Source organism: Silicimonas algicola, from assembly GCF_003148765.1.
Lineage (GTDB): Bacteria > Pseudomonadota > Alphaproteobacteria > Rhodobacterales > Rhodobacteraceae > Silicimonas > Silicimonas algicola.
This window is the reverse complement of the sequence record NZ_QGGV01000001.1, coordinates 180001-290213: the sequence shown is the minus strand read 5'-3', so window position 1 is coordinate 290213 and position 110213 is coordinate 180001. Positions and strand designations below refer to the sequence as shown.

General features: G+C 64.3%; 118 protein-coding genes, 1 tRNA gene, 2 rRNA genes and 1 pseudogene (2 of these 122 only partly in view). 70 read left to right on the top strand and 52 right to left on the bottom strand.

Translation table 11 applies throughout. The annotated features are described in order from the left end of the window. Nucleotides 1-50, bottom strand: partial view of a hypothetical protein gene (locus C8D95_RS01425; protein ID WP_109757360.1) — the start only. It extends 1564 nt beyond the left edge of the window; the window shows 50 of its 1614 coding nt (coding positions 1-50); its start codon is at nt 48-50; its stop codon lies beyond the left edge, outside the window. 134 nt (nt 51-184) lie between these two features. On the opposite strand from C8D95_RS01425, the gene C8D95_RS01420 reads away from it, so the two are divergent. Further along, complete coding sequence (locus C8D95_RS01420) at nt 185-1495, top strand: ATPase (protein WP_109757359.1); 1311 nt, start codon at nt 185-187, stop codon at nt 1493-1495. Nucleotides 1496-1565: 70 nt separating this feature from the next. Here C8D95_RS01420 and C8D95_RS01415 read toward each other — a convergent pair whose 3' ends face one another. Beyond that, entirely contained in the window at nt 1566-3068 is a 1503-nt protein-coding gene (locus C8D95_RS01415; protein ID WP_109757358.1) for an MDR family MFS transporter, read from the bottom strand. A 116-nt stretch (nt 3069-3184) separates the two neighbouring features. Here C8D95_RS01415 and C8D95_RS01410 point away from each other — a divergent pair, with 116 nt between their 5' ends. The 4 genes from C8D95_RS01410 to C8D95_RS01395 all read left to right on the top strand — a co-directional run bounded on the left by C8D95_RS01410 (nt 3185) and on the right by C8D95_RS01395 (nt 7775). Continuing rightward, entirely contained in the window at nt 3185-3787 is a 603-nt protein-coding gene (locus tag C8D95_RS01410; protein ID WP_109757357.1) for a MarR family winged helix-turn-helix transcriptional regulator, read from the top strand. 64 nt (nt 3788-3851) lie between these two features. Then, entirely contained in the window at nt 3852-4853 is a 1002-nt protein-coding gene (locus C8D95_RS01405; RefSeq protein ID WP_126918476.1) for a glycosyltransferase family 2 protein, read from the top strand. Continuing rightward, complete coding sequence (locus C8D95_RS01400) at nt 4846-7257, top strand: ligase-associated DNA damage response DEXH box helicase (protein WP_109757355.1); 2412 nt, start codon at nt 4846-4848, stop codon at nt 7255-7257. The genes C8D95_RS01405 and C8D95_RS01400 overlap by 8 nt, the downstream gene beginning before the upstream one ends. Before the next feature lie 137 nt (nt 7258-7394). Continuing rightward, nucleotides 7395-7775 carry a cupredoxin domain-containing protein gene (locus tag C8D95_RS01395; RefSeq protein ID WP_109757354.1) on the top strand — a complete coding sequence of 127 codons (381 nt, stop codon included), beginning with the start codon at nt 7395-7397 and terminating at the stop codon, nt 7773-7775. On the opposite strand, the gene argE is transcribed toward C8D95_RS01395, so the two are convergent. After that, nucleotides 7772-8941 (bottom strand): acetylornithine deacetylase, encoded by a 1170-nt coding sequence (gene argE, locus C8D95_RS01390; protein ID WP_109757353.1) that lies wholly within the window; start codon nt 8939-8941, stop codon nt 7772-7774. The genes C8D95_RS01395 and argE overlap by 4 nt on opposite strands. A 99-nt stretch (nt 8942-9040) precedes the next feature. Between argE and C8D95_RS01385 the strand changes: the two genes are divergently transcribed. After that, the gene (locus C8D95_RS01385) at nt 9041-9550 is read left to right on the top strand and encodes a DUF421 domain-containing protein (protein ID WP_109757352.1); all 510 of its coding nucleotides are present in this window, start codon (nt 9041-9043) and stop codon (nt 9548-9550) included. Between the two features lie 2 nt (nt 9551-9552). Here the strand turns inward: C8D95_RS01385 and C8D95_RS01380 are convergent, their stop codons facing one another. Beyond that, complete coding sequence (locus C8D95_RS01380) at nt 9553-11394, bottom strand: ABC transporter ATP-binding protein (RefSeq protein ID WP_109757925.1); 1842 nt, start codon at nt 11392-11394, stop codon at nt 9553-9555. A gap of 321 nt (nt 11395-11715) precedes the next feature. Between C8D95_RS01380 and C8D95_RS01375 the strand changes: the two genes are divergently transcribed. From C8D95_RS01375 to C8D95_RS01365, 3 genes are read left to right on the top strand one after another with little or no spacing between them, the layout of a single operon-like run. Next, a complete protein-coding gene (locus C8D95_RS01375; protein WP_109757351.1) occupies nt 11716-13428 on the top strand; it encodes a peptide ABC transporter substrate-binding protein in 1713 nt (570 codons plus the stop codon). 58 nt (nt 13429-13486) lie between these two features. Beyond that, entirely contained in the window at nt 13487-14509 is a 1023-nt protein-coding gene (locus C8D95_RS01370) for an ABC transporter permease (protein WP_109757350.1), read from the top strand. After that, nucleotides 14502-15458 (top strand): ABC transporter permease, encoded by a 957-nt coding sequence (locus C8D95_RS01365; RefSeq protein ID WP_109757349.1) that lies wholly within the window; start codon nt 14502-14504, stop codon nt 15456-15458. The genes C8D95_RS01370 and C8D95_RS01365 overlap by 8 nt, the downstream gene beginning before the upstream one ends. Before the next feature lie 7 nt (nt 15459-15465). On the opposite strand, the gene C8D95_RS01360 is transcribed toward C8D95_RS01365, so the two are convergent. Beyond that, complete coding sequence (locus C8D95_RS01360) at nt 15466-16746, bottom strand: DUF3422 family protein (RefSeq protein WP_109757348.1); 1281 nt, start codon at nt 16744-16746, stop codon at nt 15466-15468. Between the two features lie 111 nt (nt 16747-16857). Here C8D95_RS01360 and C8D95_RS01355 point away from each other — a divergent pair, with 111 nt between their 5' ends. Continuing rightward, on the top strand, nt 16858-17655 hold the full coding sequence (locus C8D95_RS01355; protein WP_109757347.1) for an enoyl-CoA hydratase: 798 nt from the start codon (nt 16858-16860) through the stop codon (nt 17653-17655). On the opposite strand, the gene C8D95_RS01350 is transcribed toward C8D95_RS01355, so the two are convergent. Further along, on the bottom strand, nt 17652-18077 hold the full coding sequence (locus tag C8D95_RS01350; protein WP_109757346.1) for a CoA-binding protein: 426 nt from the start codon (nt 18075-18077) through the stop codon (nt 17652-17654). The two genes, C8D95_RS01355 and C8D95_RS01350, sit on opposite strands and share 4 nt — an antisense overlap. A 186-nt stretch (nt 18078-18263) precedes the next feature. Here C8D95_RS01350 and C8D95_RS01345 point away from each other — a divergent pair, with 186 nt between their 5' ends. Together C8D95_RS01345 and C8D95_RS01340 are read left to right on the top strand one after the other, a co-directional pair. Continuing rightward, nucleotides 18264-19265 carry a hypothetical protein gene (locus C8D95_RS01345; RefSeq protein WP_109757345.1) on the top strand — a complete coding sequence of 334 codons (1002 nt, stop codon included), beginning with the start codon at nt 18264-18266 and terminating at the stop codon, nt 19263-19265. 65 nt (nt 19266-19330) lie between these two features. Beyond that, entirely contained in the window at nt 19331-20620 is a 1290-nt protein-coding gene (locus tag C8D95_RS01340) for an O-acetylhomoserine aminocarboxypropyltransferase/cysteine synthase family protein (RefSeq protein ID WP_109757344.1), read from the top strand. Between the two features lie 70 nt (nt 20621-20690). On the opposite strand, the gene C8D95_RS01335 is transcribed toward C8D95_RS01340, so the two are convergent. Then, the gene (locus tag C8D95_RS01335) at nt 20691-21434 is read right to left on the bottom strand and encodes a pyridoxine 5'-phosphate synthase (RefSeq protein ID WP_109757343.1); all 744 of its coding nucleotides are present in this window, start codon (nt 21432-21434) and stop codon (nt 20691-20693) included. A gap of 69 nt (nt 21435-21503) precedes the next feature. On the opposite strand from C8D95_RS01335, the gene C8D95_RS01330 reads away from it, so the two are divergent. Then, nucleotides 21504-22364: an NAD(P)-dependent oxidoreductase gene (locus C8D95_RS01330; protein ID WP_109757342.1), complete on the top strand. Its 861-nt coding sequence runs from the start codon at nt 21504-21506 to the stop codon at nt 22362-22364. A 2-nt stretch (nt 22365-22366) separates the two neighbouring features. Next, nucleotides 22367-23224: a DMT family transporter gene (locus C8D95_RS01325; protein WP_206508409.1), complete on the top strand. Its 858-nt coding sequence runs from the start codon at nt 22367-22369 to the stop codon at nt 23222-23224. On the opposite strand, the gene C8D95_RS01320 is transcribed toward C8D95_RS01325, so the two are convergent. The 4 genes from C8D95_RS01320 to C8D95_RS01305 all read right to left on the bottom strand — a co-directional run bounded on the left by C8D95_RS01320 (nt 23194) and on the right by C8D95_RS01305 (nt 25519). After that, entirely contained in the window at nt 23194-23658 is a 465-nt protein-coding gene (locus C8D95_RS01320; RefSeq protein WP_109757341.1) for an NUDIX domain-containing protein, read from the bottom strand. The two genes, C8D95_RS01325 and C8D95_RS01320, sit on opposite strands and share 31 nt — an antisense overlap. Further along, nucleotides 23655-24752: a 5-(carboxyamino)imidazole ribonucleotide synthase gene (locus tag C8D95_RS01315; RefSeq protein ID WP_109757340.1), complete on the bottom strand. Its 1098-nt coding sequence runs from the start codon at nt 24750-24752 to the stop codon at nt 23655-23657. Before C8D95_RS01315 ends, C8D95_RS01320 begins: the two co-directional genes overlap by 4 nt. Further along, nucleotides 24745-25230, bottom strand: a complete 486-nt coding sequence (gene purE, locus C8D95_RS01310; RefSeq protein WP_109757339.1) for a 5-(carboxyamino)imidazole ribonucleotide mutase — start codon at nt 25228-25230, stop codon at nt 24745-24747. Before purE ends, C8D95_RS01315 begins: the two co-directional genes overlap by 8 nt. A gap of 67 nt (nt 25231-25297) precedes the next feature. Next, a complete protein-coding gene (locus tag C8D95_RS01305) occupies nt 25298-25519 on the bottom strand; it encodes a YdcH family protein (protein ID WP_109757338.1) in 222 nt (73 codons plus the stop codon). Between the two features lie 161 nt (nt 25520-25680). Between C8D95_RS01305 and C8D95_RS01300 the strand changes: the two genes are divergently transcribed. From C8D95_RS01300 to speD, 3 genes are all read left to right on the top strand, one after another. Next, nucleotides 25681-26091: an Hsp20 family protein gene (locus C8D95_RS01300; protein ID WP_109757337.1), complete on the top strand. Its 411-nt coding sequence runs from the start codon at nt 25681-25683 to the stop codon at nt 26089-26091. A 6-nt stretch (nt 26092-26097) separates the two neighbouring features. Further along, complete coding sequence (locus C8D95_RS01295) at nt 26098-26325, top strand: DUF1150 family protein (protein ID WP_109757336.1); 228 nt, start codon at nt 26098-26100, stop codon at nt 26323-26325. Between the two features lie 103 nt (nt 26326-26428). Next, complete coding sequence (speD, locus tag C8D95_RS01290) at nt 26429-26848, top strand: adenosylmethionine decarboxylase (protein WP_109757335.1); 420 nt, start codon at nt 26429-26431, stop codon at nt 26846-26848. Nucleotides 26849-26902: 54 nt separating this feature from the next. On the opposite strand, the gene groL is transcribed toward speD, so the two are convergent. Next, entirely contained in the window at nt 26903-28540 is a 1638-nt protein-coding gene (groL, locus tag C8D95_RS01285) for a chaperonin GroEL (RefSeq protein ID WP_109757334.1), read from the bottom strand. A gap of 52 nt (nt 28541-28592) precedes the next feature. After that, nucleotides 28593-28904: a co-chaperone GroES gene (locus C8D95_RS01280; protein ID WP_109757333.1), complete on the bottom strand. Its 312-nt coding sequence runs from the start codon at nt 28902-28904 to the stop codon at nt 28593-28595. Between the two features lie 177 nt (nt 28905-29081). Here C8D95_RS01280 and C8D95_RS01275 point away from each other — a divergent pair, with 177 nt between their 5' ends. Beyond that, a complete protein-coding gene (locus tag C8D95_RS01275) occupies nt 29082-30071 on the top strand; it encodes a TraB/GumN family protein (RefSeq protein ID WP_126918475.1) in 990 nt (329 codons plus the stop codon). Here C8D95_RS01275 and C8D95_RS01270 read toward each other — a convergent pair. Then, entirely contained in the window at nt 30050-30970 is a 921-nt protein-coding gene (locus C8D95_RS01270; protein WP_241239778.1) for a DMT family transporter, read from the bottom strand. The two genes, C8D95_RS01275 and C8D95_RS01270, sit on opposite strands and share 22 nt — an antisense overlap. Nucleotides 30971-31249: 279 nt before the next feature. Between C8D95_RS01270 and ffh the strand changes: the two genes are divergently transcribed. The 19 genes from ffh to C8D95_RS01175 all read left to right on the top strand — a co-directional run bounded on the left by ffh (nt 31250) and on the right by C8D95_RS01175 (nt 45572). Beyond that, entirely contained in the window at nt 31250-32746 is a 1497-nt protein-coding gene (gene ffh / locus C8D95_RS01265) for a signal recognition particle protein (protein ID WP_109757331.1), read from the top strand. After that, the gene (locus tag C8D95_RS01260) at nt 32743-33288 is read left to right on the top strand and encodes a GNAT family N-acetyltransferase (protein WP_241239777.1); all 546 of its coding nucleotides are present in this window, start codon (nt 32743-32745) and stop codon (nt 33286-33288) included. Before ffh ends, C8D95_RS01260 begins: the two co-directional genes overlap by 4 nt. After that, a complete protein-coding gene (locus C8D95_RS01255; protein ID WP_109757330.1) occupies nt 33285-33833 on the top strand; it encodes a GNAT family N-acetyltransferase in 549 nt (182 codons plus the stop codon). The genes C8D95_RS01260 and C8D95_RS01255 overlap by 4 nt, the downstream gene beginning before the upstream one ends. Beyond that, a complete protein-coding gene (locus C8D95_RS01250; protein WP_109757329.1) occupies nt 33830-34405 on the top strand; it encodes a GNAT family N-acetyltransferase in 576 nt (191 codons plus the stop codon). The genes C8D95_RS01255 and C8D95_RS01250 overlap by 4 nt, the downstream gene beginning before the upstream one ends. Nucleotides 34406-34484: 79 nt before the next feature. Beyond that, nucleotides 34485-34781: a chorismate mutase gene (locus C8D95_RS01245; RefSeq protein ID WP_109757328.1), complete on the top strand. Its 297-nt coding sequence runs from the start codon at nt 34485-34487 to the stop codon at nt 34779-34781. A gap of 19 nt (nt 34782-34800) precedes the next feature. Continuing rightward, the gene (rpsP, locus tag C8D95_RS01240) at nt 34801-35199 is read left to right on the top strand and encodes a 30S ribosomal protein S16 (RefSeq protein WP_109757327.1); all 399 of its coding nucleotides are present in this window, start codon (nt 34801-34803) and stop codon (nt 35197-35199) included. A 123-nt stretch (nt 35200-35322) separates the two neighbouring features. Continuing rightward, nucleotides 35323-35829, top strand: a complete 507-nt coding sequence (gene rimM, locus C8D95_RS01235; RefSeq protein WP_109757326.1) for a ribosome maturation factor RimM — start codon at nt 35323-35325, stop codon at nt 35827-35829. A 100-nt stretch (nt 35830-35929) separates the two neighbouring features. Continuing rightward, a complete protein-coding gene (locus tag C8D95_RS01230) occupies nt 35930-37111 on the top strand; it encodes an ABC transporter substrate-binding protein (RefSeq protein WP_109757325.1) in 1182 nt (393 codons plus the stop codon). A gap of 66 nt (nt 37112-37177) precedes the next feature. Continuing rightward, complete coding sequence (locus tag C8D95_RS01225; RefSeq protein ID WP_109757324.1) at nt 37178-37966, top strand: ABC transporter ATP-binding protein; 789 nt, start codon at nt 37178-37180, stop codon at nt 37964-37966. Next, the gene (locus tag C8D95_RS01220) at nt 37963-38217 is read left to right on the top strand and encodes a hypothetical protein (RefSeq protein WP_109757323.1); all 255 of its coding nucleotides are present in this window, start codon (nt 37963-37965) and stop codon (nt 38215-38217) included. The genes C8D95_RS01225 and C8D95_RS01220 overlap by 4 nt, the downstream gene beginning before the upstream one ends. Continuing rightward, complete coding sequence (locus C8D95_RS01215; protein ID WP_109757921.1) at nt 38214-38927, top strand: ABC transporter ATP-binding protein; 714 nt, start codon at nt 38214-38216, stop codon at nt 38925-38927. Before C8D95_RS01220 ends, C8D95_RS01215 begins: the two co-directional genes overlap by 4 nt. A gap of 125 nt (nt 38928-39052) precedes the next feature. Beyond that, nucleotides 39053-39448 carry a hypothetical protein gene (locus C8D95_RS01210; RefSeq protein ID WP_109757322.1) on the top strand — a complete coding sequence of 132 codons (396 nt, stop codon included), beginning with the start codon at nt 39053-39055 and terminating at the stop codon, nt 39446-39448. A gap of 48 nt (nt 39449-39496) precedes the next feature. Beyond that, the gene (locus tag C8D95_RS01205) at nt 39497-40504 is read left to right on the top strand and encodes a branched-chain amino acid ABC transporter permease (protein ID WP_109757321.1); all 1008 of its coding nucleotides are present in this window, start codon (nt 39497-39499) and stop codon (nt 40502-40504) included. Then, nucleotides 40501-41805, top strand: a complete 1305-nt coding sequence (locus C8D95_RS01200) for a branched-chain amino acid ABC transporter permease (protein ID WP_109757320.1) — start codon at nt 40501-40503, stop codon at nt 41803-41805. Before C8D95_RS01205 ends, C8D95_RS01200 begins: the two co-directional genes overlap by 4 nt. After that, nucleotides 41802-42401: a nucleotidyltransferase family protein gene (locus C8D95_RS01195; protein WP_109757319.1), complete on the top strand. Its 600-nt coding sequence runs from the start codon at nt 41802-41804 to the stop codon at nt 42399-42401. The genes C8D95_RS01200 and C8D95_RS01195 overlap by 4 nt, the downstream gene beginning before the upstream one ends. A 49-nt stretch (nt 42402-42450) precedes the next feature. Next, nucleotides 42451-43341 carry a PfkB family carbohydrate kinase gene (locus C8D95_RS01190; RefSeq protein ID WP_109757920.1) on the top strand — a complete coding sequence of 297 codons (891 nt, stop codon included), beginning with the start codon at nt 42451-42453 and terminating at the stop codon, nt 43339-43341. Next, a complete protein-coding gene (locus tag C8D95_RS01185) occupies nt 43338-44273 on the top strand; it encodes a pseudouridine-5'-phosphate glycosidase (RefSeq protein ID WP_109757318.1) in 936 nt (311 codons plus the stop codon). The genes C8D95_RS01190 and C8D95_RS01185 overlap by 4 nt, the downstream gene beginning before the upstream one ends. Before the next feature lie 57 nt (nt 44274-44330). Further along, complete coding sequence (locus C8D95_RS01180; RefSeq protein WP_109757317.1) at nt 44331-45050, top strand: DUF502 domain-containing protein; 720 nt, start codon at nt 44331-44333, stop codon at nt 45048-45050. A gap of 303 nt (nt 45051-45353) precedes the next feature. Beyond that, the gene (locus C8D95_RS01175) at nt 45354-45572 is read left to right on the top strand and encodes a hypothetical protein (protein WP_338143047.1); all 219 of its coding nucleotides are present in this window, start codon (nt 45354-45356) and stop codon (nt 45570-45572) included. Nucleotides 45573-45634: 62 nt separating this feature from the next. Here C8D95_RS01175 and C8D95_RS01170 read toward each other — a convergent pair whose 3' ends face one another. The 15 genes from C8D95_RS01170 to C8D95_RS01100 all read right to left on the bottom strand — a co-directional run bounded on the left by C8D95_RS01170 (nt 45635) and on the right by C8D95_RS01100 (nt 59698). Continuing rightward, the gene (locus C8D95_RS01170; RefSeq protein WP_109757316.1) at nt 45635-46408 is read right to left on the bottom strand and encodes a 3-hydroxybutyrate dehydrogenase; all 774 of its coding nucleotides are present in this window, start codon (nt 46406-46408) and stop codon (nt 45635-45637) included. 79 nt (nt 46409-46487) lie between these two features. Beyond that, nucleotides 46488-47003, bottom strand: coding sequence for a glutathione peroxidase (locus C8D95_RS01165; protein WP_109757315.1), 516 nt, complete (start codon nt 47001-47003; stop codon nt 46488-46490). Between the two features lie 112 nt (nt 47004-47115). Then, nucleotides 47116-47337, bottom strand: a complete 222-nt coding sequence (gene rpmE / locus C8D95_RS01160; protein WP_109757314.1) for a 50S ribosomal protein L31 — start codon at nt 47335-47337, stop codon at nt 47116-47118. An 11-nt stretch (nt 47338-47348) separates the two neighbouring features. Then, on the bottom strand, nt 47349-47732 hold the full coding sequence (gene rplS / locus C8D95_RS01155; RefSeq protein WP_109757313.1) for a 50S ribosomal protein L19: 384 nt from the start codon (nt 47730-47732) through the stop codon (nt 47349-47351). A 210-nt stretch (nt 47733-47942) separates the two neighbouring features. After that, complete coding sequence (gene trmD / locus C8D95_RS01150) at nt 47943-48746, bottom strand: tRNA (guanosine(37)-N1)-methyltransferase TrmD (RefSeq protein ID WP_109757312.1); 804 nt, start codon at nt 48744-48746, stop codon at nt 47943-47945. An 80-nt stretch (nt 48747-48826) separates the two neighbouring features. Further along, on the bottom strand, nt 48827-50185 hold the full coding sequence (locus tag C8D95_RS01145) for a S41 family peptidase (RefSeq protein WP_109757311.1): 1359 nt from the start codon (nt 50183-50185) through the stop codon (nt 48827-48829). A 2-nt stretch (nt 50186-50187) separates the two neighbouring features. Next, on the bottom strand, nt 50188-51303 hold the full coding sequence (locus C8D95_RS01140) for a murein hydrolase activator EnvC family protein (protein WP_109757310.1): 1116 nt from the start codon (nt 51301-51303) through the stop codon (nt 50188-50190). Beyond that, nucleotides 51300-52820, bottom strand: a complete 1521-nt coding sequence (gpmI, locus tag C8D95_RS01135; protein WP_109757309.1) for a 2,3-bisphosphoglycerate-independent phosphoglycerate mutase — start codon at nt 52818-52820, stop codon at nt 51300-51302. The genes C8D95_RS01140 and gpmI overlap by 4 nt, the downstream gene beginning before the upstream one ends. Nucleotides 52821-52876: 56 nt before the next feature. Beyond that, nucleotides 52877-53881 (bottom strand): ligase-associated DNA damage response exonuclease, encoded by a 1005-nt coding sequence (locus C8D95_RS01130; protein ID WP_109757308.1) that lies wholly within the window; start codon nt 53879-53881, stop codon nt 52877-52879. Then, the gene (locus tag C8D95_RS01125) at nt 53878-54870 is read right to left on the bottom strand and encodes a molybdopterin-binding protein (RefSeq protein ID WP_109757307.1); all 993 of its coding nucleotides are present in this window, start codon (nt 54868-54870) and stop codon (nt 53878-53880) included. Before C8D95_RS01125 ends, C8D95_RS01130 begins: the two co-directional genes overlap by 4 nt. Next, a complete protein-coding gene (locus C8D95_RS01120) occupies nt 54867-55871 on the bottom strand; it encodes an XdhC family protein (RefSeq protein WP_109757306.1) in 1005 nt (334 codons plus the stop codon). The genes C8D95_RS01125 and C8D95_RS01120 overlap by 4 nt, the downstream gene beginning before the upstream one ends. Before the next feature lie 207 nt (nt 55872-56078). Further along, complete coding sequence (locus C8D95_RS01115) at nt 56079-56459, bottom strand: hypothetical protein (protein WP_146202973.1); 381 nt, start codon at nt 56457-56459, stop codon at nt 56079-56081. 192 nt (nt 56460-56651) lie between these two features. After that, nucleotides 56652-57461, bottom strand: coding sequence for a 3-methyl-2-oxobutanoate hydroxymethyltransferase (gene panB / locus C8D95_RS01110; RefSeq protein ID WP_109757304.1), 810 nt, complete (start codon nt 57459-57461; stop codon nt 56652-56654). Next, nucleotides 57458-58303 (bottom strand): pantoate--beta-alanine ligase, encoded by an 846-nt coding sequence (gene panC, locus C8D95_RS01105; RefSeq protein WP_109757303.1) that lies wholly within the window; start codon nt 58301-58303, stop codon nt 57458-57460. The genes panB and panC overlap by 4 nt, the downstream gene beginning before the upstream one ends. Before the next feature lie 45 nt (nt 58304-58348). Next, the gene (locus C8D95_RS01100; protein ID WP_109757302.1) at nt 58349-59698 is read right to left on the bottom strand and encodes a C13 family peptidase; all 1350 of its coding nucleotides are present in this window, start codon (nt 59696-59698) and stop codon (nt 58349-58351) included. A gap of 200 nt (nt 59699-59898) precedes the next feature. Between C8D95_RS01100 and C8D95_RS01095 the strand changes: the two genes are divergently transcribed. Further along, nucleotides 59899-62397: a GcvT family protein gene (locus C8D95_RS01095; protein WP_109757301.1), complete on the top strand. Its 2499-nt coding sequence runs from the start codon at nt 59899-59901 to the stop codon at nt 62395-62397. A 43-nt stretch (nt 62398-62440) separates the two neighbouring features. Continuing rightward, a complete protein-coding gene (locus tag C8D95_RS01090; RefSeq protein ID WP_109757300.1) occupies nt 62441-63127 on the top strand; it encodes a hypothetical protein in 687 nt (228 codons plus the stop codon). Between the two features lie 111 nt (nt 63128-63238). Here the strand turns inward: C8D95_RS01090 and rpmB are convergent, their stop codons facing one another. After that, the gene (rpmB, locus tag C8D95_RS01085; protein ID WP_109757299.1) at nt 63239-63526 is read right to left on the bottom strand and encodes a 50S ribosomal protein L28; all 288 of its coding nucleotides are present in this window, start codon (nt 63524-63526) and stop codon (nt 63239-63241) included. A 134-nt stretch (nt 63527-63660) separates the two neighbouring features. After that, nucleotides 63661-64647, bottom strand: a complete 987-nt coding sequence (gene meaB / locus C8D95_RS01080; protein WP_109757298.1) for a methylmalonyl Co-A mutase-associated GTPase MeaB — start codon at nt 64645-64647, stop codon at nt 63661-63663. Nucleotides 64648-64737: 90 nt separating this feature from the next. Between meaB and hrpB the strand changes: the two genes are divergently transcribed. Then, complete coding sequence (gene hrpB, locus C8D95_RS01075) at nt 64738-67131, top strand: ATP-dependent helicase HrpB (RefSeq protein ID WP_109757297.1); 2394 nt, start codon at nt 64738-64740, stop codon at nt 67129-67131. A 49-nt stretch (nt 67132-67180) separates the two neighbouring features. Here the strand turns inward: hrpB and C8D95_RS01070 are convergent, their stop codons facing one another. Genes C8D95_RS01070 through pgsA form a run of 4 tightly spaced genes read right to left on the bottom strand, consistent with a single transcriptional unit; the run spans nt 67181 to nt 68873 of the window. Continuing rightward, nucleotides 67181-67489, bottom strand: a complete 309-nt coding sequence (locus tag C8D95_RS01070) for a hypothetical protein (RefSeq protein ID WP_146202972.1) — start codon at nt 67487-67489, stop codon at nt 67181-67183. A gap of 13 nt (nt 67490-67502) precedes the next feature. Continuing rightward, the gene (locus C8D95_RS01065) at nt 67503-67943 is read right to left on the bottom strand and encodes a molybdenum cofactor biosynthesis protein MoaE (RefSeq protein WP_109757918.1); all 441 of its coding nucleotides are present in this window, start codon (nt 67941-67943) and stop codon (nt 67503-67505) included. Nucleotides 67944-67947: 4 nt separating this feature from the next. After that, nucleotides 67948-68196, bottom strand: a complete 249-nt coding sequence (moaD, locus tag C8D95_RS01060; protein WP_109757295.1) for a molybdopterin converting factor subunit 1 — start codon at nt 68194-68196, stop codon at nt 67948-67950. Beyond that, nucleotides 68193-68873, bottom strand: a complete 681-nt coding sequence (gene pgsA, locus C8D95_RS01055; RefSeq protein ID WP_109757294.1) for a CDP-diacylglycerol--glycerol-3-phosphate 3-phosphatidyltransferase — start codon at nt 68871-68873, stop codon at nt 68193-68195. The genes moaD and pgsA overlap by 4 nt, the downstream gene beginning before the upstream one ends. 115 nt (nt 68874-68988) lie before the next feature. Here pgsA and trhA point away from each other — a divergent pair, with 115 nt between their 5' ends. From trhA to C8D95_RS22410, 3 genes and pseudogenes are all read left to right on the top strand, one after another. After that, complete coding sequence (gene trhA / locus C8D95_RS01050; RefSeq protein ID WP_241239776.1) at nt 68989-69648, top strand: PAQR family membrane homeostasis protein TrhA; 660 nt, start codon at nt 68989-68991, stop codon at nt 69646-69648. 80 nt (nt 69649-69728) lie between these two features. Then, a pseudogene (locus C8D95_RS22415) lies at nt 69729-70517 on the top strand (aminomethyltransferase family protein); the annotation flags it as partial. Next, the gene (locus tag C8D95_RS22410; protein ID WP_478403545.1) at nt 70506-70832 is read left to right on the top strand and encodes a glycine cleavage T C-terminal barrel domain-containing protein; all 327 of its coding nucleotides are present in this window, start codon (nt 70506-70508) and stop codon (nt 70830-70832) included. The pseudogene C8D95_RS22415 and the gene C8D95_RS22410, both read left to right, overlap by 12 nt. Nucleotides 70833-70835: 3 nt before the next feature. On the opposite strand, the gene C8D95_RS01040 is transcribed toward C8D95_RS22410, so the two are convergent. The 5 genes from C8D95_RS01040 to C8D95_RS01020 all read right to left on the bottom strand — a co-directional run bounded on the left by C8D95_RS01040 (nt 70836) and on the right by C8D95_RS01020 (nt 76511). After that, nucleotides 70836-71666, bottom strand: coding sequence for a DUF6544 family protein (locus C8D95_RS01040; protein WP_109757292.1), 831 nt, complete (start codon nt 71664-71666; stop codon nt 70836-70838). 16 nt (nt 71667-71682) lie between these two features. Then, a complete protein-coding gene (gene uvrC, locus C8D95_RS01035; protein WP_109757291.1) occupies nt 71683-73551 on the bottom strand; it encodes an excinuclease ABC subunit UvrC in 1869 nt (622 codons plus the stop codon). A gap of 263 nt (nt 73552-73814) precedes the next feature. Continuing rightward, nucleotides 73815-74600, bottom strand: a complete 786-nt coding sequence (locus tag C8D95_RS01030; RefSeq protein WP_109757290.1) for an SDR family oxidoreductase — start codon at nt 74598-74600, stop codon at nt 73815-73817. Next, the gene (locus tag C8D95_RS01025; protein WP_109757289.1) at nt 74597-75547 is read right to left on the bottom strand and encodes a calcium/sodium antiporter; all 951 of its coding nucleotides are present in this window, start codon (nt 75545-75547) and stop codon (nt 74597-74599) included. Before C8D95_RS01025 ends, C8D95_RS01030 begins: the two co-directional genes overlap by 4 nt. A 166-nt stretch (nt 75548-75713) precedes the next feature. Further along, nucleotides 75714-76511: a S49 family peptidase gene (locus C8D95_RS01020; protein WP_109757917.1), complete on the bottom strand. Its 798-nt coding sequence runs from the start codon at nt 76509-76511 to the stop codon at nt 75714-75716. A gap of 94 nt (nt 76512-76605) precedes the next feature. Here C8D95_RS01020 and C8D95_RS01015 point away from each other — a divergent pair, with 94 nt between their 5' ends. Beyond that, nucleotides 76606-77124 carry a cupin domain-containing protein gene (locus C8D95_RS01015; protein ID WP_109757288.1) on the top strand — a complete coding sequence of 173 codons (519 nt, stop codon included), beginning with the start codon at nt 76606-76608 and terminating at the stop codon, nt 77122-77124. On the opposite strand, the gene wrbA is transcribed toward C8D95_RS01015, so the two are convergent. After that, nucleotides 77121-77708: an NAD(P)H:quinone oxidoreductase gene (gene wrbA, locus C8D95_RS01010; protein WP_109757287.1), complete on the bottom strand. Its 588-nt coding sequence runs from the start codon at nt 77706-77708 to the stop codon at nt 77121-77123. The two genes, C8D95_RS01015 and wrbA, sit on opposite strands and share 4 nt — an antisense overlap. A 158-nt stretch (nt 77709-77866) precedes the next feature. Here wrbA and C8D95_RS01005 point away from each other — a divergent pair, with 158 nt between their 5' ends. Beyond that, on the top strand, nt 77867-78628 hold the full coding sequence (locus tag C8D95_RS01005; RefSeq protein ID WP_206508407.1) for a potassium channel family protein: 762 nt from the start codon (nt 77867-77869) through the stop codon (nt 78626-78628). Here the strand turns inward: C8D95_RS01005 and C8D95_RS01000 are convergent. Continuing rightward, entirely contained in the window at nt 78625-80283 is a 1659-nt protein-coding gene (locus tag C8D95_RS01000; protein ID WP_109757286.1) for an NAD+ synthase, read from the bottom strand. The genes C8D95_RS01005 and C8D95_RS01000 overlap by 4 nt on opposite strands. 160 nt (nt 80284-80443) lie before the next feature. On the opposite strand from C8D95_RS01000, the gene C8D95_RS00995 reads away from it, so the two are divergent. After that, entirely contained in the window at nt 80444-81838 is a 1395-nt protein-coding gene (locus tag C8D95_RS00995) for a 2-isopropylmalate synthase (RefSeq protein ID WP_109757285.1), read from the top strand. Nucleotides 81839-81874: 36 nt separating this feature from the next. Further along, on the top strand, nt 81875-83149 hold the full coding sequence (locus tag C8D95_RS00990; RefSeq protein ID WP_109757284.1) for a flavin-dependent oxidoreductase: 1275 nt from the start codon (nt 81875-81877) through the stop codon (nt 83147-83149). Here the strand turns inward: C8D95_RS00990 and C8D95_RS00985 are convergent. Continuing rightward, on the bottom strand, nt 83146-84654 hold the full coding sequence (locus tag C8D95_RS00985; protein ID WP_109757283.1) for a cryptochrome/photolyase family protein: 1509 nt from the start codon (nt 84652-84654) through the stop codon (nt 83146-83148). The genes C8D95_RS00990 and C8D95_RS00985 overlap by 4 nt on opposite strands. Further along, complete coding sequence (locus C8D95_RS00980; RefSeq protein WP_109757915.1) at nt 84654-85319, bottom strand: SDR family NAD(P)-dependent oxidoreductase; 666 nt, start codon at nt 85317-85319, stop codon at nt 84654-84656. Before C8D95_RS00980 ends, C8D95_RS00985 begins: the two co-directional genes overlap by 1 nt. A 233-nt stretch (nt 85320-85552) precedes the next feature. Between C8D95_RS00980 and C8D95_RS00975 the strand changes: the two genes are divergently transcribed. The 5 genes from C8D95_RS00975 (at nt 85553) to C8D95_RS21645 (ending at nt 91829) form a co-directional block, all read left to right on the top strand. Continuing rightward, a complete protein-coding gene (locus C8D95_RS00975) occupies nt 85553-86533 on the top strand; it encodes an ABC transporter permease (RefSeq protein ID WP_109757282.1) in 981 nt (326 codons plus the stop codon). Continuing rightward, nucleotides 86530-87450, top strand: a complete 921-nt coding sequence (locus C8D95_RS00970) for an ABC transporter permease (RefSeq protein WP_109757281.1) — start codon at nt 86530-86532, stop codon at nt 87448-87450. The genes C8D95_RS00975 and C8D95_RS00970 overlap by 4 nt, the downstream gene beginning before the upstream one ends. Before the next feature lie 8 nt (nt 87451-87458). Then, complete coding sequence (locus C8D95_RS00965; protein WP_109757280.1) at nt 87459-89075, top strand: ABC transporter ATP-binding protein; 1617 nt, start codon at nt 87459-87461, stop codon at nt 89073-89075. Nucleotides 89076-89278: 203 nt separating this feature from the next. Further along, complete coding sequence (locus C8D95_RS00960; protein WP_109757279.1) at nt 89279-90847, top strand: 2-isopropylmalate synthase; 1569 nt, start codon at nt 89279-89281, stop codon at nt 90845-90847. A 511-nt stretch (nt 90848-91358) separates the two neighbouring features. Next, on the top strand, nt 91359-91829 hold the full coding sequence (locus C8D95_RS21645) for a hypothetical protein (protein ID WP_126918474.1): 471 nt from the start codon (nt 91359-91361) through the stop codon (nt 91827-91829). Here the strand turns inward: C8D95_RS21645 and C8D95_RS00955 are convergent. Together C8D95_RS00955 and C8D95_RS00950 are read right to left on the bottom strand one after the other, a co-directional pair. Continuing rightward, complete coding sequence (locus tag C8D95_RS00955; RefSeq protein ID WP_109757278.1) at nt 91814-92764, bottom strand: alpha/beta fold hydrolase; 951 nt, start codon at nt 92762-92764, stop codon at nt 91814-91816. The genes C8D95_RS21645 and C8D95_RS00955 overlap by 16 nt on opposite strands. Before the next feature lie 2 nt (nt 92765-92766). Further along, a complete protein-coding gene (locus C8D95_RS00950; RefSeq protein ID WP_109757277.1) occupies nt 92767-93057 on the bottom strand; it encodes an SCP2 sterol-binding domain-containing protein in 291 nt (96 codons plus the stop codon). A gap of 108 nt (nt 93058-93165) precedes the next feature. Here C8D95_RS00950 and C8D95_RS00945 point away from each other — a divergent pair, with 108 nt between their 5' ends. Both C8D95_RS00945 and C8D95_RS00940 read left to right on the top strand, forming a co-directional pair. Continuing rightward, on the top strand, nt 93166-93684 hold the full coding sequence (locus C8D95_RS00945; RefSeq protein ID WP_249033301.1) for a tetratricopeptide repeat protein: 519 nt from the start codon (nt 93166-93168) through the stop codon (nt 93682-93684). 1 nt (nt 93685) lies between these two features. Then, on the top strand, nt 93686-94102 hold the full coding sequence (locus C8D95_RS00940) for an acyl-CoA thioesterase (RefSeq protein ID WP_109757275.1): 417 nt from the start codon (nt 93686-93688) through the stop codon (nt 94100-94102). A 381-nt stretch (nt 94103-94483) separates the two neighbouring features. On the opposite strand, the gene C8D95_RS00935 is transcribed toward C8D95_RS00940, so the two are convergent. Then, the gene (locus C8D95_RS00935; protein ID WP_109757274.1) at nt 94484-95251 is read right to left on the bottom strand and encodes an HpcH/HpaI aldolase family protein; all 768 of its coding nucleotides are present in this window, start codon (nt 95249-95251) and stop codon (nt 94484-94486) included. A gap of 248 nt (nt 95252-95499) precedes the next feature. Continuing rightward, on the bottom strand, nt 95500-96417 hold the full coding sequence (locus C8D95_RS00930; RefSeq protein ID WP_109757914.1) for a zinc ABC transporter substrate-binding protein: 918 nt from the start codon (nt 96415-96417) through the stop codon (nt 95500-95502). 55 nt (nt 96418-96472) lie between these two features. Between C8D95_RS00930 and C8D95_RS00925 the strand changes: the two genes are divergently transcribed. From C8D95_RS00925 to C8D95_RS00895, 7 genes are all read left to right on the top strand, one after another. Beyond that, nucleotides 96473-96976 (top strand): transcriptional repressor, encoded by a 504-nt coding sequence (locus tag C8D95_RS00925; protein ID WP_109757273.1) that lies wholly within the window; start codon nt 96473-96475, stop codon nt 96974-96976. Next, on the top strand, nt 96973-97758 hold the full coding sequence (locus C8D95_RS00920) for a metal ABC transporter ATP-binding protein (protein WP_109757272.1): 786 nt from the start codon (nt 96973-96975) through the stop codon (nt 97756-97758). The genes C8D95_RS00925 and C8D95_RS00920 overlap by 4 nt, the downstream gene beginning before the upstream one ends. Then, the gene (locus C8D95_RS00915) at nt 97758-98564 is read left to right on the top strand and encodes an iron chelate uptake ABC transporter family permease subunit (protein WP_109757271.1); all 807 of its coding nucleotides are present in this window, start codon (nt 97758-97760) and stop codon (nt 98562-98564) included. Before C8D95_RS00920 ends, C8D95_RS00915 begins: the two co-directional genes overlap by 1 nt. Before the next feature lie 233 nt (nt 98565-98797). Continuing rightward, nucleotides 98798-100078, top strand: a complete 1281-nt coding sequence (locus tag C8D95_RS00910) for a tyrosine-type recombinase/integrase (RefSeq protein ID WP_109757270.1) — start codon at nt 98798-98800, stop codon at nt 100076-100078. A 280-nt stretch (nt 100079-100358) separates the two neighbouring features. Continuing rightward, entirely contained in the window at nt 100359-100556 is a 198-nt protein-coding gene (locus C8D95_RS00905) for a hypothetical protein (protein WP_109757269.1), read from the top strand. A 230-nt stretch (nt 100557-100786) separates the two neighbouring features. Then, complete coding sequence (locus tag C8D95_RS00900; RefSeq protein ID WP_109757268.1) at nt 100787-101059, top strand: helix-turn-helix transcriptional regulator; 273 nt, start codon at nt 100787-100789, stop codon at nt 101057-101059. A gap of 294 nt (nt 101060-101353) precedes the next feature. Then, complete coding sequence (locus C8D95_RS00895) at nt 101354-102763, top strand: AAA family ATPase (RefSeq protein WP_164721556.1); 1410 nt, start codon at nt 101354-101356, stop codon at nt 102761-102763. Nucleotides 102764-102963: 200 nt separating this feature from the next. Here the strand turns inward: C8D95_RS00895 and C8D95_RS21885 are convergent, their stop codons facing one another. Next, nucleotides 102964-103140, bottom strand: a complete 177-nt coding sequence (locus C8D95_RS21885) for a hypothetical protein (protein ID WP_164721555.1) — start codon at nt 103138-103140, stop codon at nt 102964-102966. A 266-nt stretch (nt 103141-103406) separates the two neighbouring features. Between C8D95_RS21885 and C8D95_RS00890 the strand changes: the two genes are divergently transcribed. The 8 genes from C8D95_RS00890 to C8D95_RS00855 all read left to right on the top strand — a co-directional run bounded on the left by C8D95_RS00890 (nt 103407) and on the right by C8D95_RS00855 (nt 108227). Then, on the top strand, nt 103407-104471 hold the full coding sequence (locus tag C8D95_RS00890; protein ID WP_109757266.1) for a ParA family protein: 1065 nt from the start codon (nt 103407-103409) through the stop codon (nt 104469-104471). A 5-nt stretch (nt 104472-104476) separates the two neighbouring features. Beyond that, the gene (locus C8D95_RS00885; protein ID WP_109757265.1) at nt 104477-105118 is read left to right on the top strand and encodes a HEPN domain-containing protein; all 642 of its coding nucleotides are present in this window, start codon (nt 104477-104479) and stop codon (nt 105116-105118) included. Nucleotides 105119-105290: 172 nt separating this feature from the next. Continuing rightward, entirely contained in the window at nt 105291-106004 is a 714-nt protein-coding gene (locus tag C8D95_RS00880; RefSeq protein ID WP_109757264.1) for a hypothetical protein, read from the top strand. Nucleotides 106005-106039: 35 nt separating this feature from the next. Beyond that, nucleotides 106040-106513 carry a DUF5681 domain-containing protein gene (locus C8D95_RS00875; RefSeq protein WP_206508406.1) on the top strand — a complete coding sequence of 158 codons (474 nt, stop codon included), beginning with the start codon at nt 106040-106042 and terminating at the stop codon, nt 106511-106513. Continuing rightward, on the top strand, nt 106510-106902 hold the full coding sequence (locus C8D95_RS00870) for a hypothetical protein (protein ID WP_109757263.1): 393 nt from the start codon (nt 106510-106512) through the stop codon (nt 106900-106902). Before C8D95_RS00875 ends, C8D95_RS00870 begins: the two co-directional genes overlap by 4 nt. Nucleotides 106903-107030: 128 nt before the next feature. Beyond that, nucleotides 107031-107195, top strand: a complete 165-nt coding sequence (locus C8D95_RS21880; protein ID WP_164721554.1) for a hypothetical protein — start codon at nt 107031-107033, stop codon at nt 107193-107195. Continuing rightward, entirely contained in the window at nt 107188-107415 is a 228-nt protein-coding gene (locus tag C8D95_RS00860) for a hypothetical protein (RefSeq protein ID WP_126918473.1), read from the top strand. Before C8D95_RS21880 ends, C8D95_RS00860 begins: the two co-directional genes overlap by 8 nt. 275 nt (nt 107416-107690) lie before the next feature. Further along, complete coding sequence (locus C8D95_RS00855; RefSeq protein WP_109757260.1) at nt 107691-108227, top strand: hypothetical protein; 537 nt, start codon at nt 107691-107693, stop codon at nt 108225-108227. A gap of 207 nt (nt 108228-108434) precedes the next feature. Here the strand turns inward: C8D95_RS00855 and C8D95_RS00850 are convergent. Further along, nucleotides 108435-108511: transfer RNA gene (locus C8D95_RS00850), tRNA-Met, on the bottom strand. A 223-nt stretch (nt 108512-108734) separates the two neighbouring features. Between C8D95_RS00850 and C8D95_RS00845 the strand changes: the two genes are divergently transcribed. After that, nucleotides 108735-108944: a hypothetical protein gene (locus C8D95_RS00845; protein ID WP_146202971.1), complete on the top strand. Its 210-nt coding sequence runs from the start codon at nt 108735-108737 to the stop codon at nt 108942-108944. 198 nt (nt 108945-109142) lie between these two features. Here the strand turns inward: C8D95_RS00845 and rrf are convergent. After that, nucleotides 109143-109257: ribosomal RNA gene (gene rrf / locus C8D95_RS00840) — 5S ribosomal RNA — on the bottom strand. An 85-nt stretch (nt 109258-109342) separates the two neighbouring features. Continuing rightward, nucleotides 109343-110213 (bottom strand): 23S ribosomal RNA (locus tag C8D95_RS00835); it runs 1960 nt beyond the window's last position.

Below are 110213 nucleotides of genomic sequence, written 5' to 3'. Positions count from 1 at the left end.
GTGAACGCCAGCAGCACCGCCGCCAGGACAAGGGGATTTGGCCTGCTCATGCCCCATCCTTTTCCATTTTTTGGCCACAATAACGGGTCATGTTCGGCCCGGCAAAGATGTGCCACCGGTTATTGTTCAAAATCGGGCAACGCCGGGGCGCATCGGGAAATCTTTGGTGAGGCCGAGTGCTGCAATGAACATGGAATCGTCGAACGTCATCGCCCCTCCGGCGCCCCGGTCGCTTGCGGGCATGAAGCTGCCCGCGGTGATGATGCGTGACATCCTGCTTAAGACAAGCTTCCGGATGAACCTCGAAACCTGCACCGAACTGGCCCGGGCGATCTGCCTGCCGGTTCCGGTCACGCAGGAGCTGATCGACGTCGCCCGCGAGCAGAAGCTGATGCAGTCGACCGGCACGCTGCACGCCAACTCGGGCGGCGAGATGGGCTATCAGCTGACCGACGCCGGCAAGGCCCGTGCGCTCGACGCCCTGGCCCAGTCCGAATACTACGGCGCCATGCCCGTCCCGCTCGAGGTGTACTCCGAGCAGGTCCGCCGCCAGTCGATCCGCAACATCCAGGTCACGCGCGATCAGCTTCTGTCGGCGATGGGTCACCTGATCCTGCCGAACGAGCTTCTCGACCACCTCGGACCCGCCGTCAGCGCGGGACGTTCGATCCTGATGTACGGGCCTCCGGGCAACGGCAAATCCTCGATCTCGAACGGCATCCGCAACGCGCTCGGCGACAAGATCTACGTTCCCCGCGCCATCGAATATGCGAGCCAGGTCATCACGGTCTATGACCCCATCGTCCACTCCGCCGCCGAGACGCTCGAGGACGATCCGAATTCGCTCCGCCGCACGTCGAACCGCTACGACACCCGCTATGTCCTCTGCGAGCGGCCGACGGTCATCACGGGCGGCGAGCTGTCACTCTCGATGCTCGACCTCGTCTACAACCCGACGGCGCGGACCTACCAGGCGCCGCTGCAACTCAAGTCCACCGGCGGCATCTTCATCGTCGACGACCTTGGCCGACAGGAAGAACCGCCGCAGGCGCTGGTCAACCGCTGGATCGTGCCGCTCGAGGAATCGAAGGACATCCTTGCCCTGCAGTCGGGCGAGAAGTTCACGGTGCCCTTCGACACGCTTGTGATCTTCTCGACCAACTTCCACCCGAACGAGATCTTCGACAAGGCGGCGCTGCGCCGGATCTTCTTCAAGATCAAGATCGACGGGCCGGAGCAGGAGGATTACCTGAAGATCTTTGCGATGGTCGCACGCAAGCGGAAGATGCCGCTGGACGAGGATACGCTCGTCTACCTCATCAAGAACAAGTACCCGACCATCGACAACATCTACGCGAACTACCAGCCGATCTTCCTGATCGACCAGATGATCGCCATCTGCGAGTTCGAGGGCATCCCCTACCAGATGTCGCCGGAGTTGATCGACCGTGCCTGGGCGAACATGTTCGTGAAGGAAGAGAAGATCGTCCACTGACGATCCTGCCACGCCGAAATCAGGAACGGACGGCCGTAGGGTCGTCCGTTCGCGTTTGAAGGTCAGGATCTCAGGCGGGCCGCGTCGCCGACAACGGCTGCTCGTTCAGAAGCATCGAGATGCCGAAGGCCAGCGCCGACATGGCCGCCGCGATCCAGAACACCGGATGCAGCGCCGACGAGATGCCGTCCGTCACCAGCGCCTGCGCCTCGGGCGGCAGCGACCGGACATAGGCGGCGCTCAGCGAGCTGAAGCCCACGCCGTCGAGTTCGCCTTCCAGATGCCGCGCGATGCCCGCGCTGAAGATCGCCCCGAAGGCCGCGGTGCCGATCGAGCCACCGATCAGCCGGAACATGTTGGTCGATGCCGTCCCCACCCCCAGCATGGCGAAGGGCACCGCGTTCTGCACCGCAGCCACGCCGACCGCGAAAACCGGCCCAAGACCGATGCCCACGCCGCCGAGGGACAGCGCGATGGACCACAGGGGCGTCTCGGCCGAAACCTGCGTCAGCGACAGCATCGCCAGCGCCAGGATGGCGGTCGATCCGATCGGCAGGCGCTTGTAGCGTCCCGTCCGTGACATGAGTTGCCCGGCCAGGGTCGAGGTAACGATCAGCCCGCCCATCATCGGCAGCAGGAACAACCCCGACACGGTCGGCGTCACGCCCTTCACGATCTGAAGAAAGAGCGGCAGGAAGGTGATCGTCCCGAACATCGCCGTGCCGACAAGAAAGCCGACGGCGTTAATGACGAGGAAGGTGTTGTTGCGGAAAAGGCTCATCGGCAGGATCGGCTCGGCCGCCCGCCGCTCGACCGCGACGAAGCCGACAAGGGCCAGGACGAAGGCCGACATCAGCCCCGCCATCTCGACGCTCGCCCACGGCAGAACCGTGCCACCCATGTTCGACAGAAGGACGGCCGACGAAAGGACCGCCGCCAGAAGCGCCGCGCCGGCATAGTCGATGGACCGCTGTACCCGAGGCGGCGAGTCGAGCGCCATGCCCAGAAGGACGAAGGCCAGGACGCCGAAGGGGAGGTTGACGAAGAAGATCCAGTGCCAGCTCAGGCTTTCGACCAGGAACCCGCCCAAAAGCGGACCGATCACGGTCGAGACGCCGAAGGCCGCGCCCAGGACACCCTGCGCACGCCCGCGCTCGCGCGGCGGAAGCAGGTCTCCGACGACGGCCATAGACAGCACGATCAGGCTTCCGCCGCCCAGTCCCTGCACCAGACGGCCCAGGATCAGCACGCCCATGCTCTGCGCCAGACCGCAGAGAACGGCGCCCAACATGAACACCCCGATGGCGCCCCACATCACCATCTTGCGCCCGTAGAGGTCGCCCAGCTTGCCCGCGATCGGCGCGCCGACGGTCGAGGCCAGCAGATAGGCCGTGATGACCCAGGTAATGTGGTCGAGCCCGCCCAGTTCCGCGACGATGACCGGAAGGGCCGGAGACACGATGGTCTGACCGAGCGAGGCGAAAAGCAGCGTGATGCCGACCGCGCCAAGTCCGAGGCGGACAGAGGCGGAGGACAAGGGGGAGGGGTCCACGGAATCGGCGGTGGCGGTCATGCCGGAAGGCTCCAGAAGAAAGTGCCGCGCAGGTGCGCGGTTTGTTGCTTGCGGGGGCGGTAGATACATGCGATATGCACATAACTGTCAAAGGCATATAATTCGGGAACCATCACTTGGCAAGCCGGAATGAACGACTGAAGCAGGACCTCGCCGCCGCAGGGGTCGACCCCGAAGCCGTGGATTATGCGTTCCGTGTCGACGCCGTTCTCCAGCGGTGGCGCCGCCGCTTCCAGAAGCGCGAGCTTGGCCAGCGCGCCATCGCCGACATGGGCCTTCCCATCGACCTGTCGCAGCTCGACGCGCTGACCGTCATCTGGTCGCCCGCGAACGAATACGACGATGGCGGCGAGGGCGAGATCATGGTCGGCACCGTGGCGCAGCGCCTCGCCGTCGATCCCTCGCGCGCCAGCCGCATCGTGTCTGAGCTGATCCGGCGCGGTCTCGTGACCCGCGGCGTCAGCCAGCACGACGCCCGCCGCGCCATCCTCCAGCTTACGCCCCTCGGCGAGACGCTTGTCGAGACGGTGCGTGAATACAAGTTCCTCTTCATGGGTGCCTTCCTCGCCGGCTGGACACCCGAGGAACGCGCCGATTTCCTCCCCCTTCTCGACCGCTTCAGCAGCTGGTCCACCGGCCCCGATGACGCCGACGGCCGCATCGCCGCCGAGATCGAGAAGCTGCGCCGGTCGGTGTCCGACCTCACGATCCCCGACTGAGCGGGGTTGGTAAACGCCTCCCCCGGATGCTAGGCAGAAGCCATCGTCCTTGTCCGAGGCCCCCTTGTCCGACCCCGTCCTCCTGACCTTCACCGTGATGAAGAACGAGGGACCCTTCATCGTCGAATGGGTCGCCTGGCAAAGGCTCATGGGCGTCGACCGCATCCTCGTCCTCAGCAACGACTGCGACGACGGCACCGACCTGATCCTCGACCAGCTCGACCGAATGGGCGTCGTCCGCCACCTGCCGAACCCGATGGCGATCGCACCCGCCGAAAGCGCCCTTCGCCTCAAGCCGCACACCACCGGCATCGCCTATGCCCGGCTCCTGCGCGACTGGCGCGATGCCGACTACGTGTTCCTCTCCGACGTCGACGAGTTTCCCGTTCTGACCGGCGGCGACGGCGGCCTGAAGGACCTCCTCGCCCGGCTGGACTGGCCCGACGTGCTGTCGATCTCGGAGACCGTCTTCGGCATCGGCGACCGCATCGCCTACGAGGATCGACCCGTCACCGGCCAGTTCGTCCAGTGCTCCAGCACGCGCCCCGGCAAGTGGCGCAGCCGCCGCGGCTTCAAGTCGATCACGCGCACCGACCCCCGCCTGTCGATCCGCAACCACCGCCCCATCGCCCGCAAGGCGGCGGCGGGCGATCTGTCCTGGCTCGACGGGTCGGGACGCCCCTTTCCCGAGGACCTCCGCCACGTCCACCAGAAAGGCACCGACGCGCGCGGCATGTTCGACCTCGTCACCCTGCACCACTATGCGCTCCGGTCGCTCGAAAGCTTCCTCGTCAAGGTCGCGCGCGGGGACGCCGTGGTGGAAAACCGCGTCGACAAGACCTACTTCCGCCGCAGGAACCAATCCTTCGAACGGAACGATACGATGCTCGCGCACCAGGACAGGCTTGCCGGGGAAATCGACCGACTGAAGGCCGATGCCCGCCTCGCCGAGCTGCACGACCGTGCGGTCGAGGCGCACCGCGCCAAGATCGAGACGCTGAAGCGGACGCCGCTCTACGAGGACCTGTTGCGCATGGTGAAGGCCCCTGCCCGCGCCGATGGCTGACGCCCTTCCCGCGCGGTTCCACGACTGGTTCGCCTCGCGCGGCTGGTCCGCGCACCCCCACCAGATCGACATGGCGGCCAATGCGCAGGATCCGGCGCTGCTCCTCGTCGCGCCCACGGGCGGCGGCAAGACCCTCGCGGGCTTCCTGCCGACGCTCGCCGAACTGGCCCAGGGCGGACACGAGGGCCTCCACACCATCTACGTCTCGCCCCTCAAGGCGCTGGCCGCCGACATCCGCCGCAACCTCTCGACCCCCATCGCCGAGATGGGCCTGCCGATCCGCGTCGAGGACCGCACCGGCGACACCTCGGCCACCCAGCGGAAACGTCAGCGCGCCGACCCGCCACACATCCTGCTGACCACGCCCGAAAGCCTCGCCCTCCTCCTGTCCTACGAGGATGCGCCTCACATCTTCGCGGGCCTCAGCCGCGTCATCGTCGACGAGATTCACGCCCTGGCCGAATCCAAGCGCGGCGATCAGCTCATGCTGAGCCTCGCCGAGTTGCAGGCGCTTCGCCCCGGCCTCCGCCGCGTCGGCCTCTCGGCGACCGTCGAAGACCCCGACGCCATCGCCCGCTACCTCGCGCGGCATCCCGACCCTTGTCGCATCGTCCATGCCGACCCGGGTCCCGACCCCGACATCGCGATGCTCAGGACCGACGAGCTGCCGCCGTGGTCCGGGGGCGGCGGGGGATACGCCATTCCGCGGGTGCTGGAAGAGGTGAAGAAGCACAGGACGACTCTCATCTTCCACAACACCCGCGCCCAGGCCGAGATCTTCTTTCACGAACTCTGGCTCCGCAACGACGAGAGCCTGCCCATCGGCATCCACCACGGCAGCCTCGCCCGCGAGCAGCGGCAGCGCGTCGAGGCCGCGATGGTCGCGGGCCAACTTCGCGCCATCGTCTGCACCGGCACGCTCGACCTCGGCATCGACTGGGGCGACGTCGACCTCATCATCCAGGTCGGCGCGCCGAAGAACGTCAAGCGCCTCGTCCAGCGCATCGGTCGCGCCAACCACCGCTACAACGCTCCGTCAAAGGCGCTGGTGGTGCCGGCCAACCGCTTCGAGGTCGTCGAATGCGTGGCAGCTCTCGACGCCGTGCGCGAACGCGATCTCGACGGCGAGCCGCGCGGGCCGGGACCGCGCGACGTGCTGTGCCAGCACATCCTCATCCACGCCTGCCGTGCGCCGTTCGAGGCCGGCGCGCTCTACGACATCTTCCGAACCGCCGGCGCCTATTCCGGCCTGACCCGCCGGGCCTTCGACGAGTGTCTCGACATGATGGCGACGGGCGGCTACGCGCTGCGCGCCTATGACCGCTGGCAGAGGCTCAAGCAAAGGCCCGACGGGTTCTGGCAACTGCGCGACCCGCGAGCGGCCCAGCACATCCGCCGCAACCTCGGCACCATCCAGGACACCGAGACGCTCAAGGTCCGCCTGCGCAACCGGATGGGAGGCCAGCCTCTCGGCGAGATCGAGGAGGGCTTCGCGTCCACGCTGACCCCCGGCGACACCTTCCTCATCGGCGGGCAGGTCGTGCGCTACGAGGGCCTGCGCGAGATGACGGTTGAAGTCACGCGCCGCGCCGACAAGCCGCCGAAGATCGCCACCTTCGCGGGGACCAAGTTCGCGACCTCTACCGAGCTCAGCCACCGCATCCTGCGCCTCTTCCAGTCCGACGACTGGTCCGCCCTCCCCGCCCACACCGCGGGATGGCTGGCGCTTCAGCGCGAGCGCTCCCAGCTTCCGCAAGAGAACCGGCTGCTGGTCGAAAGCTTCCCCCACGACGGACGCCAGAACACCGTGGTCTATGGCTTCGCGGGCCGGAACGCGATGCAGACCCTCGGCCTTCTCGTGACCAATCGGATGGAGGATCTCGGCCTCGGTCCCCTGGGCTTCGTCGCGACCGATTACGCGGTCCTCGTCTGGGGCCTCGACCGGGCGCCCGACGATGCGGCCGCCCTGTTCGATCCGGGCGACTTGCGCGCGACGTTCGAGACCTGGATGAAGGGCAACGCGGTGATGAAGCGCACCTTTCGCGCCACCGCGACCACCGCCATGATGTTGGAGCGGAACCAGGACCGCGACCGCCGCAGCGGTCGGCAGGCGACCTTCTCGTCCGACATCCTCTACGACACGCTCCAGAAGTACGACCCCGGCCACCTCCTCATCGACATCACGCGCGAAGAGGCGATGCGCGGGCTCGTCGACTACGGCCGGGTGGAAGAGATGCTGGACCGCACGCGCGGCCGCATCGACCATGTGATCCTGGACCGCGTGACGCCGCTCGCGGCGCCGCTCTTCCTCGAACACGGGCGCGTCGCCTTTACCGGCGAGGGACGCGAACGGCTGATGGCGGCGGAAGCCGAACGGCTGATGGAGGCGGCGGGACTCGCGTGACCTTTGCCGTGCGTCGCACCGACGCAATACCGACGTGATACCGACGCGATACCGAAGGTCGTTCAAACCCATTCGTGAAACCCCACCGGTCCGTGCTAGAATACCGTCCAACTGCCACCCCGCCGAAAGGTACGACCATGTCTGCCCGTCCCTTCCTCCTCCTGGCACCCCTCGCGATCCTTGCCGCCTGCGCGACCTCGGGCCCCGCCGTCGACGGACGTCAGCCCGCCAACGTCGATGCCGTGGTCGACATGACACCGGTCCTGCGATTTTCGCCCAACCAATTGAAAATAAAGGCTGGCGACACGGTGGAGTTCCGCAACATCTCGGCGTTCACCCACACCGTGTCCAGCCGCGCCAGCGCCATCCCGGCCGGCGCCGTGCCGTTCAACTCCGGCCAGATCAAGGGCGGCGGCACCTATCGCCACACCTTCACCGTCCCTGGCACCTACAACTATTTCTGTGATCCCCATCACAGCGCGGGAATGACCGGGGTGATCGTCGTCTCAGCCTCCTAGGCGCAGAGGTCGTCGATCACCCGAGACAGGAATGCCTCGCCAGCCTCAAGCTGAGAAATCTCAATGAATTCATCGGCCTGATGCGCCTGCGCGATATCGCCCGGCCCGCAGACGACGGCCGAGAAGCCCGCGTCCTGAAAGTGCCCGGCCTCGGTGCCATAGCTGACGACATGCTCGCCGTTGTCGCCCGTGATCGACCGCACCAGCCGCTCTGCCGCGCCATCCGTCTCGGGCCTCAGGCCCGGTACGCCGAAGAACGGATTGAGGTAAATGCCCGACGCTGGCGCCACCGCCTTCATGCCAGCCTCGACCTCGGCGACCTTGTCGCGGAACCACTCTTTCCAGACCTCTTCGTCGTCATCCGGGACGAAGCGCCAGTCGATCGGGAAGTGACAGTCCCCCGCCGTGATGTTGTGCGCGGTGCCGCCCCTGATCTCGCCCACATGCAGCGTCGTCCACGGCGGCTCGAAGATCGAGGCGATGGCCGAAGGGTTCTTCGCACGGTTCAAGTCGTTCATTTCATTGGCCCAAACGATCAGCTTGGCCGCCTCCATGATCGCGTTCACGCCGCGGTGCATGATCGACGAATGGACCTCGTGCCCCTCGACATGGACGTCGAAACCAGTGCCCCCCTTGTGCCCTGTGACGCACTTCATCATCGACGGCTCGCCGATGATCGCGATTGCGGCGCGGGGCAGCCCGGCCTCGTCCATCGCGCGGATGAGGGGCGGCGCGCCCATGCAGCCGATCTCTTCATCGTAGGACAGCGCGATCTGCAGGGGCCGCACAAGGCCAGCATCCTTCGCCCGGACAAGCGCATGGATCGCCAGCGCATCGAATCCCTTCATGTCACAGGATCCGCGGCCATACAGCCGGCCGTCGCGCTCGATCAGCGTCCACGGATCGGTCGACCAGTCCTGCCCCTCGACGGGTACGACATCCGTGTGCCCCGACAGTACGATGCCGCCAGCGACCTCGGGACCGACCGAGCAGAACAGGGCGTGTTTTGTCGGATCGCCCTCTTTCGGGGCCCGGTGAACCTTCAGTCCATGCGCCGTAAGGTACCCCTCGACCCAGTCGATCAGCGGCAGGTTGGTCCCGTGGCTTACCGTGGGAAAGGCAACGAGGCGCTCAAGGATGGCGCGCGGCGACAGCACGTCAGGCATGGGTCGTGTCCTAGCAGGGTCGGACGACGTTAGGCGAAAGGGCAAGACGGGTTCAAGTCGGCTCGCGGAACTCGCGGCGGTGAGAGCCGTTCACCTGCCATGTTCGTTGACAATTCCTTCATGGACGCCGTCTTGCGCGGCACCGTTCTGTCTGCGGTGGGCCTCACCTGGATCGTGTTCCTCGTCCGGATCGTGGGACTGTCCTCGTTCTCCAAGATGACCAACTTCGACTTCGTGATGACCATCGCCATGGGCTCCCTGCTGGCCACCTCCAGTCAGTCGGAGACGTGGCTGGCCTTCGCACAGTCCCTCGCCGCGATAGCGACCCTGTTCGCGGTTCAGGTGATCCTGGCAAAAGCGCGGCTTCGGTGGCCGCGCGTGCGTCGGACCCTACAGAACCGGCCGGTCCTCCTGATGCGGGACGGCCATTTCCTCGAACACGAGATGCGTGCGCAGCGCGTTTCGCGCGGCGACCTGCTCGAGAAACTGCGCGGCGCCAATGTCAGCGATCTTTCGACCGTGAAGGCCGTGGTCCTCGAAACGACGGGAGACGTGTCGGTCCTGCACGGCGACCCGGTCAGCGAGGCTCTCGTGTCAAATGTGGCGTGACATCAGTCGCGGTCGAAACCGCCCCATCCGCCTTTCAGAACGTGGTGGCCCGGCGTCACCTCCTCGTACGTTGAAGGCTCGGGTACATGACCAACCGGGAAGATGGGCGACGGGATCGGCTTGAAGTTCAGATCCTTCTCGGTCTTGCGCCGCCTCGGATCGGCGACCGGCACGGCCTTCAATAGGGCCTGCGTATACGGGTGCCGTGGGTCCTCGAAGATCGCCGAGCGGGGTCCCAGTTCGACGATCCGCCCCAGGTACATGACGCCGACGGAATGACTGACACGCTCGACCACGGCCATGTCGTGGCTGATGAACAGCATCGAGATCCCGAGGTCGGCCTGAAGCTCCATCAGAAGGTTCAGGACTTGCGCCTGCACCGAGACGTCGAGCGCCGAGACCGCCTCGTCCGCGATGATGAGCTTGGGATTGAGGGCGAGCGCGCGCGCAATGGCGACGCGCTGGCGTTGTCCGCCAGACAATTCATGCGGATAGCGGCGCAGGAAACTACGGGGAAGCTCCACCCGGTCGAAAAGCTTCGCCACCTTCTCGGCGCGTTCGCCGGCCGTTCCGATCCCGAAGTTATGCAGCGGTTCGGCCACCTGGTCGGCCAGTCGCATCTGAGGATTGAGCGAGGCGAAGGGATCCTGGAAGATCATCTGCATATCCCGGCGCGCCAGTCGCAGCTCCTCTGGCCCGAAATCCATGACGTTCTCGCCGTCGAGCAGGACGTCGCCCGCCTGAGGCTCGACCAGCCGCAGGATCGAGCGTCCGCAGGTCGACTTGCCGCAGCCCGACTCTCCGACAAGGGACAGCGTCTCACCGGATTTCACCTGGAACGAGACGTCCTCGACCGCATGTACGTTGGCCACGGTGCGGCGGAAGAAGCCGCCCTTCACGGGGAAGCGCGTCGTCAGGTGCCGGACATCCAGAAGAACCTTGTCCTCCTGCACGACGATCGGCCGGATGGCGTCGTTGTCCGATCCCATCAACCGCATCGGCTCGGGCGCGGACTTGCCGGTCATCTCTCCCAGCTTCGGCACGGCGGCGAGAAGCGACTTCGTGTAGTCGTGCTGCGGGTTCTCGAAGATCTCCTCGACCGTCCCCTCCTCGACCTTCCTGCCGCGATACATGACCACGACCCGGTCGGCCATCTGGGCCACGACTGCCATGTCGTGGGTGATGAAGAGAACCGCCGTCCCCGTCTCGCGCTTCAGACGGTCGATAAGCGCGAGGATCTCGGCCTGGATCGTCACGTCGAGCGCGGTCGTCGGTTCGTCGGCAATCAGAAGCCTGGGCTCGCATGCCAGCGTCATGGCGATCACGACCCGCTGACGCATCCCACCGGACAGTTCGTGCGGGTACTGCGTCAGGCGACGCTCCGGCTCGGGGATCCGCACCTGGCGCAGAAGATCGAGCGCACGCTCGGTCGCGGCCTCCTTCGACATTCCGAGATGGACGCGAAGCCCTTCGGTCAACTGGCGACCGACGGTGAAGACGGGATTGAGCGAGGTCATCGGCTCCTGAAAGATCATGCCGATCTCGTTGCCGCGGATCGTCCGCATCAGCCCGTCGCCCGCGCCGGCCACGTCGATCACGCCGCCGTGGCTCTCGCCCCTGTCGAACAGAAGCTGGCCCCTGGTGATCTGGCCACCGCCGAATTCCACCAGACGCATGAGCGAAAGGGACGACACCGACTTGCCGGACCCCGATTCGCCGACGACGCAGACCGTCTCTCCGGGCGCGATCTCGAAGCTTACGTCCTCGACCCCCGGAACGGGACCGTCCTTGGTCTGGAACTCGACGCGCAGGTTGCGCAACGAGACGAGCGGCCGGTCCAGCATGTCTTGGTCCCCGATCAAGGCGTTGCCGATCACGCTAAGCGTCTGGCGGAACACCTGTCAAACGCGGTTCCCTGCGCTTTGCGCGTTTCGCGGGCATCTGACCGATCCGTGGCGTCTTTTTGAACAGTAACCTCGCGGCACCGCTTGCAATATGTTGACCTTTTAGTCGAAGCTTTCGCTGTCCGTGTCCCCGGGTGGGACGATCAACGACGAAAAGCCGAAGGTAGTGCGCAAACCGCAACCTGCCCAATCCAGATCGCACCATATCCGCGCCTCACGGGCGGATACCCGGACACGTTCGATTCCAACAAGGAGTGAGACATGAGACTCAAGACAGCCCTACTCGGGGCGGCCGCGCTCGCTGCGCTGGCCCCGACCGCATTCGCCGCGGGGCACGAGGGCCCGCGCGGCCGCGATGGCGAAGTGAAGATCATCTACTGGCAAGCGCCCTCGATCATGAACCCGTTCCTGTCGGGCGGCACCAAGGACATCGAGGCCGCCTCGATGGTTGTCGAACCGCTGGCCCGCTATGACCCCGAGGGCACCATGCTGCCCTGGCTGGTGGAAGAGATTCCCACGGTCGAGAACGGCGGCGTGACCGAAGACCTGACGCAGATCACCTGGAAGATCACGCCCGGCCTCACCTGGTCGGACGGCACGCCCTTCACCTCGGCCGACGTCAAGTTCACCTACGACTACTGCACACATCCCGAAGGCGGCTGCGCGCAGGCGACCAAGTTCGAAGGTGTCGCCAGCGTCGAGACGCCCGATGAGCAGACCGTCGTCGTCAACTTCGACGGGCCGACCCCCTTCCCCTATGGCCCCTTCGTGGGCAACGAGAGCCCGATCATCCAGGCCGCCCAGTTCGCCGACTGCATGGGTGCGAAAGCCCCCGAGTGTACGGAGGCCAACTTCAAGCCGATCGGCACGGGGCCCTTCGTCGTCACAGAGTTCAAGCCGAACGACGTGATCTCGATGGTCGCCAACGAGAACTACCGAGTGGACGGCAAGCCGGCCTTCGCGACGGTGACGTTCAAGGGCGGCGGCGACGCGGCCGCGGCGGGTCGCGCGGTCATGGAAACGGGTGAGTACGACTATGCCTGGAACCTCCAGCTTGCGCCCGACGTCATCGCGACGATGGAGCAGGGGGGCAAGGGCAAGCCGGTCGTGGGCTTCGGCACGCTGGTCGAACGCATCATGCTGAACCACACCAACCCCGACCCGTCGCTCGGCGCTGAAGAGCGTGCCGTGGTCCGGCCGCACCCCTTCCTTCAGGACCCTGCCGTCTACAAGGCGCTGTCCATGGCGATCGACCGCGCGCTTCTGGTCGAAGTGGGCTATGGTCAGGCCGGTCGCGTGACCTGCAACTGGGTTCCCGCGCCGCAGCTCTATGCCTCGACGTCGATGACCTGCGACACGCAGGACATCGAAGGCGCGAAGAAGCTTCTCGACGACGCCGGCATCGTCGACACCGACGGCGACGGCATCCGCGAGAAGGACGGCGTTCCGCTCGCGATCCTGTTCCAGTCGTCGACCAACGCCGTCCGTCAGGACTTCCAGGCGCTGATCAAGGACTGGTGGGAGCAGATCGGCCTGTCGGTCGAGCTTCGCAACGTCGACTCGTCGGTGTTCTTCGGCGGCGATCCGGGCAGCCCGGACACGTTCCAGAAGTTCTATGCCGACGTGCAGATGTACGCCAACAACTTCGCCGGAACCGACCCCCAAGCCTACCTGGGCAACGGTCTCTGCGACAAGGCGCCGACCCCGGCGTCACAGTGGCAAGGCGAGAACATCTCGCGCTTCTGCATGGAAGAGTACGATGCGCTCCACAAGGAGCTTGCCGCCACGGGCGACCTCGAGGAGCGTGGTCGCATCGCGAAGGAACTGAACGACATGGCCGTCGCCAACGGGATGATGATCCCGCTTGTCGACCGCGGTCGCCTGTCCGCACATTCCGTCACACTCGGCGGTGTTGACCTCAACACCTGGGACTCCGAGCTCTGGAACGTCGCCGACTGGTATCGGATCAAGTGATCCGACCACTTGTCGCCCCGGCCCTGCGCCGGGGCGACGCCTTGGGACGCGGGGCGACATGCTGACCTATACCTTCCGACGGCTGGCGATGAGCGTGCCGACGCTCCTCTTCATAAGCCTCGCCATCTTCCTTCTCCTGAAGCTGGCCCCCGGCGATCCGGTCGCCAACCAACCGCTGACCATCCCTCCCGAGGTGCGCCAGAAGATGCGCGAGGCGCTCGGCTACGATCAGCCGCTCGTGGTGCAGTACTGGAAGTGGCTGGTGCAGTTCTTCTGGGTCGAACCTCTGGTCCTGACCGACCACATCTTCGGAACGAATTTTTCGGACGGCAAGCTGCGCATCCTCTCCTGGCAGCACCGCGCCCCTGTCATGGACATCGTCGTCCAGCGCCTTCCGCAGACCCTCTGGGTCGTCGGCACGGCCTACGTCGTCGCCATCCTCATCGCCCTGCCGATCGGCATATATTCGGCCTATCGCCAATATTCCGTCTTCGACAACGCCGGCACCTTCGTGTCGATGGTCGGCTTCTCGATGCCGCCGTTCTTCTCGGGCGTGCTCCTGATCGTCATCTTCTCGGTCAACATGCCGAGGGACAGCTTCTGGTGGTTTCCCTCGATCTACGACACGACGCTGAGGGTCACGAGCTGGGACACCTTCCAGGCCCAGATCCGGCAGATGGTGCTGCCCGTCATGGTGCTGGCGCTCCAGATCACCTCTCAGCTTTCGCGCTTCATGCGCGCCTCGATGCTGGACAACCTGAACCAGGATTATGTCCGCACGGCGCGCGCCAAGGGTCTGTCCGAGTGGGTGGTCGTGATGATCCACGTCCTGCGCAACTCGATGATACCCGTCGTGACGGTGATCGCACTCGGCATCCCGACGATCTTCGGCGGCGCGATCATCACTGAGCGGGTGTTCAAGGTGAACGGCATCGGCGACCAGCTGATCGGCGCACTTTTCGCCAGTGACATACCGACGGTGATGACGCTGACCTTCATCTTCGCGATCCTGATCGTGGTCTTCAACCTGATCGCCGACATCCTCTACGGCATCCTCGACCCGAGGATCCGCTATGACTGAAGTCCTGGCCGAGGCCATCATCACAGAGCCGCACCCGGCCACCAACAAGTGGGCAGACGTCTGGCGGCAGTTCAGCCATCACAAGGGTGCGCTGATCGGGCTTCTGTTCTTCGCGTTCATCACGCTCTTCGTCCTTATCGGCCCCTACATCTGGACGCTCGATCCCAACAAGCTCGACATCCGCGCGAAGGACATGCGGCCGATCTATACCGTCCTCTGGAACGGTGAGGCCAGGGTGGGTTGGAACCACCCCCTCGGAACCGACAACCTGGGCAAGGATCTGCTGGCGCAGCTCATGCAGGGCGGTCGCACGTCGATGGCGGTCGGCTGGACGGGCATGGTTCTGGCGCTGTTCATCGGTGCGCTGATCGGTGTCGTCGCGGGCTTCTTCCGCCGGCTCGACGGGCCCCTGATGCGGTTCACCGACCTTGTCCTGTCACTACCGATTCTGCCGCTCCTTCTTGTCGCCGTGACGCTGTTCCGGGAAAGCCTCAGCCAGATGCTGGGGATCGAGACGGGAATGTTCATCCTGATCGTCACGATCATCGGCCTGACAAGCTGGATGCAAACCGCGCGGATCGTCCGTGGAGACGTGCTGGCCCTCAAGGAGCGAGAGTTCATCCTTGCCGCCCGATCCATCGGCACGCCGAACAACAAGATCATCACGCGGCATATCCTGCCGAACGTACTGTCGCCGATCATGGTGTCGGCGACATTGGGCCTTGCGACCGCGATCATCACCGAAAGTGCCCTGTCCTTTCTCGGCGTCGGATTCCCGCCGGACTTCCCGACCTGGGGCAAACAGCTTGCCGACGCGGTTCCGCGCATGACCGAATATCCCGAACGCGTCGTCCTTCCGGGTCTGGCGATCTCGCTTACGGTCCTCAGCGTGAACTACATCGGCGATGGCCTTCGCGATGCTCTCGACCCACGCATCCGGGGTCGTTGACCGTTCGTCAGCGCATCCCCTTGCGAATACGTCGGATCATCGCCCAGACCAGAAGCACGACAAGAGGCGTGAGAATGGCGGTCGCGACAGCCTTGGACATCCCGGCGGGTTCCAGAAGCGGATAGGCGACGTAGCCCGCGAGGTTCACGGCATAGTAGCTGATCGCCACCACCGACAGACCCTCGACCGTGTGCTGAAGCCGAAGCTGAAGGTCCGCCCGCCGGTCCATGGAGGCGAGCAAAGCCTGATTCTGCGCCGACCTCTCGACATCGACCCGCGTCCGCAAGAGGTTCGCGGCGCGTGTCGCCCTGTCGGCCATCGACGCAAGCCGCGCCTCGGTCGCCTTGACCGTTCGCATCGCGGGATCGAAACGGCGCATCATGAACTCTGCAAAGGTCTGTCGGCCGCCGAACCGCGTTTCCCGCAGGATACCGATGCGCTGATGGACCAGAGCCTCGTAGGCCGTCGTCGCACCGAAGCGGAACGACGTACGCGTCAGAAGAGTTTCGAGCTCTGCCGAGACTTTCAGAAGATCCCTCAGCGTCGCCTCCGGAAGCGCCGTATCGCCCGACATCTCGGCCATCAAACGCGTCAGCTCCCCGTCGATCGCGCCCAGCCTCGGCGAGATATGACGGCTGCGCGCAAGGCCCAGCATCGACATGGTCTTGTAGGTCTCGATCTCGCACATGCGCTGCACAACGCGCCCGGTCCGCCGCTCTCCCATCTCGGGGCGGACGAAAAGAGCAAAACGCATGTGGCCCGCAGGATCGATGCGGAAATCGCCCGCCATCACTGCCTCGCCGTCCAGAACCTCGCTCGCCGCAAGGCTTTCCGGGACGAACCAAGCGTCCAGCTTGTCGGGTATGGCGACGCGGTCCTTGGCGACCTCGATACGGATCAGGGCGGACGTAATCCGCTCGCCGGGAGCGCGGTCCAGCCAGTCCTGTGGAAAGACCGAAAAGGTCGCCGCATCGAAAGGTCGATCCGCGACGCCAGGGCCGAAGATGGTGTAGGTGACGAACTCCGTGTGGTTCTCCCACTTGAGCTGATGCCGCCCTATCTCGCCGAACCAGTGAGTTGCGCCCGGCTGCGGGTGCGGCGCACCGAAGCGGTCGAGAAGCTCGATCAGGTGCGCCCGGTCAAGATCGCGGTCCCGCGCGGCCGCATCGACCGGACGCTTGACCGCCAGAAAAGCCGCGCGGCACGGGGCCTTGAGGGCCGGGAAGGGTCGCGCGTGCAACTCGTTCGCAAGGGGATAGCGCAGGTCGTGGTCGCGGATCGTGGACATGGGATGCCTCTCGGTTCACGCGAAGCCTAGCCCGAGACGCGGCACAACCGAACGCGGAATTTTGACGCAGAATCTGGAACTTATCCGTGTGCCGTGGTATACGGCCCGACGATGACCGACACCATCCTGATCGAACGCCGCCATGACCGCATCGCCGAGCTGCGGTTGAACCGCCCGGAGGCCCGGAACGCCCTGTCGAGGGAGCTGATCGGCGCCCTCGACGAGGCCGTGACCCGCCTGGGGAAGGACCCCGGCATCCACGTCATCGTCATCTTCGCCGATGGGACGGCCTTCTGCGCCGGACACGATCTGCGCGAGATACGTGCCGCGCGCGCCGGGCCCGACGAGGGTCGGCTGTTCTTCGAAGAACTGATGGCCGCCTGCTCGGACCTCATGCGGCGCATCGTTCTCTGCCCCAAACCCGTGATCGCCGGGGTTGCCGGCATCGCCACCGCCGCCGGATGTCAGCTTGTCGCCAGTTGCGATCTGGCCGTGGCCTCGACCGAAGCGGGTTTCGCCACGCCGGGCGTCGATATCGGGCTCTTCTGCTCGACGCCGATGGTTGCCCTGACCCGCAACGTGGGCCGCAAAGCGGCGATGGAGATGCTTCTGACGGGCGACCCCGTGTCTGCGGCACGCGCCTTGGAGCTTGGCCTCGTCAACCGCGTCGTCGACGCGGATCGGCTGGAAGACGAGACCCTGGCACTCGCCGCCCGTATCGCGGCCAAATCGCCCAGAACGCTCAGGATCGGCAAGCGCGCTTTCTACGAGCAGGCCGAAATGCCCCTGGCCGAGGCCTATGCCCACACTGCACGAGTGATGGTCGCGAACCTGCTGGAACAGGACGCGAAGGAAGGCATCGGCGCCTTTCTCGACAAGCGCCCGCCCTCATGGGAGCCGCTGTCCTAGCGTCCCAGCCGTCGCAACTCGATCGCAGGGCAACGGTCCATCACGACCTTCAGACCCGCGTCCTCGGCCAGCCGCGCCGCGTCGGGATCGACGAGGTCGAGTTGCGTCCAGAGCACCCTCGCCCCGATTGCGACCGCCTGATCCGCGACGCCCTTCAAAGCTGATCTTTCGCGAAACACGTCCACCATGTCGACCGGCCCGTCAATGTCGGCGAGGGTGGCGACGACCTTGCGGTCGAGGATCTCCTTGCCCGCCTGTCCGGGATTGACCGGGATGACGTTGTAACCCGCCGCGATCAGCCGGCGCATGACTCCATAGCTCGGCCGTCCCGGCTTGGGAGACGCGCCCACGACGGCGATCGTCTTCACTTCGTCCAGGATGTCGCGGATGTAATAGGGCGGGTAAGGGGCTGCATGATCCATGCCTCTTGTGCATCAGAGCCCGCTCCTGACATCAAGAGCAGTTTAGACGAATGATCGGCAGATTCCCCCGGAGCGATCACCCTTTGTCCAGACCCTTCGCGCCGTCGGCACACCCGGCCCCCCGCGCGGCGCAGGTTGTGTGACCCGCCGAACAGCGCCATGATGCGGCGGGAGCGGGGAAGGAACATGCCGGACAACGGGCAGTCGGGGACATTCGACATCGTCATCGTGGCGCAGGCGGGCCGCCTGACCTACGAAGCCGTCCTTCTGGCCGCCTCGCTGCGTCACGCCGCGCCGGGGTTCGCGGGTCGCCTGATCGTGGCCGAACCGCGGCCCGGCCCCCTCTGGCCCGAAGACCCCCGGATGACGGACGAAACGGCCCTTGCCGCCCTGCGACGGCTGGACGCCGAGATCGTGCCATTCGAGAACCAGCATTTCGGCGCAAGCTATCCGCAAGGCAACAAGGTCGAGGCGCTGGCCGCCCTCCCCGAAGGCCGTCCCTTCGTGTTCCTCGACACAGACACGCTGATCCTGGGCGACATCGCTTCCGTCCTCTTCGACTTCAACCGGCCATCCGCCTCGATGGCGCGCGAGAACACCTGGCCCGAACCCCCGCTCTACGGGCCCGGATATGGCGGCATCTGGCGTGCGCTCTACGACCGGTTCGACATTCCCTTCGAGCCGACGCTCGACCTGGCCGAACCCGACGAGCACTGGCGGCGGTATCTCTATTTCAACGCTGGCTGGTTCTTTCATCGCGATCCCCGCGTCTTCAGCGGAGAGATGATCCGCGTGATGACCGCCATCCGCGACGACCCTCTCCCCGAACTCGCAAGCCAGGCGATCTATCCCTGGCTCGATCAGATCGCGCTGCCGCTCGTCATCGCCAAGCTCGGCGGTGGACGACCCGGGCCGGAGCTTGCCGGTCTCGACGGCGACGTAACCTGTCACTGGCGCGCCCTGCCCCTCCTCTACGCCAAGGCCCCCGACAGCGTGCTGTCCCTCCTGTCCGAGGTGACGCGGCCGAATTGGGTCAAGAAGGCTCTGAAGGGACATCCGCCCTTCCGCCGCATGATCTTCCAGAACCGGGGCGACAAGGTGCGGGCGCTTTTCGACCAGACGCGCCTGCCGCCGAGCGAGAAGCCAATCCGAAACCGCATCAAGCGCGAAGGCCTGTGGATGCGCTGACCGTCGACGCGCGCGCGGAGGCAGGTTAGAGAAGGCGAAGAATAATCCATCAGGGAGGGACACCCATGTCCGACAGACAGCAGGGTTTCGACACGCTTCAGGTCCATGCCGGCAACACTCCGGACGCGGCGACGGGCGCGCGGCAGGTGCCAATCTACCAGACCACGGCCTTCGTTTTCAAGGACGCGGCCCACGCCGCGCGGCTCTTCAACCTCGAAGAGGTCGGCTACATCTACTCGCGCCTGACCAACCCAACCGTTTCGGCGCTGGCCGAGAGGATCGTGGCACTCGAAGGCGGCGTCGGCGGCATCTGCTGCTCGTCGGGTCACGCGGCGCAGATCATGGCGCTCTTCCCGCTGATGATGCCCGGCTGCAACGTGGTCGCCTCGACGCGGCTCTACGGTGGCACCTATACGCAGCTCACCCAGACCATCCGCCGCTTCGGCTGGTCGGCCAAGCTCATCGACTTCGACGATCTGGACGCCGTGAAAGCCGCCATCGACGAGAACACCCGCGCGATCTTCTGCGAGTCGATCGCGAACCCGGGCGGCTATGTCACCGACCTCGACGCCATCGGAAAGCTCGCCGACGAGGTCGGCCTGCCGCTGATCGTCGACAACACCTCGGCCTCGCCCTATCTCTGCCGGCCGATCGAGTTCGGCGCGACGCTGGTGGTGCATTCGACCACGAAGTACCTCACCGGCAACGGCACCGTCACGGGCGGCGCCATCGTCGATTCCGGCAAGTTCGACTGGTCGGCCTCGGGCAAGTTCCCTTCGCTGTCCGAACCCGAAACCGCCTACCACGGGCTGAACTTCCACGGCGCGCTCGGTCCGATGGCCTTCACGTTCCATTCCATCGCCGTGGGCCTGCGCGATCTCGGCATGACGATGAACCCGCAAGGCGCGCACTACACGCTGATGGGGATCGAGACGCTGTCGCTCAGGATGCAGAAGCACGTCGCCAACGCCGAGAAGGTCGCGGCCTGGCTCGAGGCCGACGACCGCATCGAAAGCGTCACCTACGCCGGGCTGCCGTCCTCCCCCTATCACGACCGGGCGAAGCGCATCTGCCCGAAGGGCGCCGGCGCGCTCTTCACCTTCGCGATCAAGGGCGGCTACGACGCCGCGGTGAAGCTCGTCGATGCGCTGGAGCTGTTCAGCCACGTCGCCAACCTCGGCGACGCGCGGTCTCTGGTGATCCACTCGGCCTCGACCACGCACCGCCAGCTTTCGGATGAACAGCGGGTGGCCTCGGGTGCGCTGCCGAACGTGGTCCGGCTGTCGATCGGGATCGAGGATGTCGAGGACATCATCGCCGATCTCGACCAAGCCCTGGCGAAGGCAGTGGATTAAGAGACCTGGCGGACGGCATTTCGCCGGTCCGCAAATATCCTGGGGGTCCGGGGGCAACGCCTCCGGGACTTCAGCCCCGCGCCGCGTCCATCAACCGGCGCATCTCGGCGATCGAGGCATCGAGCCCGAGGAAAATCGCCTCTCCCACCAGGAAATGCCCGATGTTCAGCTCGCGCACCTCCGGGAGAGCCGCGACCGGTGCAACCGTGTCATAGGTGAGGCCATGTCCGGCGTGGACCTCAAGCCCGAGCGAATGAGCGAACGAAGCCATATCGCGCAGCCGCTCCAGTTCGTCGTCTCGCTCTGCAAACCTGCCCTCGGCATGGGCGTCGCAATAGGCGCCCGTGTGCAGTTCCACCACCGCCGCGCCGATCCGGTGCGCCGCCTCGATCTGGCGGCGGTCGGCGGCGATGAAGATGGACACCCGGCAGCCCGCGTCCCGCAAGGGAGCGATGAAATGTGCAAGCCGGTTCTCGTCCTTCGCAACCTCCAGCCCGCCTTCGGTCGTCCGCTCCTCGCGCTTCTCGGGGACGATGCACACGGCGTGGGGACGGTGGCGCAGGGCGATGAGCTGCATTTCCTCGGTGGCCGCCATCTCGAAGTTCAGGGGCACCGTCAGCGCCTCGGTCAGTCGTTCGATGTCACGGTCGGTGATGTGGCGGCGATCCTCGCGCAGGTGGGCCGTGATGCCGTCCGCGCCCGCCGCCTCGGCCTGTTTCGCCGCGCGCACCGGGTCTGGATAGTCACCGCCGCGCGCATTGCGCACGGTCGCCACATGGTCGATGTTGACGCCCAACCTAAGGTGATCCGACATGCCGCCGCTCCTTCCGTTCGGGTGGGACGTTAGGCAAGGGGCCCGAGGCTGTCCATAAGGGGGTGCGCCATGGCGGAGAGGATCGGGATCGCGGGTCTCGGGAGGATGGGCGCAGCCCTCGCCGCCAAGTCCGTGGCCGAGGGCTTCGCGACGGCCGGGTGGTCCCGTTCAGGAGGCGACGCTGCCTTGGCGAAGCGGAGCGGCTATGCCCTGATGTCCGATCTGAGCGCACTGGTCGAGGAGTCCGACATCCTGATCCTGTCGCTCTTCGACGACGGGGCAGTCGATGCTGTTCTGTCCGCCCTCGCCGGTCACGACCTGTCCGGACGGCTCGTCGTCGAGACGTCGACCGTGTCACCCGATCTCGTGCGCCGCCATGCCGAGCGGATCGAAGCCGCCGGGGGCAGATTGATGGACGCCCCGATCTCCGGCGGCCCCGAGATGGTGGCGGCAGGCAGCATGGGCCTCTTCCTGGGCGGCGCCGAGGCGGACGTGGCGCGGTTCCGGCGCGTGGCCGACATCCTGTCGAACAGGGTCGTCACGATAGGTCCCTTGGGTGCGGGTATCGCCGCGAAGATCGTCAACAACGTCTCCCTCGCCGGATCCTACGCGGCGACACCCGACGCAATGCGGCTGGGGCGGGCCATGGGCCTCGACCTCGCCACGATGGCCGCCTTCCTGGCCGAAAGCCCGGGTACGACCCCGATGGTCAAGTCGCGGCTCCCGGCGATGCTCGGTCAGGACGCGACGGTCGGCTTTTCGATCGACGGCGCCCTGAAGGACGCGGCCGTTTTTCTGGGCGAGGGTGCGTCCCACGGGCTGGACCTGCCCGCGATGGCCCAAATGGCTCGGCTGTTCGAACTCGCCCGAGAGGCGGGACTGGGCGACCGTGACGTGGCGGCCGTCGCCCGGTTCGTGCTGGAGGACTGAGGGTGCGCCTCGCCCTCCTCGTGGCGCTGACGATGGTGGCCTTCGCGGCGAATTCACTTCTCAATCGAGCCGCCCTGCTTGATCCCGGCACCGGCCCGGCCGCCTTCGCCGCCCTCCGGATCGTCTCGGGGGCCACCTGTCTTGCGGCGCTCGCGCTCTGGACGACCGGCCTCCCGGTCTTGTCCGGGCGGCGTCGCCTGATCGGCACGGCGTCCTTGTCGGCCTACATGCTGGGCTTCTCCTTCGCCTATACGGCCCTCGCTGCGGGCACCGGGGCGCTGATCCTGTTCGGCGGCGTGCAGATCACCATGTTCGCCGGCGCCCTTGCCCTGGGCGAACGGCCTGCCCCTGCCCGCTGGCTGGGATCCGCTGCGGCACTGACGGGGCTGGCCTGGCTTCTCCTGCCGGGAGCCTCCGGGGCACCGTCCGTCCTGCCCGCACTGTCCATGGCCGTCGCCGCCGTCGGATGGGGCGTCTACTCGCTGAACGGACGCGGCGTCGCCCGTCCCCTGGCCGAGACGGCGGCGAATTTCCTTCTGGCGGCACCTGTGGCGCTTGCCGCCTGGCTGATCGTACTGGATGGGCTGACCGCGAAAGGCGCGGGCCTCGCCGTCCTGTCGGGTGCGGTGACGTCGGGTCTGGGCTATGCCCTCTGGTACACGGTTCTTCCCCGCCTCGACGCCTCGGTCGCCGCGCTGACGCAACTGACGGTGCCGGTTATCGCTCTGCTGGGCGGTGCCGCTCTTCTGGGCGAGGTACCGGACGCGAGGTTGATCGTTGCCAGCGCGGTCGTTCTGGGAGGCGTCGCCTTCGGCGTCCTCGGAGGCCGTCAGCGGACCGCGAGTTCGAGAGGGTCGTAGAAGGCTTCCAGCGCCGCGCCGTCCCAGGCGACCTGCGGCAGGCTGTCCGGCTTGAACCGTCGAGACTTCAATTCCTCCCGCGTCAGCCAAAGGCGCTCGGTCACGACGCCCTCGGGGTCGGTCCAGTCTCCGAACGGATCGCCTGCGATGATGGTGCAGCGGAAGTAGACGTCGACCTGGTGGAATCCGCGGGACGGGTCGTGGAACTCGTTCACCATGACCACGCCTCCCACCTCCACCGTCAGCCCCGTCTCCTCGTGGATTTCCCGCGCGAGGTTCTCGGGCAGCGATGTGCCTCTATCGACACCCCCGCCAGGCGCGCAGAGGAGGTCGCTTTGTCCGTCCGGCCATGCGTTGACGAGAAGCAGCCGGTCGTTATGCAGGATCAGGCCCCGGACGGCGACCCGCGGTGTGGGGTCGTCGAGAAAGCTCACCTGTCGCGGGCCGGGCCGGTGATGCGCGTGACGTGCCCCATCTTCCGCCCCGGCCTGGCCTCGGCCTTGCCGTAGAGATGAAGCCGCGCACCCGCTTCTCCCGCGATGTCCGCGACCGAAGCCACGTCGTCGCCGACCAGGTTCGTCATGACCACGTCGGAATGGCGCATCGGATCGACCAGCGGCCAGCCCGCGACCGCGCGGATGTGCTGCTCGAACTGGTCCACGACCGCGCCCGCTTCGGTCCAGTGGCCCGAGTTATGGACGCGTGGCGCGATCTCGTTCACCACGAGGCCCGCGTCGGTCTCGAAAAGCTCGACCCCCATGACACCGACAAAGTCGAGCGCGACGAGAATGGTTCGCGCGATGGCATAGGCTTCGGCACGGGTGTCGTCGTCGATGGCGGCGGGAACGGTGGTGGTGTGAAGGATGCCGTCCCTGTGGACGTTTTCGCCCGGCTCGAAGCAGACGATCTCTTCGTCGCTTCCGCGCGCCCCTATGACGCTGATCTCGCGCCGGAAGGTGACGAAGCCTTCGAGGACCGCCGGCGCGCCCTGCATCGTCTCGAGGGCGGCGGGTCCGTCGACGTGGCTGTCGATCCGCGCCTGGCCCTTGCCGTCGTAGCCAAGACGCCGTGTCTTCAGGATGGCTGGCAGGCCGACGCTGGCCATCGCCATTGCCAGTTCTCCCGCCGCGTCCGACGCCGAAGGATTGACGGTCGCAAAAGGCGCCACTGTCAGACCGATCTCGGTCAAGAACGTCTTCTCGTCCAGCCGGTCCTGGCTGACCGACAGCGCCTGACGGTTCGGGCGGATGGGAACAAGCGCCTCGATCCGGTCCAGCGCCTCGGCCGGGACGTTCTCGAACTCGTAGGTCACGACGTCGACGCCCGACGCGAAGCGTTCCAGCGCATCGGCGTCGTCGTAGCCGGCGGTGAACGTCAACTCGGCCACCTCGCCTGCGGGCGGCCGCGCTCCTGGTTCGTAGATGTGGACGCGGAAGCCCAGCCGCGCGGCGGCCATCGCCAGCATCCGGCCAAGCTGGCCGCCGCCGAGGATGCCGATCGTCTGGCCGGGGCGAAGGGGGTCAGTCATCCTGCGGCTCCTCCGGGATCGACGCCGACAGCGCGGCACGCCAGTCGTCGATGCGCCGCGCAAGAGTGTCGTCCTCAAGTGCCAGGATCTGCGCTGCCATGAGGCCCGCGTTCATCGCGCCGGCCTCGCCGATGGCCATTGTCGCGACGGGGAAACCGCGGGGCATCTGGAGAATGGAATAAAGGCTGTCGACCCCGTTCAGGGCGCGCGTCTGTACCGGGACGCCGATGACGGGAAGGCGCGTCTTGGACGCGATCATGCCCGGCAGGTGCGCCGCACCGCCCGCGCCGGCGATGATGACCTTCAGTCCGCGCTCGACGGCCGACGTGCCGTAGTCCCACAGCCGATCCGGTGTCCGGTGCGCCGACACGATCCTCGTTTCGTGCGCCACGCCGAACTCGGTCAGTATGGCTGCGGCGGGCTTCAACGTCGGCCAGTCGGATTGGCTGCCCATGATGATCCCGACCGTCGTTGTCATCGCTCTGCCCTTGCCCGTGTCCGACACCCGGCGGACCCTAGCGGCAGCGGGCCGGACCCGCAATCGGTCAGGCGATGATGTCGGGTGTCAGACGATCCTCGAGCTGCGCGATCTTGTCCTTGATGTACAGCTTCTGCTTCTTCAGCCGCCGGATCGTCAGCTGGTCTCCCGCCGTCGCCTCGAGCGCCGAGATGGCGACGTCCAGGTCCCGATGCTCGCGCTTGAACTCTTCGAGCTCGACGCGAAGAACGTCGTCCGTCTCCATCTGCCGGGTTGTCTGTTTGTTCATGCGTCTTATTCCGCTCGAGATGCCTTAAAATAGCGGTAACGGAGTCGTTCCGCCAAGGCCCATTAACCCTTGCGTTACGAATTACGCTCTCCATATCTTGGGGGAAGAAACGCGGTCGCCGTTCGGGGCCGCATCGCATCGTCGCTTGAATGAGGACGACCATGAGCAAACTGACCCTGGGGACACACCCCTTTCTTCTGGGCTTCGATCATCTCGAACGCCTGGTCGAGCGGACCGCCAAGTCCGAGAACGGCTATCCGCCCTACAACATCGAGCAGGTCGGCGAGAATGCCTTCCGCATCACGCTTGCGGTCGCGGGATTCGCTCAGGACGACCTGTCCATCACTATCGAGCACAGGCAGCTCGTGGTGCGCGGAAAGCAGATCGCCGACGATGAGGGCCGCGTCTTTCTGCATCGCGGCATCGCGGCGCGTCAGTTCCAGCGGACCTTTTTGCTGGCCGATGGCGTTGAGGTTTCGGGCGCAGCGACGGCCAATGGTCTCTTGCACATCGACCTTGCTCGGGCCCAGCCCGAAAGCGTCGTGCAGACAATTCGCATCGAGAAGGGGTAAGGGATCATGAATACACCATTCGATTTCAAGGAACACGATATGGAAAGACTGGTCTACGTCCGCCCGGTGGACGTGTCGGACCTGCCCAAGGACATGCAGGGGCAGGCCGAAGGTCGCGACCAGGTCTATGCCGTCCACTCCGCAAACGGCGAGCGTCTGGCTCTCGTGCGGGATCGTAGCCTCGCCTTCATCCTCGCGCGGCAGAACGATCTGGCGCCCGTCAACGTCCACTGACGCAACATTGATCCGGAGGGGCGGCCCTGGTGCCGCCCTTTCCGTTTCCGGTTGACCCCCCTGCCCCGCGTCGGACACGTTTCGACCAAAGCGGCACGGGCGCATGATGGACACCGGAACTCTCACCCCCTCCCACACTCAACCGGGCGCCCCCGATCACCTCGTGCGGCGGGGACCTCGCGCCTTTGCCGGAGTTCATCTCCTGATCGACGTCAGGAACGGACGGGGCTTCGACGACGAGGCCCGCGTGAGGCAGGCGATTGTCGACTGCGTGTCGGCCTGCGGCGCGACGCTGCTCCATCTCCACACGCACCGCTTTTCACCGCATGGAATCACCGGCGTCGCGGTGCTGGCAGAAAGCCATATCGCCGCCCACACCTGGCCCGAGCACGGCTATGCCGCCTTCGACATCTTCATGTGCGGGTCAGGCCGGCCCGAGGAGGCGATAGCCGTTCTCGCGCGCGCATTCGAGACAGAGGACATCGGCGTGCGAGAAGTCCTGCGTGGAGAAGTCACCGTCTGACAAAGAAAAGGGCGCCACGAGGGCGCCCTTTCCGTCAAGCCGTCGGAACGGCTGTTACATCATGCCGCCCATGCCGCCCATGTCGGGCATGCCGCCGCCAGCGGATTCCTTCTGCGGCCGGTCCGCCACCATCGCTTCGGTGGTGATGAGCAGGCCCGCGATGGACGCGGCGTCCTCGAGTGCGGTGCGGACGACCTTCGCGGGGTCGATCACGCCGAACTTGAAGAGGTCGCCATACTCTTCGGTCTGAGCGTTGAAGCCGAAGGACAGGTCCGAGGATTCCCGGATCTTGCCGGCAACGACCGCGCCGTCGACGCCCGCGTTTTCGGCGATCTGACGCAGCGGAGCTTCGAGCGCACGGCGGACGATGGCAATGCCCGCGTCCTGGTCGCTGTTCTCGCCCTTGACGCCATCCAGCTTCTTGCCAGCCTGAACCAGAGCCACGCCGCCGCCGACGACGATGCCTTCCTGGACCGCAGCGCGGGTCGCGTTCAGCGCGTCGTCGACGCGGTCCTTGCGCTCCTTCACCTCGATCTCGGTCATGCCGCCGACGCGGATGACGGCAACGCCGCCCGCCAGCTTCGCAACACGCTCCTGCAGCTTCTCGCGGTCATAGTCCGAGGTGGTTTCCTCGACCTGCTGACGGATCTGCGAGACGCGGGCCTCGATCTCGGCCTTCTCGCCGCCACCGTCGATGATGGTGGTGTCGTCCTTCTTGATCAGGACGCGCTTGGCGGAACCCAGCATGTCGAGCGTGACGCTCTCGAGCTTCATGCCCAGGTCTTCCGAGATCACCTGGCCGCCCGTCAGGATCGCGATGTCCTGAAGCATGGCCTTCCGACGATCGCCGAAGCCCGGCGCCTTGACGGCGGCGATCTTCAGGCCGCCGCGCAGCTTGTTCACGACGAGCGTGGCCAGAGCCTCGCCCTCGACGTCCTCGGCGATGATGAGGAGCGGCTTCTGCGACTGGATGACCGACTCGAGCAGCGGAACCATCGGCTGAAGCGACGACAGCTTCTTCTCGTGGAGAAGGATGAGGCAGTCGTCCAGCTCGGCGGACATCTTCTCGGGGTTGGTCACGAAGTAGGGCGAGAGATAGCCGCGGTCGAACTGCATGCCTTCGACGACCTCGGTCTCGGTCTCGAGGCCCTTGTTCTCTTCGACGGTGATGACGCCGTCGTTGCCGACCTTCTGCATCGCGTCGGCGATCTGGCGGCCGATCTCGCTTTCGCCGTTGGCCGAAATGGTGCCGACCTGCGCGACTTCGGCGCTGTCGGTCACGTCACGGGCAGCGGCCTTAATGGCTGCGACGACCTTCGAGACGGCGAGGTCGATCCCCCGCTTGAGGTCCATCGGGTTCATGCCGGCCGCGACCGACTTCATGCCCTCGGTCACGAGAGCCTGGGCCAGCACGGTGGCGGTGGTGGTGCCGTCGCCGGCTTCGTCATTGGTGCGAGAGGCGACTTCTTTCACCATCTGCGCGCCCATGTTCTCGAACCGGTCTTCCAGTTCGATTTCCTTCGCAACCGTCACACCGTCTTTGGTGATGCGCGGAGCGCCGAAGGATTTCTCAAGCACCACGTTGCGGCCTTTCGGGCCGAGCGTGACTTTTACCGCGTTTGCAAGGGTGTTCACACCCTTCAGCATGCGGTTACGGGCATCGGTATCGAATCTGACGTCCTTAGCAGCCATGTCGCTTGCTCCTGAATTTCTATGTTTGGATCAGATGATGCGGAAAGACCGCTCAGGCGGCTTTCACGGCGGAGGCGGCTTCGAGGATCCCGAGGATGTCGGTTTCCTTCATGATCAGAAGCTCGTCGCCGTCGATGGTGACCTCGGTGCCCGACCATTTGCCGAACAGGATGCGGTCGCCGACCTTGACATCCATCGCGATCCGATCGCCGTCTTCGTCCTTCGAGCCGGCTCCGACCGCAACGACCTCGCCCTCGGCGGGCTTTTCCTTGGCGTTGTCGGGGATGATCAGACCACCCTTGGTCTTCTCGGTGCCCTCGACGCGGCGGACGAGGACGCGATCGTGAAGCGGGGTAAATGCCATTTTGAACGCTCCTTGGTTCAGATTTCTCCCTTTAGCACTCGCCAGGGCAGAGTGCTAACGAGCTGCAGATAGGCAAAGGTTGGCTGCGTGTCAACGGCAAGGATCACATTCCTGCGATGCCTTTTTTATGACAAGGATCGTCGCCAGATAACAGTGGACCAGATTGGAGACAACCGCATGATCCGCGTGCTAGCCGCCGCCCTGTCCGCCCTGACGATGAGCCTCGCACCCGGTCTCGCCGCCGCACAGAGTTGCGGCACCGAAGACCTTATCGCAGGCCTCGACGCCGCGCAGAAGGCCCGGCTCGACGCGCTGGTCGCCGAGCATCCCTTCGCCGAAGGCACGCTTTTCCGCGCCTCGAAGGACGGCAGCGACGTCGTGGTGGTCGGCACCATTCACCTTCCGGATCCTCGTCTCCAACCCCTGGTCGATGCGCTCGAGGCAGAGGTTCGGGCGGCGGACCTTCTGATCCTCGAGGCATCTGCCGAAGACGAGGCAGGGCTCGCCACGCTGGCGGCCACGAAGCCCGAGATGTTTTTTCTGACCGAGGGCCCGACCCTGATCGACATGCTGACCGAAGCCGAGTGGTCGGAAGTCACGGATCGCCTCTCGGCCATTGGCGTCCCCGGGTTCATGGCAGCGAAGTTCCAGCCCTGGTATCTGTCGATGACGCTTGCGGTCCCGCCATGCGCGATGACGCTGCTCCAGCAAGGCCAGGTCGGCCTCGACCGGCAGCTCGAGATCATCGCGACCGACGCGCAGGTGCAGGTCGCGACCCTCGACGACGCCGAGGCGCTTCTGAAACTCTTTTCGGACGAGCCGATGGACGCGCAGCTCGACGGGCTTCGGGTGACGCTTGAAACGCAGGCCGACGGAAACGCGTCGACCTCGACGCTGATCGAGGCCTACTTCGACGGTCGCGTCCGCGAGGCCTGGGAATTCGGACGCATCCAGATCGAGGATGCGGGCGTGGAAAACGGCGCCGAGATGTTCGAGGAGGTCAACCAGTCGCTCCTCGTCGGCCGCAACCAGTCCTGGGAGCCGCTGATCGTCGACATGGTCGACGGCAAGAACGCCGTGATCGCCGTCGGCGCGGCACACCTGTCGGGCGAATCCGGCGTGTTGAGATCGCTGGAGCGCGCGGGCTACGACATCGCCCCGTTCTGACCGGCGGCGGCACGCCTCTTGGCCAGTTGCTCGCGGTGAAGCATGTAGAGCCCCGTCCCTATGATTATGGCCGTGCCGACCCAGGTCCATCCGTCGGGAAACTGCCCGAAGACGAGATAGCCGTACATCGTGCCCCAGATGATCAGCGAATACTGAACCGGCGCCACGACCACCGCGAGAGCGATCTCGAGCGACTTTATCACGCAAAGTTCCGCCAGGGCCGCGAGAACCGCGATACTGACGCAGAGCGCGATCTCGAGGCCGGTCTCCGGCCAGCGCCAGATGAACGGCAGGGGTATGGTCAGGACGGCGCTTCCGACAAAGGCGGTATAGGCGATGGTCGTCGCGGTCTTGTCGGTGCGCGACAAGGCCCGGGAGATGATCTGCCGGACCGAGAACAACGTCGCCGCGACGATCACCAGAAGGGCAGCCGGATGCATGACGCCAAAGCCGGGGCGGATGACGACGAGGGTCCCGAGAAAGCCCGCCCCGACCGCGATCCACCGCCGCATCCCCACAGGCTCGCGCAGCAGGAACGCGGCCATGATCGTCACGATGAAGGGCGCCACGAAGCTGATCGCCACGGCATCGGCGAGTGGAATGTAACTCACCGCGAAGATGAAGATCGTCGCGGACGCCGCCGCGCAAGCCCCGCGCGCGATCTGCATCCCGGGGCTCGTCGTCGCCAGAAGCTGCGGTCCCTTCAGAACGATCAGAACCAACGCCGCGATCAGCAGTCCGAGTTGCCGGATCCAGACGATCTGGACCGGATGCATGGTCTCGGTGAGGAACTTGGCCTGCGTGTCGACGGCCGAGAAGAGGAACATGCCGGCCGCCATGAGCGCGAGGCCGCGTCCGTTTCTCAGCGCAACAGGGTCCGCCGTCGAGACCGGCGCCATGGGGGCGTTGGTGACCAGGGTCTTGCTCCTAGTGGGAAAGCCCGCCCATAGACACCGGATCCCGACAGGGGCGCAAGGCCCGCGCGGGCCCTTCCGGCTTGACAGCGGGACACGGCGCGCCTATCCCCCGCCCGACCTCCGGGAGAGACAGTCCTCCCGGTCCCGTGCTCCGCATGGGATCGCCCCCCACCAGCGCGTCGCGCCCGTGGGGGCGTTTGGCGTTTTGGCGGTCCGGACCTATCTCCGGGCCAGGGATCAACGAGGCAGAGGAGCCGAGCGATGTTCGAGAACCTGTCAGATCGCCTTTCAGGCGTCTTCGACCGGCTGACCAAACAGGGCGCGCTGTCCGACGACGACGTGAAGGCCGCACTTCGCGAGGTCCGCGTGGCGCTGCTCGAGGCCGACGTCTCGCTGCCCGTCGCCCGCGATTTCGTGGCCGCCGTGCAGGAAAAGGCGACCGGGCAGTCCGTCACCCGTTCCGTCACGCCGGGCCAGCAGGTCGTCAAGATCGTCCACGACGAACTGGTCCATATCCTCAAGGGCGACACCGACCCCGGCGTCCTCAAGATCGACAACCCGCCCGCCCCGATCCTGATGGTCGGCCTCCAGGGCTCGGGCAAGACGACGACGACGGCGAAGCTCGCCAAGCGGCTCAAGGACCGTGAGGGCAAGCGCGTCCTCATGGCCTCGCTCGACACCAACCGCCCCGCCGCGATGGAACAGCTTGCCATCCTCGGCGCGCAGATCGGCGTCGATACCCTCCCCATCGTCAAGGGCGAGGACCCGGTCCAGATCGCCCGCCGCGCCAAGACGCAGGCGTCGCTCGGCGGCTACGACGTCTACATGCTCGACACCGCGGGTCGGCTGCACATCGACGAGGAACTTATCGCCCAGGCCGCCGCCGTCCGCGACGTGGCCAACCCGCGCGAGACACTTCTCGTCGTCGACGGACTGACCGGCCAGGACGCGGTCAACGTCGCGACCGAATTCGACGACAAGATCGGCGTGACCGGCGTCGTGTTGACCCGGATGGACGGCGACGGGCGCGGCGGCGCGGCGCTGTCGATGCGCGCCATCACCGGCAAACCCATCCGCTTCGTCGGTCTGGGCGAGAAGATGGACGCCATCGAGACCTTCGAGCCCGAGCGCATCGCAGGCCGAATCCTCGGCATGGGCGACATCGTGGCCCTGGTCGAAAAGGCGCAGGAGACCTTCGAGGCCGAGCAGGCCGAGCGCATGATGAAGCGGTTCCAGAAGGGCCTCTTCAACATGAACGACCTGAAGGGTCAGCTCGACCAGATGCTGAAGATGGGCGGCATGGAGGGCATCATGGGAATGCTCCCCGGCATGGGCAAGATGAAGGCCCAGATGAACGAGTCCGGGTTCGACGACAAGATCCTGCGCCAGCAGATCGCCCTGATCGACTCGATGACCAAGAAGGAACGCGCCAACCCCCAGATCCTCCAGGCCAGCCGCAAGAAGCGGATCGCTGCCGGTGCCGGTATGGACGTCGCTGACCTGAACAAGCTTCTCAAGATGCACCGCCAGATGGCGGACATGATGAAGAAGGTCGGCAAGATGGGGAAGAAGGGCATGATGCGCCAACTCGGCGGCCTCATGGGCAAGGGCGGCGCAGGTGGCGGCGGCGGGATGCCGAGCCAGGCCGAGATCGAAGCGGCGCAGAAGCAGCTTGGTGGGATGCCCGGCGGCTTTCCCGGCCTCGGCGGCGGCGCGCAACTGCCTCCTGGCCTCGCAGGGTTCGGGAAGAAGAAGTGACCCCGCACCTGGCCGATACCCCTGTCCTCGAGACCGAGCGCCTGACGCTTCGTGCGCCTGTTCTGGCGGACGCCGACAACTTCGTCGCGTTCTACGGGTCCGAGCGCTCGACCCATGTGGGCGGTCCCTTGACGCCACGGGCGGCCTGGAACTTCTTCGCCACCGAACTTGGCCACTGGGCCCTCCGCGGCTTCGGCATGTTTTCGGCCGTTCCGAAGGGCAGCGAGACGGCGATAGCGATGGTCGGGCATTGGCAGCCCGTCGACTGGCCGGAACGCGAGGTCGGTTGGCTGGTTCTGGATCCGGACTGCGAGGGAAAGGGCATCGCGCACGAGGCCGCTCGGGCCTGCGTCGATCACGCCTATCGCGTCCTCGGCTGGGACACGGTCGTCAGCTACATCGACCCGCGCAATGCGCGATCCATCGCCCTGGCCCGGCGGCTGGGTGCGCAGCGCGACGACGACGCCACACCGCCCATGCGCCGCGAGGCCGATTTGCCCGCCGCGCTGGTGTTCCGTCATCCTGTTCCGGGTGCGGCATGAGCGTCGGCTTCCACATTCCCGAACTCGAAACCGAGCGTCTGCGTCTGCGGCTGCCGAAGGCGTCCGATCTCGACGCACATCTGGCCTTCCGTGCGTCCGACGGGGCGCGCATCGTCGGCGGTCCGTTCGACGCGGTCTCCAGCTTCCATCACCTCGAAAGCGTCGTCGGCCAGTGGCACCTGCGCGGCTACGGCCGCTGGATGGTCGCCGACCGCGCGACGGACGAGCCTTTCGGCATCGTCGGTCTCTATCATCCGCTCGACTGGCCCGAGCCTGAGATCGGCTGGACGGTCTACGAGGCTGCGGAAGGCCGCGGCATCGCGCGCGAAGCGGCCGAGGCGTCTCGCAGCTTTGCCTACGATGTGCTCGGCTGGACGCGTGTCGTCAGCCTGATCCGCCCCGACAACCTCAGGTCGGCCCGTCTGGCCGAACGAATGGGCTGTCGCAAGGACGGCACCCACGACCACGCGGAGTATGGGGTTCTCGACATCTGGGTCCATCTTGCTCCTGACGAGATCGGCTCCGGAAAGGGAGCGGCAGCATGACGGCCCGCCACCTCTCCGCCACCCCCGGCCCCGCCGAGGCGATCGCCGCGACGTTCGCGGCCTGCGTGCCGCACCTCGAGACCGAGCGGACACGCCTCCGCGCCCCGCGCCTCGAAGACTTCGACGCCTACCTCCGGATCGTGGGCTCCGAACGCGGCCGCCACATCGGCGGGCCGATGGACGACGAAGCCGCGTGGTTCGACTTCATATCGCTCTCGTCCTCCTGGATGCTCCACGGACACGGAGGCTGGTCGGTCGAGGAGCGCGCAACAGGCGACCTTCTGGGCTTCGTCCTCCTTGGCCTCGAACCCGGCGACCGGGACGTCGAACTCGGGTTCCTGTTCCTCGCGACCGCCGAGGGGCAGGGCTACGCCTTCGAGGCCGCCGTCGCCGTCCGGGACTGGGCCTTCCGCGAGCTTCGCCTCGCCTCGCTCGACAGCTACATCGCCACGACGAACGCTCGCTCGCTGGCCCTGGCGCGGCGCCTCGGCGCCGCCGACGAGACGCCCGCGGACTGGGACGACGCCGATGTCCGCGTCTTCCGTCACCGGAACCCCGGGGCGCGGACATGACCGAAATCCGCACCGACGCGATACCGACGCAATACCGACGTGATACCGACGGCCGTTTTCGCCCTTCGAGGACCCTTCCATGACCGACAACGCCACCCGCGCCGCCGAACTCCTGTCCGGCCACCGCGCCAGCATCGACCGGCTGGACGCGATCCTCGTCTACACGCTGGCCGAGCGCTTCAAGCACACGCAGGCGGTCGGACGGCTGAAGGCCGAGCACAAGCTGCCGGCCGCCGACAAGAACCGCGAAGCCCAGCAGATCGAACGTCTCGAGTGGCTCTCGAAGGAAGCGGACCTCGACCCGGAATTCGCCAAGAAATTCCTGAACTTCGTCATTCAGGAAGTCATCCAGCATCACCTTCAACATCAGAAATAGAAGAAGAGGAACACAGACCATGGCCATGAAAATACGCCTTGCCCGCGGCGGCTCGAAGAAGCGCCCGTTCTACCGCATCGTCGCCACCGACAGCCGGATGCCGCGCGACGGCCGCTTCCTCGAGAAGCTCGGCACCTACAACCCGCTCCTCCCGAAGGACTCCGAGGACCGCATCAAGATGGACGTCGAGCGCGTGAAGCATTGGCTGAGCGAAGGCGCCCAGCCGACCGATCGCGTCGCACGCTTCCTGGAAGCCGCTGGCGTTATTGAGAAAAAGACCCGCAGCAACCCCGACAAGGCGAAGCCGGGCAAGAAGGCGCAGGAGCGCGCCGACGAGCGAGCCAGCAAGGCCGCAGCCGCCGCCGAGGCATCCGCTGCCCCGGCAGAAGAAGCCGCAGCCGAGGAGACGGCGGAGTAATCCGCTCCCTTCGATGGCAGGCAATCTCATCCTTGGCTTCCGTGGCGGACGGGCGGCGGTCGCCCGCCCGTCGCGCCTTGCCCTTGGGACATTGACGCCCGACGAAGGGCGCGAGGCCACGAGATGAGCGAGACGGTTTGCGTGGGCGCGATAGCCGGCTCCTTCGGCGTTCGCGGCGAGGTGAGGCTCAAGAGCTTCTGCGCCGAGCCCGAGGCTATCGCGACCTATGGACCGCTGTCGTCCGAGGACGGCAAAGCGTCCTGGGCTGTCACCCTCGCCCGTCCCGTGAAGGGTGGCTTCGCGGCCAGGCTGACCGGCGTGACGACGAAAGAGGCGGCAGACACCCTGCGCGGTGTCCGTCTCTACGCCCCCCGAGACAGGCTTCCCGCCCTGCCGGACGACGAATTCTACCACGCCGACCTCATCGACCTTGCCGTGTTCGACACGGGCGGAGTCGAAATCGGCCGCGTGCGCGCCGTTCTGAACCACGGCGCGGGCGACCTTCTTGAGATCCAGGTACCCGGACAGAAGGCGCCCGTTCTTCTGCCGTTCACGCGCGAGGTGGTGCCGACCGTCGATCTGGGCGCCGGACGGCTGGTGGCCGATCCTCCGGAAGGCCTCATGGAATAGCGTTTGCCCCACTCGACTGCCTCAACGCCGGGCTTTTCAATCGAAATTCCCCGTTCTAGGCTGCCTGCCAGGACATGTGGTCCAACAGGGAGTTAACAATATGAAAAAGTTTCTTCTGGCTACGGCGGCGACAGCGCTCTGCGCGGGCGCGGCCCAGGCCGAGGACATAAAGCTGGGTATCATCCTCGGCTTCACGGGCCCGCTCGAATCCATCACGCCCGACATGGCGTCCGGCGCGGAACTTGCGATGAAGGAAGTGACTGACTCGGGCGCGCTGCTCGACGGGTCCACCGTTACGCCCATCCGCGCGGACTCGACCTGCATCGACGCCGCCGCCGCGACGTCCGCGGCCGAGCGGCTGATCACGTCGGACCGGGTCAGTGCGCTCGTCGGCGCAGACTGCTCCGGCGTCACCGGCGCGATCCTGTCGAACGTGGCCGTGCCGAACGGGATCGTGATGATCTCGCCCTCCGCTACCTCGCCGGGCCTCTCCACCGCCGAAGACAACGACCTGTTCTTCCGCACGGCGCCGTCCGATGCACGCCAGGGCCAGGTCATCAGCGACATTCTCACCGACCTCGGCTACAAGAGCGCTGCGGTGTCCTACGTCAACAACGACTACGGCAAGGGTCTGGCGGATGCTTTCGAGGCGTCCTTCAAGGAGGCTGGCGGCGAGATCACGATCAACGCCGCGCACGAGGACCAGAAGGCGGACTATGCGGCCGAGGTCGGCGCCCTTGCGGCTGCCGGCGGTGACATCCTCGTCGTCGCGGGCTATGTCGACGGCGGCGGTTCGGGCGTCACTCGCGCGGCCATCGACGCCGGCGCGTTCGACGTCTTCCACTTCCCGGACGGGATGACGGGTCAGGCTCTGGTCGACCGCTTCGGCGCCGAGCTCGACGGTTCGACCGCCGACGTTCCGGGCACCGACAGCCCCGGCTCGCAGATGTACATCGACATGGTCGGCGACAGCTTCAACCCGACCGGTCCGTTCTCGCCCGAAAGCTATGACGCGGCAGCACTCATCATGCTGGCGATGCAGGCCGCCGGGTCGTCGAACTCGGCCGACCTCAAGGCAAAGGTGATGGACGTCGCGAACGCTCCCGGAGAAGAGATCTTTCCGGGCGAACTTGCGAAGGGTCTTCAGATCCTCGCAGAGGGTGGCGACATCGATTACGTCGGGGCCTCTGCCGTCGAGCTGATCGGTCCGGGCGAAAGCGCCGGCAACTATCGCGAGATCAAGTACGAAGGCGGCAAGGAAGTCACCGCCCAGTATCGCTGACAACACGATCCGGCCCGGGGCAACGACCCCGGGCCGGGCACCATCGGGGCAGGACATGGGACGGGGATGATCCGGGTCGAGAACCTCCACAAGCACTTCGGCGGCTTCCATGCCGTGGACGGCGCGTCTCTGGAGATCGCACAGGGGTCCATCACCGGCCTGATCGGTCCGAACGGCGCGGGCAAGACCACCCTCTTCAATGTCATCGCGGGGCGGCTTCCGCCCACATCGGGGCGCGTCTTCATGGCAGGCGAGGACATCACCGGTCTGCCGCCGCACGATCTCTTTCATCGCGGACTTTTGCGCACCTTCCAGATCGCACACGAATTCTCGTCCATGACCGTCCGCGAGAATCTGATGATGGTTCCCGGGGGCCAGTCCGGCGAGACGATCTGGAACGCCTGGATCGGACGCCAACGCATCCTCGAGGAAGAGCGCGAACTACAGGCCAAGGCCGACGAGGTGCTGGAATTTCTGACCATCGACCATCTGAAGGACGAGAAGGCCGGCAACCTGTCCGGCGGACAGAAGAAGCTTCTGGAGCTTGGTCGGACCATGATGGTCGACGCGAAGATCGTCTTCCTCGACGAGGTCGGCGCAGGCGTGAACCGGACGCTTCTGAATACCATCGGCGACGCCATCGTGCGGCTGAATCGCGAGCGCGGATACACATTCTGCGTGATCGAACACGACATGGATTTCATCGCGCGCCTCTGCGATCCGGTCATTGTGATGGCCGAAGGTCGCGTCCTGGCGGAAGGCACCATCGACCAGATCAAGTCCAATGAGCAGGTCATCGAGGCCTATCTTGGCACCGGACTGAAGAACAAGGACGCGGCCGGGGTGTCCGCGTGACGGTCGCACGGGATCTTTTCCTGGTCTGGCACGGTGCAAATGCTGTCGACGTGACGCTCGACGAGCCGAACCATTCGCTCAAGCCCAATCTTCTCCTCATCCGAACGACGCGCACGCGCTCGAAGCTCTACCACTCGATCAAGCGACAGTTGCCGGACGGGACGGCTCTTCTGGTGGCACCGCTTGCGGATGCGCCGAAGTTCAAGGGCATGGCGCCGGGATCGCTCACATGGCTGGAGCGCGGCGCATGAGCCTCCCCTTCCTGATCGGAGAGCAGATGACGGGAGGGTATGGCCGGGGCGCCGACATCCTGCACGTCTGCACCATCGCCGTCGACGAGGGTCAGATCGCTGTGATCGTGGGACCGAACGGTGCCGGCAAGTCGACGGCGATGAAGGCGGTCTTCGGGATGCTGAACCTGCGCGAAGGCTCGGTGCGGCTGGATGGCGAGGACATAACTCATCTCAGCCCGCAGGACCGGGTCGCGAAAGGCATGGCCTTCGTGCCGCAGACGTCGAACATCTTCACGTCGATGACGGTCGAGGAGAACCTCGAGATGGGCGCCTTCCTTCGGCGCGATGATATTCGGGGCACGATGGCTCAGGTCTATGACCTGTTTCCGATCCTGAAGGAAAAGCGGCGTCAGGCGGCGGGAGAGCTTTCCGGCGGTCAGCGTCAGCAGGTCGCTGTCGGACGCGCGCTGATGACGCGTCCTCGTGTCCTGATGCTGGACGAACCGACGGCAGGGGTAAGCCCGATCGTCATGGACGAATTATTCGACCGCATCATCGAAGTGGCGCGGAGCGGGATCTCGATCCTCATGGTCGAGCAGAACGCGCGCCAGGCGCTCGCCATCGCGGACAAGGGATATGTGCTGGTGCAGGGGGCGAATGCCTTCACCGACACCGGCAAGGCACTTCTGGCGGACCCCGAGGTCCGCCAGTCGTTCCTGGGCGGCTGACGCCCGGGAGTCAGGGAGACCCGGGAGAACCCGGGCACGTCGAGCACCGGACCGGACCCAAAAGTGGCCGGCCGGACAATTGGGACCGCGGCACGGGACGGCCGCGCAAATTGGGAGTACGGACAATGCTGAATGCATTGGTTCTTATGCTTTTGACAGGGCCCTTACAGGCGGGGCAACCGGAGGCAATACAGTGCGAGTTTCCGGGCAATACCGATACCGAACAGGCAATCCTGGTCAGCGTGGCGCCACAGCCCTCGCTGCGGGATCGCCCCGGACTTTTCCGGGTGCAGATGGAGATGAACGGCGTCTATACGATGGCCGCCTCGGTCCAGCCGATCAGCGGTACCGACGAACGGGACGTGATGATCCGAACCAGTACCGGCGGTTCGACTCTTGCGATCGGATTGAGGGACGACGGGCGCGCAGCCCTGAGCCTGAAGGCATCGAGTGGCGATGCCACTCGGACGGGTGACTGCCGGGGCTATGACCGCTATCTGCGGAGATGGCTGAGGCTCTGACCGCGACAGGACGACAAGCGCGGGCCGGACCCGCGGACGAGGAGTGACATGGACCTGCTGAACGCGCTCGTCGCGCTTCTGAACTTCGTCATTGTGCCTGCCGTGGCCTACGGCAGCCAGCTTGCGCTCGGCGCCCTCGGGGTTACGCTGATCTATGGCATCCTGAGGTTCTCGAACTTTGCGCACGGCGACACCATGGCGTTCGGCGCCATGGCGACCATCCTCGTGACATGGTGGCTTCAGGGCCTGGGCGTATCGCTCGGGCCCCTGCCGACGGCCCTCCTGGCCCTGCCCTTCGGGATCGCGTTTACCGCGCTTCTGGTCCTGGTCACGGATCGACTGGTCTACAGGTTCTACAGGGAGCAAAAGGCGGCGCCCGTCATCCTCGTTATCGTCAGCATGGGCGTCATGTTCATCACGAACGGCCTCGTGCGCTTCATCATCGGCGTCGACGACCAACAGTTCGACGATGGCGCCCGCTTCCTCATCTCGGCCCGTGACTTCAAGGAGATGACAGGGCTACAGGAAGGTCTGGCGGTCAAGTCGACCGCGATGCTGACCGTCGTCGTCGCCATCATCGTGGTCGTCGCGCTGTTCTGGTTCCTGAACCGGACGCGGACCGGCAAGTCCATGCGTGCATTCTCCGACAACGAGGATCTCGCACTTCTGTCAGGTATCGACCCCGAGCGCGTCGTGAGAATCACCTGGATCATCGTCGCGGCGCTGGCCACTATCGCCGGCGCTCTCTACGGCCTCGACAAGGGCTTCAAGCCCTTCACCTATTTCCAGCTCTTGCTACCGATCTTCGCCGCCGCCATCGTGGGCGGCCTCGGCAGTCCTCTGGGAGCCATTGCCGGCGGGTTCGTCATCGCCTTTTCGGAAGTTACGATCACCTACGCCTGGAAGAAGGTCGTGGGGTACGTCGTGCCGTGGTGGGAGCCTGAAGGCCTCGTTCAACTGCTCTCGACGGACTACAAGTTCGCGGTGTCGTTTGCGATCCTCGTGATCGTGCTGCTGTTCCGCCCGACGGGTCTCTTCAAGGGGAAATCGGTATGAGCCTGACATCCCGCGATGCTCTTCTCTTCCTCGGCGTCTTCATCCTGATCGCGGCGACGGGAGTCACGCAAAGCTGGAACGTCGCGCTCGGCATCCTGAACATGGGCCTCGTCTCGGCGATCATGGCGCTTGGGGTCAACATGCAGTGGGGGTACGCCGGCCTCTTCAACGTCGGCATAATGGGCTTCGTGGCCTTGGGCGGGCTCGGCGCGGTTGTGGTGTCCATGCCCCCGGTCAACGAGGCCTGGGCGGCTGGAGGACTGCGGATCGTGGGAGGCCTCGCCCTCGGGCTTGCCACCATCGTCGCGGCGGCGCTCGCCTGGAAGAGATTGCCGGCAGGCGCGCTCCGCGCGCTGGTCATGGTCGCGATCCTGATTGCGGGCTTTTTCGTCTTCCGCGAGGTCTTCGACCCCGGCGTGGCGGCGGTCGAGTCGGTGAACCCGGCGTCGACCGGCTATCTGGGTGGGCTCGGGCTGCCTGTGCTGTTGGCCTGGCCTGTCGGCGCCCTGCTGGCTGCGGGTGCGGCCTGGGCCGTGGGCAAGACCGCGCTCGGCCTACGGTCGGACTACCTCGCCATCGCGACGCTCGGCATCGCCGAGATCATCATCGCGATGATGAAGAACGAAGACTGGCTGGCCCGCGGCGTGAAGAACGTCATCGGCATCCCTCGTCCCGTGCCCTACGAGATCAACCTTCAGCAGGATCCGTCCTTCGTCGAGAGGGTCAACGCCTGGGGCTTCGACCCGGTCACCGCCTCCTCGATCATGGTCAAGCTCCTCTATATGAGCCTCTTCCTTTCCGTCCTCCTGTTCCTCCTTTGGCTCGCACAGTCCGCGCTCCATTCGCCCTGGGGCCGGATGATGCGGGCGATCCGCGACAACGAGGTCGCGGCCGAGGCTATGGGCAAGGACGTCACTGCACGGCACCTGCAGGTCTTCGTCCTTGGTTCGGCGGTCTGCGGGCTTGCCGGCGCAATGATGGCGACGCTCGACGGCCAGCTGACACCCGGCACCTACCAACCCCTGCGCTTCACCTTCCTGATCTGGGTGATGGTCATCGTGGGCGGATCGGGCAACAACTTCGGCGCGGTCCTGGGCGGGCTTCTGATCTGGTATCTGTGGATCATGGTCGAACCCTTCGGCCTGATCCTCCTACAGGGTGTGACGGCGGGGATGGCCGACGGGTCGCCGCTCAAGGCGCATCTGATCGACAGCGCGGCGCACATGCGGCTTCTGACCATGGGCATCATCCTTCTGCTGGTCCTTCGGTTCAGTCCACGCGGCCTGATCCCGGAACGGTGAGCCCTCTCGTCGTCATACCTGCCGCGGGCGCCTCGGCACGGATGCGGGGCGGTGACAAGCTTCTGGAAACGATCGAGGGCGAGGCGCTGCTTCGCCGGCAGGCGGTTGCAGCGACGGCGACGGGATGCGCCGTGGCCGTGACGCTGCCGCCCGGCCCGTCGGCCCGCCGCGCCTGTCTTGGGGACGTCCCGGTGGCGATCGTCGATGTGCCCGACCACAAGGAAGGGATGTCTGCTTCGCTTCGGCGGGCGGCGGGGCTTCTCGTGGACGGACAGGCGCTGGCGGTGCTTCTACCTGACGTGCCAGGGATCGGCGCGGGAGAGCTGATCGAGGTTCTCCAACGCTTCAGGTCCTTCGACGGGGACCGCGTCGTTCGGGGCGGCACGGTTCTCGACGCTCGGCCGGGCACGCCTCTCTTCCTGCCGCACCGTGTCGCACGTCGGTTTCTTGACCTCGCGGGAGACGACGGAGGTCGCCAAGCGCTGGCGGGCGAGGCGGTTGAGTTCGTCCGCTTTCCCGACGACCGGGCCGTGCGCGATCTCGACACGCCAGAGGACTGGGCGGCGTGGCGTGCAGAGACAGGGATTGCCGAATGACGCCGAAGCACGCTTGCCTCGGTGCCGCCTTCGCGCCAAACCCGCGCACATGATGGGCGGCGAAATTCTTTGCATCGGTTCGGTCCTCTGGGACGTGATCGGACGATCCGGCGCCGTGATGCGGCTGGGCTCGGACGTTCCCGGCAGGATCACGCGGTTGCCGGGCGGCGTCGCGATGAACGTGGCGATGACGCTGCGCAGGTTCGGGATGCGGCCCCTGCTCCTGACTGCCGTCGGACGCGACGAAGCGGGGGACGAGTTGGTCGCCGCAGCCGAACGGCTGGGACTGGTGACGGACCACCTCTATCGCTCGGAGGATCTGCCCACGGACATCTACATGGCCGTCGAGGGCGCGAACGGCCTGATTGCGGCGATTGCGGACGCTCACTCGCTTGAGGCTGCCGGAGACAAGATCTTGCGCCCGCTTTCGGACGGACGACTGGGTTCGGCAGCAGAGCCATATACCGGACCGGTGGCGCTGGACGGCAACTTGACCGAGGCTCTACTGGCCGAGATTGCGGAAAGCCCCCTTTTCGCCCGTTGCGACCTGCGCGTCGCTCCCGCATCGCCCGGCAAGGCTGAACGGTTGCTGCCGCTTCTGCCGGTGCCGGCGGTGACGCTCTACGTCAATCTCGAGGAGGCGGGCCTTCTCTGTCACCGAAGCTTCGAGGACGCGCCCTCGGCGGCTTCAGGGCTTCTCGACAGGGGCGCGGCGCGGGCTCTGGTGACGGATGGAGGGCGCACCGCCGCGCTTGCCACATCCGACAGCGTTCTGACCGCGGAACCTCCGCAGGTCCTCGTCACGCGCGTGACGGGCGCCGGCGATACATTCATGGCCGCTCATATCGCCGCCGAGGCACGCGGTGAAACGGGAGAGACCGCGCTTGCCACGGCTCTGGCCGCCGCGGCCGCGCATGTCGCCGGAGATGTTGCCACATGACCGATTTCCTGGATATCGATCCCGAGGTTGCGCAAGCGCTGAAGGACAAACGACCGGTCGTCGCTCTCGAATCGACCATAATCACGCACGGAATGCCTTTCCCCCGCAACGTCGAGACCGCGCGCGCTGTAGAGACCGCTGTCCGGGATGCAGGGGCGGTGCCTGCCACGATCGCCATTCTCGACGGCGTTCTGAAGGTGGGTCTGGGTGACACCGATCTCGACCGCCTTGCGCAAGAGAAAGACGTGGCGAAGCTGTCCCGGGCGGACCTTGCCGCAGGTGTTGCCTCAGGGCGTCCCGGCGCCACGACGGTCGCCGCCACGATGATCGCGGCTCATCTTGCAGGCATCGAGGTTTTTGCGACGGGCGGTATCGGCGGTGTCCACATGGGCGCCGAGACGACGTTCGACATCTCGGCCGACTTGCGCGAACTGTCGATGACCCCCGTCGCGGTGATTGCCGCAGGTGCGAAGGCGATCCTCGACATCCCGAAGACGCTGGAGGTGCTCGAAACGCTCGGCGTCCCGGTCATCACCCTGGGCCAGGACGACTTTCCCGCCTTCTGGTCGCGCTCTTCAGGTCTGCCTTCGCCTTTGAGAATGGAGTCGGCCTTGGACGTCGCGCGGGCCATCGTCGCCCGTCGAACTCTCGGTTTGGCCGGCGGTCACCTGATCGCCAACCCCATCCCCGTCGATGCCGAGATCGCCGCCGCCGATCTGCAGCCGGTCATCGCGCAGGCAATGCGGGAAGCCGGCGACCGAAGGATTTCCGCGAAGGCGGTCACGCCCTTTCTCCTGCAGCGCATCTTCGAACTGACATCCGGCCGTTCGCTCGACGCGAACATTGCGCTTGTGCTGAACAACGCACGCTGCGCCGCCCGGATCGCTGCCGAGCTTGTCCGGCTCGACAGAAACGAAGGATTTCGACACTAGCCGTTGTGACAGACTGCGTCGCCGCCTAGGGTGGCCCGTACCATCTTGGACCGAGGCATGAGCAAGGGATTCGACGACGAGGTGACGCGCCGGCGCCGCACCATCTTCGGATGGCTGAGGAATTCGTTCCTCACGGGACTCGTCGTGATCGCTCCGATCGGTCTGACGCTCTGGCTGATCTGGACCATGGCGGGTTGGGTCGACAGTTGGGTCCTTCCCTTCGTTCCCGTCTGGCTGCGGCCGGACCAGTACGTCGGCCTGAACATCCGGGGCGTCGGAGTCTTCGTCTTCCTCATCTTCACGATCGTGATCGGGTGGATGGCGAAGGGCATCATCGGCAAGTCTCTCATCAGGTGGGCCGAAAGCCTGGTCCAGAACCTTCCCGTCGTGCGATCGGTCTACAAGGGTCTCAAGCAGATCGCCGAAACCGTCTTCGCCCAGTCCGAGACGTCGTTCGACAAGTGCTGCCTCGTGGAGTATCCGCGCCCGGGCATCTGGGCCATCGGCTTCATCTCCACCTCGGCAAAAGGCGAGATCCTGCGCCGACTGCCCAGTGAAGACGACGTGGCGACCGTCTTTCTGCCGACCACGCCAAACCCGACCTCGGGCTTCCTTCTCTTCGTGCCGCGGCGCGATCTGATCGAGCTCGACATGACGGTCGAGGATGCAGCGAAGCTCGTGATTTCCGCCGGTCTCGTCTACCCGGACAGCACCCTATCGAGGCCCACTCCGATCGGTGAAGTCCGACCGCCGGCGGCGCGCGCCGGGTCGTCCTGACCCATACCGAAGCATTCTTGCCGCATGTCGTAGCGGAAATGCCACGCTCCCCCGAGGTCTTGTAGCGCCAGCAGGAAACCGCTCTATACTTGCGCTTGGGGGCTGCTCATCCGCATTGTCATTCGATTGGCGTGCAGGCGCAGTCCTGTCCGGCAGCGCCTTGGCCTGTCACGCGATGCCGAAGCACCGGCTGCCCCGTCGGAGGCTTCAGGAAGCGCCCGTCTCAAGGGGCGAGCGTCGGTATGGGGTAACATGTCCGATCGGTCAAAGAAGGCCGGCGGCGTAGCAAAGAGAGACGGTAAAGTGAAATTCAAGTCCACAGCCCTGATCGTAGCCATGTGCTTCTCGGTCGCCGCGGCACCGGTCTTCGCTGGCGGAATGGCGGAGCCCGTGATGGAACCCGAAGTGATCGCCGAAGAATCGTCTTCTTCCGGCGGTTTCATCATTCCACTCCTGCTGCTTGCCATCATCGTCGCGATCGCGACGGCCGATGACGGCGGCACGTCTGGCGAAGTGTTCTGAGCGAAGGTCGATACCTCGCTCGCGGACGGCGGCCCCACACGGGCCGCCGTTTTTGTTTCCGGCTACTGGGAGGTCCAGCCGCCGTCAGCGGAGATCGTCGTTCCCGTCACCTGCGCTGCCGCATCCGAGCAGAGGAACAGCGCGATCCCCGCGATCTGCTCGACTGTCACGAATTCCTTCGAAGGCTGCTTGAGCAGGATAACCTTCTCGATCGCCTCATCTTCGCTGATCCCATACTCGCGAGCCGTGTCCGGGATCTGCGCTTCGACGAGGGGTGTCAGGACGTAGCCGGGACATATGGCGTTTGCCGTGATCGCCTCGCGAGCCGTTTCCAGCGCCACCACCTTCGTCATACCCACCACGCCATGCTTGGCTGTGACGTATGCCGATTTGAACGGGCTCGCCCTCAGGCCATGAGCCGAAGCCACGTTGACGACCCGGCCCCATCCCGCCTTGCGCATCAGGGGAAGGGCCGCAGCCGTGGTGTGGAAGGCCGAGTTCATGTTGATCGCAATGACCCGGTTCCAGGCATCCACTGGAAACTCATCTATCGGAGAGACGACCTGAATGCCGGCGTTGTTCACTAGGATGTCGCATGCGCCCGACTGGCGGATCAGATCGCGGCAGGCCTGGCCGTCCGCCATGTCGGCGGCGATGTACCGGACCTCGACGCCGTGGTCCCTCGAGATTTCGGCGGCCAGCGCATGATCCTCATCCCGGTCGGTGAAAGAGTTCAGAACGACGCTCGCCCCTTGTTCCGCAAGGGCCCGAGCAATGCCGAGGCCGATGCCGGAGTTGGAACCCGTGATGACGGCGGTCTTGCCGGACAACGACATTGGACGATCCTTTCGCTTGTGCAGAAATCATAATGCACGCGCAAGATAACGCCACGCCGTTTGGAGGCCAGCGACAATCTCAGCCGCCGAGCGCGCTCTCGATGGCGGTGGTGATCGCGCGAGAGCCGGGCTTCTCGATCGATCCCCAGGTGCCCAGTATTCTGCCGTCGGGACCAACAAGCACCTTGTTGAAGTTCCATGAGGGAACGAACCCGGTCTGTTCCTCCACGTGGCGATAGAAGGGATGCATATCGCTTCCCCTGACATGGCTGATCGTGGTCATCGGAAAATCGAGGTCGAAGTTCAACTCGCAGAAGTCCTTCACCTCGGACTCCGAAGACAACTCCTGCCTGAAGTCGTCGGAGGGGATCGCAAGCACGACCAGACCGTCGTCCTTGTAGCGATCATAGACCTCCTGCAACCCCGCATACTGGGGCGTGAACCCGCACAGCGACGCGGTGTTGACGACCAGCATGGGGCGACCCGCCCATTCGGCGGTGTCGTATGTGCCACCGTCGATGCTGTCGAAGACGAAGGTTTCTGCAGCAAGAGGTGTGACGATCAAAGTGGCGATAAGCGTGACGAGGGTGCGCATCTTTTTTTCTCCCTACCTATCTACGAGCCGGGACGTGCTTCGGTTTCCTCGGCCTGAACGAAAGACGCCGCCCTCTCGGGCGGCGTTGATGTGTCTCTCGGGCAGTGCCGGTTCAGAAACCGAGACCCTCGTACTTCTTCTTGAACTTCGACACGCGCCCACCGGTGTCCATAAGGCGGGTGCCGCCGCCGGTCCAGGCGGGGTGGACCGAGGGGTCGATGTCGAGCGACAGCTGGTCGCCTTCCGAGCCCCAGGTCGAGCGCATCTTGACGACTTCGCCGCTGACGAGCTTGACGTCGATGTTGTGGTAATCGGGATGAATGTCTTTTTTCATGGATCCGCTCCTCAGGCCTCGGCGCCGTCGAGCGGCTTGTAGTTGGTGACCTCGGCGATCCGGGCCGACTTGCCGCGGCGCGTGCGGAGGTAATACAGCTTGGCGCGACGGACACGGCCGCGGCGCACGACGGTGATGCTGTCGATGTTGGTCGAGTGCAGCGGGAAGACCCGCTCGACGCCCTCGCCGAAGGAAATCTTGCGGACGGTGAACGATCCGGCGATGCCCTTGCCATTCTTGCGGCTGATGCAGACGCCTTCGTAGTTCTGCACGCGCGCACGCGTGCCCTCCGTCACCTTGTAACCGACACGCAGGGTGTCGCCCGGCTTGAAATCCGGGATCTCTTTGCCGAGGGCCGCAACCTGCTCGGCTTCCAGTTGTGCGATCAGGTTCATCTGACCAACTCCTATCTACGCTCCGGGTATGTCCCGGAAGTTGTTGCGCCCCAGAGCTCCGATCTGTTGTGAGGGCCGGTCATGGCGGCCTTCGGAGGGTTCGGGTCCCCGTTCGCTTGTCGTGACTCCACAGGCCACAGGTCCACTGGCCGATTCAGCCGCGAACTCGCGCCGTATAGGGTCGGCGGCGCGGCGGATCAAGTGGAAAGGTCAGCCGCGCTCGGCCTCGCGACGCACGATCAGGTCAGGACGACGTTCCCGGGTCAGGCGCAGGGCCTCCTCACGGCGCCAGCGGGCGACGGCCGCGTGGTCGCCGGAGGTCAGCACCTCGGGAATCGTCCGCCCTTCCCATTCGGAGGGCCGCGTGTACTGGGGATGCTCCAGAAGCCCGTCCGAGAAGCTTTCCTCCTCGGTCGAGGCCGAATTCCCGAGAACGCCTGGAAGAAGGCGCACGGTCGCGTCGATAACCGCCTCGGCGGCGATCTCGCCTCCGGTCATCACGAAGTCGCCAAGCGAGATCTCCTCGATCCCGAAGTGCTCGATCACGCGTTCATCGAGCCCTTCGAACCGGCCGCAGATCAGGGTCAGGCCTTCCGTCACGGCGAAGCGGCGCGCGGTCGCCTGGTCGAACGGCCGGCCGCGCGGGCTGAGATAGACGAGAGGCCACCGCGCCCTGTCGGTCGGGGCATCGCGCATGGCGAAGCGGATCGCGCGACCCATGACATCGGCCCGCAGAACCATACCGGCCCCACCTCCGGCCGGGGTGTCGTCTACGTTGCGGTGACGACCCTCGCCGAAAGTGCGCAGGTCGATCGGATCCAGCACCCAAAGGCCTTGGTCTAGTGCCTTGCCGGTTAGAGACAGACCAGGGATGCCGGGAAAGGCGTCAGGGACGAGGGTGATGACCTTGACGGTCCACGCGCCCTTGAGACGCGGTCGATCGGACATGAGGTCTCGCGGCGCGGAGGTGGCATTGATGGCGAGGCGGCCGTGGGATTTGGAAGGTGCGGACATGATGGCGCTCTAGCGCACGTCCGTTGGCCCGGCAAGCGCGCCAGAGGGCGGGGAGGAGGCGACCCTCCTCCCCGTGTTCGTCAATTTGCCTCGCGCGCCAGAGCGGCGGCATATTCCGGCCCGAGGGCCGCAAGGCCCTTGAGGATGTCGATGGCGTAGGCCAGCTGATAATCCTCGACGCGCAGTTCCGCAGCCTTGTCGGCGGCGGCGCGCTCTTCCTCGACCTGACGGCGTTCGTCATCGGTGAGGCTGTCGTTCGATAGCGACCCGCGCAGTTCAGCCTCGGACCGGGCGCCGCGATCGGGCGCTTCGTCCTCGGTCGTTTCCGGAGGCGGCGGCTGTTGCACGACGATGTCAGGCGAAACGCCGAGAGCCTGGATCGAGCGGCCCGAGGGCGTGTAGTATCGAGCGGTCGTCAGGCGCATCGCGCCATCGCTCCGAAGCGGCATTACGGTCTGGACCGAGCCCTTACCGAACGACTTGGTGCCGATGACGATGGCGCGCCGGTGATCCTGGAGCGCGCCCGCCACGATCTCCGAGGCCGACGCTGATCCGCCGTTGATCAGGACGACGAGCGGCTTGCCCTCGGCCAGATCCCCAGCCTCGGCATTGAAGCGGTCGCCGTCCTGAGGTTCGCGGCCGCGTGTCGAGACGATCTCTCCCGCGTCGAGGAAGGCATCCGAGACGCGCACAGCCTGGGTGAGAAGCCCGCCGGGGTTGTTCCGCAGATCGAGAACGAAGCCGTTCACGTTCTCCATCCCGCCCAGTTCCTCGACCTTTTCCGCAAGCTGGTCGCGCATCGTCGGGAACGTCTGGTCCGAGAAGGTGGTGAGGCGCAGAACGACCGTCTCGCCCTCGATGCGCGAACGGACGGCGGTCAGCTTGATGGTGTCGCGGATCAGCGAGACGTCGAATGGCTCGGCTTCTCCCTCGCGCACGATGGTAATGATGATCTCGCTTCCAACGGGCCCGCGCATGAGGTCCACGGCCTGATCGAGCGTCAGACCCAGCACGCTTTCACCGTCCACATGCGTGATGAAGTCGCCGGAGATGATTCCCGCGTCGCTGGCAGGCGTGTCGTCCATCGGAGAGACGACCTTGACGAAGCCTTCTTCCTGCGTGACCTCGATGCCGAGACCGCCGAACTCGCCCCGCGTCTGGACGCGCATGTCGGCGGCGTCGTCGGGCGACAGGTACGACGAGTGCGGATCGAGCGAAGTGAGCATACCGTTGATGGCCGCCTCGATCAGATCCTCTTCGTCGACTTCCTCGACGTACTGGGAACGGATCCGCTCGAAGATGTCGCCGAAGAGGTCGAGCTGCTCGTAGACGCTGGCCTTCTTGTCAGCCTCCTGAGCCAGAAGGGGCCCCGCGACCTGAGTGGTGATGACCGCGCCGAACATGACCCCGGTCACCGATGCCAGAAGAAACTTTTTCATGCCTAGTCCTTACCTCCGCCCGTCCAGGGCATACCCGCCGGATCTACCGGGGTCCTTCCCTGTCTTATCTCCAAATAAAGCGTCTCGCCTCCGAAAACGCCACCGTATCCGCCCACGTCGTTCAATTTCTCTTGTGCGGTGAGAGAGGTCGTCCCCATCAGGCCGATCGGTTCGCCGATGGAAACGGTCTGCCCGCGACGCACGAAGGTGCTTGCGAGCCCTGCAAGGATCACGAGCGATCCGGGGTTCGGTTCGAGGATCGCGACCCTGCCCTGGCCGGGAACGTCGCCGGCAAAGCGCACCGACGCTGGAACGGGTGCGGTGACCAGGGCTTCGTCCGGCGTCGAGAGAATCCAACCGGGCCTGCGGACTCCCGCGGCGTCCGCCTCATCGTACTTGCGAAGCACCTCGCCCGTGACCGGCAAGGACCATGCACCGTCGGTGACCCAGCCCTCGGGGCCTTTGTCGGGCATCAGGCTGTCTGCGAAGGCAGCGAGCGTTTCGGCGCTGTTGACGAGCGCTTCGATGGCCGCGTCATCTGTCGAGACGCTATCCGGCAAGTCGCCACGGGCGGCGATGGCCTCGGAAAGACGCAGCCGTGCGGTGCGGATGCCGTCCGAGCCCGCCTCGAGCGTTGCGATGCCCGACCTTTGAAGACTGACGAGCGTCTTGAGATCTGTGAGATCGACCCTGAGGGTATCGACCCGATCATTGAGAGACGGAACGAATGCGGCGGCGAGAGTGCCGGCCCGGATCGTCTGAAGAGCTCCGCCCGGATGAATCAGGGTCTCGGTCTGCGCCTGCCTGGAGGTTGTGGCCAGAAGCGAGAGCAGCGTCGTCAGTTCGCCCTCGTTCGTCTCGAGGACCGTGCGAATCTCGCGTTCGCGTAGTTCGGCCCGGCGCAGGCCCTCGCGCATGGCGCCGAGACCTGCCTCATAGGCGCGAACGGTGCGCGTCAGGGCGGCCACCCGATCGGCGGCGTCGGACGCTTCGGTCAGTTGAACGGCAGCCTCGTCGAGTTGGCGCGCCGCGTCGCGCGCCAGATCCGCGGCCTCGTCGGACCAGGCAGGTTGCCAGGCGACTGCCAGTGCAGCGAGTAGACCCGCGATCCGTTTCATCGGCGGATCAGGCTCCGCCCGGTCATCTCTGCGGGCTGCAGAAGTCCCATCATCTCGAGGATCGTGGGCGCTATGTCGGCCAGACGACCGTCGTTCAGTCCCGACGCCTGCGGATAGCCGACGACAGCGACGGGAACGAGGTTCGTGGTATGCGCCGTGTGCGGCCCGCCCGTGTCGGGGTCGATCATGGTTTCGCAGTTGCCATGATCGGCCGTCAGGACAAGCGCGCCCCCGACGTCCTGCAGAGCCTCGACCATGCGCGCAAGACCTTCGTCGACCGCCTCGCAGGCGTGGATGGCGGCATCGAGGTCACCCGTGTGACCGACCATGTCGGGGTTGGCATAGTTGACGACGATCAGGTCGTAGTCGGCCCGGATCGCCTCGACCAGCCTGTCAGTTACTTCATCCGCCGACATCTCGGGCTTGAGGTCGTAGGTCGCCACGTCCGGCGACTTGGGCATGACGCGATCTTCGCCGGGTTCGGGATCCTCCCTGCCGCCGTTCAGGAAGAACGTGACGTGAGGATACTTCTCGGTCTCGGCCAAGCGGAACTGGCGAAGACCCTTGGACGCGACCCAGGCGCCGAGCGTGTTGACGATGTCCTCTTTGGGAAAGACCGTCTGCATGTAGGCGTTGTGCTGGTCGGAATACTCCGCCATCCCCAGCATTGCCGAAAGCTTGGGCCGCGGACCCGTCTCGAAGGCTGTGAAATCGGGCGCGCCGATGGCCGCAAGGATCTCGCGCGCGCGATCTGCGCGGAAGTTGACGAAGAAGATCCCGTCGCCGTCCTTCATGCCCTGATAGTCGTCAAGCACCGCCGGCTCGATGAACTCATCACTCACGCCCGCCTCATAGGAGGCGCGCGCCACGTCGGGCGCGTTCAGAGCCGGTGTGCCTTCGCCTCGGACGATCAGGTCGAACGCCTTCTGGACGCGCGGCCAGCGGTTGTCCCGGTCCATCGCAAAATACCGGCCGATCACCGTGGCGATGCGGACACCGTCGGGCAGGTCCGTCTCAAGCGTCGCCAATTGCCCGGCGGCAGAACGGGGCGGTACATCGCGGCCATCGGTGATGGCGTGGACCACGACGGGCAGGCCCCGGTCGGACATCGCCTTTGCGGCCGCCGCGATGTGCCGCTGGTGAGAATGCACGCCGCCCGGCGAGGCGAGACCAGCCAGGTGGACTGTGCCGCCTGCCGCCTTCACGGTGTCTGCGAAGGCCGTCAGCGCCGGCCGATCGAAGAAGCTGCCGTCCTCGATGGACAGGTCGATCTGACCCAGGTCCATCGCGACCACACGGCCCGCGCCGATGTTCGTATGTCCGACCTCGGAATTGCCCATCTGGCCCTTCGGAAGGCCGACATCAGGGCCGAAGGTGACGAGTGTCGCCTTAGGGCTCGTCGCCATGATCCGGTCGTAGGCGGGCGTGCGGGCGAGAAGGGGCGCGTTGCCCTCACGGTCGTCGCGCAGGCCCCATCCGTCCAGGATGCAGAGAACCACAGGTTTGGGTGTGCCCATTTCCGCCTCGCCGTTTTACCCTGACATAACCTGACGGGAGAGGATTGGGAACCGCCTCAGGCTTCTGGATCGTCGTCGTCGCCGCCAAACTCGGTCTGAACGATGCCGGCTTCGTAACCCTGATCCTCGAGCCAGCGCCGGAAAATCGAGGTGTAGCCATGGGTGACGAAGACGCGCTCGGCCCCTGTTGCTGCGATGGCTGAGTTCAATCCGGCCCAGTCCGCGTGGTCGGACATGATGAAACCCCGATCGGCGGCGCGACGCCTGCGGACACCGCGAAGTGCCATCCAGCCGCTGGCGAAGGCGGTCGATGCCGGGCGAAAGCGGGCGGCCCAGGACGAGCCGAGGGCAGAGGGCGGCGCGAGGACGAACGCTCCGGGGTAGTCCTTAGCCTTGGTCTCGGGCGTCACGCGGATGGTCTGGGGGAAGTCGAAGCCTTGGTCCCGCAGAACCTGGGTCGTTCCCTCGACCGCCCCATGCGTGAGGATCGGTCCGATGGACGGGTCCAGCGCCGCGAGGATGCGTTGCGCCTTTCCCAAGGAGTAGGCGCCACAGATCGACGCCCTGCCCTCGGCGGCGTTCGAGGCCCACCAGGCGTTGACCTCATCCGTGACCGCTGCGGGTTCCGCCCACGTGAAGACCGGCAAGCCAAACGTGCATTCCGAGATGAACGTGTGGCAGCGGACCGGCTCGAAGGGTTCCGACACGCCGTCCTGGACAACCTTGTAGTCGCCAGAGACGACCCAGACCTCGCCGCCGACCTCGACCCTGATCTGCGCCGAGCCGGGAACGTGCCCCGCGGGATGAAAGCTGAAGCGAGCCTCGCCGATGCTGAACGTCTCGCCATAGCGCACCGTGTCGAGGCGGATGTCGCCGAGGCGATAGCGCATCACCGGAGCCGCGGTCTCGGTGGCGATGTAGCGGCCCATCCCGTCGCGGGCGTGGTCAGCGTGTCCGTGAGTGATGAGGGCCTTTTCCACCGACCGCCAAGGATCGATATGGACGCCAGCGGCGGGACAGTAGATGCCCCTCTCGGTGAAGGTCAGGACAGGCGCATTCATCGCTTGGGCTGGCGGGGCTGCGGTCGTCCGGGCATTTCCTTCAGCAATCCTCCGACCCCCATCCGCGCGATCCCGTCGCCATCGACCGGAATCCCGGCCGAGATGCGTTCGAGCACCCAGTCGACGCCGTTCAACGCCGGAGATCGTGCACAACCCGGCAGGCCCACGACAGGTGTGCCCTTCAACTCGCCGAGGAAAAGCAGGTTCCCGGGGTCGACTGGCATACCGAACCGGTCAATGCGGCCACCCGCCCTCACGACGGCCGCGGGGGCCACGTCGGCGCGGTCGGACGTCGCAGACGCGCCGAGGATCAGAATGAGATCGGCCGAGGGATCGAGTGCCGCTGCAACTTCGGATTCCTCGTGCTCGGTGATGCGGCTCTCGGCGAGGTTATAATTCAAGGCCTCGACGCGAGTCCGGACGACATCCTCGCCTTTCTTCAGCAGGCTTTCCTTGAAGCCGTCGGTTCGGGTCAGGATCAACTGCGCGCGCCCGCCCGCGAAGGGGTGAAGCCGGATCGGTTGCCGACCGAGCGCGTCCTTCCCGGCGGAGACCACGGCTGCGGGAAGACAGTAGGGGATCACCTTCACGGTCGCCACAAGCTGGCCCGCGTCGACGCGCAACAGGTCCGGCAACGTCGCCAGGGTGAGCCCTTCGTCGACTGCGTTGAAGTCGGCAATGGCCCAGGCGTCGACTTCGACGACACCCGGTGCCGCGGCCTCGAGGTTGACGCGCCCGGTAAAGACGGGACCGAGGGTCAGGCCGGGGGCGGCAAGTGCCGTTCCGATGATCTTCGCTGCTTCGTCTTCCGGCAGATCGTCGGGGTCGAGGCGGGCCGCAATGACGGAAGCGTAGCCGGACTTTCGCAAGCGCTCGACCCCGTCGGCGTCCAGCACCGTGCCTTTGCGCAGGCGCTTGCCGTCGGCCTCCAGCGAATGAGCGAGGATTGCCCCCTCCGCGTCTTGCAGGTCGACCGGGCCGAACCTCACGGACGCCGCCCGGGACGCGTCTCGGGACGCCGCAGCCGCTCGGTCATTTCGGCCATGATGGACACGGCGATCTCGGCAGGGGAGCTGGCGCCGATGTCCAGACCCACGGGGGCGTCGATCCGGGCGATTGTCTCGGTGTCGAACCCGGCTTCGGTCAAGGCGGCGACCCGCTTGGCATGTGTGCGGGAGGACCCCAGGGCGCCGATGTAGAACGCCTCGGATCCCAGTGCGACTTCGAGAGCGGGCGTGTCGATCTTGGGATCGTGGCTGAGGGTCACCACGGCGGTCCGGGTGTCGAGCCCGTATGCCGCCAGCGCCTCGTCGGTCCATCCGTCGAGGAAAGTCTCGCCGGGAAAGCGCGACGAGCTGGCGAAGCTGTCGCGGGGGTCCGACAGAACCACGTCGTAGCCGGACATCCGGGCCATCTCGACAAGCGGCTGCGCGATGTGGACCGCCCCCACCATGACGAGACGGAGAGGGGGATTGTGAACCCCTTGGAAGACGTCCCCCTCGCGCTGCGAGCGGTCGGTACGGAAGCGCTGTTCGAGGGTCTGGTCGGACGGGTCGCGATCAAGGAGGCGGCGCTCCCAGGTCGAGAGGTTCACCTCCCAGACCACAGGACGTCGCGCACGCCGCGCGGAGACGAGCGCGCGCAACTCCTCAACCGAGGGCCCCTCTCCGACGCTGACGGGCTCGACAAGCACGGCGATCTGGCCCCCGCAGGCAAGTCCGACCTCGAAGGCGCTTTCATCGGACACTCCGAACTCGAGCAGACGGCAGGTTCCGTCTCGCATCGCCTCGGTCGCCTCGAAGATCACGGCGGATTCGACGCAACCGCCCGAGACGGACCCCATGAACTCCATGTCCGCATCGATGACGAGCTGCGATCCGACGGGGCGCGGCGCCGATCCCCATGTGCTGACGACGGTCGCGAGCGCCACGCTGCGGCCAGCCTCGGCCCAGTCGAGGGCAAGCTCGGGGATGTTGTCGTGAGACGTCATGGTGTGGCACCTCCGACCCTCAGACTAGCAGGGCAACAGACCCTTCGCATTACACATAAAGACCTATGATCCGCCATAAATCGGACCGAATTCCGAGTGATTGTTTCCAATGTAGGCGCCCTAGTCCGGCGTCTCATCTTCCTCCCTGACTGACTGGCCGTCTCTTCGAGGCGGCCTTTTTTTCAGCGGGAGACCGGCTTGCGCGGTCTACCGGGCGATGGCCAGAAGCGGTGCGCCGAAGTCTTTCAGCAGGCTCGGAAGATCGATCATCTCGATCATTTCGATCTTCAGCGGTCCCTCCACCTCGCGCAGGAAGTAGCGGAAGCGGCTTTCGTCCAGGGAATCGCCCGCCGCGTCGAAGTAGCTTGCGGTGACATGAGCCACATGCCGGCCTTCGCGGTCGAGCGACACCGCGTTCAGCTTCAACCTGCGGCCATGCATTCCCGCCCGCGCCAATTCTTCGCCATACGCCAGCGCAATCGAAGCGAGTTGCTCTTGCGTGTCGACGGCGATGATCCTGCCGACCACGAAGATGATCGTGGGAAAGAAGAAACGCTCACTGACGCCTGCGTAGTCGCCGTAAGACATGTCGGCGGACAGATCGTCAAGGAACGAAGAAATCGTTTCGTACATCCGTGAGATTCCGAACAAGGAGGGCGGCAGACGGCCGGTGCCAAACGAACGCGCGGACAATCCGCTCGAAATATCGCAGAGCCGTTCGGGTTCAAGATCCCGGATTGTGACGGCATCGCCTTGTAAGGGCGACAGAGCGCACGACCTTTATCGGTAGACTTCATCGTCGGAGGGGAAAGTTCGGGCTTTTACCTCTTCGGCGTAGGTGGCGACGGCGCTTTCAATCTGGTTCAGAAGGTCGCCGTAAACTTTCACGAACTTCGGCGGGCGCGGGTTCAATCCCAGCATGTCCTCGAGCACGAGGATCTGCCCGTCGCATTCCACCGACGCGCCTATGCCTATCGTCGGGATGTCGATCTGCTTGGTGATGCGCGCGGCGAGACGCTCGACCATCCCTTCCAGCACGACCGAGAAGGCACCGGCGTCGGCCACGGCTTTCGCGTCATCCTCGTGAGCCGCCCAGGTGTCCTCGTCGCGGCCCTGCGTCTTGAACCCGCCCATGACGTGGCTCGACTGCGGCGTCAGGCCCGTGTGCGCCATCACCGGAATGCCGCGCTCGACGAGGAAGTGAATCGTCTCGGCCATGCGCTTGCCGCCTTCCAGCTTCACCGCGCCACAGCCCGTTTCCTTCATGATCTTCGCAGCGTTGCGGAACGCCCTGTTGGGGCTTTCCTCGTAGGTGCCGAAGGGCATGTCGACGACGATCAGCGCCTGCTTCGTCCCGCGAACGACCGCGCGCCCGTGCATGATCATCAGGTCCAGTGGAACACCGACGGTTGTCTCCATTCCGTGCATCACCATCCCGAGGCTGTCGCCCACGAGGATGAAGTCTGCATACTTGTCGACGATGGCCGCGGTGTGCGCATGGTAGGAGGTCAGCGACACTATCGGTACACCGCCCTTGCGTGCGGCGATCTGAGGAACGGTCGTGCGGCGGACGGCTTTCTGAACGCTCATGGAGCGATCTCCCTCTGGTCAATGAGCAGGACATCCCCGAACTGGACGGAGATCATGATGCCGACCGTCGCGGTCGGTCGGCCCGAAGCCACCTCGAACGTGGCTGCGTCTACGATGTCGAGGCCCTGAAGCGTCGCGCGCGGCTCGCTGTCGATGACGCGACGGATCTCATCCGCCATTTCCTCGACCGTCGCGCCTTGCGCGGCAATGGACCGGGCGGCGTCCAGTGCGGCGTTCAGGACCGGGGCGGCGCGACGATCCTCGGGCGTGAGACGGACGTTGCGCGACGACATTGCAAGCCCGTCCGTCTCGCGCACCGTAGGTACGCCCACGATACGCAGCGGCATGTGAAGATCGGCAACCATGCGGCGGATCACGGCGAGCTGCTGGTAATCCTTCTCGCCGAAATAGGCGGCATCGGGCTGTGCGATATTGAAGAGTTTCGTGACGACCGTCGCGACACCTCTGAAATGACCCGGCCTCACCTTACCATGAAAGACATGGGCGAGCTTCGTCGTCTCGACGATGGTCTCGTCACCTTCGGGATAGATCTCCTCGACCGACGGGAGGAGGACGGCATCGACGCCCGCCTCTTCGAACATCGCGAGGTCGGCTTCCTCGGTCCGGGGGTACTTCAGAAGGTCGGCCGGGTTGCCGAACTGTGTCGGGTTCACGAAGATCGTCGTCACGACACGGGCGTTCTCTGCCTTCGCCGCCGCTACGAGCGCCATGTGACCGTCGTGAAGCGCACCCATTGTGGTCACGAGACCCACAGTCTCGCCGGAAGCGCGAAAGCGCGCGATCTCGCTCCGGTAGTCGGCGATGGCACGGCAGACCTTCATGGGCGGATGCTTACCCGGCGGGCGCGCCGGTCTCAAGCGCGGGCGTCACGGCTGAAGCGTCGCCAGCCAGCGGTCGAGCGCCGCGCCGATGGATGCGCCCTCGGCGATCTGGGGTTGCGACGCGTCATAGCCTTCTCGGGCCTCATTCTCGGCGACGATATCCTGCGCGATGCGGGCGGCCTCGCGCGGGTCGAAACTCTCGGCCAGTCCCTCTTGGAAGAAGGCGCGGCCCCAGTCGGTCCACTCGTTTTCGGCGGCGCAACCGAACGAGGCCCGGTCTGCGCGGGCCGCCGTCAGGATCAGCCTGTTCGAGGCACGAAGGGCCTCGACGAAAGAGCCTGAGTAGCAGGCCGACACTACGATGACGGCGTTTGGGATGCGCGCCTCATCCAGGATGCGGGCAAGGTCTCCGGTCTGCAGGTCTCGGGATATCGCGCCGTTGAACCAGGTCGAAAGGAGACCGGGCGCACCGTGGCTTGTGATGAAGAGAAGGAGGATGTCCTCCTCGTTCATAGCCCGTCCGACCGAGAAGAGCGCTGTGGCAAGGTTCGTACGGTTCAGGAGCGGCAGCGCCGCGGGCGTTGCGGCATCGTTCACGAGTCGGATGACGCGGCCTTCGGCGCCGAAGTCGGTGGCAAGCTGATCTGCGACCGCATCCACCTCGCGGGCAAAGACGCCTTCGTAGGGGTGACCGGCGCCCAGAACGGCGAATAGCTCGGGCACACCCGCCTGCCCGGAGCGCAGTGCGGCGGTCTGTTGGCGGAGGAGGTCGGGCTGAGCGGCGTAAAGCGCTTCGGTGTCGGGCACGGGCGGGGCTTCGCTCGCAACTTCCTCGTCATTTGTCCACAGGGGCACCCCGGCCCATTCGAGCGTGACGAGGCCGACCGACACGACGAAGGCCAGAGCCGCAATGCCTCCGGTCACCGGGCCGAGGGTCGCAAGAAGAAAGAGGACCGCGGGCAACATCGACGGCAGCGCATAGCCGATGATCCAGCCAAGCCAGCCGTCAGGTGGGATCACGAAGCCCGCGACGAACGCCAAGACGAGGCCGATCGTCAGCGCCCACAACAGCCCCACGGCAAGGTCGGGAACCACTTCGCCGCGCCTCGCCGCGACGGCGACGAGCAGTGCGGCCAGAACATGAAACACCACGCCTCCGGCGAAGCCCCGCATCTCCCAGTAAGTCAGCGATCCAGGCGAGACGAGGATGACATAGACCAGAGCCTCGATGGCGATCAGCACGACGAAGGCTACCAGCGCGTCAGTCGAGCCCGCGTGGACCGGACGCGTGTCGGCGCCGGGCAAGATGCGGCGGATCACCGTCGAAAGGTTCTCGACCGATCGGGCCAGAAGGCCGCCGGAAAGTACCTCCGATGTGCCCGAGGGCTCACTCACGGCGGCCTCCTCGGGGGGGCGCTTTCGGCCTTGGTGTGGGAACGGTGCGGCAGCGGGTCGTTCATTCCGGGCATGCTTACGTGCCAGTCCCGCGCCGCCAAGAGGATGCGCGTCGCTTTCACAACCTTTCCTGTCGGTTGAACCTGACGCGCAACAGACCTTTCGGGTTTAATCCGCGCAAGTCAGGAAGGAATCGGCTCATGAAGACCCATGTGAAGGCCCTTGTCGTCGGCGGCGGCGCGGTCGGAACCTCTATCGCCTATCACCTCGCCAAAGCGGGGTGGAAAGACGTGATGCTGCTGGAGCGGGACGAGCTGACTTCGGGGTCCACTTGGCACGCGGCGGGTCTTCTGCCTTATTTCAACATGAGTTTCGCCACGACGCATATCCACGACTACTCGATCAAGTTCTACAAGACGCTGGAGGAAGAGACCGGCCTCAATCCGGGGTTCTATGTCGTGGGCAATCTTCGCATGGCGCAAAGCGCTGCGCGGATGGACGAGTACATGCTCTACGCCACGACGGCCGAGACCTGTGGAGTGCCTTTCCAGTGGCTGACCCCTGACCAGATCAGGGAGCGGTGGCCGCTGGTCAGAACCGACGATCTGGAGGGCGCGATCTATCACCCGACGGACGGCTACATCAACCCCGCCGACGTGACCCAGGCAATGGCCAAGGGTGCTCGGATGAACGGCGTCGAGATCGAGCGGCGCTGGCAGGTGGACGGATACACCTGGACCGGCGACCACTGGGACGTCACATGTTCGAAGATGGTCGAGAAGGGCGGAAACCTGATCGCCTCGGACGAGCAGGTGGTGATCCACGCCGAACATGTCGTGACGGCGACGGGAAACCACGCGCAACGGACCGCGCGCCTTCTGGGTCTCAGGATTCCCGCAATCCCCGTCGAGCATCAGTACATCGTCACCGAACCCGACCCGGCCTTGGTGGAATGGCGCAAGACCAACCCCCAGCACCCGGTCCTGCGCGATGCAGACGCCAAGTGGTACGTCCGCGAAGAGCGGGGCGGTTGGATCCTCGGGCCCTACGAGCGCAACGCGCCGGCGCGCTTTGAATACGGCGTGCCCGACAGTTTCCGCGCCGACCTCTTCCCCCTCGACCTCGAACGGATCGAGGAAGAATACATGGCGATGATCCATCGCATTCCCTCGTCCGAGGAGGTGGGCCTGAAGGACGATTTCAACGGTCCGATCTGCTACACTCCGGACGGCAACCCGCTTCTCGGACCCGCACCGGGCCTCCGCAACATGTGGCTGGCGGAGGGCTTCAGCTTCGGCATCACGGCGGCCGGCGGCACGGGGCACTACCTCGCTCAGCTCATGGTCGAAGGCGAGGCGGAAATCGACATGGCCTCGCTCGATCCCAAGCGCTATGGTCCCTGGATGACGACCGAGTATGCCGCCCGGAAGAACGAGGAGGCCTACGAGCACGTCTACATCCTGCACCATCCCGACGAGGAACGACCGGCCTGCCGGCCCTTGCGCACCGCGCCCGCCTATGACCGGCAGAAGGCGCTCGGCGCGCAGTTCGGCCACGTGAACGGCTGGGAGCGGCCGATCTACTACGGCCCGAAGGACGCACACGAGACCTTCGATCACGACGCGCGCAGTTTCCGCCGCGGCGGCTGGTGGCACTACGCCGAGGCCGAGGCGAAGGCGATCCGCGAGGGTGCGGGCCTGATCGACGCGACGGCCTTCGCCAAGCACCGCATCAGCGGGCCCGGCGCGACAGCTTTCCTCGACTGGTTCACGACGAACCGCCTGCCGAAGGTGGGTCGCATCAACCTGACCTATGCCCTCACGTCTGCGGGAACGACGCGGACGGAATACACAATCGTCCGGCAGGCCGAGGACGACTATTACCTCGTCTCGGCTGGGGCGTGGGCTGCGTACGACCAGGACTTCCTCTACAAAGCCATCATGGAGAAGGAGAAGGATTTCGGGCGGATCAACAAGGAGGATGTCACCACGCAGTGGGGCGTGCTTGCCATCGCCGGACCGAAGTCACGCGCCATCCTGAACGGGCTGATCAAGGACGCCGACGCTTCGACCGTCCTGTCCAACAAGCGCTTTCCCTGGCTATCTTGCAGGGAAATCGAGCTCGGCATGGTGCCTGTCCGGGCGATCCGCGTCGCCTACACAGGCGAACTCGGATGGGAACTGCACCACCCGATCGAGATGCAGAACCACCTGTGGGATCGCCTCATGGAGGCCGGCGCCGAACATGGGCTCACTCCGGTCGGTGCTCGGGCCCAGAACTGGCTTCGGCAGGAGAAATCCTATCGCGCCTTCGGGACCGAACTTGGCCGCGACGCCACGCCTCTCGAAGCCGGCCTCGACCGTTTCGTGGATCTGACGAAAAAGTTCTACGGCAAGGCGGAGATGCAGGCGAAAGGCCTTAGGTCGATGTGCGTCACGCTTCTGATCGACGGCCCGGACGACGCCGACCCCTGGGGGCGGGAGGCGCTCTACGACGGGGAGCGTCGCATAGGCCGCCTGACCTCGGGCGGGTACTCGGTCGCCTTCGGGAAGTCGATCGGGATGGGCTATGTTCCGACCGAACTCGCCGCGCCCGGCACGCAGCTGAAGGTCAGGATGTTCGACCGGCTGTGGGATGCCGAGGTGACAGTGGATTCACCCTACGACCCTGAGAACAGGACGATTCGGGTGGATGGCTGAGGGACGCCCCCGACGAAGGAGGTTTCGGCGCAGCGGCGCATTCGTGGCTTTTCTCGTGAATGCTGCCTTTGCGACCGCGATCCTGAGCGTGCCGTTTCCCGGTCTCCATCGTGCGCTCTATCCCGAAGCCTTCGGACTGAGCGAGATCGCACCGCGCGTCTGGACCGACGCTCCAGATCGCGCGGAAGAACTGCTTGGCATGGCTGAGGCCGCCCGCGCGAATGTCGTGTCGTTCTTCGGCGACGACCCGCCGCGGCCCACCCTGATCCTCTGCGCGACGCGGGCCTGCGCTGACGACTTCGGCGTGGGAGGCAACGGGCTCGCCGTTGCGGACGTGATCGTTGCGGTGTCGCCCGGGGGACTGACGCGCGGCACCCTGACCCACGAGATGATGCACGCGAGGCTTCACCGGCGCCTCGGACTCGCTGCGATCCTGCGTCAGCCCTACCCGACCTGGTTCGACGAGGGGCTCGCGACCCATGTGTCCGGCCAACCCGCCTGGCGTGGCACGGTTACCGACGAGGCGCGTGATCGCGTCCGCCAGGTGACGCGCTTCTGGCGATGGCGCGACGCCATGAATGAGTTGGGTGTCGGCCCCGCCTATGGGGCGGCAGCGGCGGAAGTGGCGGCGATCGAGGCTTTGGCGGGGCGGGAGGGGCTCCTGGAGCTGATCCGGAGGGCCGAAGCAGGGGACGATTTCGACCGGCTTCTTCGGGATATCACGGGTTGACCGGGGATGTGTCCCCCACCGCGAAGTGCTTGGAGGTCGATCCAAGAGCCGTACGGGGAAACAAAAAGCCCCGCCGAAGCGGGGCCTGCGTTTACCTGCCGTTCGAAAGCGTCAGGCGGCCGCCTGGGCCTTGACGATCTCTTTCTTGATCTTCAGCGCGTTCGCGCTCAACTCGACGTCCTTCGCCTTCATCAGGTAGGCATCGAGGCCCCCACGATGGTCGACGGTGCGCAGAGCGGCCGACGACACGCGAAGCCGGAAGGTCCGTCCGAGCGATTCCGACATCAGTGCGGTTTCCGTCAGGTTCGGAAGGAACCGGCGGCGGGTCTTGTTGTGGGCATGGCTGACGTTGTTGCCCGACATCGGGCCTTTTCCAGTCAGTTCGCAGCGGCGCGACATATCATATACCTCGGTTCGTCTCGGTCGAAGGGCGTTGGCCCTAATGCAAAGGGGCAGCGCCATCGGCCCTGCCCGAGAATCCGTTCGCGGGGGATAGGGGGAATTGCACGGACCGTCAAGACCGGAACGCCAGATCAGGTGTCCTTGAGGCGACGCAGGACCTCTGCTGCCGCCGACGAAGGACTGCGGTCGCCCCTGGAGACCGCGCGCCCCAACTCGGTCATCGCGGTATCGGAGGAAGAGTCGTCACGCAGACGGGCGAGAAGGCCTTGGCGGACCTCGTCCTCGAACCAGCGCGTCGCCTGGCGCGCGCGCCGGTCCGCCCAGTCGCCCGTCTCGCGGCGGAAGTCGGCCAGGGTCTGCATTGCAGCCCAGGCCTCGGCGAGGCCTCTGTTCTCCAGCGCCGACACAGTCAGCACCTTCGGAAAGCCAGGTGCGTCGCCATCCCGCCGCCTCAGAAGCCTGAGCGCCCCCGAATAGTCTGCCGCCGTTCGGGTCGCGGCCGCTTTCAGATCGCCGTCGGCCTTGTTGACGAGGATAAGGTCCGCGGTCTCCATGATGCCGCGCTTCACGCCCTGAAGCTCGTCGCCGCCCGCAGGCGCAATAAGCAGGACGAAGAGGTCGGACATCTCGGCGACTATGGTCTCGGACTGCCCGACGCCGACCGTCTCGATCAGGACGACGTCGAACCCCGCCGCCTCGCAAAGTGCCACGGCGTCGCGGGTTCGGCGGGCAACGCCACCCAGATGGGTCTGACTGGGAGAAGGCCTGATAAAGGCATTGGGGTCCCGGGAGAGGCGTTCCATCCGGGTCTTGTCGCCGAGGATCGAGCCGCCGGTGCGGGTCGAGGAAGGGTCGACGGCGAGGACGGCGACACGCAGGCCCTGCCCTGTCAACATCAACCCGAAAGCCTCGATGAACGTCGACTTGCCGACACCGGGCGTTCCCGAGAGGCCTATGCGCAAAGCTTCCCGGCGAGACCGCGCGAGATCCTCGAGCAATGCGTCGGAGGCCGCGCGATCGTCCGCACGACGGCTTTCGACAAGTGTGATCGCGCGGGCCAGCGCCCGGCGGTCGCCCTGCCGGATACGCTCGGCGATTTCTGCGGTCGACGTCGTCATCGGCGCGGACCCTGCACGGACTGCAGGCCGCTGTCCAGACAGGGGATCTGCCTCTTTGCCCGTGACCGCGAGCCGGAGTATTGGCTGAGAATGGACGCTCTGCCGATAGACGACGCCTTGCCCGACCTCATCGCCGCCCTTCGCGAGCGGCGGCAGGCGGTGCTGCAGGCGCCTCCAGGTGCAGGCAAGACGACGCGGGTTCCCTTGGCCCTGCTCGACGCTGGTCTGACTGCCGGACGCATCGTGATGCTCGAGCCACGCCGGATCGCGGCACGCACGGCCGCAGAGCGGATGGCGGCGACGCTCGGTGAAGAGGTCGGACAGACGGTCGGATACCGTATCCGAGGCGAGGCGAAGGTGTCGCCTGCGACCCGGATAGAGGTGGTGACCGAGGGCATCCTGACGCGGACGATGCAGCGGGATCCGTCGCTGTCCGGCGTCGGGGCCGTGATCTTCGACGAGTTCCACGAACGGTCGCTCAATGCCGATCTCGGCCTCGCACTTGCGCTCGAGGTGAGGCAAGCCTTGCGCGAGGATCTCCTGCTGCTGGTCATGTCAGCGACGCTTGAGGCTGGACCCGTAGCGCAATTGATGGGCAATGCGCCGGTGGTGACCTCGGTCGGGCGGAGTTATCCGGTCGATACGCGCTGGCTTGACAGGCCACGAGGACGCGAGGCGCGTTTCGATGCCGACCTTGCCGCTCTCGTCAGGCAGGCGCTGACCGAAGAAGAGGGTTCCGTGCTGGCGTTCCTCCCGGGCGAGGGCGAGATACGTCGTGTGGCGCGTCTTCTGGGGGACGCGGGCGGCGTCGAGGTGTTGCCGCTCTATGGCGCCCTGCCCTTCGTCGAACAGAGGCGCGCCCTGACGCCGTCCGGCCATCGGCGCGTCGTGCTTGCGACCGCAATCGCCGAGACCTCGCTGACCTTGCCGGACATCAGGATCGTGGTCGACGGCGGACTGGCGCGGCGGGCGCGGTTCGATCCGGGTTCTGGCATGTCGCGGCTGTTGACCGAGCGGGTCACGAAGGCAGAAGCCGACCAGAGGCGCGGGCGGGCCGGTCGCGTCGCACCCGGAGTGTGCTTCCGTCTCTGGACGAAGGGAGAGGAGGGCGCTTTGGCCCCTTTCCCTCCCGCCGAGATCGAGACCGCGGATCTCGCGGCACTTGCCCTGTCGCTGGCGGAATGGGGCAGCGGCGACTTGCCCTTCCTGACCGCACCTCCCGAAGGCGCACTGCTCAGAGCGCGCGAATTGCTGAGGGACCTGGACGCGCTCGACGCGGAGGGGCGGATCACGCCGCACGGACGCGCGCTGGCCGCGATGCCGCTTCACCCCAGGCTCGGGCACATGCTGGCGCGGGCGGGCCGTGGGGCGGCCCTGCTGGCGGCTCTGCTCTCGGATGGAGACCCTTTGCGCGGGGCCGGGGCGGACCTGGGCACGCGACTTGCGGCTCTCAAGGGGAGAGACCGCACTCCGACGCTGGACCGCATTCGCGCCGAGGCGCGACGGCTGGAGAAGTCCGCCGGGGATGGCATCGTCATCGACCCTGCCGAGCAGGCGGCGCTCGCCTATCCTGATCGGATCGCGCTTCGCCGTCCAGACGCGGCACCGCGCTGGCTCACCTCGGGCGGCAAGGGGGTGAAGATGGATGCGGCAGACCCACTCGCGGGGACGCGTCTAATTGTCGTGACGGACACGGACGGTCATCCGACGGAAGCGACCATTCGAACGGCGCTGCCCCTGTCCGAGGCCGCTGTACGAACCCTCTATTCGTCCCGAATCGTAGAGGTGCGGGAGGCGCGGTGGTCGCAGGCCGATGGCCGCGTCGTGGCCACCGTCGAGGAAAGGCTGGGTGCGCTTGTCCTATCGACGCGGCCGTGGACCGATGTTCCGTCCGACTTAGTGGCGCTTGCGATGCTGGATGGGGTGCGGGCCCTGGGTCTGGGCCTCTCATCGACCGCGAAAGGGCTGCAGGCGCGAGTGAAGCTTTTGCGCGACGCGGGTCACGATCTCGCGGACCTATCGGACGAGACCCTGTTGACGGAGACCGAGGTCTGGCTTCTCGCTTACATTGACGGTGTGCGGACCGCAGGTGAGTGGAAGGCGTTCGACCTGACGTTTGCGCTGGATGCGAGGCTCGGACATGCAGGCCGTAGGCTGGTTGACCGCGAGGCTCCGGCGCACTTCGAGACGCCCCTGGGACGGCGCATCGCCATCGACTATGGCGGCGACGCGCCCGAGATCTCCCTGAGGCTTCAGGAAATGTTCGGCGTCACGCGTCATCCCGTCGTCGCGGGACGTCCCTTGCGAGTGACGCTTCTGTCGCCTGCCGGTCGACCCGTGCAGACCACGATGGACCTGCCGGGTTTCTGGTCCTCGTCTTACGCAGAGGTACGGAAGGACATGCGCGGACGTTATCCGAAGCATCCCTGGCCGGAAGATCCGACCGCCGCGAACCCGACCTTGCGCGCAAAGCCGAGGTCGTGACGCCGACGCGCGCAGGTGTGGAGCGCGCCGTTTCTAAAGAACGCAGTGGTCAGTACGACGACATCGGGAAGGGGAACTCCTCCTCGTCGCCTTCCGTCCAGTTGCGATACCCGTTGAAGGCGCCGCCGGTGGTGCGCTCGTCCCCGAAGCTCTCGGTCAGCGTGCCGGCCTGGCCGCCGCCGATCTCGGACCCGTTGTCTCGGTAGACCGCGCTCTGGAACCCGAGTTCCCCCTTGTAGCGACCGTCGACGTAGAACGAACCGGCCACGCGGCTGCCCTCGATCGAGCCGTCTAAGGGCAGAAGCGGGGAAATGTCGCCGCACCTTAAATTTCTAAACGACGTCGCGGGGCGGCGCATCTCAGTACGGCAACTACCAGCGGTTCAGAGCGACATCGTCTTCGGTCCGGGCCTCTACCCACCCCTCGCCGTCGGAGCCGAACTCCTTCTTCCAGAACGGCGCTCGGGATTTGAGGTAATCCATCAAGAACTCGGCCGCGGCAAAGGCATCCGCCCTGTGACGCGCCGCCGTGACGACCATCATGATCTGGTCGCCGGGCACCAAAGTACCGAAACGATGGATGATTCCGGCCCCGTCCAGCGCAAAGCGCGTCAGAGCCTCGTTCCGAATCGAGGTCAACGCCTTCTCGGTCATGCCAGGATAATGTTCGATTTCCATACGCGACAGCGTTCCGCCCTCGTCGCGCACGAGACCCGAGAAGGTGACGACGGCCCCTGAATGGGAGTGAGCCGCGGTAAAGGCCTGTAGCTCTTCGCCCATGTCGAACGGTTCGGACTGCACGCGGACGGACACGGCTTCAACCACCGGTCATTGGCGGGAAGAATGCAACCTCGCGCGCACCGGCAAGAGGCGTGTTCATGTCCGTCAGCTCCTGATCGACGGCCACGCGAACCGACGACATGTCCGAGAACGCCAGAGCATGGGCATCACTGCGCCCCTTCAGCTCGGTGACGAGGTCGGCCACGGTCGCTGCGTCAGTTTCGACCCTCTCCTTCGGAGCGCCGATGCGTTCACGCAGCCAGGCGAAATAGAGAACGTCGATCATGCGTTGTCCCGCAGATAGGGGAGCGCCTTGCGGAAGTAGTCCAGACCCGTGACGAGCGTCAGGAAAGCGGCGACCCACAGAAGGCCGACGCCGACCCACCACGTCACCCAGTAAAGCGAGTCGATCAGGCGCAGGTTCAGGGGATCGTCCCCGCCGGTCATCACCGACTGATATGTCAGCGCATCCATCCCCACAGAGCGCTCGACGAGCATGTGCTCGAAGACGCCGGTGCCGAAGAGGATGCCGATAGCCACCATCTGCGCCGTCGTCTTCCACTTGGCAAGTTTGGTCACCTTGAGCGTGCCAGCGGTATCCCCGAGAAATTCACGAAGACCCGAGACGAAGACTTCGCGGAAGATGATGGCGGTGGCCGGCAGCAGGATCCAGGGGTCCATCCCGTCGGAACGATGCACGCCCGAGAGACCAGCGATGAGAACCAGAGCGATCACCACCATCGCCTTGTCGGCGATCGGGTCCAGCATGGCGCCGAATTTCGATTCCTGTTTCCACAACCGCGCGAGGTAGCCGTCGAACCAGTCGGTGATCGCGGCTCCGACAAACAGGAACAGCGCAAACCAGTCGGCCCAGGGGCGCGTGAAATAGAGGAACAGGATCACAACGCCTGGCGCAGCCAGGAAGCGAAGCGTCGTGAGGATGTTCGGGATGGTCCAGGTCATGGTCCTGAATTAGTCGCGCAAGCGTCAAAGGGGAAGGCCTTGACCCGGCGGAGTTCCGCGCGATCCTGTCATGGAGGTTTAATTTTGGTGATCTAGATCGTCCGTCATGAGTCCGATGAGTAAAAAACGCATCTACAGCCGGTCCGAGTACATCTCGGACCTGGTGGTTCACGTGGCAGGCATCGTTGCGGTCCTCGCCGCGGTCCCGGCCGCGATCCTGATTGCCGCGACGTTTCCGACGAGCGACTGGAATGTCACGGCTGCCAGCGTCTATGGCGCGGGTCTTGCCGCGATGATCGTGTGCTCGGCACTTTACAACATCTTCCAGCACGAAGAATGGGAGTGGCTGCTGAAACGGCTCGACCATTCCGCGATCTACCTCAAGATAGCAGGCACCTATACGGCGTTCGTCCTCGTCGCGGGCGAAGGCGCGTGGATCGCCGTCTCTCTCTGGGCGACCGCCGTCGCCGGCATAACGCTCAAGCTCGTCAGTCCGTACAGGTTCAGGGCTGTCAGCTTGGCGCTCTATCTCGGCATGGGCTGGTTGGCCGCATTGGCCGGGTGGGAGCTTTTCGCGTCCTTCCCACGCCCGGTGGTCATCCTGGTGGCGACTGGAGGAACGCTCTACACGATCGGCGTCGCGTTTCACCTGTGGCACCGGCTGCCGCACCACACCACGGTCTGGCACGTCTTCGTTCTCATGGCGAGCTTCACGATCTACGCGGGCTTCCTTGTCGCGATCATCGCGGGACGGGCGGCGCAGGCAGGCCTTTGAGGCCGAGGCCACTGGACGCCACCCTGGCTTGACGCTTCTATCCCGTAGCGTCGCATCGTCCGCCAAACGGAAGCCCTGCCATGTTCACCATCTCGCCCTCTGCCCGTCTACGCCCTTCGCCGTTCTACGGGGCAACGCTGGCCGAGGGCGTGTGCGCGATGACATCTTACAACAACATGCTGATGCCCACCTCCTACGGCGACCCTGACGAGGAGTACCGGCGCCTCATCGAGGGCGTGTCGATGTGGGACGTCGCAGTCGAGAGGCAAGTGCAGCTCAAGGGTCCGGACGCAGGTCGGCTGGCGCAAATCCTTTCCCCGCGCGACCTCTCGGCCTGCAAGGTCGGTCAGGGCAAGTACGTCCCGCTCTGCAATCATCGTGGCGTACTCATCAACGATCCGATCGTGATGAAGCGCGGTGACGACCTCTATTGGCTGTCCATCGCAGACAGCAACGTCTGGTTCTGGGCCGAAGCCATCGCGTGCGAACGGGGGCTGGACGTCGAGGTCAGCGAGCCCGACGTCTCTCCCCTCGCCGTTCAGGGACCGAAGGCCGAGGAGGTCGTCGCCGCCCTTTTCGGCGACTGGGTGCGCGACCTGAAGTATTTCTGGTTTGCCGATGCCCGGATTGACGGCATCCCCGTCGTCGTCGCGCGCTCGGGCTAGTCGAAGCAGGGGGGGTTCGAGATCTACCTGACCGACGGCTCGAAGGGAACGTCGCTCTGGAACATCGTGCGCGAGGCCGGGCGGCCTTTCGAAATCGGGCCCGGCAACCGGAACTGGTGCGAGAGGATCGAGAGCGGACTTCTGTCCTGGGGGGGCGACACCGACGACCGGACCAATACTTTCGAGGTGCGGATGGAGAAATACATCGACCTAGACGTGCCGGACGACACTGTGGGAATCGAAGCTCTGCGCCGGATAGCGGCCGAGGGGCCCGCACGTCATCAACTGGGCGTCGTGCTGGACGAGGGCGAGAAGGCGCAGCCCGCCTTTACGTGGAACGATATCGAGATGGACGGGACCAAGGTCGGCGATCTGACGAACTGTACCTGGTCGCGTCGGATGAAGCGCAACATCGGCTTCGCGCTGATCTCGGTCTCGGCGCAGGCGGGCGATCGAGTGGTTGTCCGCCGCGAGGACGGACCTATCGGAGGGTCGCTGTGCGAGCTCCCCTTCCTGTGAAGTTCAGCGCAGGGTGACGGCGGTGATCCGCACGCGATAGAACGGAAAGTATTCGGGCGTCCCGATGTGATTTCCGCCCTCGACACGCGTGGCCAACCGGTAGCCGCCGAAATCGCGGTGATCCGACAGCGTGCCCCCGAAGGGTTGCAGGCGATACTTATGGTCGGGGTTAGCGTCGCTCCAACGGTCGATCGTGACGCGAAGGGGGGCGCCATCGTCGTCCACGTCGATGCTCACGCTCTGTATGAGACCCGCAAAGCTGACGGTGGCGCGGGCGGTGTCGGGTCCGGTGGCGTCCCACGTCACGCTCTTTGACGGGAGAAGGGTCGCGGGCGACCAGATCGCCGCTTCCGCCACGACGCGGCCGAAGGCCGAGCGGCGGTGGTCGGGCGTGCCGGACAAGCGTGCGACCGGCAGAAGATGCGCCACCCAGAAGCGCGTCCACGAGGTTTCGGGCAAAGCTCCGTCAGAGCCGGAAATGAGTTTTCCGCCAACGCGCCAGACGAAGCCTTCCGGCGCCACAAGAATCTGGCGCGCGCCGATGGGCTGACTCTTGGGGTCCCTTGCGTCCCCCAGGCAAAGATCGCCTTCCATCGTCAGTTCCACGACGCGGGCGAGAGGCGCGCCCGGCGTCATGGAATAGGCGAAATACCGGCGGGCGGGCTCGGGCAGGTCGGCGATCATCGCAGGGTCGAAGAACCGCGGCGCAGGATCCGCAAGAGAGGCGAGCCGCCTCCAGGCCGCACTCGCGCGAAGGACGTCCGACACACGCCAAACGATCAGCGCGACGAGGAGCAGGAGGAGGGAGGCGACAGCGATCTCGATCAGGATCATGTGTGCCTCTACCCCGTCAGCCCTTCTCGTGGAAGTAGTCGTAGATCGTTTCGGCCAGTTGGTCCGAGATCCCGTCCACTGCTTTCAGGTCCGCCAGGTCCGCTCGGCTGACGGCCTTGGCCGATCCGAAATGCGCGAGAAGGGCGCGTTTGCGCGTGGACCCTACGCCCGGCACATCGTCGAGGGGCGTCGCCCCAACGGCCTTCGACCGCTTCTGGCGGTGCGCGCCGATGGCGAAGCGGTGCGCCTCGTCCCGCAAACGCTGAACGAAGTAGAGAACTGGATCGCCCCGGCGCAGCGCGAAGGGACGCTGTCCTATGCGATGGAATTCCTCTTTGCCCGCGTCGCGGTCGACACCCTTGGCCACACCGATCATCGGGACGTCGTCGATGCCAAGGTCGGTGAGTATCTCGTGGACCGCAGTCACCTGCCCCTGCCCGCCATCGATCAGAAGAAGATCCGGCCAGGATGTCGACTGGCGGTCGGGGTCCTCTTTCAGAAGTCGCTTGAACCGCCGGGTGAGCACTTCCTTCATCATCCCGAAATCGTCGCCGGGCGTCAGTTCGTCGCCGCGGATGTTGAACTTGCGATACTGGCTTTTCAGGTAGCCCTCTTGTCCCGCGACGATCATCGCACCGACCGCATGCGCGCCTTGGATGTGGCTGTTGTCATAGACCTCGATCCGCTGCGGCGGGGCATCGAGGTCGAAGGCCTCCGCCAGTCCCGACAAAAGCTTGGTCTGCGTCGCAGTCTCGGACATCTTCCGGGCAAGACTTTCCCGCGCGTTGCGAAGCGCACCCGCGACAAGCTCCTTCTTCTCGCCCCGGACAGGCACTGCGATTTCGACCTTTCTGCCCGCTTTCTGAGACAGGGCCTCGCACATGAGGTCCGGATCCTCGATGCCATCGGACAGAAGGACGAGGCGGGGCGGGTCGTGGGTGTCGTAGAACTGGCCCACGAAAGCCTGCATGACCTCGGTCGCCTCGGCGCCCGAGCCCGTGCGGGGATAAAAATCGCGGTTGCCCCAGTTCTGGTTCGCGCGGATGAAGAACACCTGAACGCACGCCTGTCCGCCCTCCATGTGAAGAGCGATGACGTCCGCCTCGGGAACGCCCGAGGGGTTCACGTTCTGCGATCCCTGAATGAAGGTCAGCGCCTTCAGACGGTCGCGAAGGGCTGCTGCACGCTCGAACTCCATGTCACGGGACGCGAGTTGCATCTCGGCGGCCAGCTTGGCCTGCACGTTCGTCGTACGCCCCTGAAGGAAACGCTCGGCGTCGCGGACGAGGTCGTTGTAGTCCTCCTCGGAAACGTTGCCCACGCAGGGCGCGCTGCACCGCTTGATCTGGTAGAGTAGGCAGGGCCGCGTCCGGCTTTCGAAAGTCGCATCCGTGCAGCTGCGCAGAAGGAATACCTTCTGAAGCTGGTTCAGCACGCGGTTCACCGCACCGGCGCTGGCGAAGGGGCCATAGTAATCGCCCGTTTCCTTCTTGGCGCCTCGGTGCTTCTTGATCTGCGGGTAGGCATGTTCTTTCGAAACGAGGATATTGGGGAAGCTCTTGTCGTCGCGCAGAAGCACGTTGTAGCGCGGCTTTAGCTGCTTGATGAGATTCTGCTCCAGCAGCAGCGCCTCGGTCTCGGTCCGGGTCGTCAGGAACATCATGGACGCCGTTTCGCGGATCATGCGCGCGATGCGGGGACTGTGGCCCGTGGATCGTGCGTAGGACGAAACGCGCGCCTTCAGGTTGCGAGCCTTGCCGACGTACAAGACCGCGCCCTTGTCGTCGAGCATTCGGTAGACGCCCGGACTGGCGTCCAAAGACCTCAGGAAGGTCTGGATCGCGGCGTGGCCGTGCTTGGTCGGGCTGATCTCGGAAGCAGTCATGATTCTCGATTGGGCTGTCTGAAGCGGGCCGCAGAGACAAGTTTAAAACTGTCCACCGAAAGTGGGGATAAGTCTGAGGAGAACACGGGAACGGCTCTATTTTTCCTTTACATTCACATGGCTTCATTGATCTGCCTAATTTTTAGGCTTAAGCTTAACTAACTGATATCACATCGTATTATTTGGTTGTCGAAGCAAATCACTGAATTTCCTAAACAAATTGTAACGGTCTCGTGATGATGTGGACGATCTTGCGGCAGGCATCACTCGACGCCGCGGATGTCCGGCGTTTTCCAGGCCAGATGCTGGCCTCCGTCCACGCACAATAGCTGGCCCGTCACGGCAGGTGCGTCGAGGAAATACAGGAGCGCCCGCACGATGTCCGCAGGGTCGGCACCGCGCTCGAGGATTGTCGACCGGCGCTGGCCTTCGAAGTGCGCTTCCGACTGACGCGCGCCTTGCATCGTCGGTCCGGGACCTATGGCATTGACCCGGATACGCGGCGCAAGAGCCTGCGCCGAGGTCCGCGTCAATGCCCAAAGACCCATCTTGGCAATCGTATAGGACATGAAGTGGGGCGTAAGCTTGAGCACTCTCTGATCGATCATGTTGACGATCAGCGCTTCTGCCGTCGGCTCGTTCCATCGGCCGCCGAGAGTTGGCTCCGGCACCTGCGCCGCGAAGGCCTGCGTCAGCACGAAGGGTGCGCGCAGATTGGATTCGAGATGCCGGTCCCAGCTCTCGCGCGAGGCACTTTCGATGTTGTCGTACTCGAACACCGACGCCGAGTTGACGAGGACGGTCAGAGGCCCGCCCAGAGCGTCCCGCGCCAGCGGAACAAGGGCCTGCATGTCCGCCTCGACGGTAAGGTCCGCCCTCAGCGTCACCGCCCGAACGCCGGCTTGACGGATCTCGCCGGCTGTCGCCTGTGCCTCGTCCTCCGAGCCATGATAGTGGATCGCCACATCCAGCCCACGATGCGCCAGGGCCAGCGCCATCTCGCGCCCGAGCCGTTTCGCGCCTCCCGTGACGAGCGCCTGTCCTGTCATCCGTGCAGCACCACCATGACGATATAGATCGCATAGAGCCCGGTCAGAAGGAAACCCCAGCGTCGAGTGAGATCGAGGGACGAGGTGTAGACGAAGGGCGCCAGCAGAAGCGACGCGGCAAGCATTACCCAGAGGTCGAATGTCAGGAACGCGGGATCAACCGGGATCGAGCCGACCAAACTCGAGATACCGATGATCGCGAGCAGGTTGAAGACGTTCGAGCCGATGACGTTGCCAAGGGCAACGTCGGCCTGCCGGCGGATTGCGGCCATCAGCGTCGTGGCGAGTTCGGGCATCGAGGTGCCGATCGCCACGAGCGTCAGGCCTATCACGCTGTTCGATACACCAAATCGCTGCGCTATCTCGACGGCGGAATCCACAAGGAGGTTCGCGCCGATAGGCAGCCCGACAAGGCCCAGGATCAGAAAGGCGGCGATCTTCCAGCCGCGCATGGCTGGATCCGCGCCCTCGATGTCCTCCACATCAGACCCGTTCGAGCGACGGTGCCGAAGGGCGGACCGGGCCTGGCTGCCCAGAACGACGGCGAGGCACGCGAGAAGCACCAGCCCATGCAGCGGCCCTAGTGGACCCAGGAAGCACGCCGCGATGAAGACCAGGGTTCCCGCGATCATGTAGGCATAGCTCGAACGCGTGTCGAAATTAGCCGTGTGAAGGCGCGAGACGATCGCCGGCAAGCCCAGGACAAGGAGGATGTTCGCAGTATTCGATCCAACGACGTTGCCGAGTGCGAGACCGGGCGCGCCGCGCACCACCGCCTCGATCGAGACGAGAAGCTCGGGCGCTGAGGTCCCGAAGGCGACCACGGTGAGGCTGACGATCAAGGCCGGGATACCAAGCCTCAAGGCAACGTTAACGGCCCCCCGCACCAGAAGATCGCCCGCGACGAGCAGGATCACGAGCCCGAGGATCGCCGTCAGCCAGACCATCGGCCTATGATCTTCCGCAGGCGCAGGCGCCTTTACCGATCCGGTGTCGGCCGCAGGAGTCGCATTTGGCGCGGCGGAGGCCTTTCGGAAGGAGCAGGCTCAGTCGTCCGAACATCGCAAGGACGAGGACGACCACCAGGAACAGGGTGACGGCCTTCACCATGCGTCAGAGGCCGTACCGCGCCCAGATGGCCCGATCCTCGATCTCGGATAGGGCGTCGGAAAGGATGTCGCCCCCGATGCGGCTGAGGAACGGCTTCTTCTGCACGTAGGGACGCAGCACGACCTTGTCACCGTAAATCTCCTTCAGCTTCGGCACGAGGTGTGCCTCGCCATCGATCAGCCCCGTGGACAGCGCCTCGGAGCCGACCCAGACGTCGCCGTTGAAGAGGTCGCGATCTGGCGTCAGGCGGTCGCCACGGCGGGCACGGACGTGATCCATGAAGCCCTTATGGATGTGGGTCTGGATTTCCTTGAGTCGCGCCACGTCCTCGGGCTTTTCGGGCCGGAACGGATCGAGAAGGCTTTTCGACGTTCCTGCGGTATGTACGCGCCTCTCGATCCCGTGGCGCTCGATGAACTCGTGAAACCCGAAACTGGACGAGATGACGCCGATAGACCCGACGATGGAATGTGTGTCGACCCAGATATCGTCCGCAGCCGTGGCGATGTAGTAGCCTCCTGACGCGGCGACATCTTCGACGAAGGCATGGACAGGTATGCCCTTCTCGTCGGCCAGCCGCCGGATACGGGCCGCGATCAGAGAGGACTGCGAAGGGCTGCCGCCGGGTGAGTTGACCGACAAGGCGACGGCGACCGGCCTTCCTCGGGTGAAGGCGCGCTGGATCATCCCCGCAAGACCGGTATCCGAAAGCGCCCCACGCGTCCGGGCGGCGATGACGCCGTTCAGTCGCAGGACCGAAACGACAGGCGGTGCCTTGAGGAAGGGGATGAAGCGCCTCATGGGGCCGATGTAGGCCGTGCGACCTCGGGCAACAAGGTGAAAGGCTGCCTTTCCCAGCCCGCCCTGCAGACTAGGTGGCAGCTCGGAGGCGCACATGAGCAATCAAGGTCAATCCCATACGCTGATCGACACACCGGCAAACGGGGGCGTCCCGAACAATGGCGCGTTGCCCGCTGTCATCCTGCCGGGCGTCCTGTCGTCAGGCAAATCGACAGACGAAGTACAAAACCTCCTTCGCGCCAACGGATGGGTCGGGAGCTGGGTATGGACGGTCTATGACTTCCACCACTTCCATCCTGCCTCGCACGAGGTGCTTGTGTGCGTGAAGGGCAGCGCCACGCTCCAGATCGGCGGACCGGACGGGCCCGAGGTCGGGGTTCAGGACGGCGACGTTGTGATCCTGCCCGCAGGCTTCGGTCATCGGCGCTTAAAGTCCGATGTCGAGTTCGCCGTGGTCGGCGCCTACCCGGAGGGACAGGAAGACCCTGAGATCATCCGCGCAGGCGACATGCCCATCGAGAGAGCGGAAAAATTGGTCTCGGCGACACCTCTTCCCGACCGCGATCCGCTGTCGGGAAGAGACGGGCTTCTCATGCAGGTATGGGGCGCCTAGCCGCGGATTTTCTTCGTCATCGCGACAAGGCGCTCGGCCTGGTGTCGGATCGCCTTTTCGCCTGTCGCGTCGAGCTTACCGGCCTGCGCGGAGAAGCCATAGGGGTTGCCCCCGGATTCGAAGAGAACCTCGCTCGTGTAGCCCGGCGCCACGATGATCGAGCCCCAGTGCATCACCGTCGTGTAGAGCGAAATCAGTGTGGTCTCCTGTCCGCCGTGGACGTTCTGCGCGCTGGTGGTCGCGGTGAAGGTCTTGTCGGCAAGGCCGCCCTTTTGCCAAAGGGGCCCGAGCGTGTCGATGAATGCGCGCATCTGGCTCGCTACGACGCCATAGCGGGTGGGAGCGGAGAAGAAGTACCCATCCGCCCAGTCCATGTCGTCCGGCGTCACCTCGGGGATGTCGTCCATCTTGGTCTGCTGCGCTTTCCAGGCGTCCTGACCCTCGACGATTTCCTTTGGGGCGGTTTCGCGTACGCGCAGCAACCTGACTTCGGCGCCCGCTGCCTCCGCGGCTTCGGCGGCAATCTTGGCCATGTCGTGGTTGGTGCCATAGGTTGAATAGAAGACGACGGCTATCTTTGTCATGGGATTTCCTTGGGTGTGGGTGGTTCGCCAGAGACATAGCCGGACCGCCGTTACAGTCGACCCGCCGCCCCCGCACAGAACCTGCTCGCCGGCGCACACGCTTGCCCTTGGGTCTGCCCGCGATACTGTCCTGACACCGATCGGGAACGGGGCGCAGCGTGCTGGACAGGATAAAGTCGCTTTACGAGGACGACACTCACGCGGCGCACCGCTTCCGCTACGCGCTTCTAACGTTCGATGTCGTGACGATCGTCTTCGTCATCGCGACATCTTTCGTCGAACGCGCGGCGTGGATCGAGGTGCTGGATATCGTCTTCGGCGTCCTGATCCTCGCCGATTTCGTGATCCGCATCCTGATCGACGCACAGAGGGCCAGGCTTCCACTCCGCCTCTCGTTTTGGGCCGACGTGGTGGCAGTGGCCTCTTTCCTCGCCCCGATGGCGGGAGAAGGCCTGGGCTTCCTGCGCATCCTCCGGACGATGCGGCTTCTTCACACGTACCAGCTTCTCGCCCGACTCAGGCAGGACTTCTCATTCTTCCGCAAGAACGAGGAAGTCGTCCTGGCCGCGATCAACCTGGCCGTTTTCCTCTTCGTCATGACGGGGCTGATCTATGCCACGCAGGCGGCCCGGAACCCTGACATCAGAAATTACGCCGACGCTCTCTATTTTACCGTCACCACACTGACGACGACCGGCTTCGGTGACATCACGCTCGAAGGCGCTGGCGGGCGGATGCTGGCGGTGGCGGTGATGATCTTCGGAGTGACGTTGTTCCTGAGACTCCTCCAGGTCCTGATCCGACCAACGAAGGTCCGGCAAGAATGCCCGGTCTGCGGCCTTTTCCTGCACGACATCGACGCGGTGCATTGCAAGCACTGCGGAGAGACGTTGCATATCCGGACCGAGGGCGCCGTCTAGGACGGATCGCGCCACCGATTGACGATCGGATAGCGACGGTCGAGCCAGAAGCTCCGCTTCGTCAGCCGCGGCCCGGGGGCCGACTGGAAGCGCTTGTATTCGGCGAGGTAGACGAGCCGCTCGACCTTCTTGACGATGTCCCGGTCGAAGCCCATCCCGACAACCTCGGCTACCGACTTCTCGTGGTCGATCAGCGCCTCCAGGATCACGTCGAGGTCGGAGTATTCCGGCAGGCTGTCGCTGTCCTTCTGGTCCGCCCGCAGCTCGGCCGTCGGTGGCTTGTCGATCACACGCGGCGGGATCACCTCACCCTCAGGTCCCATCATCCAATCGCGATGATTGGCATTCCGCCAGCGACAGGTCTCGAAGACCCGCATTTTGTAGAGGTCCTTGATGGGGTTATAGCCCCCCGCCATGTCGCCGTAGATCGTGGCGTATCCCACCGCGACCTCGGACTTGTTGCCGGTCGTCAGCAACATCTCGCCAAATTTGTTCGACAGCGCCATCAGGATCACGCCCCGCAGGCGCGATTGGATGTTCTCCTCGGCGAGGTCGGGTGTCGTTCCCGCGAAGACCTCGGCAAGTGCGCCGTTGACCGCCTCGACCGGCTCGCGGATGGACACCGTGTCGAGCCGCGCCCCCAGCCGCTGCGCGACCTCGGCCACATCTTCGAGAGAGGTCTGGGACGTAAAGCGCGAGGGCAACATCACGCAGCGCACGTTCTGCGGGCCAATGGCATCGGCGGCGATCGTTGCGACGATGGCGCTGTCGACGCCCCCTGACAGTCCCAGGACGACCTTCCGGAACCCCGTCTTACCCAGATAGTCGCGCAGCGACTGGACCATCGCGCGGTAATCCTGCTCCCACTCGTCGGGAAACTCGGCGACCTCGCCTTCGATTGCGCGCCAGCCGTTTTCGGTCTTCTCGAAATCGACGTGAGTCACGTCTTCGTCGAAGACAGGAAGGCGGCGGGCGATACGGCCGTGCGGGTTCAGGACGAAAGAGCCGCCGTCGAAGACCTGGTCGTCCTGCGCGCCTACCATGTTGAGATAGACGAGCGGCAGTCCAGTCTCGACCACGCGGGCAACCATGACGTTCAGCCTCGTGTCGTACTTGTTGCGGTAGTAGGGCGAGCCATTCGGAACGATAAGGATCTCGGCCCCGCTTTCGGCCATCGCCTCGGGCACGTCCTCGTGCCACGCGTCCTCGCAGATGGGAGTTCCGACCCGGACCACGCCGAGATCGAAAGGTCCCGAGATCGGACCGGGGGAAAATAGCCGGACCTCGTCGAAGACGGTCTCATTCGGCAGTTCGTGCTTCAGCACCTGGCGCACGACGCGGCCAGCTTTCAGGATGTGGTAGGCGTTGTAGAGCTTGCCGCCCTGCAAGAGCGGACCGCCGATCCCAAGCACCGGTCCGTCGGCGCAGTCGGCTGCCAGTCGCTCGACATGCGCCATCGCATCGAGTGTGAATGCGGGCTTCATCACGAGATCCTGGGTCTGATAGCCCGTGATAAACATCTCGGGCAGAACGACCATATCGGCGCCCGCCGCCCGGCCCTCGTCCCAAGCGCGTTTTGCGAGGTCCGCATTTCCGCCGAGATCGCCCACGGTCGGGTTCATCTGCCCCAGGGTCAGCCTGAATCGCTCAGCCATCGCGACGCTCCTATCGGTCGGAACCGCCTTAGCGAGACATCCGCCGAAGGAAAAGGGCTGCCGGGAAAAGCGTTGCGGCTCCGGGGTGCCTCCACTAGATTTGCCGCGAGGATGAGAACACGGGCCGAAGGCCCAGGCAGGTTTAGGCGGGGGAAAGCAGATGAAACGGGCTCTCGGGTTATCGGCTCTGGTCCTTGCAGCCGGCTTTGCCGGCATCGCTTCGGCGCAGCAGGTCATCACCAAGCAATACGACGATGGAGGGGTCTACGAGGGCACCTTCAAGGACGGCAAGCAGGACGGCACGGGCACCTATCGCCTGCCGAACGGCTATGTCTACGAAGGCGAATGGGTCGAGGGCGAGATCCGCGGGCAGGGCCGGGCCGAGTTTCCGAACGGCTCGATCTATGAAGGCGAGTTCGCGAACGGCAAGCCCGAGGGACGAGGCAAGATCACTTTCGCCGACGGCGGCACCTACGAAGGCCAATGGGCCGACGGCAAGATCAACGGCACCGGAGTGGCGGTCTATGCCAACGGCGTCCGCTACGAGGGCGAGTTTCAGGACGCGCTTCATCACGGCACAGGCCGGATGGAAAGCCCGAACGGCTATGTCTATGACGGCCAGTGGAATCGCGGCATCAAGGAAGGCGACGGACGGATCGAGTATCCCGACGGTGCGGTCTATGTCGGCCAGCTTGTCCGCGGTGTGCGCGAAGGCACGGGAACCCTGACTATGCCGGACGGGCTTGTCTACGAAGGCGAGTGGAAGGACGGCCAGATCAACGGGATGGGCACCCTGACACAGCCCAACGGCGACGTCTACGTGGGCCAGCTCGTCGCAGGCAAGCGCCAGGGCGAAGGCAAGGTCACCTATGCCAACGGCGATGTCTACGAAGGCATGTTCGCGGCCGACCAGCGCGAGGGCACCGGCACCTTCACCGGCACCGATGGCTACGTCTACACGGGCACATGGGCGGGAGGCGAGATCGAGGGCGAGGGCGAAGTCACCTATCCGGATGGCTCGGTCTACACCGGCACCTTCAAGGCAAACCTCGCCGATGGCACGGGCCGCATCGTCTATCCCGACGGGAATACCTACGAAGGAACCTGGATCGGCGGCGTGATCGAGGGCAAGGGCACCGCAACCTATGCGAACGGCCTCGTCTATGAAGGCGAGTTCAAGGACGCCAAGATGGACGGCCAGGGCAAGATGACCTTCGCCGACGGGTATACCTACGAGGGCGGATGGGTCGGCGGCCAGAGGGAGGGCCAGGGCGTAGCTATCTATTCCGATGGCACCACCTATGAGGGCGGCTTCGTCGGCGGCAAGCGCCAGGGCACCGGCAAGATCACGATGCCTGACGGTTTCGTCTACGAGGGCGAATGGACGGACGGCGAGATCGACGGCCAGGGGATCGCGACCTACGCCAACGGCGACGTCTACGAGGGCACCTTCGTCCAGGGCAAGCGCCAGGGCGAAGGCACTATCCGTTATGCGACGGGCGAAGAGCGGACGGGAACTTGGGAAGATGGTGTGCTGACGACGGAATCGAACTGATCCGACGTCAAGCCAGCCAGCCACGGGACACCTCGCTTGGATAATGACCGTATTCTCATCGCGGGCGGCGGGATTGGTGGCCTCGTCACCGCCCTGACGCTGCACCAGGTGGGTCTGCGTTGCCTGGTCCTCGAGGCGGCGCGCGAGATGAAGCCGCTCGGCGTCGGCATCAATCTCCAGCCGAACGCTGTCCGGGAGCTTCAGGATCTCGGGATCGGTCCGGAGGAGCTGGACCGCGTCGGTCTGCCCGCGCGCGAATGGGCTCTAGTCAGTTTGAACGGCAAAGAGATCTATTCCGAGCCAAGAGGCACATACGCGGGCTATCGCTGGCCGCAGTACGCCGTCCATCGCGGCGAGTTCCACATGCTTCTCTTCGACAAGGTCCGCGAACGGTTGGGGCCGGACGCGGTCCGCCTTGGGACGCGGGTGAAGGGCTATTCGAAAGCGGTGAATGGCGCCGCCGCGCGGATCGCCACGGAGGATGGTGGAACAGAGCAGCTGCACGGCCGCCTTCTGATCGGCGCGGACGGGATCCATTCCGCGATACGCTCGCAGATGCATCCCGACCAGCCCCCGATCCATTGGGGCGGTGCCGTCATGTGGCGCGGCACCACACGAGCGGCCCCGATCCGGACTGGATCCAGCTTTGTAGGCCTCGGAACGCATCGCCATCGCATGGTGATCTACCCTATTTCGCATCCGGACGCGGACGGACTGGCCACGATCAACTGGATCGCCGAGCGGACGCTCGACGCCTCCGAAGGATGGCAGCAGAACGCCTGGTTCAAGCAGGTCGACGTCGAGGACTTCGCGCACCATTTCGACAACTTCTGCTATGACTGGCTAGACGTACCCGCGATGCTACGCGCCGCCGACGTGGCCTATGAAAACCCGATGATCGACCGCGACCCCGTTCATACGTGGATCGACGGCCCGGTCGCACTCATGGGCGACGCCGCACACGCGATGTATCCGACCGGGTCCAACGGCGCGAGCCAGGCCATCATCGACGCACGCGAACTTGGCGCCGCGATGCTTGCACACGGACCTACGCCAACCGCTCTGCGGGCTTACGACGAAAAGCTTTGCGGGCCGGTCAGCGCGATTGTCCTGCGAAACAGGGGCGCGGGACCATTCGGTCTTCTGAACCTCGTCGACGAGCGCTGCGGTGGCGAGTTCGATGACATCGACGACGTCATCTCGCCGCATGAGCGGCAGGAGTTCATGCACGGCTACCAGTCCGCGGCCGGCTTCGCGAAGGACGCGCTGAATGCTGCGCCTCCGATCATCGCGAGCGTGATCCCGGTCTAGAGGGCGTCGAGGAAGGCATTGGCTTGCCCGATCACGGCTGCCTTCTTGTCATCAGCCAGACGATCCCAGCTCCGATACATGTTGGCCATGCGCGGGTTGCTCTGGAACCTCTCCCGGTGCCGGTCGAGAAAGTGCCAGTAGAGGAAGTTGAAGGGACAGGCGTCCTCGCCAGTCCGCTTCTTAACGTCGTAGGCGCACTCGGCGCAGTAGTCCGACATCCGGTTGATGTAGTTGCCCGACGAGACGTAGGGTTTCGATCCGACGATGCCGCCGTCCGCGAACTGGCTCATGCCGATCACGTTGCCCGCCATCACCCAGCCATAGGCATCGGCATAGGCCAGCATGTACCAGTCGTAGACCTCGGCGGGATCGATGCCCGCCAGAAGCGCGAAGTTGCCCGTCACCATCAGTCGCTGGATGTGGTGCGCGTAGGCGTGGTCGCGGGTCGCTTCCACCGCACGCCGGATGCAGCGCATCTCTGTCTCGGCGGTCCAGTAGAACTCAGGTAATTTCCGTCGATGGCTCAGTGCATTGCGCGCGTCATACTCCGGACCTTCGCGCCAGTAGATGCCCCGCATGTATTCACGCCACCCGATGATCTGCCGGATGAAGCCTTCGACCGCGTTCAGGGGCGCCGCCCCATCCTTCCACGCCTGTTCCGCCGCCTCACAGACTTCAATCGGGTCGAGGAGACCGGCGTTGAGGTAGATGGACAGAAGCGAGTGCGACAGGAAGTCGTCGTTTGACAGCATTGCGTCCTGGTAGTCGCCGAAAGGCGCGAGAGCGTGCTTGATGAAGTGCGAAAGGGCGCGCCCAGCCTCTTCCTCTCGAACGGCGAACCAGAACGGCCTCAACACGCCAAAGTTATCGGGAAACCGCAGCTCGATCATGGTGAGCACCTCTTTGGTTATCCCGTCGGGCGAGAATCGCAAGGGACCACCGAAGTCGATGCCTTTGGGCGCGGGCTTGCGGTTGTCGTGGTCGAAGTTCCACTGACCGCCGGCCGGCTCGCCGTCCTCCATTAGAAGGCCGGTCTTTCGACGCATATCGCGGTAGAACCACTCCATCCGCAGTTCTTTCCGATTTGCGGCCCACGCGTTGAAGTCGGCGTGGGACGCGACGAAGCGGTCGTCTTCCAGCATGGTCGTTTTCAGGGGCAAGGACTGAAGCGCCTCGAGAAGCCGCCATTCGCCCGGCTCCGTGGCGATGACCTCCGTTGATCCGTGACGGTCGGCGGCGGAGAGAATGGCGCCCGCGATGCTGTCGTGCGCGGCTTCGTCATCAAGCTGCGTGTAGTCGACGGTCCAGCCCGCGCTGCGCAAGCGGTTGCGGAAGTGCCGCATCGCCGAGAAGCAGAACGCAAGCTTCCTGACGTGGTGGCGGACGTAGGTCGCTTCCCCCATGACTTCGGCCATGACGACGACGTCCGTCGAGAGGTCTGCCTCGCGCAGGGCCGCGACGCGTGTCGTGAGTTGGTCGCCGAGGACGAGGACAAGGCGGGGCACTACCAGGGAATCCGTCTTCCGGCGTAGTCGAAGAAGCCACCATTGTCGGAGGGCTCGAGACTTTCGACGACATTGAGCAGCTTGCCCGCGGCCTCCTCCGGCGTGACGGTTCGATGGTGTCCGGCGTAGTCCGCGGTGAAGGGCGTTGCCACGGTGCCGGGGTGCAGGCAGACAGCGATAGCATGCTTGTGCGTGCGGGCAAGTTCGATCGACGCTCCGTGCACAAGCTGGTTCAGGGCGGATTTCGACGCGCGGTACGAGTGCCACCCGCCGAGGCGGTTGTCGCCGATCGAGCCGACGCGCGCCGAGAGGGCGGCGAAAACCGAGTGTTGATTTCTCGGCAGAAGACGGACGGCGTGCTTCAACACCAGGGCGGGGCCGAGCGTGTTGACGCGGAACTGACCCAGAAGGCCCTCCGCCGTGATCTCCCGCAAGGCTTTTTCAGGTTCGGCCCCGTCGACGACAAGAGCCCCGGTTGCCGTGATGACAAGGTCGAAGGGCGGATCCAGCGCCCCAAGGAGCTGCGCGACCGAGGATTCGTCGGTGATCTCGAGGCCGTCGTCGCGGCGAGACAGTCCCACGACGTCGACGCGCCTTTCGCGAAGCGCCGCGACGAGGGCGCTTCCGATCCCGCCCGACGATCCGATGACCAAAGCTCGTTCCATGCCCGGCATCTAGAGCCGAGAAGACACTCGGAAAGGCGATGTCCAGTCGTCGCACCCCCGTGACTTGATCGGGCTCGGGAAAACCCGCGTCGATCCACCCTTGCTTTGTTAGATGGCTACGCCTGCCCACTGCCGGCGGGACGGAGTGCTACGGGCGGTTGTCAGACGGGGGGACGGTAGCTAGGCTTGCGCAGAAGCGGCCCGGAAGTGGCCCGTACGACGGGGAGACAGACTTGCATCCGATCCTTGCGACGGTTCTTCAGCGGCTTGGGTTGGGCCTTCTGACGCTTTTCCTCGTGTCGATCATCATCTTCTCGGCCATCGAATTCCTTCCCGGCGATTTCACCGAGGCCGTCCTTGGGCAGTCGGCCACCGAAGAGACCGTGGCCGCCTTCCGTCGCGAGCTTGGTCTCGATCAGCCCGCCTACGTCCGGTACATCGACTGGATCGGCTCGGTGGCGCAGGGCGATCTGGGGCAAAGCTTCTCGGGCCGGGCGTCCTCGGGCATAGACCGTTCGCGCTCGGTCGCCGAGCTGATCGCGCCCCGGCTGTCGAACACCCTGTTCCTTGCGGGCATGACGGCCATCGTCGCCGTGCCGCTCGCCCTGATCCTGGGGGTGACGGCCGCGCTCTGGCGCGGCGGCATCTACGACCGGGTGGTGAACGCGGTGACGTTGTCGACGATCTCCATGCCCGAATTTCTGGTCGCCTATCTCCTCATCCTTTTCCTCGCAACGCTGAACCCGATCTTTCCATCCCTCGCGGACGTGACATCGGCCACGCCATTCTGGGAAAGGGTCACGAAGTGCGCCCTGCCCTGCCTCACCCTGACGCTCGTCATCGTCGCTCACATGATGCGGATGACGCGTGCAGCCATCATCAACCTCCTTGCATCGCCCTATATCGAAATGGCGCGCCTCAAAGGGCTGAAGCCGTCGACGGTGATCCTCAGGCACGCCCTTCCGAACGCATGGGCTCCCATTGCGAATGTGGTGGCCTTCAACCTCGCCTACCTCGTCGTGGGTGTGGTCGTGGTGGAGGTCGTGTTCGTTTATCCCGGCGTGGGACAGCTGATGGTCGATGCCGTGACCTCGCGCGATATTCCCGTCGTGCAGGCCTGCGCCCTGATCTTCGCGGGCACCTACATCCTCTTGAACCTGACGGCGGACATCGTGTCGATCGCGACGAACCCCAGGCTTCTGCACCCCAGATGACAGACGCGCCGGAGACATACTCCGCCCTCGACGAAGTGGCCCAGCCAAGGGTCCGCCGAAGCCGCCTTCAGAAGGCGTGGATCGCTCTGAAGGGCGCGCCTCTCACGGCGTGGTTCGGGATGATCGTCATCGCGATCTACATGGTGGTGGCCTTGCTGGCGCCGTTGATCGCACCTTACGGTGAGGCGGACAGCAGCTTCGGAGCCTACCTGCCCTGGGGCGACGGGCATGTCTTCGGAACAGACCAGATCGGGCGCGACATCTTCTCGCGTCTGATCTACGGGGCGCGGAACACCATCGGGATCGCGGTCGTCACGACCCTACTGGCCTTCCTCGTGGGAGGAGGCCTTGGGCTTGCCGCCGCGATCAGCCGTGGGTGGGTGGACCAGTTCCTCGCCCGCGCGATCGACGTGCTCATGGCGATCCCGTCGCTGATCTTCGCGCTGATGCTTCTGTCGATCTTCGGCTCGTCGGTCTGGTCGCTGGTCGTCATCATCGCCCTTCTCGATTCGACGCGGGTCTTCCGTCTGACGCGGGCGGTGGCCATGAACGTCGCCGTGATGGAATACGTCGAGGCCGCGCGCCTACGCGGAGAAGGCCTTGGCTGGGTGATGCGCCGCGAGATTCTGCCCAACATCATGCCGCCCCTCGTCGCCGAATTCGGTCTGCGCTTCTGCTTCGTGTTCCTGACCATCGCGGCGCTGTCGTTCCTGGGCGTCGGAATTCAACCGCCGACGGCCGACTGGGGCTCGATGGTTCGCGAAAACGCCTCGCTGATCCAGTTCGCGCAGTACGACCTCAAAGCCGGAATCACGCCGCTGCTGCCGGCCGGAGCGATCGCGCTTCTGACCATTGCCGTGAACTTCGTGGTGGATTGGTTCCTCATCAAGACAAGCGGTCTGCGGGACGAGGTGTGAGGGACGACATGGCGGACGACCTTCTTCTCGACATGCGCGACGTCGTCATCGACGGGTTCTCGGACGAACGCTGGCATCCGATTGTCCGGGGCGTGAGCCTGACCCTGCGCCGGGGTGAGGTGTTGGGCCTCATCGGAGAATCGGGCGCCGGCAAATCGACCCTTGGTCTCGCGGCCATGGGCTTCGCGCGGCCCGGTTGCCGCCTGACCAGCGGCCGGATCGTGTTCGACGGCATCGACCTGATGACCGCGAGCGAGACGAAGCGGCAAGCTCTGCGGGGATCGCGTATCGCCTATGTCGCCCAGTCCGCCGCCGCAGCCTTCAACCCCGCGCACCGTCTGATCGACCAGACCGTCGAAGCGACCTTGGCCCACGGCCTTCGCCCCGAGGCCGAAGCGGTCGAGGACGCCAAGGCGCTTTATGCCGCGATGAAGCTGCCGGAGCCAAACACCATCGGATTTCGCTATCCCCATCAGGTTTCGGGCGGGCAACTTCAGCGGGCGATGACGGCAATGGCGATGAGCGCGCGTCCCGACCTCATCATCTTCGACGAGCCAACGACGGCACTGGACGTGACGACGCAGGTGAATGTGCTGGCCGCCATGAAGGAGGCGGTCGAACGCTTCGATACGGCGGCGATCTATATCACTCACGACCTTGCCGTGGTCGCTCAGATGGCCGACCGGATCAAGGTCCTGAGACACGGGCGGGAGATCGAGGAGGCCGAGACGGCCGAGATGCTGGCGCGCCCGAAGGATCCCTACACCCGGTCCCTCTGGGCTGTGCGCTCAATCGAGAAGCCGGCACGGGCCGCCTCCGAGCCTATTCTCGAGATCGCGGGTGTGACGGCAGCCTATGGCTCGAAGCCCGTCCTTCACGACGTGACGATCCGCGTCCCCAAGGGACGGACCATTGCCGTCGTAGGCGAAAGCGGTTCGGGCAAGTCCACGACCGCGCGCGTGGTGACGGGGCTTCTGCCGCCCATCGAGGGCACCGTTCGTTTCGACGGCGCCGGCCTTCCACCCGCGCTCAAGGGACGATCCAAGGAGCAGCTTCGCCGCATCCAGATGATCTACCAGATGGCCGACACGGCGATGAACCCGAGGCATCGCGTCTCGGAAATCATCGGGCGACCGCTAACCTTCTATCGCGGGCTGAAGGGACGCGCGCGCGAGGAAGAGGTGACGCGACTTCTGAAGCTGATCGAACTCGACGAGAGCTTCGCCGACCGCTTGCCCGGAGAACTGTCAGGCGGGCAGAAGCAGCGGATCTGCATTGCCCGCGCCCTTGCCGCCGAACCTGACCTAGTGATCTGCGACGAGGTCACCTCGGCGCTCGACCAGGTTGTGCAGGAAGGCATCCTGAAACTGCTTATGCGCCTTCAGGAAGAGCTTGGCGTGACCTACATCTTCATCACGCACGACATTGCGACGGTGCGGGCCATTGCGGACGAAATCGTGGTGATGCACCAGGGTCGCGTCGTCGAGCAGGGCCCGAAGGACGACATCCTTTCTCCCCCCCATCCTGACTATACCGCGCTTCTTCTCGCTTCGGTGCCCACGATGGAGCCGGGCTGGCTGGAAGGCGCGGTCATCCGTCAGTCGGCGCTTCACGCGCCCGACTAGGTGGGTTGGGAAGGCTTTGACAAGGCTGGCCCCGCTGCCTATCCTCTTTCGGCATGAACCAGGTGAGACATATCCCCTCCTGCGGCCTTTCTGCCGCCGACCTGCTTCTTCTCCTTAGCCGCCTCTGAGCGTGCCTTTTCGGCGCGACCGCTCAGAGGAGCTCCAGCGCCGGGACCAGAGCTAAGGACACAAGGATCAAGACCATGACAGACCAGACCCGTGTTGTAATCTTCGACACGACACTGCGCGACGGAGAGCAAAGCCCTGGCGCCACCATGAGCCATTCCGAGAAGCTGGAGATCGCCGAACTCCTCGACGACATGGGCGTCGACATCATCGAGGCCGGCTTCCCGATAGCTTCGGACGGGGACTTCGAGGCGGTGAGCGAGGTCGCACGGCGATCGAAACAGGCCGTGATCTGCGGCCTCGCCCGAGCCAACTTCAGGGACATCGACCGGTGCTGGGAGGCCGTGAAGCACGCGCGGCGCCCGCGCATCCACACCTTCATCGGGACGTCACCGTTGCACCGCGCCATCCCGAACCTGACGATGGACGAGATGGCCGACCGCATCCACGACACCGTGACGCATGCGCGGAATCTCTGCGACAACGTGCAGTGGTCGCCCATGGACGCCACCCGGACCGAGTGGGACTACCTCGCCCGCGTGGTCGAGATTGCGATCAAGGCGGGTGCGACCACGATCAACATCCCCGACACGGTCGGCTATACGGCGCCCCGCGAAAGTGCCGACCTGATCCGTCGGCTGATCGAGACCGTGCCGGGGGCCGACGAGGTGATCTTCGCCACGCATTGCCACAACGACCTCGGCATGGCGACGGCGAACGCGCTTGCCGCCGTCGAGGGTGGGGCGCGGCAGATCGAATGCACGATCAACGGCCTGGGCGAACGGGCCGGTAACACCGCACTGGAAGAGGTGGTGATGGCGCTTAAGGTGCGTCACGACATCATGCCCTGGACGACGGGTGTCGACACGACGAAGCTCATGCACATTTCGCGCCGGGTCTCGACGGTCTCAGGCTTCCCCGTGCAGTACAACAAGGCAATTGTCGGCAAGAACGCCTTCGCGCACGAAAGCGGCATTCACCAGGACGGAATGCTGAAGAACGCCGAGACTTTCGAGATCATGCGTCCCGAGGACGTGGGTCTGTCCGAGACGAACATCGTCATGGGCAAGCACTCGGGACGCGCCGCGCTGCGAGCGAAGCTGAAGGAATTGGGTTTCGACCTGGCCGACAACCAGCTCAACGACGTGTTCGTCCGGTTCAAGGCGCTGGCCGACCGCAAGAAAGAGGTCTTCGAGGACGACCTGATTGCCCTCATGCGTGACCAGGAGACAGGGGACGCGCACGACCGCATCAAGGTCAAGTTCCTGCGTGTCATCTGCGGCACCGAAGCGCCCCAGTCGGCGGATCTGATCCTTGAGATAGACGGGAAGGAACTGCGGACGACGTCCCAGGGAGACGGACCCGTGGATGCGACCTTCAACGCCGTGAAGGCTCTGTTCCCGCACGAGGCTCGGCTTCAGCTCTATCAGGTTCATGCCGTGACTGAAGGGACGGACGCCCAGGCCACCGTGAGCGTTCGAATGGAGGAGGAAGGTCGCATCGCGACCGGCCAGGCCGCGGACACGGATACGGTGGTAGCCTCGGCTAAGGCCTATGTGAACGCCTTGAATCGGCTTCTCGTGCGGCGACAGAAGTCCGATCCCGATTCTGACGTGAAGACCGTCAGCTACAAGGACGCCGGCTGAGACCGGATGCGGGCGGCGGCCTTGTCGCCCGCACCTCTCTAGGCATGTCGCCCTATTTTGGCCCGATTCTGGTGATGACCGACGGCGTTCTAAGCGTCGAGGCGGCCGAGTGACCACGCGTGGTACATAATGATGGTCTCCAGCGTCCGATAGGCCACGATTGGAGGGCCTCTCGACCAAATGCACGCCCTATTCCTGCCATATTCCTGCCTTAAGAAAGTCACTGAGGCGAATGTGTCCCTGCCTCGTGTGTGTGTGAAAGGTTAATGGTTGTGGTGTCGCGCCGCTCTCTGTCCAATCCGGCTCTCACCCGGTCCGTCAGGACTGGTTCCGGACGCGGTACGACCTCTGCCGATACCCCCCGGCCTGCGGCGCCTTTTCCGGCGCCGCAGCCGGATGGGGAGGACAGATATTCCAATACCTTTTCGAGATTCAACGGCGACCGGCCGGCACTGTACCGCAGATCGCCAGGAAAGGGCCGCTAGACGGCCGACTGACAGGATGCTCACCGATGCTCGCCGGCGACTGCCTTCCCGGTAAACAGAGCATCGGCCTGGGTGGGGCGAGGCGCGTTCCGGTGGGGCGGAGCGCGCCTCTTACTTTTTCAATTAACTATTTGTTTTTATTTGATATTACACAAGTTTGCGCTTGCCTTTGCCAAAGTTTCGCCGTAATTTCGACGCATCAAGACCACAAGTGTTGGGTGGGTAGTATGTGCGAGTTCAAGTTTTGCCGCGGAAGCGGCGCGTGTTTTCTCTCCGAGACGTCGCCCTGTCCAGGCGAATGTCCGAATGCCCGTCCGAGTCATGCCGCCGAAGCGGCCGATCGCGCCGGGTTATCCTACAAAGGTTTTCTCGATCGCGATTTCGTTCTGGCCGCCCTTGGGGACGAGGGCCGACAAGATGCCGAGATCGTGCGTGGGCTGCCGCACGGCCCCGCCGCAAGGCCACTGCGCGGCGAGCGTATCTATCGCGTGGCGTGAATCCGGTCGGGCGCCAAAAACTCGAGCGTCTGCGACAGGACTTGCGCGCGGATTGCGGGCGCTTCCATCAGAAGCTCGTGCTTGGCGCCCTCAACCAGCCGAAGTTCCGCGGACGGCCAGTCGGCGTGAATGCGATTTATGGCCGTGATCGATACGACTTGCTCGAGCGTGCCTAGGAACGTCAGTGTCGGTACGTCCGGGCGAGGCATCCGCATGAGCGCACGACCTTCCTTTGCGGCCTCGCCCACCCAGTGCACCGAGGGACCGCCAAGGGCGAACATCGGTTCTGCCGCTGCATAGGCGCCCAGGATGTCATAGCTGTCGCGATCCGTGGTCAGGAGGTTTTCGACAAATCCTGTGTCCGCAATGTAGTTCGTCGGCCTCGTGCCCGGCGCATAGTCCAGCCCCCTGCGCGCCAGGCGGTAAACCGGCGGCAGCACAAAAGGCAGAGGGCGCAGTGCGACGGGCAGGTTGATCGCCCACATCGGCGCCGTGAAGACCGCCCGCGCCACCGGAAGGCCCTCGCACAGCGCACGCAATCCGATGGATCCACCCATGGAATGCGCGAGGAGATTGAAGGGCTCGGGCAGCCTCGCCTCTCGGGCGGCCGAAAGAAGCGCATCGACGTCACGCTGGTAGTCCGGAAAAGCGCCGACATGCCCAAGACTAGGGTCGCCCGCAAGCCGGTCCGAGAACCCCTGCCCTCGCCAGTCGATGGTCGCTACGGCCAATCCCTGCGCCGTGAGATCGCGGGCAAGGCGTCCGTATTTCTCGATGAATTCGGTCCGACCGGGGAACAGCAGGACCGTCCCCCCCGCGCCCTCTTGCCGCCAGATCGTCAGCCTCAGCCGGACGCCGTCGTTCGCACGGACCCAGAACGTCGACGCATCCTCGGGACCTTGTGCCAGATCGGCGCGGTAGGGCGCCTTGTCCATCGTCAGGAAAGGACGGGCGCAAGCCGCATCGCGGCTCCCATGTCGCCGTCGATCTTAAGGCGGCCAGTCATGAAAGCGGACGTCGGGTTCAGGCTGCCTTCGAGGATGTCGCGGAACGTCTCGGTATCGGCAGTCATGGTGACGTCGGCCTCTTCGTCGGCGGCGCGCGCACCGGAGTGATCCAGCATCACCGCGCCCTCGCCTTCGATCACGAACTTGGCGATGCCGTCGAATCCGTCCGGGCCCAACTTTGCATTGAGGGCGGTCACCGCCTGGTCGATCACTTCGCTCATCCGGGTATCCTTCCTGGGGTCTTTCGGGCTCGCATTCGCCCGCTGTTGCGCTAAACTCGATATATGGGCCGCAGAACGTCAACTCTCAAATACGCCGTAGCGGCACTTGTGACCGGCTTCGTCATATCTGGCTCAGCTCTGGCTGTTGAGGACTCCGAACTCGACGCTCTTTTCGAGGGTCTGAGGGGCGGTGATCCTGCCGCCGCAGCACAGATCGAGCAGCGGATCTACGATATCTGGTCGAAATCAGGCTCACCATCGATGGACCTGCTTCTGGAGCGGGGGCGCAAAGCGCTGGAAAGTGGCGACTGGAAGACCGCTGTCGAACACTTCAGTGCTCTGATCGACCACGCCCCGGACTTCGCCGAAGGCTACAACGGACGCGCGACAGCCTATTTCATGGCCGGGCAATTCGGTCAGGCGGTCGAGGACATCGGTCAGACGCTTTCGCTCAATCCAAAGCATTTCGCGGCGATGAGCGGGCTGGCGCTGATCCTGCAGGAGCTTGGACGGCCTGAAGACGCGCTCGAGATTTGGCGCGAGGTGGAAACACTCACGCCGCACCGCGAGGGGTTGTCGCAGACGATCCTCGAACTCGAGCGTCAGGTCGACGGCCAGACGCTCTAGGATGCTTTCGAACATCACGAACCGTCGCATCGAATGGGGCGACTGCGATCCTGCGGGCATCGTCTTCAATCCCAACTATTTCCGCTGGTTCGATCATGCGACGGCGTTGCTTTACGAGGCCGCCGGATGGCCGAAGGATGCGATGCTCGCCCATTTCAGCGCGGCCGGCTGTCCCGTGGTCGAGACCGGGGCGACGTTCCGCGCGCCGTGCCGCTATGGCGAGGAGGTGACGATCGAGACCTCCATCCTCGAGGTGCGTCGATCTTCGTTCCTCATTGGGCATGTCCTGAGAAAGGGCGAGACGATCTGCGTCGAGGGAAAGGAAACGCGCGTGTGGACAATCCGCGATCCATCGTCTCAAGCATTGAAGTCAGCCGCCCTGCCCGATGAGTTGGCCACACGGTTTCGCGAAGGCTAAACGTCAGGCCGTGCGGACCACGGCCTCTGGAAGAGTGAGCAGCTCAAGAAACTCACGACAAAGGCCGCGGCACCCGGAGCAGCCGACGCATGTTTCGTGAAGCCTGGCGATCTTCTGACCGACTTCGATCGTTCTAGGCGCATAAGCAATCTTGCGTTCGACCTGCATCTCAAACCCTTACCTTCACCCTCAGACCTGAGTCGCGCCGATCTTATCTTGAGCGCGGCCAAAACAACTTGAAACATCAAACGGCGCTTCAAGATTTCGCGGGAATGATGCAATCCCACCTGTCCCGACGCCCAGTCTAGCATGGTTCGTGTGACAGGCGAATGTCGGACCAATCAGTTCGTGACAGCGTGAATTTCGAGCGGCTATCCCGCCCTATTCCCATTCCGCCCGGCGAGAGACGGCGGCGCGACGAAGGAGTGCAGCGTCCACGTCGACAGCGATGAAAAGCGCTCCGGCCTTCTTTGCCTCGTGCAAAAAGGGCTGGTCGAGCGACAGAAGACCGGCGGGAACACCTTTCGCCGTCACCCTCCTAATGCCGTCGAGGATCGCTGCCTGCACTTCAGGATGGTTCGGCTGGCCAGGATATCCGAAGCTCGCGGCCAGGTCGGCAGGGCCAAAGAAGACTCCATCCACGCCGTCGACTGCAGCGATGTCGTCCAGTTGCTCCAGTGCCGCGCGGGTTTCGACCTGGACGAGCAGGCAAATCTCCTCGCTTGCGCGGGCGGCGTAGCCTTCGACCGTCCCGTACCGGGTGGCGCGCGTGACACCAGCAACACCGCGAATGCCTTTCGGTGGATAGGTCACGGCGGCGACCGCAGCGCGGGCCTCGTCGGCGGACTGGACGAACGGAACAAGGAGCGTCTGGGCGCCGGCGTCCAGCAGCTTCTTGATCGCGACGGCGTCATTCCACGGCGGGCGGACGACGGCCGCAACGGGCGAGGTCGCGACGGCGCGCAGATATGTCACGACTTCGGCCGGTCCGATGGTGGAGTGCTCGGTGTCGAGCATGAGCCAATCGAACCCACACCCCGCAAGCATCTCGCCCACGGACGGGTCCGAGATCGAAGCCCAGAGGCCGATCTGCTCGCGGCCGTCGCGCAGCGCCACCTTGAAGGAGTTGGGAGGAAGAGAAGAGGTCATGTCGATCTCATTCGAAAGTGACGCCAATGGCGCCTAAGGGGCTGGAAGGCATGGCATCCTCAATGGTCATCGCGAACAATGTGAGAGGCGGCAGGGCGCAGTCCCGCCTCGTGGTTTCCGCGGGCCGAATCCTGTCTGCAGCGGCCTGATGGTCTTTGTCGCTCAGCATCCGGTCCTCGGCCTTTGGAAAGACCTTCGAACGCGGTCCCTGCTCCGTCTCTAGCGCGAGGGGCGGCGGGTTTCAAAGGTCAAGACAGGCAATCCGACAGGGCATTCGCCAGGTTCCGAAGAAGTTGGGTATAGAATTGCGGTCCCGGCTCGAGCGACGCGCCTAGCGGATCGAGGACGGCAGTGCGGGCCGTGGTTCCGTCCAGCACAGTGTCGACCAGACCCGCATTGAATTGCGGTTCCGCCAGAACGCAGTCGATCCCGTCCTCAGCGATCCTGTCCCTGATCTCGGCGATCCGCGCCGGGCTGGGGTCCGATGCATCGGCGAGAGAGATGGCCCCGAAGGCCTGAAGGTCGAAGGTCGACTCGAAATACTGGTAAGCGTCGTGAAACACCACGAACCTGCGCTCCTTCAGCGGAGCCAATACGTTGGCGATGTCGTCCCTGGTCGCCGACAACTCTTCGCGACCCGCTTTCGCGTTGATCGCATAGACCTCGGCATGATCTGGATCCGCATCAGACAAGGCGCCAGCGATTGCGTCGAGCCACAGAGCAGCATTGTCCGGTGAAAGCCAAGAATGAGGGTCATTCTCGTCTTCGCCGTGATCGTCATCATGGTCGTGGGCATCCTGGCTGTCGAACAGTACGCCCTCGCGGAAAGGCAGAATCAAGCTGCCCTCGACTTCGGACAGGGGGACCTCGGTAGCGCCATCGGCAAGGGTCGCGATGGTTTCGCCAAACCAGGGAGTAAGATCCTCGCCGATCCAGAAGATCAGCTCCGCGTCCTGAAGCGCCTTGGCCTCGGATGGCCTAAGAGTGTGTTCATGCGGGCTCGATCCCGGCGGCAGGATCAACTCGGGCGCGGCGACACCCTCCATCACGCGCGCCACGAGAGAATGGACGGGCGCAATGTCGGCGACTACCCTGGGAACCTCGGCATAGGCCGCAGTTCCGAGACCGAAGGCCGCCGTCAGCGCCGTCAGGGGGATTCTGGACATCGGTCGCTCCATGTGATCTTATAACATATCAACTCTTAGGACAGATCATCCGCCCGTGACAAGCCACTCCGAGAAACACAGCGCCATTGCATTTGAGCGGCATAACCACGGCGCCTGCGTGCGATCGGGCCTGACGGACGTTGAAGCTCTATGCGCGCGGGAGGGGCTGAGGTTGACCCCGGTGCGGCGCAAGACGCTCGAGGTGCTTTTGCAGGATCACCGCGCCCTTGGGGCTTACGAAGTTCTGGACCGCCTGCGGGATGCCGGGTTCGGATCTCAGCCGCCCGTTGCCTATCGAGCGCTGGACTTCCTTGTCTCGCACGGCTTCGTGCACAAGGTCGAATGCCTGAACGCCTTCGTCGCCTGCGCCGACCCGAAGGCCGCGCATTCACCCGCCTTCATGATTTGCCGGGTCTGCGCGTCTGTCGCCGAGGCGATGACGCCGACGGCGAAGGGGGCTCTCGGCGATGCCGCGAGAGCAGCAGGTTTCCGAATCGAATGCACTGTGCTGGAGGCCGAGGGCCTGTGTCCTGCCTGCGCCAAAGAGGAAGCGGCATGAGCCTTCTCGACGTGCGCGATCTGTCGGTGCGCTACGGCAGCCATGAGGCGCTGCACGACGTGAGCCTGTCCATCGACGCAGGCGAGATCGTCACAATCGTCGGGCCGAACGGGTCGGGCAAAACCAGCCTTCTGCGCGCCATCGTGGGTGCTGTTCCGATTTCTGCCGGCCGCATCAAAAGGGCCTCGGGCCTGATCCTCGGCTATGTTCCGCAACGGCTGCACATCGATCCGACGATGCCCATGACCGTCGCGCGATTCCTTCGCCTGCGAAGAGGCGCAACGCGCGATCAGATCGCGTCATCCCTATCTCGCGCCGGAGTGCCGGATGTCACTGACAGACAGATGGCGGATTTGTCCGGCGGACAGCTTCAGCGAGTCCTCTTGGCGCGTGCCCTGGTGTCACGCCCGGGACTGCTGCTACTCGACGAACCGACACAGGGACTAGACCAGCCAGGGTCGGCAGCATTCTATCGCCTCATCGAGGAAGTCAGGCGCGACACGGGCTGCGCCGTCCTGATGATCAGCCACGAACTTCATGTCGTCATGGCGGCATCGGACCGGGTGATCTGCATCAACGGTCACGTCTGTTGCCACGGAACACCCGACGTGGTGTCCTCCGCACCGGAATACCGGGCGCTGTTCGGCAGCGGAACCGGCGGGGCGCTTGCTCTTTACCGCCACGACCATGACCATGCTCACGGCCACTCGCATCACGGTCACGCCCACTCCGATGGCGCGACCTGCAATCACGCGCATCCCGAGAATGAGGCGGCCGACTGATGCTCGACGACTTTATGACCCGCGCCACACTTGGCGGCATAGGCGTGGCCGTCGCGACGGCACCCCTGGGCAGCTTCGTTGTTTGGCGTCGCATGGCCTATTTCGGTGATGCGACAGCCCACGCCGCAATACTTGGCGTTGCGCTGTCCCTGGCCTTGCAGGTCTCGGTCTTTCTCGGGGCGCTTGGCGTGGCACTCGCCATGGCTATGACGGTAAACGCCCTGTCTGGTCGCACCCATTCAATGGACACCCTCCTGGGCGTTCTTGCCCACTCGGCGCTGGCATTCGGGCTGGTGGCCGTGTCGTTCCTTCAGGGCGTCAGGATCGACTTGATGGCCTACCTCTTCGGCGACATCCTCGCCGTCTCGCGCCTGGACGTCGCGGCAATCTGGAGCGGAGCGCTTGTCGTCGCCGGCCTGATCGCCTGGCGCTGGTCGGCCCTTCTGACAGCGACGCTGAACGAGGACTTGGCCTACGCGGACGGCATCGACCCCCGGCGGGAGAGGCTGGTCCTGACGCTCGCCCTTGCAGTGACAGTCGCCGTCGCGATCAAGGTGGTCGGCATTCTCCTGATCTCGGCCATGCTGATCGTCCCGGCAGCGGCCGCACGTCCGCTGTCGCGAACGCCGGAGAGGATGGTTCTGACGGCGGGCATCATAGGGTCCATGTCCGTCCTCGTCGGTCTCCGAGTGGCACTAGTGGCGGACACGCCCGCCGGCCCGTCCATCGTGTGCACGGCAGCGCTCGTTTTCGCTGCATCCGGGACCGTATCGGCATTCCGAAGGGCGACACTCGCGAGCGCCTGAAGTTTGCACGTTCGCCATTTTTCAGGGTGTTGGTTGCGGGGGTAGGATTTGAACCTACGACCTTCAGGTTATGAGTTTGAGTTTGCAGTCTACGGCCTACTACGGGTTTCTACGCAAGAGCGCGCTTTATCATTTAATTTCAGTATCTTGATGTCCTTGTAAGGACGTGGCAGAACGCCTTACACCATTCTAGTGCGCTAGTTGGGCGCTAGTTTTGGTCAAAGGAAAACCACATGCCGAAGCTCACGAAGACCTTCGTTGAAGGGGTAGATGTGCCTGCCACAGGGCACAAGATTCACTGGGACGACCGCGTGTCTGGCTATGGGCTGAAGGTCACCGCGACAGGGGTGCGTTCTTTCATCGCCCAGGGGCGGGCAAAGGGGAAGGTGGTGATCGTCACCATCGGTCGCTTTCCGCTCTACACCGAGGATCAGGCCCGGAAGCGGGCACTGGCGGCGCTTCAGCGGATGCGCGACGGCATTAACCCGAACGCCGAGAAGAGGGCCGCGGAGGCGGAGCAGGTCACTCTGCGCGAGGTGATGGAGGCGTATCTGAGCCGGCCCGGCAAGCTGAAGCCCAGCAGTTCGGCGGAGTCCCGCAGGCATGTTGAGCAGGTGTTCGCGGCGTGGATTGACAAGCCCATCACCTCCATCAGCGAGGACATGGTGCGCAAGCGGCACCGCGAAATGGCGACGATGGGTCTGCGCGGTAAGGGACCGGCGCCGGGTCAGGCGAATCTCAGCATGACCACGCTTCGGGCGCTCATCAACTTCGCCAGCCGCCAGTACCGGCGCGCCGATGGAACCCCCCTGTTCCTCTACAACCCGGTCGACATTTTGAAGGATCACTGGGCCAAGCTCGGGACGCGGACGCAGCGGTACATCGACAAGGCGACCATCGGTGCTGCATGGAACGCTTTGCACGAAGCCCGCGCGAACCCGAAGAACGTCGACGCTCTCGCCGGGATCGACCTGATTCTGTTCCTCCTTCTCACGGGCGCTCGCCGCAACGAAGGAGCCATGTTGACTTGGGATCGGGTGCATTTGGACGACGACCCCGCCAAGTGCTGGTGGCACCTGCCCGACCCGAAGAACGGGCGCGAGGTTTTTTTGCCGGTCAGCAAGCAGGCGATCGCTGTGCTGCGGAACCGGGAGCGCGAACGGGTGAAGGGAAACCCCCATGTCTTCCCCTCGCGTTCCAAAGCTGGGCACATCCTCGACCCTCGCGCCCCGATGCAACTGATCAGCGAGTTAGCTGCGAAGCGGCTGAGCTGCCATGACCTGCGGCGGACCTTCACGAACATCTCGCTCCGTGAATGCCTGATCGAGAAATTTCGCACTGACTTGCTGACGTGCCATGTTCCCGCCGCTGCGGACGTGACAGCTCGGAATTACCTCGATCTTACCAAGCTCGAGTGGCTTCAACCCGAGGTTGAGCGCATCGGTGACTACATTGAGCGCCAAGGGCGGATCGCGGCGGGCGACAACGTGGTGGCGCTCCCCGCTCGCGCGTAGCCCCCGAAAATTTCGGGCGGCGCTAGGGGATGGCGGATGGCCGGGGGAAAGGTGGCTCCCGGCTCGCTCCCCGGCTCTAGCGCGGCGTTGCGCGGCGACCCGCGTTGTTGCCACATCTGACACTTGTCAGGTCGCGCTGGACTGGGTATTCAATACTCATCTTCATGCAACGAATGGTCCGGGACCGCGTGAGGTAGTCCTCCTGAGCAGGCGCTGACGAAACCGCTCGTCCGCCTGCTTTTTGATTCAGGCGGCGGGCATCTGAACAGGAGATATTCAGATGCAGACCATCAGTAGGCCGCGCTCAACGCGCTACAGCCGCATTCACCTTACGAGTAAAGAAATCAGCCATATCCTCGCAAAGACCGACGAGGTGCTTCGCGGCGATCAGCTCGAATACACGGCGACCGAATTCATCTCCCAAATGAAGTTCGAGATTCAGGACTACTTCAACGGCCGGGAAGGTATGGATGACTAATTTCGAACTCGACCCGCTCTAGCGAGGCGGGTTGCCTCCGACTGCAGGCTTCGCTTGTACGACTTGCTACGCGACAGCTACTATAGCTGCAATGTGCCGCACTGGGGCACGCCCACGAGGCAAGTTCCAGAGAACCGAACGAAGTGGAGCAAGGGTGAAAGCCCCCCAGGACACAGCTCAAACGCCGACCGCCGCGCACGTCGCGGCTCCGGCAAGCTGGAGTCCAGAGTATGGCCCACAAGGAACTGTCCGTTGAGGATATGACTTTCGAGCAGCATTGCGAGCTGTTCAACTACACCCCCAAGAAACGTCCGATCACCAGCAAGGAACTAGCTGACCTGCGCGGCGTCAGCGAGCGCACGGTGGAGGGTGATCGCGTGCGAGGCGTTGGCCCGCGCTACTTCCAGCCGCCGGGCACCCGCCGCGTCATGTATTCAGAACGCGACGTCCTCGCGTGGTTGGTGTCGGGCGCAAAGCACAGCACCAGCGAGAACGCGGCGTAGGTCGGCCTTCATACCATGAATATGAACGCCCACGGCCGAAACGCGGAATGCAGCAAGGGTGCGCCCGCATCAGGTGTGCCCGCCATCCAGCACGGACATAGCCGTGCCCACGAAAAAGGGGACCGGCGCGACCCGGCCCCCTCAGTCATCCAGACTTTGAACTGTCCCAGCCAAATCAGATACGAAAGGACTGCAACATGAGCAGTATGCAACAGGCCGGTGGGACCGGCAACGACACCCTGCGCTTAAACGCGGAGGGGTTGCAGCATGCCTAACAATTGGCTCGAAGAGCGCATGAAAGATTCACTCGAGTTTCAAGACAATCCGAGCTGGACGCCCGAGCAGCGCAAGGCGGCCCTTGAGCATTGGAACAAGGCATACGAATACTCGCTCTTGACGCCCGAAGAGCGAACAGCCCGGCTGCGCGAGCAGGAACTTAGGAACGCGGCAGATCTTACCGAGAAGATCACCAAGCAACATGAAGCTGAGTTGAAGGTCGAGGAAGCGCGGACCAGACGAGAGCAAATCAGAAAGGGCCTTTCGCCTTCGGTCGCCAATGGCCCGCGCACCCTAGTTGGGCGCAGCCTCGGTTCAGTGCAGCCGCGATCCATTCAATGGCTTTGGACCGGATGGGTCCCGAAGGGATACATCACCCTGCTGGCGGGCGAGACTGGGGCGGGCAAGACCACGGTCCTGGCGGACATCGCGGCGAGGATAACCACGGGCTCGCCCTGGCCCGGCGAGTTTCATGCTCAACCCGGCGAGAACGCAACACGACCTCACCCCGTGCGCCCGGCCTCCCGCGTCCTGTGGCTCGGGAGCGAGGATGGCATTGAGGAAATGACCGTGCCGCGTCTCATGGCGTGCGGCGCCAACTTGAACAACGTCATTGAGATTCAGGGCGTGACCCAAGAGGGCCAGCGCAACACCTTTTCGATGCAGGATGACCTAGGCGCGGTGGCGGAGTGGTTGGTTTTCGCGGAGACAGAGGGCCACCCCTTCGCCATGTTGGTGATTGACCCGGTGACAAGCTACCTGCCGGGGCAGAAGCTGCGGAGGGTAGACCTCAACGACGCCGGGCAGCTCCGGTCCGTGCTTGAGCCGTGGCTGATACTCGCACAGAAGCACCGGATCGCAGTCGTCTGCGTCACTCACTTCGCCAAGGACACCGCCCGCGCAATGCTGCATCGGGTTCTCGGGTCTGCCGCCTTCGCCCAGACCTGCCGGAGCCTCATCGCTGTTATCGAGCCGCCTGCCACAGACGACTACGAGCCCGACCAGTTTGAAAGGGCGATGATTCAAGTGAAGGTGAACCTTCCAGAGCATCCCGGCGGCGCATGGCGTTTCTGTACGGAGAAAGTCGAGGTCGGGACGGACCCTGACTACCAGACGCCGATCTACGCGACCCGACCGGCATGGGAACAGCTTGACCACGCCTTGACGCCGAAGACCGCCGTAGGTCCAGCTCGCGGACCCCAAAGCCAGTATGGACTTCCGTTCGCCGTGTGGCTCCAAGCTTTCTTCGCGGAACGCTCTGACCGCGAATGGCTCCGAGTAGACCTAGTGAAGATGATCGCGATCACGGAGAAGGTGGCCACAGAGAACTGGTGGAGCAAGAACAGCAACACTTATCTGGAGAAGCGAAACGACGGCGGTTGCTGGTTCTGCCGCCCCAAGGGCACAACCCCTAAAGAAACTCCGTAGTGTGGTGATAGTGGGGACTGTGCTGGGAGAGTGGGGAAACTGGGGGGCGTGATACCAAACAATAACTTAGCTGAATGTGTAAGGCCCCATCGCCCCCACTTTCCCCGCATACCACCCTCCCCACCGTGCGCAGACACGCCCGGCCGCGCGACTCGCTGGCTCCTTGGGCTCAGTTCAGCAGGAGCCGCGCAGGTAGCTTCCTAATCGTCGTTACAGACGTCGCAGATGGCGGCATCAGGCGTGACGACACCTTCGGAGACGGGGAAAGGATTGTTGCAGTGCAGGCAGACAGCATAGCCGCCACCGGAGCGACGCTCGGCGTCCATCTCTCGCTGGTGTTGCTCCTGCGCCCACTTGCGCGTCGCGTCATTGCTCATGATCCAAGTCCCTTCTGAGGCACTGCCACCATCCCGATTCAATCCGGCGAAAGTTGGGCCGTCGGTCGACCCACATATTGGGTATATGTCCGCCGCCGGGGCCTAAGCCCTTGGCGTGCATCCGTTCTGCGTGTGGTGATAAAAAGCCGTCTAGCCTTTCACTAGCAGGACATTACTTCGAAATATGTCAGCAACGTCGTACGAAAACTCTTGGCGCTTCATATAGTTTACCGTCATAATGGATGACAGCAATACTAGGAACTTAGATGAAACAGATCGCAATCTTCAATCATAAAGGCGGCGTCGCCAAGACTACGATGACCTTTCATCTTGGCTGGATGCTAGCGTTGATGGGTAAGCGAACGATGCTTGTGGACTGCGACCCACAATGTAATCTGACAGGCGTTTTTCTTGGCGATGTTGACGCAGAGGACTATCCATTTGAAAGCGAAGTTCCGCAAAAGCCGCGAAATATCCGGGATGCGGTTCGGCCGGCATTTGAGTCGCGCCCCTACATGATTGAACCAACCGAACTCTTTCCGTCACCGACGTGCCGTGACCTTTTCTTACTACCCGGGCACGTCGGTCTTTCTGAGTATGAAAGCCAGCTTGCAGTCTCACATGAACTTAGCAATACGCTCTCAGCGCTCCAGAACATTCCGGGAGCGCTGCACCATGCGATCACTATTACCGGCGAACAGAACTCCATAGATTTTGCACTTATAGACATGAGTCCAAGCCTTGGAGCGATCAATCAGAATCTTTTCATGACCAGCGACGCATTCATAATTCCAATGGCGCCAGATCTTTTTTCCTCGATGGCGCTCAGATCACTTTCTCGAACGCTTCCAAAGTGGTCAGAATGGGGGAAGAAAGCAGCAAGCAATGCCGTATTGAAGATGGCCGATTACCCATTTCCAGATTCCAGCCCAAAATATCTTGGCTCGACGGTCCAGAATTTTCGAAAGCGGGCCAGAGGCGAGGAGGAAGCCAGGCCTACTCAGGCCTTTCAAAGGTGGTTTGATCGACTTGCAGAGACAAGGGAGGCGGATCTCCTAGAAGCCTTGCGCAACGCAAAAATGCTGCTTCCGGACGAGGTCTACAATTCCGCCGGTGCACCTACAGATCAGTTTTTAATGGAAATCGGTTCGCTCGACGGATTAATCGCGACGGCTCAGGAACTTGCAAAACCCGTGTTCGCCATCGATCTCCAAGCCGATACAACGTTCCGCGGAAATGTCGCAGATACGTACAGGAACAAAATCGACGACGTGCGGTTGGGCTTCGAGAGCGGAGCGAAAAAGGTGATCGCACTAGCTGATAGTTTCTAGCTCCAATGGAAAGGTTTGACGACGCGATTGCAACCTTTCTACACGCTGTCGAGCGGGCACGTCAGATGGTTAGCCTATTCGATGCGCTGTCTGCCATTCGCATTCGTGACCCTGCAAATGATGACGCTCTGCGGTCAGCCTACATCCTAGCGGTTAGCTCGTTTGATTTCTTTGCGCATGAGCTTGCGTTGGTAGAGGCCAAGCACAGATTTCGGTCCTCGCTGAAAACGCGAAATATCACCCTACCAATGGAGTTGATGACCATCAATGATGCTGAGGAGCGATCTAACGCGGCCGAAAGCCAGATTCGTCAGTCCAACTCCTACAAGGCATTTGTTGACCCAGCAAAGTTAGCGGAGATGCTTTCATGTTATTGTGCAAACCCCTGGCAGAAGATTACTGAGAGGTTGAACGAAGGGAAGGTAGTGGGTGACAGGCGAACTGATGTCCAAGTAAAGGGCCAGTTAAAGAGTATTTGGAAGAGGCGCAACCAAATTGCTCACGAAGCAGACGTGAACCCAACATTAGCGGGCATAACTCTGTGGCCAATCGATAAGCCCGACACCGAATTGACTATCGCTTTCATCCTTGAACTCGGCGAGCATCTGCCAGGCGTCATAGCTGAAGCCCTGCCGGAAGAGGACTAGGACCAAGACTGCCCCCTCAGAATTACGGACCCGCATATCCGCAATATGTCCGCCGACCCTTTCCCCCATCGACCTAAGGCATTGTTAGGAAAAGAAAAAGCTAGTGGACCTAAAGCGAGAGCAGGTACGCTTATAGCACATTTGTAGCCAGATCAGGCATCGAGGGACGAAAATGAGCATCACAGACGACGTGAAAGTGGACACCCGCATCACCCCGGCTCTTCATCCCGGCGTTGTGGAAAACATTGACGGCTACGGTGACGACACGAAGGACGTGCTCGCCCAGGTCATGACCGCCTTCAGCACCGCCTACGAGAACGTCCGCTCCGTATGGGACGCCCGCGAGAAGGTGGAGCAGGACACCAGCAAGACGGCAGACGCCCGCCTGCTCCAGCTGGACGGCTTCGCGGCGAAGAAGCTGGAGAGCGCGACCCGGACATTCGACGCCACCAGTGCCCGCATTACGACTACGATCAGATACCTTGAGGGCGAGCTTGCGCAGCCTATTGCAGAGAAGGCGTCAGGGAGCGTCGCGGCGGAGATACGCGCCCATGCCAAGTCACTGCCGACAGACAAGCTGCACCAGCTCATCAGCGACGCGGTGGACGGTGGAGACAGCTTGACAGTCGGGGCTGTGTTGATGGGGCCTGCCTACCTCAGCGGCCTGACCCCTGACTTACAGAAGACGTACCTGAAGCACTGGAACCAAAAGCAGCGTCCCGACGTGGCGAAGCGCCTGCACGTTCTGCAACAGGCGAAGGCGATGCTGGACCGTGACGCAGGCAAGGTCTTCGTTGCGATGGAAAAGGCTGTGGGCGGCACGTCCACCAAGGCGAGGCAAGTCCGCCTCGCACAGATGGCGGCTGACAAAGCCACCTCCGCGTGACGCTGCTCGCACCTTGATAAGATCAGGATCGACGGATGGCAAAGCAGACCGAACTTATCCAACCCGAGTGGAAGAAGGGCTTCGTGCCAAAGCCCGCACCCACGAAGTGGGAAGCCGGTATGGCAAGTCCGAACCCTCTTGGGCGTCCTAAGGGTGTCCTTGATAAGCGAACGAAGGTGACACGGGCGCTGATGGATGACGCACCCGCTGTCGCCCGCGTGGTCATTGACGCGGCGATGGAAGGCGACATGACCGCGGCGGGGCTGGTCCTGTCCCGCTGCGCTCCCGTCATCAAGTCGCAGGCGGAGCGAGTCCAGTTCGAGTTGAACAGGGATGCGCCACTTGCCGAGCAAGCCCGTCAGATCATGCAGGCGGTGGCGAACGGCGAAGTGGACCCCGACACCGGGCGCATCCTGATTGGGTGCCTCAGTTCGGTCGCTGGCATCGAGGCTGTGACGGAGCTGGAGCGGCGGATCCTCGAACTTGAATCTCGGGAGGTGAAGCGATGAGCGTCATTCATACGAAGCGCAACATGGTTGCGGCATACGAACCGTTGCCGGAGGACCTATTCGTGGAGGTGCGCATTGGCACGCCCAGCGGACGGCGCGTGCTTCTCACCAAGAAGATCGCGGAGTACGAGACGGCAGTGACATGGGCGCGCGAGATGGCGGACGTGATGGAGCACCATATCGAAGTGGTCCCGGTCACCGGTCCTGAATACATGCACCGGAACCGCAGCAGCATAGCGCACTTCATGGCCACCCTCACCGACCAGGAGCATGGCGAGGTGCGAAGCATCTTGGTGACGGCAATGGGGGACCTGATGCGGGACAGCGACGATCCTGAGATTCGACGTGAAGCGCATGGCGTGTTGAGGCAGTTGAGGGCGATTGAATGAGACGCGCATCCCCACCCGATCGCTGGTTCGATCCAGCCCGCGGGTCCGTCCGGACGCCTCGCCCTGTGGAGGAGGAGGATCGGGGAGTAACGTTCGCCTATGGCCGCCATTGGCGCAACGAAAGTGTCGTGGCGAAGGACGACCCTGACCACACCGTCACGCCTGAAGAGCAGAAGTTGCTGCACCAGCGCGAACTGGAAGCGGCGAAAGATCGGCAAGCCCGAAATGATGCGAATCTCGCTGCCGCCCTGCGTCTAGGCGCTGCGCTGAAGGTGCTGAAAGGCGATGGGTAGCGCGCGGGCACTATTGGCGCGGGTCGCCCGCCTCGAAGATGCGCGGCGGCCCCGGCTCTCGCGCATCGCCCGCGCCTATGGTTCCTTCGACGCGTTCGAGGCGCGGATACGCGTCGAAGCTGAAGCTGGTGGGCTGGACAGGATCGACTGGCTCGGTGAGAAGGGCGATGGCGGCGTGCTGCGGTGCCTTCGCCGGTGGGAAGAGGAAGGCCTATGCTGAGTGAGCAGCCGCCGTGGTTGGCACGATGGCAGCAAGGCGAGCCGCCGCTACAGCCGCACCCACAGTCGCAGGTCGGGGGGCTCAGGGGGGTGGCTGCCCAAAGGGACAAACCGGCTCCACGCGCGACTACAGCGAGCCTCGTCTCAACTCGTTCGGCTTCAGCGAACCGCTGCCTGAGACATGCCCGCTTTCCCTCCGTGGGGCCCTGCAATCGCCGCATTTTGGTCCTCGGAAAGCTGGTATAGCTCCGCGAAAGCCTGACGGAGACATGCTAGATGAAGAACATTCTGATTGTCGGTTTAGCGTGTCTCGTAGCGGCCTTGGTCTTTGGTGTTGAGCCCGTGCAGCGAGCGATAAACGAGGCGACGTATCAGGGCACCTTGAAGGGTGTCGAAACTTGCATGGACTATTCAAGGAGTGAACTTCTGTCCAAAGAGGCCGTCAGGGCAACGTGTGTCAGCACCTTTCAGAAGCGTCTATATGACAACGACCATGCGACCGGACGCGCCGGACCAAGGATGAACCAGCAAACGGTTGGCTGGGGTGGCATCCTCGAAAACAGGACGGCCGACCATGTTACTACTTGGGTCCGTATTTCTCTCAGCATTTTCGACGCGGACGGCAACGCGCAAGAGATTTCTGCCGAAACACCGATTTGGATAGACCCCTTAGGTGAAGCGGAGTTCAGAGTAGACCTACCTGAACTTGAACCCGAGCAGCTGGAAAACATCAACTTCTGCGAACATGAAAGTATTGCTCCAAAGTCCTGCATGACATGGGGTGTCGTAGACATGATGGGCGTTGCGATCTAGGTTCGTTCGCCGATTTGCCGCCAGAGTCCCCGCTAGCTGAACTCTGTGAGCTGAAGGGCTACCGTGCGCTGCACTCGCTCAGCGAGGCCCTATGACACTTTCCCAACGACTCGCTCTGTGGCGGCTAGCTAGGTGCTGTTTCGACTACAGGACAGCAAAACAGCCCCGCGGAGGGGCTGCGCAAACAGCTGTAATTGCTGCTGTTTTTGGTTGCGGGGGTAGGATTTGAACCTACGACCTTCAGGTTATGAGCCTGACGAGCTACCGGGCTGCTCCACCCCGCGTCACCGAAGTGTCATCTAGCCGTCATTCCGTGGCACCGCAAGGGTCGGCGGGGAAGTTTTCCAAGTTTCCGTGACGTCGTGCCGATGTGGGACTGAAAGCGACACCCGGGGACCCAGGGCGCGGCCTCCACTTGCTGCGCTTGGGCGTCCCATCCTATCGCCACGGCATGTTCCTGCACGCCTTCGTTCTTCCTTTCGTTGCATTGGTCTTGTCTTGGGGGTCGTGATCGCACTCTGGCTGATCCTGACCCAAGCCAAGATCGTTGCACCGAAGTTGGTGCAGCTGGAGCGTCCAATGCTGCTCGTCTGGCTCGATGCAAAGGCCGACGCGTTCCTGCAAGCCTGGGCCGCCAATAAGGCAGGTGAGTACGTCGCCCTTTCTAACTCATGTGGAATGGTACAGGCGGATCGAGCCCGTGGCCTCTTCAGTTAACTGCGAAAGGGCAGCGCGCCGAGCTTCGGGCAGGTAGATTTCTCTGCCCACACTATCACGATGTCCGAGGGGCTCCAAAGCACTGGTCCTACACATGCTGAGATCGCGATGGTGTCTTCAAAACAAAAACCGCCGCCTCAGAGAGGCGGCGGTTTCAATCGAACATCGTCGAGAGATACATACGATGTTGCTCATTAGGTTTGGCGGTGACCTACTCTCCCACGTCTTAAGACGCAGTACCATCGGCGCTGCAGCACTTAACTGCCGAGTTCGGGATGGGATCGGGTGTTTTGCTTGCGCTATGACCACCAAACCAAAAGAACAACATCGTCATCAGTGATGACGTTTCCAAGTCAAGAGCGGCGTATGCTCTCGATCGAGCCAGACTGCTTCTGGATCAAATCAAGCCTATCGGGCAATTAGTACCGGTCAACTGAACGCATTGCTGCGCTTACATCTCCGGCCTATCGACGTGGTGGTCTACCACGGCCCTCAGGGATACCTTGTTTTGAGGGGGGCTTCCCGCTTAGATGCCTTCAGCGGTTATCCTTTCCGGACATAGCTACCCTGCACTGCCGTTGGCACGACAACAGGTCCACCAGTGGTCCGTTCACCCCGGTCCTCTCGTACTAGGGGCAACTCCTCTCAAGTATCCTACACCCACGGCAGATAGGGACCGAACTGTCTCACGACGTTCTAAACCCAGCTCACGTACCTCTTTAAATGGCGAACAGCCATACCCTTGGGACCTGCTCCAGCCCCAGGATGAGATGAGCCGACATCGAGGTGCCAAACGGTGCCGTCGATATGGACTCTTGGGCACCATCAGCCTGTTATCCCCAGCGTACCTTTTATCCGTTGAGCGATGGCCCTTCCACTCGGGACCACCGGATCACTATGGCCGTCTTTCGACTCTGCTCGACTTGTCAGTCTTGCAGTCAGGCTGGCTTCTGCCATTGCACTCAACGAGCGATGTCCGACCGCTCTGAGCCAACCTTCGCGCGCCTCCGTTACTCTTTGGGAGGCGACCGCCCCAGTCAAACTACCCACCACACAGGGTCCCGGATCCGGATAACGGACCGCGGTTAGACATCAAGCAAAGCAAGGGTGGTATCTCAAGGGAGGCTCCACAGGAACTAGCGTCCCTGCTTCAAAGCCTACCACCTATCCTGCACATGCTTGGCCTGATGCCAGTGTGAAGTTGTAGTAAAGGTGCATGGGGTCTTTCCGTCTAACCGCGGGAAGCCTGCATCTTGACAGGCAATTCAA

What these genes read in the sequence shown, in the direction of transcription:
- C8D95_RS01420 (WP_109757359.1), top strand. Translation starts at nt 185, where the DNA reads ATGAACATGGAATCGTCGAACGTCATCGCCCCTCCGGCGCCCCGGTCG.
- C8D95_RS01415 (WP_109757358.1), bottom strand. Translation starts at nt 3,068, where the DNA reads ATGACCGCCACCGCCGATTCCGTGGACCCCTCCCCCTTGTCCTCCGCC.
- C8D95_RS01400 (WP_109757355.1), top strand. Translation starts at nt 4,846, where the DNA reads ATGGCTGACGCCCTTCCCGCGCGGTTCCACGACTGGTTCGCCTCGCGC.
- C8D95_RS01395 (WP_109757354.1), top strand. Translation starts at nt 7,395, where the DNA reads ATGTCTGCCCGTCCCTTCCTCCTCCTGGCACCCCTCGCGATCCTTGCC.
- argE (WP_109757353.1), bottom strand. Translation starts at nt 8,941, where the DNA reads ATGCCTGACGTGCTGTCGCCGCGCGCCATCCTTGAGCGCCTCGTTGCC.
- C8D95_RS01385 (WP_109757352.1), top strand. Translation starts at nt 9,041, where the DNA reads ATGTTCGTTGACAATTCCTTCATGGACGCCGTCTTGCGCGGCACCGTT.
- C8D95_RS01380 (WP_109757925.1), bottom strand. Translation starts at nt 11,394, where the DNA reads ATGCTGGACCGGCCGCTCGTCTCGTTGCGCAACCTGCGCGTCGAGTTC.
- C8D95_RS01375 (WP_109757351.1), top strand. Translation starts at nt 11,716, where the DNA reads ATGAGACTCAAGACAGCCCTACTCGGGGCGGCCGCGCTCGCTGCGCTG.
- C8D95_RS01370 (WP_109757350.1), top strand. Translation starts at nt 13,487, where the DNA reads ATGCTGACCTATACCTTCCGACGGCTGGCGATGAGCGTGCCGACGCTC.
- C8D95_RS01365 (WP_109757349.1), top strand. Translation starts at nt 14,502, where the DNA reads ATGACTGAAGTCCTGGCCGAGGCCATCATCACAGAGCCGCACCCGGCC.
- C8D95_RS01360 (WP_109757348.1), bottom strand. Translation starts at nt 16,746, where the DNA reads ATGTCCACGATCCGCGACCACGACCTGCGCTATCCCCTTGCGAACGAG.
- C8D95_RS01355 (WP_109757347.1), top strand. Translation starts at nt 16,858, where the DNA reads ATGACCGACACCATCCTGATCGAACGCCGCCATGACCGCATCGCCGAG.
- C8D95_RS01350 (WP_109757346.1), bottom strand. Translation starts at nt 18,077, where the DNA reads ATGGATCATGCAGCCCCTTACCCGCCCTATTACATCCGCGACATCCTG.
- C8D95_RS01345 (WP_109757345.1), top strand. Translation starts at nt 18,264, where the DNA reads ATGCCGGACAACGGGCAGTCGGGGACATTCGACATCGTCATCGTGGCG.
- C8D95_RS01340 (WP_109757344.1), top strand. Translation starts at nt 19,331, where the DNA reads ATGTCCGACAGACAGCAGGGTTTCGACACGCTTCAGGTCCATGCCGGC.
- C8D95_RS01335 (WP_109757343.1), bottom strand. Translation starts at nt 21,434, where the DNA reads ATGTCGGATCACCTTAGGTTGGGCGTCAACATCGACCATGTGGCGACC.
- C8D95_RS01330 (WP_109757342.1), top strand. Translation starts at nt 21,504, where the DNA reads ATGGCGGAGAGGATCGGGATCGCGGGTCTCGGGAGGATGGGCGCAGCC.
- C8D95_RS01315 (WP_109757340.1), bottom strand. Translation starts at nt 24,752, where the DNA reads ATGACTGACCCCCTTCGCCCCGGCCAGACGATCGGCATCCTCGGCGGC.
- purE (WP_109757339.1), bottom strand. Translation starts at nt 25,230, where the DNA reads ATGACAACGACGGTCGGGATCATCATGGGCAGCCAATCCGACTGGCCG.
- C8D95_RS01305 (WP_109757338.1), bottom strand. Translation starts at nt 25,519, where the DNA reads ATGAACAAACAGACAACCCGGCAGATGGAGACGGACGACGTTCTTCGC.
- C8D95_RS01300 (WP_109757337.1), top strand. Translation starts at nt 25,681, where the DNA reads ATGAGCAAACTGACCCTGGGGACACACCCCTTTCTTCTGGGCTTCGAT.
- C8D95_RS01295 (WP_109757336.1), top strand. Translation starts at nt 26,098, where the DNA reads ATGAATACACCATTCGATTTCAAGGAACACGATATGGAAAGACTGGTC.
- speD (WP_109757335.1), top strand. Translation starts at nt 26,429, where the DNA reads ATGATGGACACCGGAACTCTCACCCCCTCCCACACTCAACCGGGCGCC.
- groL (WP_109757334.1), bottom strand. Translation starts at nt 28,540, where the DNA reads ATGGCTGCTAAGGACGTCAGATTCGATACCGATGCCCGTAACCGCATG.
- C8D95_RS01280 (WP_109757333.1), bottom strand. Translation starts at nt 28,904, where the DNA reads ATGGCATTTACCCCGCTTCACGATCGCGTCCTCGTCCGCCGCGTCGAG.
- C8D95_RS01275 (WP_126918475.1), top strand. Translation starts at nt 29,082, where the DNA reads ATGATCCGCGTGCTAGCCGCCGCCCTGTCCGCCCTGACGATGAGCCTC.
- C8D95_RS01270 (WP_241239778.1), bottom strand. Translation starts at nt 30,970, where the DNA reads ATGGCGCCGGTCTCGACGGCGGACCCTGTTGCGCTGAGAAACGGACGC.
- ffh (WP_109757331.1), top strand. Translation starts at nt 31,250, where the DNA reads ATGTTCGAGAACCTGTCAGATCGCCTTTCAGGCGTCTTCGACCGGCTG.
- C8D95_RS01255 (WP_109757330.1), top strand. Translation starts at nt 33,285, where the DNA reads ATGAGCGTCGGCTTCCACATTCCCGAACTCGAAACCGAGCGTCTGCGT.
- C8D95_RS01250 (WP_109757329.1), top strand. Translation starts at nt 33,830, where the DNA reads ATGACGGCCCGCCACCTCTCCGCCACCCCCGGCCCCGCCGAGGCGATC.
- C8D95_RS01245 (WP_109757328.1), top strand. Translation starts at nt 34,485, where the DNA reads ATGACCGACAACGCCACCCGCGCCGCCGAACTCCTGTCCGGCCACCGC.
- rpsP (WP_109757327.1), top strand. Translation starts at nt 34,801, where the DNA reads ATGGCCATGAAAATACGCCTTGCCCGCGGCGGCTCGAAGAAGCGCCCG.
- rimM (WP_109757326.1), top strand. Translation starts at nt 35,323, where the DNA reads ATGAGCGAGACGGTTTGCGTGGGCGCGATAGCCGGCTCCTTCGGCGTT.
- C8D95_RS01230 (WP_109757325.1), top strand. Translation starts at nt 35,930, where the DNA reads ATGAAAAAGTTTCTTCTGGCTACGGCGGCGACAGCGCTCTGCGCGGGC.
- C8D95_RS01225 (WP_109757324.1), top strand. Translation starts at nt 37,178, where the DNA reads ATGATCCGGGTCGAGAACCTCCACAAGCACTTCGGCGGCTTCCATGCC.
- C8D95_RS01215 (WP_109757921.1), top strand. Translation starts at nt 38,214, where the DNA reads ATGAGCCTCCCCTTCCTGATCGGAGAGCAGATGACGGGAGGGTATGGC.
- C8D95_RS01210 (WP_109757322.1), top strand. Translation starts at nt 39,053, where the DNA reads ATGCTGAATGCATTGGTTCTTATGCTTTTGACAGGGCCCTTACAGGCG.
- C8D95_RS01205 (WP_109757321.1), top strand. Translation starts at nt 39,497, where the DNA reads ATGGACCTGCTGAACGCGCTCGTCGCGCTTCTGAACTTCGTCATTGTG.
- C8D95_RS01200 (WP_109757320.1), top strand. Translation starts at nt 40,501, where the DNA reads ATGAGCCTGACATCCCGCGATGCTCTTCTCTTCCTCGGCGTCTTCATC.
- C8D95_RS01190 (WP_109757920.1), top strand. Translation starts at nt 42,451, where the DNA reads ATGATGGGCGGCGAAATTCTTTGCATCGGTTCGGTCCTCTGGGACGTG.
- C8D95_RS01185 (WP_109757318.1), top strand. Translation starts at nt 43,338, where the DNA reads ATGACCGATTTCCTGGATATCGATCCCGAGGTTGCGCAAGCGCTGAAG.
- C8D95_RS01180 (WP_109757317.1), top strand. Translation starts at nt 44,331, where the DNA reads ATGAGCAAGGGATTCGACGACGAGGTGACGCGCCGGCGCCGCACCATC.
- C8D95_RS01170 (WP_109757316.1), bottom strand. Translation starts at nt 46,408, where the DNA reads ATGTCGTTGTCCGGCAAGACCGCCGTCATCACGGGTTCCAACTCCGGC.
- C8D95_RS01165 (WP_109757315.1), bottom strand. Translation starts at nt 47,003, where the DNA reads ATGCGCACCCTCGTCACGCTTATCGCCACTTTGATCGTCACACCTCTT.
- rpmE (WP_109757314.1), bottom strand. Translation starts at nt 47,337, where the DNA reads ATGAAAAAAGACATTCATCCCGATTACCACAACATCGACGTCAAGCTC.
- rplS (WP_109757313.1), bottom strand. Translation starts at nt 47,732, where the DNA reads ATGAACCTGATCGCACAACTGGAAGCCGAGCAGGTTGCGGCCCTCGGC.
- trmD (WP_109757312.1), bottom strand. Translation starts at nt 48,746, where the DNA reads ATGTCCGCACCTTCCAAATCCCACGGCCGCCTCGCCATCAATGCCACC.
- C8D95_RS01145 (WP_109757311.1), bottom strand. Translation starts at nt 50,185, where the DNA reads ATGAAAAAGTTTCTTCTGGCATCGGTGACCGGGGTCATGTTCGGCGCG.
- C8D95_RS01140 (WP_109757310.1), bottom strand. Translation starts at nt 51,303, where the DNA reads ATGAAACGGATCGCGGGTCTACTCGCTGCACTGGCAGTCGCCTGGCAA.
- gpmI (WP_109757309.1), bottom strand. Translation starts at nt 52,820, where the DNA reads ATGGGCACACCCAAACCTGTGGTTCTCTGCATCCTGGACGGATGGGGC.
- C8D95_RS01130 (WP_109757308.1), bottom strand. Translation starts at nt 53,881, where the DNA reads ATGAATGCGCCTGTCCTGACCTTCACCGAGAGGGGCATCTACTGTCCC.
- C8D95_RS01120 (WP_109757306.1), bottom strand. Translation starts at nt 55,871, where the DNA reads ATGACGTCTCACGACAACATCCCCGAGCTTGCCCTCGACTGGGCCGAG.
- C8D95_RS01115 (WP_146202973.1), bottom strand. Translation starts at nt 56,459, where the DNA reads ATGTCTTACGGCGACTACGCAGGCGTCAGTGAGCGTTTCTTCTTTCCC.
- panB (WP_109757304.1), bottom strand. Translation starts at nt 57,461, where the DNA reads ATGAGCGTTCAGAAAGCCGTCCGCCGCACGACCGTTCCTCAGATCGCC.
- panC (WP_109757303.1), bottom strand. Translation starts at nt 58,303, where the DNA reads ATGAAGGTCTGCCGTGCCATCGCCGACTACCGGAGCGAGATCGCGCGC.
- C8D95_RS01095 (WP_109757301.1), top strand. Translation starts at nt 59,899, where the DNA reads ATGAAGACCCATGTGAAGGCCCTTGTCGTCGGCGGCGGCGCGGTCGGA.
- rpmB (WP_109757299.1), bottom strand. Translation starts at nt 63,526, where the DNA reads ATGTCGCGCCGCTGCGAACTGACTGGAAAAGGCCCGATGTCGGGCAAC.
- meaB (WP_109757298.1), bottom strand. Translation starts at nt 64,647, where the DNA reads ATGACGACGTCGACCGCAGAAATCGCCGAGCGTATCCGGCAGGGCGAC.
- hrpB (WP_109757297.1), top strand. Translation starts at nt 64,738, where the DNA reads ATGGACGCTCTGCCGATAGACGACGCCTTGCCCGACCTCATCGCCGCC.
- C8D95_RS01070 (WP_146202972.1), bottom strand. Translation starts at nt 67,489, where the DNA reads ATGCGCCGCCCCGCGACGTCGTTTAGAAATTTAAGGTGCGGCGACATT.
- moaD (WP_109757295.1), bottom strand. Translation starts at nt 68,196, where the DNA reads ATGATCGACGTTCTCTATTTCGCCTGGCTGCGTGAACGCATCGGCGCT.
- pgsA (WP_109757294.1), bottom strand. Translation starts at nt 68,873, where the DNA reads ATGACCTGGACCATCCCGAACATCCTCACGACGCTTCGCTTCCTGGCT.
- trhA (WP_241239776.1), top strand. Translation starts at nt 68,989, where the DNA reads ATGAGTAAAAAACGCATCTACAGCCGGTCCGAGTACATCTCGGACCTG.
- C8D95_RS22410 (WP_478403545.1), top strand. Translation starts at nt 70,506, where the DNA reads ATGGAGAAATACATCGACCTAGACGTGCCGGACGACACTGTGGGAATC.
- C8D95_RS01040 (WP_109757292.1), bottom strand. Translation starts at nt 71,666, where the DNA reads ATGATCCTGATCGAGATCGCTGTCGCCTCCCTCCTCCTGCTCCTCGTC.
- uvrC (WP_109757291.1), bottom strand. Translation starts at nt 73,551, where the DNA reads ATGACTGCTTCCGAGATCAGCCCGACCAAGCACGGCCACGCCGCGATC.
- C8D95_RS01030 (WP_109757290.1), bottom strand. Translation starts at nt 74,600, where the DNA reads ATGACAGGACAGGCGCTCGTCACGGGAGGCGCGAAACGGCTCGGGCGC.
- C8D95_RS01025 (WP_109757289.1), bottom strand. Translation starts at nt 75,547, where the DNA reads ATGGTCTGGCTGACGGCGATCCTCGGGCTCGTGATCCTGCTCGTCGCG.
- C8D95_RS01020 (WP_109757917.1), bottom strand. Translation starts at nt 76,511, where the DNA reads ATGAGGCGCTTCATCCCCTTCCTCAAGGCACCGCCTGTCGTTTCGGTC.
- C8D95_RS01015 (WP_109757288.1), top strand. Translation starts at nt 76,606, where the DNA reads ATGAGCAATCAAGGTCAATCCCATACGCTGATCGACACACCGGCAAAC.
- wrbA (WP_109757287.1), bottom strand. Translation starts at nt 77,708, where the DNA reads ATGACAAAGATAGCCGTCGTCTTCTATTCAACCTATGGCACCAACCAC.
- C8D95_RS01000 (WP_109757286.1), bottom strand. Translation starts at nt 80,283, where the DNA reads ATGGCTGAGCGATTCAGGCTGACCCTGGGGCAGATGAACCCGACCGTG.
- C8D95_RS00995 (WP_109757285.1), top strand. Translation starts at nt 80,444, where the DNA reads ATGAAACGGGCTCTCGGGTTATCGGCTCTGGTCCTTGCAGCCGGCTTT.
- C8D95_RS00980 (WP_109757915.1), bottom strand. Translation starts at nt 85,319, where the DNA reads ATGGAACGAGCTTTGGTCATCGGATCGTCGGGCGGGATCGGAAGCGCC.
- C8D95_RS00970 (WP_109757281.1), top strand. Translation starts at nt 86,530, where the DNA reads ATGACAGACGCGCCGGAGACATACTCCGCCCTCGACGAAGTGGCCCAG.
- C8D95_RS00965 (WP_109757280.1), top strand. Translation starts at nt 87,459, where the DNA reads ATGGCGGACGACCTTCTTCTCGACATGCGCGACGTCGTCATCGACGGG.
- C8D95_RS00960 (WP_109757279.1), top strand. Translation starts at nt 89,279, where the DNA reads ATGACAGACCAGACCCGTGTTGTAATCTTCGACACGACACTGCGCGAC.
- C8D95_RS21645 (WP_126918474.1), top strand. Translation starts at nt 91,359, where the DNA reads ATGCTCGCCGGCGACTGCCTTCCCGGTAAACAGAGCATCGGCCTGGGT.
- C8D95_RS00955 (WP_109757278.1), bottom strand. Translation starts at nt 92,764, where the DNA reads ATGGACAAGGCGCCCTACCGCGCCGATCTGGCACAAGGTCCCGAGGAT.
- C8D95_RS00950 (WP_109757277.1), bottom strand. Translation starts at nt 93,057, where the DNA reads ATGAGCGAAGTGATCGACCAGGCGGTGACCGCCCTCAATGCAAAGTTG.
- C8D95_RS00940 (WP_109757275.1), top strand. Translation starts at nt 93,686, where the DNA reads ATGCTTTCGAACATCACGAACCGTCGCATCGAATGGGGCGACTGCGAT.
- C8D95_RS00935 (WP_109757274.1), bottom strand. Translation starts at nt 95,251, where the DNA reads ATGACCTCTTCTCTTCCTCCCAACTCCTTCAAGGTGGCGCTGCGCGAC.
- C8D95_RS00930 (WP_109757914.1), bottom strand. Translation starts at nt 96,417, where the DNA reads ATGTCCAGAATCCCCCTGACGGCGCTGACGGCGGCCTTCGGTCTCGGA.
- C8D95_RS00920 (WP_109757272.1), top strand. Translation starts at nt 96,973, where the DNA reads ATGAGCCTTCTCGACGTGCGCGATCTGTCGGTGCGCTACGGCAGCCAT.
- C8D95_RS00915 (WP_109757271.1), top strand. Translation starts at nt 97,758, where the DNA reads ATGCTCGACGACTTTATGACCCGCGCCACACTTGGCGGCATAGGCGTG.
- C8D95_RS00910 (WP_109757270.1), top strand. Translation starts at nt 98,798, where the DNA reads ATGCCGAAGCTCACGAAGACCTTCGTTGAAGGGGTAGATGTGCCTGCC.
- C8D95_RS00905 (WP_109757269.1), top strand. Translation starts at nt 100,359, where the DNA reads ATGCAGACCATCAGTAGGCCGCGCTCAACGCGCTACAGCCGCATTCAC.
- C8D95_RS00900 (WP_109757268.1), top strand. Translation starts at nt 100,787, where the DNA reads ATGGCCCACAAGGAACTGTCCGTTGAGGATATGACTTTCGAGCAGCAT.
- C8D95_RS00895 (WP_164721556.1), top strand. Translation starts at nt 101,354, where the DNA reads ATGAAAGATTCACTCGAGTTTCAAGACAATCCGAGCTGGACGCCCGAG.
- C8D95_RS21885 (WP_164721555.1), bottom strand. Translation starts at nt 103,140, where the DNA reads ATGAGCAATGACGCGACGCGCAAGTGGGCGCAGGAGCAACACCAGCGA.
- C8D95_RS00890 (WP_109757266.1), top strand. Translation starts at nt 103,407, where the DNA reads ATGAAACAGATCGCAATCTTCAATCATAAAGGCGGCGTCGCCAAGACT.
- C8D95_RS00885 (WP_109757265.1), top strand. Translation starts at nt 104,477, where the DNA reads ATGGAAAGGTTTGACGACGCGATTGCAACCTTTCTACACGCTGTCGAG.
- C8D95_RS00880 (WP_109757264.1), top strand. Translation starts at nt 105,291, where the DNA reads ATGAGCATCACAGACGACGTGAAAGTGGACACCCGCATCACCCCGGCT.
- C8D95_RS00875 (WP_206508406.1), top strand. Translation starts at nt 106,040, where the DNA reads ATGGCAAAGCAGACCGAACTTATCCAACCCGAGTGGAAGAAGGGCTTC.
- C8D95_RS00870 (WP_109757263.1), top strand. Translation starts at nt 106,510, where the DNA reads ATGAGCGTCATTCATACGAAGCGCAACATGGTTGCGGCATACGAACCG.
- C8D95_RS00860 (WP_126918473.1), top strand. Translation starts at nt 107,188, where the DNA reads ATGGGTAGCGCGCGGGCACTATTGGCGCGGGTCGCCCGCCTCGAAGAT.
- C8D95_RS00855 (WP_109757260.1), top strand. Translation starts at nt 107,691, where the DNA reads ATGAAGAACATTCTGATTGTCGGTTTAGCGTGTCTCGTAGCGGCCTTG.